The 115343-nt window shown below is 43.4% G+C and carries 100 protein-coding genes and 4 pseudogenes (2 of these 104 only partly in view); 70 read left to right on the top strand and 34 right to left on the bottom strand.

The window, feature by feature from the left end:
* The 4 genes from MAS10914_RS0108875 to MAS10914_RS0108860 form a co-directional block, all read right to left on the bottom strand.
* On the bottom strand, positions 1-241 hold the 5' portion of the coding sequence (locus MAS10914_RS0108875) for a type II toxin-antitoxin system HigB family toxin (RefSeq protein ID WP_017315573.1). It extends 59 nt beyond the left edge of the window; only the first 241 of its 300 coding nucleotides appear in the window; it begins with the start codon at positions 239-241; its stop codon lies beyond the left edge, outside the window.
* 397 nt (positions 242-638) lie between these two features.
* Positions 639-1808, bottom strand: a complete 1170-nt coding sequence (locus MAS10914_RS0108870) for a CO2 hydration protein (RefSeq protein ID WP_017315572.1) — start codon at positions 1806-1808, stop codon at positions 639-641.
* An 86-nt stretch (positions 1809-1894) separates the two neighbouring features.
* A complete protein-coding gene (locus MAS10914_RS0108865; RefSeq protein ID WP_026082428.1) occupies positions 1895-3397 on the bottom strand; it encodes an NADH-quinone oxidoreductase subunit M in 1503 nt (500 codons plus the stop codon).
* 85 nt (positions 3398-3482) lie between these two features.
* Complete coding sequence (locus MAS10914_RS0108860) at positions 3483-5339, bottom strand: NAD(P)H-quinone oxidoreductase subunit F (RefSeq protein WP_017315570.1); 1857 nt, start codon at positions 5337-5339, stop codon at positions 3483-3485.
* 813 nt (positions 5340-6152) lie between these two features.
* On the opposite strand from MAS10914_RS0108860, the gene MAS10914_RS0108855 reads away from it, so the two are divergent.
* From MAS10914_RS0108855 to MAS10914_RS0108810, 10 genes and pseudogenes are all read left to right on the top strand, one after another.
* Positions 6153-6461 (top strand): carbon dioxide-concentrating mechanism protein CcmK, encoded by a 309-nt coding sequence (locus tag MAS10914_RS0108855; protein WP_017315569.1) that lies wholly within the window; start codon positions 6153-6155, stop codon positions 6459-6461.
* Between the two features lie 153 nt (positions 6462-6614).
* Positions 6615-6959, top strand: a complete 345-nt coding sequence (locus tag MAS10914_RS0108850) for a carbon dioxide-concentrating mechanism protein CcmK (RefSeq protein WP_017315568.1) — start codon at positions 6615-6617, stop codon at positions 6957-6959.
* Between the two features lie 6 nt (positions 6960-6965).
* Positions 6966-7268: a EutN/CcmL family microcompartment protein gene (locus MAS10914_RS0108845; protein WP_017315567.1), complete on the top strand. Its 303-nt coding sequence runs from the start codon at positions 6966-6968 to the stop codon at positions 7266-7268.
* Between the two features lie 207 nt (positions 7269-7475).
* Positions 7476-9137: a ribulose bisphosphate carboxylase small subunit gene (locus tag MAS10914_RS0108840; RefSeq protein ID WP_017315565.1), complete on the top strand. Its 1662-nt coding sequence runs from the start codon at positions 7476-7478 to the stop codon at positions 9135-9137.
* 116 nt (positions 9138-9253) lie between these two features.
* Positions 9254-9868 (top strand): LbetaH domain-containing protein, encoded by a 615-nt coding sequence (locus MAS10914_RS0108835; protein WP_017315564.1) that lies wholly within the window; start codon positions 9254-9256, stop codon positions 9866-9868.
* A gap of 67 nt (positions 9869-9935) precedes the next feature.
* Positions 9936-10706, top strand: a complete 771-nt coding sequence (locus MAS10914_RS0108830) for a BMC domain-containing protein (protein ID WP_017315563.1) — start codon at positions 9936-9938, stop codon at positions 10704-10706.
* Between the two features lie 490 nt (positions 10707-11196).
* Positions 11197-12114, top strand: a complete 918-nt coding sequence (locus MAS10914_RS0108825; protein WP_017315562.1) for a LysR family transcriptional regulator — start codon at positions 11197-11199, stop codon at positions 12112-12114.
* A gap of 79 nt (positions 12115-12193) precedes the next feature.
* Positions 12194-13777, top strand: coding sequence for a sensor histidine kinase (locus MAS10914_RS0108820; protein WP_017315561.1), 1584 nt, complete (start codon positions 12194-12196; stop codon positions 13775-13777).
* Between the two features lie 35 nt (positions 13778-13812).
* Complete coding sequence (locus MAS10914_RS0108815; protein WP_017315560.1) at positions 13813-15432, top strand: mucoidy inhibitor MuiA family protein; 1620 nt, start codon at positions 13813-13815, stop codon at positions 15430-15432.
* A 308-nt stretch (positions 15433-15740) separates the two neighbouring features.
* A pseudogene (locus tag MAS10914_RS0108810) lies at positions 15741-15953 on the top strand (hypothetical protein); the annotation flags it as partial.
* Between the two features lie 149 nt (positions 15954-16102).
* Here MAS10914_RS0108810 and MAS10914_RS0108805 read toward each other — a convergent pair.
* Entirely contained in the window at positions 16103-16678 is a 576-nt protein-coding gene (locus MAS10914_RS0108805; RefSeq protein ID WP_017315558.1) for a PadR family transcriptional regulator, read from the bottom strand.
* A 106-nt stretch (positions 16679-16784) separates the two neighbouring features.
* Here MAS10914_RS0108805 and MAS10914_RS0108800 point away from each other — a divergent pair, with 106 nt between their 5' ends.
* A complete protein-coding gene (locus tag MAS10914_RS0108800; RefSeq protein WP_017315557.1) occupies positions 16785-17777 on the top strand; it encodes an SDR family oxidoreductase in 993 nt (330 codons plus the stop codon).
* A gap of 98 nt (positions 17778-17875) precedes the next feature.
* On the opposite strand, the gene mgtE is transcribed toward MAS10914_RS0108800, so the two are convergent.
* Both mgtE and MAS10914_RS36135 read right to left on the bottom strand, forming a co-directional pair.
* Positions 17876-19219: a magnesium transporter gene (mgtE, locus tag MAS10914_RS0108795; RefSeq protein WP_026082427.1), complete on the bottom strand. Its 1344-nt coding sequence runs from the start codon at positions 19217-19219 to the stop codon at positions 17876-17878.
* Positions 19220-20213: 994 nt separating this feature from the next.
* Positions 20214-20348, bottom strand: coding sequence for a hypothetical protein (locus MAS10914_RS36135; RefSeq protein WP_269635048.1), 135 nt, complete (start codon positions 20346-20348; stop codon positions 20214-20216).
* Positions 20349-20713: 365 nt separating this feature from the next.
* Here MAS10914_RS36135 and MAS10914_RS0108790 point away from each other — a divergent pair, with 365 nt between their 5' ends.
* The gene (locus MAS10914_RS0108790; protein WP_017315555.1) at positions 20714-23929 is read left to right on the top strand and encodes a glycoside hydrolase family 15 protein; all 3216 of its coding nucleotides are present in this window, start codon (positions 20714-20716) and stop codon (positions 23927-23929) included.
* Between the two features lie 458 nt (positions 23930-24387).
* Here the strand turns inward: MAS10914_RS0108790 and MAS10914_RS0108785 are convergent, their stop codons facing one another.
* Entirely contained in the window at positions 24388-25191 is an 804-nt protein-coding gene (locus tag MAS10914_RS0108785) for a sugar phosphate nucleotidyltransferase (protein WP_017315554.1), read from the bottom strand.
* A gap of 261 nt (positions 25192-25452) precedes the next feature.
* Positions 25453-25767, bottom strand: a complete 315-nt coding sequence (locus MAS10914_RS0108780; protein ID WP_017315553.1) for a YkvA family protein — start codon at positions 25765-25767, stop codon at positions 25453-25455.
* A gap of 216 nt (positions 25768-25983) precedes the next feature.
* Between MAS10914_RS0108780 and MAS10914_RS0108775 the strand changes: the two genes are divergently transcribed.
* The 3 genes and pseudogenes from MAS10914_RS0108775 to MAS10914_RS32685 all read left to right on the top strand — a co-directional run.
* Positions 25984-26766 carry a MotA/TolQ/ExbB proton channel family protein gene (locus MAS10914_RS0108775; RefSeq protein WP_017315552.1) on the top strand — a complete coding sequence of 261 codons (783 nt, stop codon included), beginning with the start codon at positions 25984-25986 and terminating at the stop codon, positions 26764-26766.
* A 36-nt stretch (positions 26767-26802) separates the two neighbouring features.
* Positions 26803-27396, top strand: a complete 594-nt coding sequence (locus tag MAS10914_RS35450) for an ExbD/TolR family protein (protein WP_017315551.1) — start codon at positions 26803-26805, stop codon at positions 27394-27396.
* Positions 27397-27652: 256 nt separating this feature from the next.
* Positions 27653-27904 (top strand): annotated as a pseudogene (locus MAS10914_RS32685) (phage holin family protein); the annotation flags it as partial.
* A gap of 79 nt (positions 27905-27983) precedes the next feature.
* On the opposite strand, the gene psb29 reads toward MAS10914_RS32685, so the two are convergent.
* A complete protein-coding gene (psb29, locus tag MAS10914_RS0108765) occupies positions 27984-28691 on the bottom strand; it encodes a photosystem II biogenesis protein Psp29 (RefSeq protein ID WP_026082426.1) in 708 nt (235 codons plus the stop codon).
* Positions 28692-28888: 197 nt separating this feature from the next.
* Between psb29 and MAS10914_RS0108760 the strand changes: the two genes are divergently transcribed.
* Positions 28889-29488, top strand: a complete 600-nt coding sequence (locus MAS10914_RS0108760; protein ID WP_017315548.1) for a chromophore lyase CpcT/CpeT — start codon at positions 28889-28891, stop codon at positions 29486-29488.
* A gap of 187 nt (positions 29489-29675) precedes the next feature.
* Here the strand turns inward: MAS10914_RS0108760 and MAS10914_RS0108755 are convergent, their stop codons facing one another.
* Entirely contained in the window at positions 29676-30044 is a 369-nt protein-coding gene (locus MAS10914_RS0108755) for an STAS domain-containing protein (RefSeq protein ID WP_017315547.1), read from the bottom strand.
* 398 nt (positions 30045-30442) lie between these two features.
* Entirely contained in the window at positions 30443-31489 is a 1047-nt protein-coding gene (gene hemF, locus MAS10914_RS0108745; RefSeq protein ID WP_026082425.1) for an oxygen-dependent coproporphyrinogen oxidase, read from the bottom strand.
* Between the two features lie 640 nt (positions 31490-32129).
* On the opposite strand from hemF, the gene MAS10914_RS0108740 reads away from it, so the two are divergent.
* The 8 genes from MAS10914_RS0108740 (at position 32130) to MAS10914_RS0108705 (ending at position 41599) form a co-directional block, all read left to right on the top strand.
* A complete protein-coding gene (locus MAS10914_RS0108740; protein ID WP_026082424.1) occupies positions 32130-32654 on the top strand; it encodes a hypothetical protein in 525 nt (174 codons plus the stop codon).
* Positions 32655-32856: 202 nt separating this feature from the next.
* Complete coding sequence (locus MAS10914_RS0108735) at positions 32857-33927, top strand: Mrp/NBP35 family ATP-binding protein (RefSeq protein ID WP_017315543.1); 1071 nt, start codon at positions 32857-32859, stop codon at positions 33925-33927.
* Between the two features lie 100 nt (positions 33928-34027).
* Positions 34028-35341, top strand: coding sequence for a rod shape-determining protein RodA (gene rodA, locus MAS10914_RS0108730; RefSeq protein WP_017315542.1), 1314 nt, complete (start codon positions 34028-34030; stop codon positions 35339-35341).
* Between the two features lie 101 nt (positions 35342-35442).
* Entirely contained in the window at positions 35443-35643 is a 201-nt protein-coding gene (locus MAS10914_RS0108725; protein ID WP_017315541.1) for an NAD(P)H dehydrogenase subunit NdhS, read from the top strand.
* A gap of 84 nt (positions 35644-35727) precedes the next feature.
* Positions 35728-36384 (top strand): hypothetical protein, encoded by a 657-nt coding sequence (locus tag MAS10914_RS0108720; protein WP_017315540.1) that lies wholly within the window; start codon positions 35728-35730, stop codon positions 36382-36384.
* A 144-nt stretch (positions 36385-36528) separates the two neighbouring features.
* Positions 36529-38679: a cation:proton antiporter domain-containing protein gene (locus MAS10914_RS0108715; RefSeq protein ID WP_017315539.1), complete on the top strand. Its 2151-nt coding sequence runs from the start codon at positions 36529-36531 to the stop codon at positions 38677-38679.
* 515 nt (positions 38680-39194) lie between these two features.
* Complete coding sequence (locus MAS10914_RS0108710; protein WP_017315538.1) at positions 39195-40133, top strand: UDP-glucuronic acid decarboxylase family protein; 939 nt, start codon at positions 39195-39197, stop codon at positions 40131-40133.
* Between the two features lie 74 nt (positions 40134-40207).
* Positions 40208-41599, top strand: a complete 1392-nt coding sequence (locus tag MAS10914_RS0108705; RefSeq protein WP_017315537.1) for a UDP-glucose dehydrogenase family protein — start codon at positions 40208-40210, stop codon at positions 41597-41599.
* Positions 41600-41740: 141 nt separating this feature from the next.
* Here the strand turns inward: MAS10914_RS0108705 and MAS10914_RS0108700 are convergent, their stop codons facing one another.
* Positions 41741-42535: an LmeA family phospholipid-binding protein gene (locus tag MAS10914_RS0108700; RefSeq protein ID WP_017315536.1), complete on the bottom strand. Its 795-nt coding sequence runs from the start codon at positions 42533-42535 to the stop codon at positions 41741-41743.
* 277 nt (positions 42536-42812) lie between these two features.
* On the opposite strand from MAS10914_RS0108700, the pseudogene MAS10914_RS35445 reads away from it, so the two are divergent.
* Positions 42813-42977: pseudogene (locus tag MAS10914_RS35445) on the top strand (Uma2 family endonuclease); the annotation flags it as partial.
* Positions 42978-42992: 15 nt separating this feature from the next.
* Positions 42993-43718: a tetratricopeptide repeat protein gene (locus MAS10914_RS0108690; protein ID WP_017315534.1), complete on the top strand. Its 726-nt coding sequence runs from the start codon at positions 42993-42995 to the stop codon at positions 43716-43718.
* On the opposite strand, the gene MAS10914_RS0108685 is transcribed toward MAS10914_RS0108690, so the two are convergent.
* The 4 genes from MAS10914_RS0108685 to MAS10914_RS0108670 all read right to left on the bottom strand — a co-directional run bounded on the left by MAS10914_RS0108685 (position 43707) and on the right by MAS10914_RS0108670 (position 47354).
* The gene (locus MAS10914_RS0108685; protein WP_017315533.1) at positions 43707-44153 is read right to left on the bottom strand and encodes a DUF3574 domain-containing protein; all 447 of its coding nucleotides are present in this window, start codon (positions 44151-44153) and stop codon (positions 43707-43709) included. The two genes, MAS10914_RS0108690 and MAS10914_RS0108685, sit on opposite strands and share 12 nt — an antisense overlap.
* A 175-nt stretch (positions 44154-44328) precedes the next feature.
* On the bottom strand, positions 44329-45603 hold the full coding sequence (locus MAS10914_RS0108680) for an MFS transporter (protein ID WP_017315532.1): 1275 nt from the start codon (positions 45601-45603) through the stop codon (positions 44329-44331).
* 269 nt (positions 45604-45872) lie between these two features.
* On the bottom strand, positions 45873-46340 hold the full coding sequence (locus MAS10914_RS0108675; protein ID WP_017315531.1) for a MarR family winged helix-turn-helix transcriptional regulator: 468 nt from the start codon (positions 46338-46340) through the stop codon (positions 45873-45875).
* An 87-nt stretch (positions 46341-46427) separates the two neighbouring features.
* A complete protein-coding gene (locus MAS10914_RS0108670) occupies positions 46428-47354 on the bottom strand; it encodes a glycosyltransferase family 2 protein (protein ID WP_017315530.1) in 927 nt (308 codons plus the stop codon).
* A gap of 258 nt (positions 47355-47612) precedes the next feature.
* Here MAS10914_RS0108670 and MAS10914_RS0108665 point away from each other — a divergent pair, with 258 nt between their 5' ends.
* Positions 47613-49295 carry a hypothetical protein gene (locus tag MAS10914_RS0108665; protein ID WP_232224135.1) on the top strand — a complete coding sequence of 561 codons (1683 nt, stop codon included), beginning with the start codon at positions 47613-47615 and terminating at the stop codon, positions 49293-49295.
* A gap of 240 nt (positions 49296-49535) precedes the next feature.
* Here the strand turns inward: MAS10914_RS0108665 and MAS10914_RS0108660 are convergent, their stop codons facing one another.
* Complete coding sequence (locus MAS10914_RS0108660) at positions 49536-51152, bottom strand: ArnT family glycosyltransferase (protein WP_017315528.1); 1617 nt, start codon at positions 51150-51152, stop codon at positions 49536-49538.
* Between the two features lie 144 nt (positions 51153-51296).
* On the opposite strand from MAS10914_RS0108660, the gene MAS10914_RS0108655 reads away from it, so the two are divergent.
* From MAS10914_RS0108655 to MAS10914_RS0108645, 3 genes are all read left to right on the top strand, one after another.
* Entirely contained in the window at positions 51297-51944 is a 648-nt protein-coding gene (locus MAS10914_RS0108655; RefSeq protein ID WP_017315527.1) for a class I SAM-dependent methyltransferase, read from the top strand.
* Positions 51945-52049: 105 nt separating this feature from the next.
* Positions 52050-52565 carry a hypothetical protein gene (locus MAS10914_RS0108650; RefSeq protein WP_017315526.1) on the top strand — a complete coding sequence of 172 codons (516 nt, stop codon included), beginning with the start codon at positions 52050-52052 and terminating at the stop codon, positions 52563-52565.
* Positions 52566-52647: 82 nt separating this feature from the next.
* Positions 52648-53535, top strand: a complete 888-nt coding sequence (locus MAS10914_RS0108645) for a hypothetical protein (protein WP_017315525.1) — start codon at positions 52648-52650, stop codon at positions 53533-53535.
* A 328-nt stretch (positions 53536-53863) separates the two neighbouring features.
* Here MAS10914_RS0108645 and MAS10914_RS0108640 read toward each other — a convergent pair whose 3' ends face one another.
* The gene (locus MAS10914_RS0108640) at positions 53864-54631 is read right to left on the bottom strand and encodes a hypothetical protein (RefSeq protein ID WP_017315524.1); all 768 of its coding nucleotides are present in this window, start codon (positions 54629-54631) and stop codon (positions 53864-53866) included.
* Between the two features lie 600 nt (positions 54632-55231).
* Between MAS10914_RS0108640 and MAS10914_RS0108635 the strand changes: the two genes are divergently transcribed.
* The 5 genes and pseudogenes from MAS10914_RS0108635 (at position 55232) to MAS10914_RS0108615 (ending at position 59763) form a co-directional block, all read left to right on the top strand.
* Positions 55232-55600 carry a hypothetical protein gene (locus tag MAS10914_RS0108635; RefSeq protein WP_033365019.1) on the top strand — a complete coding sequence of 123 codons (369 nt, stop codon included), beginning with the start codon at positions 55232-55234 and terminating at the stop codon, positions 55598-55600.
* A gap of 388 nt (positions 55601-55988) precedes the next feature.
* Positions 55989-56429 carry a SufE family protein gene (locus tag MAS10914_RS0108630; RefSeq protein ID WP_017315522.1) on the top strand — a complete coding sequence of 147 codons (441 nt, stop codon included), beginning with the start codon at positions 55989-55991 and terminating at the stop codon, positions 56427-56429.
* A gap of 118 nt (positions 56430-56547) precedes the next feature.
* A pseudogene (locus MAS10914_RS31515) lies at positions 56548-57452 on the top strand (alpha/beta fold hydrolase).
* A 118-nt stretch (positions 57453-57570) separates the two neighbouring features.
* On the top strand, positions 57571-58542 hold the full coding sequence (locus MAS10914_RS0108620) for a CobW family GTP-binding protein (RefSeq protein WP_017315521.1): 972 nt from the start codon (positions 57571-57573) through the stop codon (positions 58540-58542).
* Between the two features lie 150 nt (positions 58543-58692).
* The gene (locus MAS10914_RS0108615) at positions 58693-59763 is read left to right on the top strand and encodes a WD40 repeat domain-containing protein (protein WP_017315520.1); all 1071 of its coding nucleotides are present in this window, start codon (positions 58693-58695) and stop codon (positions 59761-59763) included.
* A 236-nt stretch (positions 59764-59999) separates the two neighbouring features.
* Here the strand turns inward: MAS10914_RS0108615 and MAS10914_RS0108610 are convergent, their stop codons facing one another.
* Complete coding sequence (locus MAS10914_RS0108610) at positions 60000-61193, bottom strand: esterase-like activity of phytase family protein (RefSeq protein WP_017315519.1); 1194 nt, start codon at positions 61191-61193, stop codon at positions 60000-60002.
* Positions 61194-61283: 90 nt separating this feature from the next.
* Entirely contained in the window at positions 61284-62834 is a 1551-nt protein-coding gene (locus MAS10914_RS0108605) for a TM0106 family RecB-like putative nuclease (protein WP_017315518.1), read from the bottom strand.
* 167 nt (positions 62835-63001) lie between these two features.
* Between MAS10914_RS0108605 and MAS10914_RS0108600 the strand changes: the two genes are divergently transcribed.
* The 6 genes from MAS10914_RS0108600 to MAS10914_RS0108575 all read left to right on the top strand — a co-directional run bounded on the left by MAS10914_RS0108600 (position 63002) and on the right by MAS10914_RS0108575 (position 67514).
* Positions 63002-64192: an aminotransferase class V-fold PLP-dependent enzyme gene (locus MAS10914_RS0108600; RefSeq protein ID WP_017315517.1), complete on the top strand. Its 1191-nt coding sequence runs from the start codon at positions 63002-63004 to the stop codon at positions 64190-64192.
* A gap of 80 nt (positions 64193-64272) precedes the next feature.
* Complete coding sequence (locus MAS10914_RS0108595) at positions 64273-65352, top strand: hypothetical protein (RefSeq protein WP_017315516.1); 1080 nt, start codon at positions 64273-64275, stop codon at positions 65350-65352.
* Positions 65353-65490: 138 nt separating this feature from the next.
* On the top strand, positions 65491-65982 hold the full coding sequence (locus tag MAS10914_RS0108590; RefSeq protein WP_017315515.1) for a hypothetical protein: 492 nt from the start codon (positions 65491-65493) through the stop codon (positions 65980-65982).
* A 2-nt stretch (positions 65983-65984) separates the two neighbouring features.
* Positions 65985-66260, top strand: a complete 276-nt coding sequence (locus MAS10914_RS0108585; RefSeq protein WP_017315514.1) for a hypothetical protein — start codon at positions 65985-65987, stop codon at positions 66258-66260.
* 3 nt (positions 66261-66263) lie between these two features.
* Complete coding sequence (locus MAS10914_RS0108580; RefSeq protein WP_017315513.1) at positions 66264-66686, top strand: secondary thiamine-phosphate synthase enzyme YjbQ; 423 nt, start codon at positions 66264-66266, stop codon at positions 66684-66686.
* 24 nt (positions 66687-66710) lie between these two features.
* Complete coding sequence (locus tag MAS10914_RS0108575) at positions 66711-67514, top strand: Nif3-like dinuclear metal center hexameric protein (RefSeq protein ID WP_017315512.1); 804 nt, start codon at positions 66711-66713, stop codon at positions 67512-67514.
* 155 nt (positions 67515-67669) lie between these two features.
* On the opposite strand, the gene MAS10914_RS33485 is transcribed toward MAS10914_RS0108575, so the two are convergent.
* A protein-coding gene (locus MAS10914_RS33485; protein WP_198014941.1) for an IS630 family transposase occupies positions 67670-68547 on the bottom strand; the annotation gives its coding sequence in 2 pieces (ribosomal slippage) (positions 67670-68215 and positions 68218-68547; 876 coding nt in all).
* Positions 68548-69208: 661 nt separating this feature from the next.
* On the opposite strand from MAS10914_RS33485, the gene MAS10914_RS0108560 reads away from it, so the two are divergent.
* The 3 genes from MAS10914_RS0108560 to MAS10914_RS0108555 all read left to right on the top strand — a co-directional run bounded on the left by MAS10914_RS0108560 (position 69209) and on the right by MAS10914_RS0108555 (position 71485).
* A complete protein-coding gene (locus MAS10914_RS0108560; protein WP_017315511.1) occupies positions 69209-70381 on the top strand; it encodes a glycosyltransferase in 1173 nt (390 codons plus the stop codon).
* Between the two features lie 620 nt (positions 70382-71001).
* Positions 71002-71253 (top strand): hypothetical protein, encoded by a 252-nt coding sequence (locus tag MAS10914_RS34900; protein WP_017315510.1) that lies wholly within the window; start codon positions 71002-71004, stop codon positions 71251-71253.
* Positions 71171-71485, top strand: a complete 315-nt coding sequence (locus tag MAS10914_RS0108555) for a DUF6679 family protein (protein WP_026082421.1) — start codon at positions 71171-71173, stop codon at positions 71483-71485. Before MAS10914_RS34900 ends, MAS10914_RS0108555 begins: the two co-directional genes overlap by 83 nt.
* A gap of 126 nt (positions 71486-71611) precedes the next feature.
* On the opposite strand, the gene MAS10914_RS0108550 is transcribed toward MAS10914_RS0108555, so the two are convergent.
* Positions 71612-73285 (bottom strand): MBL fold metallo-hydrolase, encoded by a 1674-nt coding sequence (locus MAS10914_RS0108550; RefSeq protein WP_017315508.1) that lies wholly within the window; start codon positions 73283-73285, stop codon positions 71612-71614.
* Positions 73282-73707 (bottom strand): hypothetical protein, encoded by a 426-nt coding sequence (locus MAS10914_RS35435; protein WP_017315507.1) that lies wholly within the window; start codon positions 73705-73707, stop codon positions 73282-73284. The genes MAS10914_RS0108550 and MAS10914_RS35435 overlap by 4 nt, the downstream gene beginning before the upstream one ends.
* A gap of 693 nt (positions 73708-74400) precedes the next feature.
* Between MAS10914_RS35435 and typA the strand changes: the two genes are divergently transcribed.
* From typA to bchD, 9 genes are all read left to right on the top strand, one after another.
* Positions 74401-76191, top strand: a complete 1791-nt coding sequence (gene typA, locus MAS10914_RS0108540; RefSeq protein WP_026082420.1) for a translational GTPase TypA — start codon at positions 74401-74403, stop codon at positions 76189-76191.
* A 249-nt stretch (positions 76192-76440) separates the two neighbouring features.
* Positions 76441-77601 carry a DUF58 domain-containing protein gene (locus MAS10914_RS0108535; protein WP_017315505.1) on the top strand — a complete coding sequence of 387 codons (1161 nt, stop codon included), beginning with the start codon at positions 76441-76443 and terminating at the stop codon, positions 77599-77601.
* 230 nt (positions 77602-77831) lie between these two features.
* A complete protein-coding gene (locus MAS10914_RS0108530) occupies positions 77832-78197 on the top strand; it encodes a ferredoxin thioredoxin reductase catalytic beta subunit (RefSeq protein ID WP_017315504.1) in 366 nt (121 codons plus the stop codon).
* A complete protein-coding gene (locus tag MAS10914_RS0108525) occupies positions 78194-78595 on the top strand; it encodes a DUF309 domain-containing protein (RefSeq protein WP_017315503.1) in 402 nt (133 codons plus the stop codon). The genes MAS10914_RS0108530 and MAS10914_RS0108525 overlap by 4 nt, the downstream gene beginning before the upstream one ends.
* Positions 78596-78981: 386 nt before the next feature.
* Positions 78982-79497 (top strand): LptA/OstA family protein, encoded by a 516-nt coding sequence (locus tag MAS10914_RS0108520; RefSeq protein ID WP_017315502.1) that lies wholly within the window; start codon positions 78982-78984, stop codon positions 79495-79497.
* A 21-nt stretch (positions 79498-79518) separates the two neighbouring features.
* Positions 79519-80247: an LPS export ABC transporter ATP-binding protein gene (gene lptB / locus MAS10914_RS0108515; protein ID WP_017315501.1), complete on the top strand. Its 729-nt coding sequence runs from the start codon at positions 79519-79521 to the stop codon at positions 80245-80247.
* A gap of 306 nt (positions 80248-80553) precedes the next feature.
* A complete protein-coding gene (locus MAS10914_RS0108510) occupies positions 80554-81672 on the top strand; it encodes an LptF/LptG family permease (RefSeq protein ID WP_033365739.1) in 1119 nt (372 codons plus the stop codon).
* 269 nt (positions 81673-81941) lie between these two features.
* Positions 81942-83252, top strand: a complete 1311-nt coding sequence (locus MAS10914_RS32030) for a hypothetical protein (protein WP_017315499.1) — start codon at positions 81942-81944, stop codon at positions 83250-83252.
* A 127-nt stretch (positions 83253-83379) separates the two neighbouring features.
* Positions 83380-85488 (top strand): magnesium chelatase ATPase subunit D, encoded by a 2109-nt coding sequence (gene bchD / locus MAS10914_RS0108500; RefSeq protein WP_017315498.1) that lies wholly within the window; start codon positions 83380-83382, stop codon positions 85486-85488.
* Positions 85489-85560: 72 nt separating this feature from the next.
* On the opposite strand, the gene MAS10914_RS0108495 is transcribed toward bchD, so the two are convergent.
* Positions 85561-86346 (bottom strand): RNA polymerase sigma factor SigF, encoded by a 786-nt coding sequence (locus MAS10914_RS0108495; protein ID WP_017315497.1) that lies wholly within the window; start codon positions 86344-86346, stop codon positions 85561-85563.
* A 329-nt stretch (positions 86347-86675) separates the two neighbouring features.
* On the opposite strand from MAS10914_RS0108495, the gene MAS10914_RS0108490 reads away from it, so the two are divergent.
* Together MAS10914_RS0108490 and MAS10914_RS0108485 are read left to right on the top strand one after the other, a co-directional pair.
* Entirely contained in the window at positions 86676-87404 is a 729-nt protein-coding gene (locus MAS10914_RS0108490) for a Bax inhibitor-1/YccA family protein (protein ID WP_017315496.1), read from the top strand.
* A gap of 100 nt (positions 87405-87504) precedes the next feature.
* Positions 87505-87813 carry a PadR family transcriptional regulator gene (locus MAS10914_RS0108485; protein ID WP_017315495.1) on the top strand — a complete coding sequence of 103 codons (309 nt, stop codon included), beginning with the start codon at positions 87505-87507 and terminating at the stop codon, positions 87811-87813.
* On the opposite strand, the gene MAS10914_RS0108480 is transcribed toward MAS10914_RS0108485, so the two are convergent.
* Positions 87804-88229: a beta-lactamase hydrolase domain-containing protein gene (locus MAS10914_RS0108480; RefSeq protein WP_017315494.1), complete on the bottom strand. Its 426-nt coding sequence runs from the start codon at positions 88227-88229 to the stop codon at positions 87804-87806. The genes MAS10914_RS0108485 and MAS10914_RS0108480 overlap by 10 nt on opposite strands.
* 168 nt (positions 88230-88397) lie before the next feature.
* Here MAS10914_RS0108480 and MAS10914_RS0108475 point away from each other — a divergent pair, with 168 nt between their 5' ends.
* The 10 genes from MAS10914_RS0108475 (at position 88398) to MAS10914_RS0108435 (ending at position 98837) form a co-directional block, all read left to right on the top strand.
* The gene (locus MAS10914_RS0108475; RefSeq protein ID WP_017315493.1) at positions 88398-89690 is read left to right on the top strand and encodes an APC family permease; all 1293 of its coding nucleotides are present in this window, start codon (positions 88398-88400) and stop codon (positions 89688-89690) included.
* 160 nt (positions 89691-89850) lie between these two features.
* Positions 89851-90970, top strand: a protein-coding gene (gene prfB, locus MAS10914_RS0108470; protein ID WP_156818117.1) for a peptide chain release factor 2 whose coding sequence is annotated in 2 segments (ribosomal slippage) — positions 89851-89922 and positions 89924-90970 — 1119 coding nt in all. Because the reading frame shifts where the segments join, the coding sequence is not laid out codon by codon here.
* A gap of 119 nt (positions 90971-91089) precedes the next feature.
* Entirely contained in the window at positions 91090-91260 is a 171-nt protein-coding gene (locus MAS10914_RS32680) for a DUF3285 domain-containing protein (protein ID WP_071599808.1), read from the top strand.
* Positions 91261-91297: 37 nt separating this feature from the next.
* Positions 91298-91846: an rRNA maturation RNase YbeY gene (gene ybeY / locus MAS10914_RS0108465; RefSeq protein WP_017315491.1), complete on the top strand. Its 549-nt coding sequence runs from the start codon at positions 91298-91300 to the stop codon at positions 91844-91846.
* 121 nt (positions 91847-91967) lie between these two features.
* The gene (locus MAS10914_RS0108460; RefSeq protein WP_017315490.1) at positions 91968-92447 is read left to right on the top strand and encodes a diacylglycerol kinase family protein; all 480 of its coding nucleotides are present in this window, start codon (positions 91968-91970) and stop codon (positions 92445-92447) included.
* A 139-nt stretch (positions 92448-92586) separates the two neighbouring features.
* The gene (locus MAS10914_RS0108455) at positions 92587-93195 is read left to right on the top strand and encodes an anthranilate synthase component II (RefSeq protein ID WP_017315489.1); all 609 of its coding nucleotides are present in this window, start codon (positions 92587-92589) and stop codon (positions 93193-93195) included.
* Positions 93192-93962 (top strand): MBL fold metallo-hydrolase, encoded by a 771-nt coding sequence (locus tag MAS10914_RS0108450; RefSeq protein WP_017315488.1) that lies wholly within the window; start codon positions 93192-93194, stop codon positions 93960-93962. Before MAS10914_RS0108455 ends, MAS10914_RS0108450 begins: the two co-directional genes overlap by 4 nt.
* A gap of 324 nt (positions 93963-94286) precedes the next feature.
* Positions 94287-96845 carry a U32 family peptidase gene (locus tag MAS10914_RS0108445; RefSeq protein WP_017315487.1) on the top strand — a complete coding sequence of 853 codons (2559 nt, stop codon included), beginning with the start codon at positions 94287-94289 and terminating at the stop codon, positions 96843-96845.
* Positions 96846-97092: 247 nt separating this feature from the next.
* Positions 97093-97770: a gamma-glutamylcyclotransferase gene (locus tag MAS10914_RS0108440; RefSeq protein ID WP_017315486.1), complete on the top strand. Its 678-nt coding sequence runs from the start codon at positions 97093-97095 to the stop codon at positions 97768-97770.
* A 137-nt stretch (positions 97771-97907) separates the two neighbouring features.
* On the top strand, positions 97908-98837 hold the full coding sequence (locus tag MAS10914_RS0108435) for a tetratricopeptide repeat protein (RefSeq protein ID WP_156818116.1): 930 nt from the start codon (positions 97908-97910) through the stop codon (positions 98835-98837).
* Between the two features lie 147 nt (positions 98838-98984).
* Here the strand turns inward: MAS10914_RS0108435 and MAS10914_RS0108430 are convergent, their stop codons facing one another.
* On the bottom strand, positions 98985-99722 hold the full coding sequence (locus MAS10914_RS0108430) for a Nif3-like dinuclear metal center hexameric protein (RefSeq protein WP_017315484.1): 738 nt from the start codon (positions 99720-99722) through the stop codon (positions 98985-98987).
* A gap of 32 nt (positions 99723-99754) precedes the next feature.
* On the bottom strand, positions 99755-100903 hold the full coding sequence (locus MAS10914_RS0108425) for an extracellular solute-binding protein (protein WP_017315483.1): 1149 nt from the start codon (positions 100901-100903) through the stop codon (positions 99755-99757).
* 856 nt (positions 100904-101759) lie between these two features.
* Between MAS10914_RS0108425 and MAS10914_RS0108420 the strand changes: the two genes are divergently transcribed.
* Positions 101760-102140, top strand: a complete 381-nt coding sequence (locus MAS10914_RS0108420) for a hypothetical protein (RefSeq protein WP_017315482.1) — start codon at positions 101760-101762, stop codon at positions 102138-102140.
* Positions 102141-102281: 141 nt separating this feature from the next.
* On the opposite strand, the gene cobT is transcribed toward MAS10914_RS0108420, so the two are convergent.
* The 3 genes from cobT to MAS10914_RS0108405 all read right to left on the bottom strand — a co-directional run bounded on the left by cobT (position 102282) and on the right by MAS10914_RS0108405 (position 104991).
* A complete protein-coding gene (cobT, locus tag MAS10914_RS0108415; RefSeq protein ID WP_017315481.1) occupies positions 102282-103502 on the bottom strand; it encodes a nicotinate mononucleotide-dependent phosphoribosyltransferase CobT in 1221 nt (406 codons plus the stop codon).
* Between the two features lie 46 nt (positions 103503-103548).
* On the bottom strand, positions 103549-104211 hold the full coding sequence (locus MAS10914_RS0108410; RefSeq protein WP_232224131.1) for a DUF2232 domain-containing protein: 663 nt from the start codon (positions 104209-104211) through the stop codon (positions 103549-103551).
* An 81-nt stretch (positions 104212-104292) separates the two neighbouring features.
* Complete coding sequence (locus MAS10914_RS0108405; RefSeq protein WP_017315479.1) at positions 104293-104991, bottom strand: Crp/Fnr family transcriptional regulator; 699 nt, start codon at positions 104989-104991, stop codon at positions 104293-104295.
* 492 nt (positions 104992-105483) lie between these two features.
* On the opposite strand from MAS10914_RS0108405, the gene MAS10914_RS0108400 reads away from it, so the two are divergent.
* The 3 genes from MAS10914_RS0108400 (at position 105484) to MAS10914_RS32025 (ending at position 112660) form a co-directional block, all read left to right on the top strand.
* Positions 105484-109974: a hypothetical protein gene (locus MAS10914_RS0108400; protein WP_017315478.1), complete on the top strand. Its 4491-nt coding sequence runs from the start codon at positions 105484-105486 to the stop codon at positions 109972-109974.
* Between the two features lie 507 nt (positions 109975-110481).
* Positions 110482-111558: a PstS family phosphate ABC transporter substrate-binding protein gene (locus MAS10914_RS0108395; protein ID WP_026082419.1), complete on the top strand. Its 1077-nt coding sequence runs from the start codon at positions 110482-110484 to the stop codon at positions 111556-111558.
* An 82-nt stretch (positions 111559-111640) separates the two neighbouring features.
* Positions 111641-112660, top strand: coding sequence for a hypothetical protein (locus MAS10914_RS32025; protein WP_017315476.1), 1020 nt, complete (start codon positions 111641-111643; stop codon positions 112658-112660).
* Between the two features lie 137 nt (positions 112661-112797).
* Here the strand turns inward: MAS10914_RS32025 and MAS10914_RS0108385 are convergent, their stop codons facing one another.
* Both MAS10914_RS0108385 and MAS10914_RS0108380 read right to left on the bottom strand, forming a co-directional pair.
* Positions 112798-113628 carry a carbohydrate ABC transporter permease gene (locus tag MAS10914_RS0108385; protein ID WP_017315475.1) on the bottom strand — a complete coding sequence of 277 codons (831 nt, stop codon included), beginning with the start codon at positions 113626-113628 and terminating at the stop codon, positions 112798-112800.
* A 144-nt stretch (positions 113629-113772) separates the two neighbouring features.
* Entirely contained in the window at positions 113773-114363 is a 591-nt protein-coding gene (locus MAS10914_RS0108380) for a 5-formyltetrahydrofolate cyclo-ligase (protein ID WP_017315474.1), read from the bottom strand.
* A gap of 79 nt (positions 114364-114442) precedes the next feature.
* Between MAS10914_RS0108380 and MAS10914_RS0108375 the strand changes: the two genes are divergently transcribed.
* The gene (locus tag MAS10914_RS0108375; RefSeq protein WP_017315473.1) at positions 114443-114916 is read left to right on the top strand and encodes a GNAT family N-acetyltransferase; all 474 of its coding nucleotides are present in this window, start codon (positions 114443-114445) and stop codon (positions 114914-114916) included.
* A 214-nt stretch (positions 114917-115130) separates the two neighbouring features.
* On the opposite strand, the gene MAS10914_RS0108370 is transcribed toward MAS10914_RS0108375, so the two are convergent.
* On the bottom strand, positions 115131-115343 hold the 3' end of the coding sequence (locus MAS10914_RS0108370) for a GDP-L-fucose synthase family protein (RefSeq protein ID WP_026082418.1). It continues 732 nt past the right edge of the window; the window shows 213 of its 945 coding nt (coding positions 733-945); its start codon lies off the right edge, out of view; its stop codon occupies positions 115131-115133.

The following is a 115343-nucleotide window of genomic DNA, read 5'->3' as shown; positions in this document are numbered from 1 at the left end:
ACTTGTGATAAACAGTTTGAGTCTCATAATCAATGCCTACAATTAGACGATAAGCATTGCCTTTGATATTGAATATAGTGAAGTGACTTACAGCCTCTGCTGTTAGGTAAACTTTCCGAACATCATCCAAGTGTCGCCATGATGCAGATTTAACAACTCGATACCAAGATTCAATTTGAGAAGCCACATCTGAATATCGGGCAGCATCGACACGCAGGTTACGAATACTTATAAGATGCATGGTCTATTAGGCATAGGGTTTATTCTCCAATGCCTTCACTCTTTATGTTCTCATACTGAGAACTTTTTGTCAAGATTGGGTTGACAGGAAGATAACTAGTGCTAGGAGTCAGAACTCAGGAGTCAGGAGAAATTGGGTAAGGTACACCAAAGAAATAATGAACCACAGATGTAGGCGTAAGCCGTGCCGTAGGCTACACAGATAAATACAGATAAATCTGTACTTCATTCAAATGAGAAGTGCTATACATAACCAGACGTGAGTTCGACAGAACTAAAAAACAGCAGGAAGTAGCGCAGGTTTTTTTGACGTTAGTATGCTAAGAAAGTAAAAAACAGATTTTTGTAAGGGCACAACACTGTTGTGCCCCTACTCAGGTATTTTTACAAGATGTTTATTACACCGTCTTTGGTAAAGCCACTGGACAAAAATTAGACTGGTCGTTCACAACCTCTAAGCGCGAAGTTTTTAGCCTATCAAGCCACTTTTGCAAATAAACTCGATTGGCTTTTTGCTCATCTGGGTTTTGAGTATTTAAAGGATGAGGCATAAGTCCCAAAATCGCCGCAGTGGTGACACAAAACATTGATTTTTGGAAAGTTATGCAAATTTGTACTCGCAAATCATCTTCTCCCCGACGACTGCGACGATAAATTTCGTGTAAATAATCTGGGAGATAGTGACGCATATCTTGCATCAGCAAGGTGGGAGGAATACCTGCGCCGCCAATAGGTAAGGGGTCAGCATACAAAGCGCCATACTGAAATCGAGCTTGGTCGGCGGGAATTTGATATGCTTGAGCGTTATATGAAACTGTACCGTGGAAAGGCGTTCCTCGGAAGAAAACTGCTTCTACATAAGGGACTGCTGTATCTGCAAGGAAGGTCAAACCAACAGAAGCGGGAATAATGTCATAAACTTTATCCCGAATTTTAACGGCATAGGTAATTGGCTTACTGGCATCTGCTACCAAGCCCGCTTTTATATGGTCTACAACTTGGGGAATAGATTTGATTTCGCCATTATCATAGCGGTCGGATAAACTGAGGAACATATCAGCCATTACCCGCCAAAATTGACCTAACCCACTGTAGTAAGCACTGACGCGCAACTGTTCGGGTAAAAAATCAGGGAACAGTTGGTTGAGTCCGATTATTAAGGGATTGTTTTTAAATTTTGCTGCAATAACAGCTTGTGCTCTCTGTTGAAATTCTGTTGAATCTAGATATTCATCCAAGCCACCGCCACCATGCCACATCATGGCTTTCATACAATACTCGGCATATTCAAAATTAATTCTGTCATGCCACCAATGCCGTAGCAATTTATTAAAAGATATTTCCCCATTAAAGTATTTAAAAAATGGGAAAAACACTAAAAATTGATGATCAGCAATGTAGATCAGGTTTTTTGAGTAGGAATCTAAAACGACTCCATAGCTTTTAAGAATACCAACGACTTCTAGCACATTTTCTGGCGTATCGGGAAGTAATGCTCCTCCTGATTCCAGGCGCTCGATATACTCAGATAATGGATAGTTAGCGGGCTTGTCTTTTATGGCTACCATTGGTGGTTCTCCTAGAAATGAACAGAAGGACTAGGGAATAAGAATTAGGGGCTAAAGTTATTCTCAATCCCTAATCTCTATTGCTTTTAATTTTTGCCTTTTGTCTCAACGAAAGAAACTGTTGCCATCGGGCTTGGGGTATTAATCATCGCCGTTGTTGTCTGTTCAGTCCAGCGCGCTAACCAATTAGGTTGAATCCCAAAAATCAGAATTAGGATGGCTAAAACCAATCCAGGTGCGCGATCTGCCCAAGATACACGAGGCAAGTTGACAACTTGTGCAGACAAGCGTCCAAAAAAGGCACGGTTGGTGAGAATCAAGAAATAAACAGCAGTTAAGCCTGTACCAATCATGCTTAACAGGGTTTGCACTGGGAAAACTGGAAAACTACCCCGAAAAACGATGAATTCAGAAATAAATCCAACCATTCCCGGTATACCAGCACTTGCCATCACTCCCAAAACCATCAAGCTTGCAATTACAGGCATACCGCGTTCTGGGTTCATTAACCCCCGTATAACATCTAAATCGCGGCTTCCTGCTTTTTTATACACAACTCCCACAAGCAAAAACAGCATTGCTGAAATCAAGCCGTGGCTGATCATTTGCATGACGCTTCCTAACACACTTAGAGGTGTTGCAGCAGCGGCGGCTAAAAGTATAAAGCCCATATGTCCAATGGAACTATATGCCACCATTTTTTTCATATCTTTTTGGGCGATCGCGCAGGATGCACCATAAAGTACGCTTATGACTGCCCAGGTTGCTAAAAAGGGAGCTAAATAACTCCAACCTTCTGGGAACAAATCCATCCCAAACCGCAGTAAACCGTAAGTTCCCAACTTCAACAGCACTCCAGCTAACAGCACCGAAACCGGTGTGGAAGCCTCAACGTGAGCATCTGGCAACCATGTGTGGAAGGGAACCAGGGGAATTTTGATGCCAAAACCAATTAAAATTCCCAACAGCAGTAAAATTTGTGTCTCCAAAGACAAAGATTTGGTATTCAAGCTGTCTAAAGCAAAGCTAGGAGCACCACTCAGCCAAACTACGCCGAGAAAACTTGCTAAAATGAGAATTCCAGAAACAGCGGTATATATTAGAAATTTAGTAGCTGCATAGCCCCGCCGTTCGCCACCCCAAATGGCAATCAGAAGATACAGGGGAATCAGTTCTAGTTCGTAAAACAGGAAAAACAGCAGTAAATCCTGTGCCAAGAAGGCTCCAACAACGCCAACGTTTAACAGCAGGAGCAAAGAGTAATAAAATCGAGGACGCCCAATAGCTACGTCGCTACTGCAGATGGCAATGCAAGTCAACAGTCCATTCAAAACCAGCAAAGGTAATGACAAGCCATCTACGCCCAGGTGATAGTTTAAACCTAGAGCTTCTATCCAAGGGAGGAATTCGGTAAACTGTTGACTTGCTTTCGCTGGGTTAAATTGAATTGCAAGTACTATCGTCCATACAAAAGAAATACTTGTAAAGACTAATGCCACTCCACGGGAGACTTTTGGTGTCATGCCAAAAGGTAAGAAACTGATTAAAGCCGCACCTAGCAACGGCACCAAAATTAAAGCACTAAGCATAGGAAACAAGTAGGTAAGTTTAGGAAGCAAGAGAGGGGAATTTGTCCTTTGTTCTGAGTAATGACAAAGGACTAATGACTAATGACTAAAAATGCCAGCTACTTAGTAGACCCAAAGACCAACTAATGAGGAAACCTAGGACGCTGATGCCTATAAGAATGGTGAGTAGGTATCCTTGGGAGCGACCCGAAACGCTGTACTTCAAAGTTTGCCCACTAAAAATTGTCGCAAATCCAACTAAGTTAATCAGACCGTCAACCAGAAAGCGATCGCTCCAAGCAGATATCTTAGAAAGCAGCGCTACTGCACCAACTACTGTCACCTTATAAATTCGGTCGATGTAAAAGTCATAACCCAACAAGTCTTGCAAAAATCTCCAGCCAAGTACTCTAGATCTCGACCAAGCCTTGTGCAGATACATACTAGACCCTATGCCTATTCCCAGTACCGTAGAAGACAACAATAATCCTACCACGTACCAATTTACACTCTCCCAATCGGGTAGCAGATACCATTGCTGCAACATCAACGGTACTAACAAAGTCATCACAGTCATAGCTACCATGGGGAATGCCATCTGCCAACCAACCTCTGGAGCGCGACGTGTCTTTTGTTGCGGTTCACCCCAAAATACTAAGCGGAATACTCGTGTCAAATTCAATGCTGTCAAGCCATTGACTATCACTAAGACTCCAATCACCCAAGGGCTAATCAAAGCCAAGCCATCAGCCCATCCTAACATTGCCCAAAAGCTTCCCAATGGCAGGAGTGTCACCATCCCGGCTGCACCAACAACATAGGCTGCGGTGGTTGCTGGCATCCGTGACCACAAACCACCCATTTCTGTTAAGTCTTGGGTATTGGTCGTAAATATTACTGAACCAGAACTCATAAACAACAATGCTTTGGCAATTCCATGAGTTAACAGCAACATGAGGGCAACACCTCCTTGCTGCATACCAACTGCCAAAAATGCTAACCCTAAGTATGCGCTGGTGGAATGAGATAGGGCTCGTTTGATGTCAGTTTGCGCCAAAGATACTAATGATGCACCTACTGCCGTCATAGTACCCATCACTATCAAAGCATTCAATGCTACTGGTGACAGCGCTAAAATTGGTTGTAGTTTATACAGCACATAAGCTCCACCGGCGACCACCAAAGAGTTCCGCATTACCGAAGCTGGGTTGGGACCTTCCATTGCCTCGTCCAACCACAGATGCAGCGGAAATTGAGCACATTTACCCGCAGGTCCTGCTATCAAAGCCAAACCTAATAAAGTAGATACCGTTGGGTTCAAGTTAGCGGTCTGTGCCCACTCATATAAATCGGAAAAGTTTAAACTACCGGCTAGGGTGGAAAGCGTTACCACTCCCATCAGCAGCAACAAGTCTCCCACCCGCTTAGTGAGAAATGCATCTCGCGCCGCTGTTACTACCAATGGTTGAGCATACCAGAATCCCACCAGCAAGTAAGTGGAAAGAGTCAGTATTTCCAGAAGAGCATAGCTGAGAAATAGAGAGTCACTAATGGCTAAACCACTGAGTGCTGCTTCAAAAAATCCCATCAGGGCAAAGAACCGCGCCAACGCCCAGTCCTTTTCCATGTAACCAAGGGCGTAAGTTTGTGCCAGTAAACTGACCACTGTAATTAAAACTGTTGCCCCAATACTGACTGGTGACACTTCCAAGGCAAACGATAGATCAAAATCTGCCGCTTTGAACCAGGTAATTACATAATTTTCTGGTTCTCTACTCCAAATATCAGTGAATACAAACAGGCTGTGGACAAAAGCCAAAACGGTCATCAGCAAGTTGAAATAAGCAGCTGGTCTTGGTCCTGTGCGCTGAATTAATCCTATTGCCCACGGCAAGGTAAGAAGCGCACCTAACAGCCCATAAAAAGGTATCCACCAACTTGTTAGGAAGAAAAATTCACTCATCTAAATTTCCCTTGATGATTCTACTTGCATGATTTTCTAAGAATCAGAAGTAAATAACTTTCTTCTGTCAACCAGGCAAAAGCCCAATCCATCAGACTTTTATCTGGTCATTTCAATTTTTTGAGCCTATTTACCAATTTCTATAATTTGAAGAAAGCTCATCTTCTTTAACTATTGTTAAGTTAGTCATTTGAATCTTAATCTGACAAATGTGACAAAACAGAGACATTCGTTCTCGATTCTGTTATTTGATCGTTTACACTTTTTGATGGCTCACATTAGTTTTCCTTTTGCTTGGCTTTAAACAAAAAAAGAAATTATCTCTCCCATGAGAAATATTGACTTCTCTTCCTTTACATATAGTTGTGTTGTATGGTTGTAATTTGTAATCTCACAACACTATTTTATACCATTAATAAGAAAAAATTATACAAATCTTTAAGCCATTTGTTACACAAATAGCAAAAACGAGGAAAGACGGCACTAAGACTCCTTGAGTTTTGCGTCATTGCTCTTAAGACAGAATTCGTGCCTTTATGAACCTGTTTGAACAAATGTAATAAAAAAATTATAAAGCAGAAGTGGCTGCTTCAGGAATCTATGAAGTTCGGTTGAGTAGAATGCCTGTTGGGAAAACTATGTTAATTTTTTTAAATTAATTTTATTACAAACTATTATGGTAATTTATATTGTCAGGGGCGCAAAGCTTTTCTATGCTTAATTTTAGAAATACTTTTAAAGCTCAAGATGAGCAACCCCGTCAAAATTTTCATTGGTCAGTACATATTTCAATAACTTTGTGGGAGTTCTGCGATGCCAATTGCAGTTGGAATGATTGAAACAAAAGGGTTTCCGGCGATAGTGGAAGCTGCTGACGCGATGGTTAAAGCCGCTCGCGTCACCTTGGTAGGGTATGAAAAAATCGGTAGTGCTCGGGTGACTGTGATTGTCCGGGGAGACGTTTCTGAGGTTCAAGCTTCAGTTGCGGCTGGAGTTGAAGCAGCCAGAAGAGTGAATGGCGGTGAGGTGTTGTCCACTCACATCATTGCTCGTCCTCACGAGAACTTGGAATACGTATTGCCTATTCGTTACACCGAAGCTGTAGACCAGTTCCGCACCTAACAATTTTGGATTTTAGATTTTAGATTCTGGATGAATCAAGCTATAAGCAGGCGTAGCTTATAGCTGACAGCTTTAAAATCTGAAATTCTTGTTGGGGTTGGCTTTTTGTAGCTTTGCTTGTGTTTAATTGTTGCAAGTTGAGGATTAAAACTTATGTCAATTGCAGTAGGAATGGTGGAAACTTTGGGGTTTCCTGCGGTAGTAGAAGCAGCAGATGCAATGGTCAAAGCAGCCCGCGTGACTTTGGTAGGCTACGAAAAAATCGGTAGCGGTCGCGTTACCGTGATTGTGCGGGGAGACGTTTCTGAAGTACAGGCTTCAGTTGGTGCTGGAGTTGAATCTGTGAAGCGAGTTAACGGCGGACAAGTATTGTCTACCCACATCATTGCTCGTCCTCACGAGAACTTAGAATACGTGCTGCCAATTAGATATACGGAAGATGTGGAGCAGTTCCGGGAGGATGTGAACGCAATTCGTCCCTACAACAGAAGACCATAACGTGTAATGCAAATTGCCAAAGTTCGCGGCACAGTAGTTAGCACTCAAAAAGACCCAAGTCTTAGAGGTGTCAAACTACTGCTGTTGCAATTAGTGGATGAAGAAGGACGTATTCTACCAGAATACGAAGTGGCAGCTGATAGCGTGGGTGCGGGAGTGGATGAGTGGGTACTTATAAGTCGTGGTAGCGCAGCCCGTCAAGTTCTGGGTAATGAACAGCGTCCAGTAGACGCAGCCGTGGTGGCAATAATTGATACAATCCACGTTGAAGACCGCCTAATTTACAGCAAAAAAGACCAGTATAGATAGTCATTACTCATTCGTCATTTGTTACTAGCAGTGGACAAATGACTCTCACGGGTGAGTCCTATGCCTCCGGCAGGTCTGCGGCGTTGGCGCAGATCCTCCTAAAGGAGGCACGGGCACGCTGCGCGTGCCTCACAAAGGAAAGAGTTGACAGGACTGATCTCAACAAAGGACTAATGACGAGCAGTGCAATATAGGAGGAATCTAGCGATGGCAGTCCGCAACACGGCGGCACCCCCAACCCCGTGGTCGAGGAGTTTAGCTGAACCAAAAATCCATGAAACTGCATTTGTACATTCTTTTTCCAATATTATTGGGGATGTACAGATAGGCGCAAATGTAATCGTTGCTCCGGGGACTTCGATTAGAGCGGATGAAGGCACGCCTTTTTACATCGGTGAAAACACCAATCTTCAAGATGGTGTCGTGATTCATGGGTTAGAGCAAGGTCGAGTCATTGGCGATGACCAAAATGAATACTCGGTATGGATTGGCAGCAATGCATCAATTACCCACATGACTCTCATTCATGGACCAGCTTATGTTGGGGATAATTGTTTCATCGGCTTCCGTTCAACAGTATTCAACGCTAGGGTGGGAGCAGGTTGCATCGTGATGATGCACGCTTTGATTCAAGATGTGGAAATTCCTCCAGGTAAATACGTACCTTCAGGAGCAGTAATTACTAATCAACAACAAGCTGACCGTTTGCCAGATGTGCAAGCACAGGATAAGCAATTTTCCCATCATGTGATTGGGATTAATCAAGCGTTGCGAGCTGGTTATCTTTGTGCTGCAGATAGTAAGTGTATAAATACTATTCGGGATGAGTTAGCTAAATCTTATACAAGCAACGGTGTTAACGGGTTTGAAAGGAGTAATGACGTGGCTAGCAGTAGCTTGGGTGCCCAAACAGTAGATCAGGTACGTTATCTATTAGATCAAGGGTATAAGATAGGTACAGAACACGTAGACGAACGGCGGTTCCGCACTGGCTCTTGGCAGAGTTGCACACCAATAGAAGCTAGATCGGTCGGTGAGGCGATCGCCGCTTTGGAAGGTTGTCTGGCAGAACACTCTGGTGAGTATGTTCGCCTATTTGGTATTGACAAGGGCAAACGGCGCGTGTTGGAAACCATTATCCAACGCCCAGATGGGGTTATAAATGCGCCTGCCAACTTCAAAGCTCCTACCAACCAAACAAATAAAAGCTACAACGGTAATGGTTCCAGCAATGGTTCCAGTTATGGCAGTAGTAGTGGCAAAATTAGTGCTGAAACTGTAGACCAAGTACAGCAGCTGCTGGCAGGTGGTTACAAAATTGGTATGGAACACGTAGATGAGCGTCGCTTCCGCACAGGTTCGTGGCAAAGCTGCCAGCCGATTGAAGCAACTTCTACAAAAGAAGTTGTTGCTGCATTGGAAGAATGTATCGAAAATCATCAAGGCGAGTACGTACGCTTAATTGGAATTGACCGCAAAGCCAAACGGCGGGTATTAGAAACCATTATCCAACGCCCTAACGGTTCAGTCAGCTCATCTGGAACTTCTAAGTCTGTAGCGAGTGCGCCAGCGGCGACTTCCTCTGCAACGGCATCAGTGACTAGTACCCGCTTAAGTTCCGAGGTAGTAGAACAGCTACAGCAACTGATAAATGGTGGGTATAAAATTAGCGCAGAACACGTAGACCAGCGGCGGTTCCGTACAGGTTCATGGGCAAGCTGCGGACAAATTCAGGCTAGTTCTGCACAACAAGCTGCAGCAGCATTGGAAGGGTACCTTGCAGAATACCAAGGAGAATATGTGCGGCTGATTGGGATTGACCCCAAAGCGAAGCGTCGCGTACTGGAAACAATTATTCAACGCCCATAGCATGAGAAATGAGGGAGATGAGGAAGATAGGGAGGTCATTTCTCCCCCCACTTCCCCCACTTCCCCCACTCCCTCCACTCCCCCCTCCTATTCAAAGGCTTCCGAGGTTACATACCATGTCTGTGCCGCCACTGCGCCCAAGTTATGACTTTGATTCTTATATAAGTGGCGAGGTGATAATTCATCCAAGTGCAGTACTTGCACCAGGTGTGATACTCCAAGCGGCTCCAAGCAGCAAAATAATTATCGGTTCAGGAGTCTGTGTGGGTATGGGGTCAATTCTCCAAGTCCATAAAGGAACCCTAGAGGTAGAAGCAGGAGCAAACCTGGGAGCAGGTCTTTTGATGGTTGGAGAAGGCAAAATTGGGGCAAATGCTTGTATTGGAGCAGCAACAACAATTTTGAATTGTTCTGTTGAACCTGGACAAGTCGTTGCGGCTGGCTCAGTTTTGGGAGACACGAGTCGGCGTATTTCTGAATCTCCTGCGCTAACGAGTGAAACAAAACAACCCGAATCCTCTAATGAACCCGCTACCAGCGTAAAGTCGGACAATGGGACAGGGAGACAAATAGACCTTGAGGAGGAATCAATTCCCAAGTCTTCCCCACCTCAGGAATCTCAAATCGGTAGTTACATTTACGGGCAAGAAAGCATACAAAAGCTGTTGGTGACATTGTTTCCCCATAAGCAACCCTTGAATAAACCCACATCTGACGGTCAGCCTGAATAAGTGTTAATTGTTAAGTTGTCAGCACCAGTTGCAGCTAACAATTGAGTGAATATTCTGGAGAATTTAAATGGAGGCATACAATCAACGCTCTATCAGTGCTCAGGCATCGCACCGTCGAGACATCCTTAAGGATAGTGCTTTGGGATTAGTATCTACCCGCAGTTTTCCAGCAATGGTTGGTACGGCGGATACGATGCTAAAAACCGCTGGAGTTCATCTGATTGGATATGAAAAAATCGGCAGTGGTCACTGTACTGCTGTTGTTAGAGGTGGTATCGCCGATGTACGTCTAGCGGTAGAGTCCGGAGTTCAAGTTGCTGAACAAATCGGTCAGTTGGTTTCTAGCTTGGTGATTCCCCGTCCGTATCCCAACCTAGAAGTTGTACTACCTATCAACAGCCGCCTCAGCGCACTTGCTGAAGACAGCAATTACAACCGTCTAAGTAATCAAGCAATTGGTTTGGTAGAAACGCGGGGATTTCCGGCATTGGTGGGAGCAGCCGATGCAATGCTGAAAGCCGCCGATGTCCAATTGGCAGCATACGAAAAAATTGGTGCGGGTTTGTGTACAGCCATTATTCGTGGCTCCGTGGCAAATGTAGCGGTAGCAGTGGAAGCTGGTATGAACGAGGCAGAACGCATTGGGGAGTTAAACGCAGTGATGGTGATTCCAAGACCGTTGGAAGAATTGGAGCATACCTTGCCAGTCGCAAGTTGTTGGATAGAAGAACGTCAACCGTTAAAGTTACCAGTAAATATCAAGGAGAAAGTTGTAGAGACAGAACTATTGCAATTGCCCGATTTGACCAGGTTACCTCTAAAAATAACTGAAGAATGATTGAGAGTGAAAAAGTTAGGAGTTAAGAGGAGCCAGTTGCGTGCAGTAAGCAGTGCGTTGCGGTAAGTCCAGCGCTGCAGGGGGGTTTCCCGCACCCAGGCGACTGGCGTAAGCGCAAGCGCACGCCTGACGGCGAAGGCGCTGCCTGTCCGGAAGAGATACCGGGAAGGGAAGTTCGCTCTGACCTTGCAAACTGGCATCGACGAGTTAGGAAGGAGTAACTCATAACTCATAACTCATAACTTAAGTGATCTGCCATCAAGGTGTGTCACCTTGAGTGGAAGGTGTCTTACGCTGTTGTTGCTTTTTTGAATAATAACTTTTCCAATTCATAAGGAAAATACCATTCTTCTAATGGCATTAATAAAATTTTATCTATACCTATCACCTTTAACTTTTACATAAGCAAAGCTATATCAATTTCCAAGTGTTCAGTGATACTAGATCTATATCTATAGAATCGCTAATCGCTATTAGAGGAGAATAACCCTTGAACCAAGCGACGCTGCACCAGTTGAAGGTGTTTGAGGCGGCGGCACGTCATGGTAGCTTTACTCGCGCCGCTGAGGAACTCTTTCTCACCCAACCCACCGTTTCCATGCAAATTAAGCAACTCACAAAATCAGTCGGGTTGCCATTATTTGAGCAGGTAGGAAAGCGCCTCTATCTTACGGAAGCAGGACGGGAACTATTTGCTACTTGTCGGCAAATTTTTGACACAATTGCCCAATTTGAAATGAAAGTGGCAGATTTAAAAGGGTTAAAGCAGGGACAGCTGCGCTTGGCAGTCATTACGACTGCTAAATACTTCATACCACGTTTATTGGGCCCATTTTGCCAACTTTACCCAGGAATTGATATCTCGCTGCAAGTCACTAATCATGAAGGCATTTTGGAACGCATGGTTGGCAATATGGATGATTTGTATATTATGAGCCAAGTTCCAGAACATCTAGATGTCAATTGTCAGCCATTTTTAGAAAACCCCTTGGTCGTTATGGCACCTGTTCATCATCCTCTGGCACAGGAAAAAAATATTCCCATTCAACGTCTTGCTGATGAACCTTTTATTATGCGGGAACCAGGTTCGGGAACACGGCGGTCTGTCCAGCAATTATTCGATGAGCATGGAGTGGTGGTGAAGGTTAAGCTGGAATTGGGGAGTAATGAGGCGATTAAGCAAGCAATTGCCGGTGGTTTAGGAATTTCAGTTTTATCTCGACATACTTTAGTAACAGATGGTAAAGATTTAACCATTTTGGATGTCGAACACTTTCCAATTCAACGGAATTGGTACATGGTTTACCCATCTGGAAAACAGATGTCTATCGTTGCTCGTACCTATTTTGAGTATTTACTAGATGCAGCAAAGCAATTTGTAGATCAAACAGCAAGTAAAAATGATTAAACAGGCAGAATGCTAACTAAAAATTTTTTATTATAATCGGTTTCACTAGGATTGCAAAATCTGTCTTTGGATTAGAATTATGGATGCTCTAGCCATTCTCCATGTTGAAGACAATGCCTTTGACGCGCATCGTATTCAGCTTGTGCTGGCTAAAGATGGTTGGAAAGTAGAAGCACAGGTGGTAAAAACTTGTTCTGAGTACATTGCTGCTATTGAACAAGGAGGTTTTGATTTAATTCTTTCAGAAAACGCAGTTGAAGGGTTTTCGGGATTTTCCGCCTTTGATATTGCCCAGCAAAAATGCCCCAACGTTCCTTTCATCTTTGTTTCTGGTAATGTCAATGAGGAGGAAGCAGCGGCATATTTACGTACTGGTGCTGTAGACTACATTTCTAAAGAGCAATTGTGGCGACTAGCACCCATCGCTCGACGTACACTTCAAAGTTCTGCATCTAAGCAACTAGAGCGCTACAACCATGCTATGGAACTCTTGGTCACTGTCGTTCAGGAACTCTCCTTAGCACGCAGTTTAGATGAGATTACGGCGATCGTGCGTCGTGCTGCACGAGAACTTATCGGCGCTGACGGGGCGAGCTTTGTCCTGCGAAAGGGAGATATGTGCTACTATGCTGAGGAAAACGCTATCCAGCCGTTGTGGAAAGGTCGTCTCTTCCCAATAAAGATCTGTATTGGTGGTTGGTGTATGCGACACCGAGAGCAGGTCATCATCGAGGATGTGTACGGTGATGAGCGCATCCCAATCGAAGCGTATCAACCGACTTTTATCAAAAGCTTGGTTATGGTGCCAATTCGTAAGGAAGCACCAATTGGGGCTATTGGCAATTACTGGGCTGGACGACACTCTCCCACCGCAGAAGAAGTACACCTGATCCAGGCTTTGGCTGACAGCACGTCCGTAGCGATGGAAAACGTCCAGATTTATAGCGAGTTGGAACAACGCGTGCGAGAAAGGACATCTCAGTTGGAATTCGCGAATCAGGAATTAGAAGCCTTCTCATATACCATTTCTCATGATTTGCGATCGCCCCTAAGGAGCATTCTAAGCTTCAGTGAGCTTTTGCAGATGAAATACAATTGCCAACTGGAAGAGCAGGGAAGGCAATACCTAAACCGTGTATGTACCTCCGCAGAGCGGATGAACACGCAAATTGACGTCATGCTGTTTTTGCACAAGCTGATGCGCTTAGAACTCAAGCAAGAAAAAGTTGACCTCAGCAGCATGGCTAATGAGATTTTATCTCATCTCAAGGCTGCCGAAGTAAATCGTCAAGTGGAAACACACGTCGCAGAGGGACTAACTGTACATGGTGATTCAGTTCTACTGCGCGTGATGCTGGAAAACTTACTATCCAATGCCTGGAAGTATTCTTCCAAAACTCCGCAAGCACGTATTGAGTTCGGTGTGACACACCAAAGCGACGGTTCATCAATCTTTTACGTGCGGGATAATGGTGCTGGCTTCGACATGACCTACGCCGATAAACTGTTCCGCCCCTTCCAGCGCCTCCACTCTGATAATGAGTTTCCAGGCACAGGTGTAGGGCTAACATCAGTACAACGGATCATCCACAAACATCGAGGGCGCATTTGGATTGAGGCATCTGTAGGTCGAGGGGCAACTTTTTATTTTACCATTAAATAACCACCAGAAGTATTCACAATGGGAGAGAACTGGCAGTGACTAACCCGGGAGTACCATCTGTGCAAAAAACAGTAGAGACTGAGATTGTAGCTGTTACGGTGTATACTGACCAAGCCCTTGTGACACGACGGGGTGTTCTAGCCCTGAGAGGATTTGAACGAGAATTAGAAATTATTCAACTGCCAGTTACCATAGAAACTGAGTCGATCAGGGTTAGCGGTACAGGTGAGGTCGCAGTACGCCTGCTGGGAGTCAGTACAGAGCACGTCTTCTCCAGCGAACCCTTCACCGAACGTTTGACTCACTTGACAAGGCAAATTCAGCAATTAGAAGCAGAATGGAACTTTCTGCAAGCGCAAGTGGATGGTTTGGCTTTGCAGTCAAGGTTTATCGAAGGCTTGCGTGAAAAGACAGAGGAACCCTTTGCACAGAGTCTGTCGCGGAAAAATCTGAGCCTGAGCGAAACTTTGGATTTTCTGAACTTTTTGGGAAGCCAGTACAGCGAGTATGCTATTGCTACAGCAGAGTGCAAGATCCAACAGCAGGAATTAGACAAGCAGCTACAAGTCCTCCGTCAACAATGGCAACAAGTACAAACACCATTATCTAAGGAAAGTTTTAGCTTGAGTGTGGCAATTGAGCCTGCGGGTGCCGGAGAGTTTGAGCTAGAAGTATCCTACGTGGTTAGTCGTGCCGGTTGGACTCCGTTGTATGACTTGCGGGTGAGTACGAGTAGCAATTGCATTAATCTCGCCTATCTTGCTGAAGTCACCCAAAGCACTGGTGAAGATTGGATGAACGTATCTCTGACCCTCTCTACTGCTCAACCAGAACTGGTAATGCCACCTAAATTGGAAGCTTGGTATATTGACGTACTACGTCCACCAGAGTTCCTGCAGATGCAAAAACTAGCGCCCGTACAAGCTGCTTCTGTGGCTATGCCTGCTCTTGCTAATGGGGACAGTCAAACTAGAGAAACCAAAGAACCACAGGCAAATCTCGTTGCTGCTGAAACTGTCATCGCAGAATCTAGACAAGGTAGTGCAGTCAGTTTTCAACTGAGTAACGGCGGAAACATTCCCAGTAATGGCGCACCTCACAAAACGACAATTTTTAATGACGATTTCCCTTGTAGCTTTGAATATATAGCAGTACCACGCTTGGTCAGTTTTGCTTATCTACAAGCTAATGTGAAAAATAGTGCTAATGGCGTGACTTTGTTACCAGGGAAAGCAAATATTTTCCGAGATAATACATTTGTTGGAATAACTCAATTAGAGAATATCGCACCAGGGCAAGATTTCACGCTTAACTTAGGGATGCATGAGGGTTTGAAAATTGAGCGTGACTTAGTTGAGCGCCAGGTAGACAAAAAGCTGATTGATAACAATCGAAGAATGACTTATGGTTATCGGATAGTTATTACTAACTTACAAAATCAAGAAGCCAATTTACAATTTACTGAACAATTACCAATCAGTCGTAACGAACAAATTAAAGTCCGCCTGAGCCGTAGCAACCCGCAAATTCAAGTAGGTGAGATGGGAATATTGGAATGGGCTTTAACTCTTCCACCGCAGGGAAAATGTGAAATATTTTATCAATTCATCGTTGAGCATCCGCCTGAGTTAACGGTTATAGGTTTGGATATATAAAGTTTATTCTGGGATAACTTCATAGAATCACCAGACCCAAAGGTATATTGGTAGGCAATTAGATTTGTGCGACGATGAATGAACAGTGACAATTCTGTTACAATGCTATTTTTGGCATCTGACCCTAGCGATGCTTCTCGGCTACGCTTAGTACACGTCACTATAAAAGGGGGTTCGGAATTCGCCTGAGGGATGAATCATTGTCCAGAGTTGTCAACATTTTGATTTCCGACCCCGATTAATGACGAGTTGTACTTAGGGCAGGAATTGCGAGATATGCAACAAAGGCTACAACTAGCCAAACAGCGAGCTTAAAAGAACATAACTTGGGGCTAACACCAAAGCAGTGGCAGCAATTGCATGAACAATTGACACCCTTGCAGCGCCAAGTCCTGGAGTTGCGTAAAGCAGGTTATTCCATAGAAGACACAGCCCAACAATTAAAACTCAAATCCCATCAGGCAATGGGTGAATGGACTAAAGTCTACCTCGTCGCCCAAACTTTGAGAACTCAGGAGTGAGCAGAGCATTTTTAGTGGGCAGGCATTGCTATACTGCACAGATAGATCGGTCACAAGCAAGAATTATTGCCATAAAGAGCAGAAAGAGTGAAGAGTATTATACTTATGCACTAGTTAGTAGTTGCACTTAAGTGTAATGACAAACCTCATCACTCATTAACGTCTTTTAATGTTTCCTCGGTCATCTGCTTTAATCTAGCTAGCGTCTCGTCACACCAACTAATCAAAGCCTTCGTAACGTGTAGCTTGTAGCTGACGGTTATTAACCAGTAAGGAAAATTCGGATTATCAGTCCCGTTTACCTTCACCTCTTCTTCAAGAACTTGGTACTTTTGCAGCTGCTGCTGTTGCAGTTCCCGGAATTGCTGCACATGACGAATGTTATCAGCGACAGTAACTTGCTTTCCAAAGAACAGCTTTAATAAAATTTCGATTCGCTCTACTTGAGGTTCAACAGGTTCTATTAACCAGCGTTGCAACTCCTCTAGCCCTTTGTCTGTGAGCGTATAGACGTGGCGATCTGGTTTACCTACTTGCTCCTCTACTGATTGAGTCGCCAGTCCTTCAGCCATTAATCGTTTGAGGATAGGGTAAATTTGCCCGTAGCTTTCAGTCCAAAAGTTGCCGGTCACTGTCTCTATCTTCTTTTTGATGTCGTAACCGGACTTAGGACCAAAACTTAGTATTCCCAAAATGGCGTATTTGCTTTTGTTCTCTCTTGACATATATTACTCAGATATATATCTTGTAGATATATAAATAAAATTCCACGTTCGCTCGTGTCGCTGTGGCAACAAGCATAGAGCAAATTTAAAACCAATAGGAAGCAATATGAAAGCATTTGTCACTGGCAGTACCGGATTACTCGGTAACAATTTGGTGCGCTTGTTATTAGAACAAGGGTATTCAGTAAAAGCCTTAGTCCGTTCGCCTGAAAAAGCATCTCAGCTTTTGAGCGATTTAGATGTCACCCTAGTAAAGGGCGATATGCTTAACATCGATAGCTTTGCTAAAGAATTAGCCGGATGCGATATTTTATTTCACACCGCTGCTTATTTCCGGGAATATTATCAACCTGGCAATCACTGGCAGATGCTTGAGGATATTAATATCAAGGGCACGATTAAATTGCTAACAGAGGCAGAAAAGCAAGGCATCAAAAAAGTCATTTACGTAAGTTCAGCGGGTCCAGTGGGAATGAAAGCTGCGAATGTACCTGGTGACGAATCTACTCCACCCGAGCAGCAGGCAATCAAAAATCTCTATTTCAAAAGCAAAGTATTAGCAGAGGATGCAATTTTTGAATTTCTCAAACAGCACTCTCTACCAGTTACTTTAATCTTACCAGGATGGATGTTTGGACCAAGAGACGCTGCACCAACAGGTGCTGGTCAACTTGTGTTGGATTATCTCAATCAAAAAATGCCGGGTATTCTGGATGGCGGAACTTGTGTAGTTGACGCGCGGGATGTGGCACAGGCAATGATTAATGCGGTAGAGTATGGCAAGAGCGGTAAACGTTACATTACAGCTGGGCAATTTTGCAATTTTGAGACTCTTTTCCAAACTTTAGAAAAAGTCAGTGCTATTCCTTCTCCTAAACGTCGAATTCCCTACATTTTGACTTTAATTGTTGCCTGGTTTTCTGATAACTATGCTCGACTTACCAACAACAGGTCGATGCTTCCTCTTGATGGTATCCGAATCATGCATTTAAAAAGACAGGTTTCATCTGCAAAGGCAATCAAAGAATTGGGGGCAAGTTTCCGACCTTTGGAAAAGACACTGGATGATGTCGTTGAGTGGTATCGAAAACACTATTAAAAATTGGGGGGCAATGGTTAGTAGTTATTAGTTAGTGGTTAGTAGATATAAAAAACAACTAACAACTTACTACTAACAATTCCCCATTTGATGCACACTTATTTAAATATCTGCAACGCTACTGAAATCATCGATAGAAAAGTCAAAAACCCGATTGCATCCAAGGTCGTCGTCAAGAGGGGACCACTAATTAAAGCTGGGTCGAGGTTTAACCGCTTCAAAGTCATGGGTAGCACTGTTCCCAATGAGGCGGCTATGAAGACATTGACAACCATCACTGTGGCTGCAACTATAGATACCCACCGTTCGTGAGGGGGCGACCAAATCATTGAAAGTGTGCCAAGGGCAATACCTAGGGCTAAAGCGGTGCCTAACCCTGCTAAGATTTCCTTACGGAGAATTTTCAAGGTATCTAACGGTGTGACTTCGCCAACACCCAAACCCCGTACTGTCACTGATAAGGCTTGAATGGCAACATTACCACTGGTGTTAGATAAAATTGGCATGATGACTGCCAGAACGGGTACGAGGGAAATGACACTCTGAAAAGGGGCGATCGCACTAGCTGCACCGATGTATAAACCAATATTCCCCAACAACCAAGGCAAGCGCTTGCGAATGGTGACTTGAGGAGGGGACAAAGCTGCTTCATCACCACTTATACCCGCCAGTTTTTGAATGTCTTCTGTGGCTTCTTCTTCCAGAATATCTATCACATCATCAATCGTGATAATACCTACCAGTCTATCTTCGCGGTCAACCACAGGGACAGCGATTAAGTCATATCGCTTCATGATTCGGGCAACTTCTTCCTGGGGCATTTCTGTTCTTACCTTAATGACGCGATCGCTGGCAATATCTCCGATCAAAACATCAGGAAAGGTAAACAGCATCTGTCGCAGCGAGACAACACTCACTAGCTTCCGGTTATCGTCTGTCACGTAGGCATAGTAAATCGTCTCCTTATCTTCGTCTTGGCGTCGAATCTTACTTAAAGCTTCTCCGACAGTCAATCCTTGCCGCAACCGCACGTATTCTGTTGTCATCACACGTCCTGCGGTGCCTTCAGAATAGCCGAGAATCGTTGCTGTTGCTTGCCGTTGTTCTGGGCTAAGTTCTTGTAAGAGGCGTTTGACAACCCCAGCCGGCAACTCGTCAAACAATTCTGCCCGTTCATCCGGACTCATCGCCTCGACAATGTGCGCTACCTGAACATCATGCAGGGAATTTATAATTTCTTCCTGCACTTGTGGAGGCAGATATTCAAAGACATCAATTGCCTGGTGTTTGTTGAGTAAACGGAATGCGATCGCCCGTTGTCGCTTGGGCAATTGTGTAATATACTCTCCCGCATCAACGGGTTGAAAACTATTCAAATCCAACTTGAGCTGGTTTAAGTCGCCAACATCAATAACTGAATTGCGAACATCGTGCGTGAGCATCATAAAAACCTCCTATTGTCTCCCCCGCGCTGGGAGACAAGCTCACAGATCAGGGGAGGTTGGTACTGCCGTCTTGTGGACTTTGGTCCATAAAATCTCAGAAACTCAATATCGATTACCAATCAATGGCATCGCTAAGTCATAATACTAACCCGGAGCACTGTGATCCGGTAGATATTGAAAATCAGTGTATGGAACTTGTTCTATTCCACGCCACTGAATTTTTCCTCACCCTGATGCCTGTTGATTTGAGTTGATTCTACTACTGTTAGTGTCTCTGTCAAGCATACAAATTAATTTAAAGAGAAACTTTATATAGTTAAAATGATTACTTTATGATGAGTAGCCTATCTTTATGTGCAAAGATAGAGGTTGCGTAATCATACTGAACTAGTTTCAGACTGTAAGGCAATCCCTGCTAGACAAAGATTGCCGTAAGCAGTTGCCAAGTACTATTTCAGGAATTTAAACCTCCTGTACAATAGCAGCGAAGCTAATCGTCATTCATTTTTCCAGAATGATTCGCTTGTAGTAAGGGCTTCAGCCTTAGCTTTATGCAAATTGAATGCTCATTAGCTTATCACATTTTCTTTATCCCACCTGGATTCTGAGTGGTGAATACATCCACAGGAATAAATTGGGGTGCATAAAACTTTTTTCTAGGTGTTGATTACTCCACCCGGATAATAAAAAATAAAAAATATCGCTCTCATCAGATAGACCTAGAGACTTAAAGTCATCCCAAATTGTTTGTAAACTCTGCAATTGCTCTGTCCTTTTTGTCCTTTGCGTCCTCGGCAGTTTATTAAAAAAGCGTTCTTGTAGAACTTTTGTTGAAGGATGTTAAACCTATTTAAACGAGCGTTGCTGGCAAGAAGTATAGGTAAACCCCCTAAACCACAGGTTTAAGGGGGATAATGCGAGGAGGAATATTAAATTTTAATTATTTGGTAAAAAGCTTTGAACTAGAGATTAATAATTAATCACTAACTTTTTACGTAACAATTCGCTTAAGTGAGCCATCGGCATATAACTCTAGTGGTATCAGTTCAATTTTGCCGTTAACCTTCACTTGAGAGTAAACAACTTTCACTAATGGAGAATGATTTTGGTTATAACGTATAGACACAATTAACCCCTTTTAAAGAATAATTTGCTTGTTTGGATTTTCTGGTAAGTGACTATATTTCACCTACTGAGTTACTACGGTTATTTCTTTACAAAAAAGAATCCTTATTTATAACTAACAAAACAAATTTAAAGAAAAAGATAAAATAGGCGAATTGCTGATAAAGATTTGAAAAAATCTGAAATTTAGAGTATATTTCTCTGACAACTGAAAAAGTAGCTTGTATCTTCACAGGAGACAAGAAATTCATTTCCTACTCAAAGCTGCAATATCATCGCCTACTACAGAGGTAGTTTTGGCTTTGCTTACATAATTCACTTCACAGCCTCAGGGTTGCATTCCGCAAACAGCTTACAAAATCAAGTATGAAAACAGCCGCTCAACTGCAAGCTCGTCTTGAATGTTATTATCAGCAAATCAAGACAATTATCCTTGCCCGTCAGAACCCAATTACAGGTTTGCTACCAGCAAGTACAGCCATAACTGCCCACGGTGATTATACCGATGCTTGGGTGCGTGATAACGTTTATAGCATTCTGGCGGTTTGGGGGTTGGCACTCGCTTACCGCAAAGTTGATGAAGACAAGGGACGCGCCTATGAGCTAGAACACAGCGTTGTCAAGCTCATGCGGGGGTTGTTGTTTGCTATGATGCGTCAAAGTTCTAAAGTAGAGCAATTCAAGCATACCCAATCGCCGTTGGATGCTTTACACGCCAAGTACAACACAGCTACAGGCGATATCGTTGTTGGCGATGACGAATGGGGACATTTGCAACTGGATGCCACATCAATATTTCTACTGATATTGGCGCAAATGACTGCTTCAGGCTTGCAGATAATTTTCACTTTTGATGAAGTGAATTTCGTCCAAAATTTGGTTTACTACATTGGACGAGCGTACCGTACTCCAGATTACGGTATTTGGGAACGAGGCAATAAAATTAATCATGGCAACGCAGAATTGAACGCCAGTTCTCTAGGCATGGCAAAAGCCGCATTGGAAGCTATCAATGGCTTGGATTTATTTGGCGTACATGGTTGTCAAGCATCGGTGATTCATGCGCTGCCAGATGAAATTGCCCGTGCCAGGATTACGCTAGAATCCCTATTACCTAGAGAATCGCCATCCAAGGAAATTGATGCGGCGCTGTTGAGCGTTATTAGCTTTCCAGCGTTTGCGGTAGAAGATGTGCAACTGCGCGATCGCACACGCAATGATATCATTCACAAACTTGAAGGAAAATACGGTTGCAAGCGCTTTTTACGCGACGGACATCAAACAGTTTTAGAAGATACAAACCGCTTGCACTACGAACCTCTGGAACTCAAACAATTTGAGCATATTGAGTGTGAATGGCCTTTATTTTTCACCTATTTATTTCTAGATGGGTTGTTTCGCGGCGAACAAGACCAAGTGAAACATTACCAGAAGCGTGTAGAGTCTTTATTAGTTGAGCGTAATAGCTTGCGTCTATTACCAGAACTTTATTATGTCCCAGCTGAGTCTGTAGAGGCCCAGAAGTTAGCACCCCAAAGTCAGCCGCGTTTACCTAACGAAAATATTCCCTTAGTATGGGCACAGAGTTTGTATTTTCTTGGTCAAATGTTGAGTGAAGGGTTAATAGCGGTTGGAGATATCGACCCTTTGGGAAGGCATTTGTACATGGGTAAACACCGGGAACCTTTGGTACAAATCGCCTTACTAGCAGAAGATGAGGATTTACAGGGAAAACTCGCAGTTCATGGCATTGAAACGCAAACGCCCAAGCAAGTAGAACCAATTCAGGTTCGACAGGCTGATGACCTTTCAGCCATTTATACTCAGATTGGACGCAACGATAAACTTGGTTTAACTGGACGTCCAGTGCGACGTCTGCGGAGTTTGACAACATCTAAGATTTTTCGCCTCCGTGGCGAGACAGTTGTCTTTCTGCCCTCGTTTTTAGACTCCCAAGTGTTCTACTTAACTCTTGATTACCATTTTCTGGTGTATCAAATGAAAAGTGAACTTGCTTACATTCAAAAATATTGGATAGATTTAGGGCGTCCTATCCTAACTTTAATGTTGACTCACACCATGTTAGAAACAGGTAGTGAGGCATTGCTTGCTCTGATGCAAGAACTCAAAGATGGTGTTTGTAACGGTGTCCGGGTAAAATTGGGGCGGCTTAATCAGTTGATGTTGACAGCTGGAACACAACGGGTTGATTTTCTGCAAGAAGATTTTGAATTTTCTCAATCTTCCGTCAAAGATGCTGCGCTTCGCTGCTCTTATCTAATTTACAATCCAGACAAAAACTGGTCTTTAAGGCATACTCAAGAATTCCAAATGGAGTGTGAAACCAATTTAAAATTGTTGCTATCTTCTTTGCGTTCATCAGAAAATCTCTACGAGCAAATTGAGTTGTTGCAGACTTTGATTCGTTTGGAAGGGCTGGAGTTTGATACAGGCTTTGGTGGACCGGGGCGTCCCGTGACGGTGGCAGATTTGCTTGATGAAGTTTACACTAAAGCAGGTGACTCGGGCATTTGGGCAGTTGTGCGTCGGGCTGCGGGGTTGCGGCAAATGAGCGATATCGGCTTATCAGATGTGGTGACGAGTATTGTGGTACGCGGTAAGCAAATTGCGGTAGGTAAAGCTTACAGTGAAGCTTCGCTGATAACAAAGCCACTGTCGCATAGCGAAATTGTTGAGAAAATAAATCACTTTTGTCGAGAGGATATAAGTGATCGCGTTCTGACTCAGGAAATTCTGATTTATCTGAGTGCCCTCATTAAGACAGAACCGGAACTGTTTAATGGACTACTGACACTGAGAGTTGGCTATATCATCCTGTTGATTACAAGCGAACTGGCACGGAAGCTAAACGTCACTCAGGATGAGGCATACGAACACCTCATGCAACTCTCGCCTTTTGAAGTGAACACAAGGGTTCGTCAGGTATTATTTGAATACACCAGCACAAGTCAGCTGTTACGCCAGCAAGAATCTCTGCACGTCAAACAAAAAGAAAGTGACATTGATTGGGTGGTGCTACCAGCTTTAGGAGATGAGATAGATGTGCAACCAGGCGGTTGGCGACGGTTTCGTCAAGCTGAGGGAGCAACAGGACGTGTACCAAAAGACTTCTTTCAGCAGGTTTGGCTGGTGATGGAACATTGCAAAGGCTTGGTGATTGGCGATAAGTTAGAACGTCGCAATCGTTTGGATAGTGCGGTCATTTTGTCAGAGATGACAGCAGGGGAAAAGAATTTTGCCTTACAGGTAGAGCATCTGTTGAATAAAATTGAGGCTCCGGAGTATCGACAAGTTTGTATTGAGACATTGATGGAATTAGCAGCAATTGCATCCAACAACCCCAACTTGCAAATTCAAGCATATATAGTGTTGGATGTGTTAATCGGTCACGCCGTACGACTGGCATGGTTAGAAAGTCATCCTGGAAGAAGGGAGCGGTACGATGAGGATAAAGCGAGCGCGTGGCGATCGTTCTACAACACCTCTCCTAGAGAGTGCGCTAGTTATGTTGTGAAAGCGTTTAGGTTCTTGACAGAATTTGGGCAAGATATAGCAGCTTAAGACGCATGGTGCGTTAACGCAGCGTAACGCACCCTAGCCAAGCCAATTTTTAGGGACGTAGCAACAAATTTATGATTACGTCATTGAGCGATTACAAGTTTTATTTGGAAGCCGCTCAGGTATATTTACGTATTCTTTAGTCATCTTACCCACCAGACTTTAGAACAATCACAAGCCCTAAGTGAGTCTTTCACTCAACTAGCGACAGTTGCTGAGGGGGCAACGCAAAAAAATGGGTTTTGGGAAAATGTCAGGCGCTTGTTGTTCTCTTCCAGTAACATTGTGACAATTTTGGCACCCAAAAATAGATTTCCTTAAGAAGTTGCTACAGAACAATTGAGGTTTCCCTATGCGTCGCTAGTCGTAGTAGTTTGTCGTCAGCTCGCAGCTTTTGGTAGAGCAAGAAGTCTAAGTGTGCGTCATCGCTTTTCTTTCATCCATCACGGGCGATCTCACCTCTACTGACCTTCCCCATCTGCCAAAGCAGCAAAATGCCGCACGGCTCGGACTAAATCATCCGGTGTGCCAATATCTAGATAAGTACCATCACCAAATGCTTCCGCTTCTACATGAAAACCCTTATTAATAGCAGCTTGAATGACATCGCCAATGGGTGTTTCTGGTAGCTGTGTTAGGTTGTTATTTGCCTTGAGAGTCATAAGGTACTCGTGCAAAAACTGTGTAAAAGCAGGTGTCCAAACCGCAATACCCCACATATAACGCAAATTTGACTGGCGAGGTTTTTCGATGATCAGCCGCACTCTACCTTCATCGTCAAAATCGACCATACCCGCTTTATGAGGTTTATCGGTAGGGAATAATCCTAAGACAACATCGGCGTTACTAACCTCAAGGCGTGTGAGTACCCGTACATAAGCATCTTCAGGCTGAAACAAAATATCAGGAAAACCCAAGGCTACAACAGCATCTTGAACAAAAGGATAACCCTGATCCAACGTGAAAGGGACACTATAAGGCAAACCCATAATGAGATAGCCCAAGCTCATAGAAAGCATCGTGCCATCACCAAAATATGCTGGAATATCCCACTTACCAGAACGCAGTATAAAATATGCCTTATTGATGCCTGCTAGTTGCATTTTTTCCAGCAGATATTGAGAAACTACTTTTGGTCGCCAGTTACATTTAACACCAAAATCTTGAAAGCCAACCGGATACAACTCTTTGCTAAGTGGTAAGGGAGAAATCCGGGTTGCCTGTCCACCAGCAGGTAGCAGTCCAATGATTTGGCGCTTGGTCATAGGTTATCAAAAATGAATAGTTAAGAATTATCTGCCGATATGGGGTAAATATTTTAACTCCGTAAATATCATACAATAGCCAGTAAGTGGTGAATTAAATGCACATTGCATAAGATAGTTTAGAGCCTACAGTCTATAGTTGAATAACTAATAACTAATGACAGATGACAAATAGCTAAAAAAATATCCCCCTTCTAAGAAGCCTAGTTGTGAGCACGTATCAGAAGGAGGCGGTTATTATTTTTGATACTGTTACCGACACTACTTGAGAGAAACGGCGTCAACATCGATTGTGTTTGCGCTAGTAGAGGTGGAACCCTCGGTAGTATTGGCGGCTTTGGTCTCAACATTACCCTTACGCTGTTTAAAGCCTTCAATCATTAGCCCAGACACCTCAGTAACTAGCAATGTCAACACAAAGACATCATCAATTTCTCCCACAATGGGGATGACGTCAGGAAGAATATCAATCGGGCTGACAAAATAAACCAGTGTTCCTAAAATTACCCACCAGCGGTACTTGGGATTACGCAGTAAATTGCGATACCAATTATAAAGGGATTGAATTGGATTCATAGATTTTAACCTCCAGTTATCTTTAATTTTGGCAAATTATGACCTACACTTCCTGTGGGAATAACCGCCCTAGTTTGTCTGGAAGATGCTACTCGCAAGTTATGGGCACCCAACCCTTGAATGTGAATGAAACGATTATGAAAGTTGTGCTTTAATTTCTAAGATTAAGTGCTTTAGGACAGTTGCACCACAAATAGATGGAGGAAACCTACAACAGTGGATATCCTAGATTTGTTTAAAAAGGGCGGACCAGCAATGTGGCCATTGCTTGCCCTGTCGATTTTATCTTTAAGTGTCATTTTTGAGCGTTTGTGGTTCTGGTTGCGAATTTTAAACCAGGAAAAGGAAATAGTTGAGCGCGTTTTGGATGCAGCTCGTGTAGATTGGGTGTCGGCTACTGACATTGCCAGACAAGCAACGAACCAGCCTATCGGACGGTTTCTCTATGCGCCTTTAAGCTTACCAAAAAGTGATGCAGAAAGTTTTCGACTTGCGCTAGAAGCAACAGCAGAAGACGAATTGGCTGGAATGCGACGAGGCGAAAAACTCTTGGAAGCTGTCATTGCCCTTTCGCCCTTGTTGGGATTGTTAGGTACGGTTTTAGGATTGATCCAGTCTCTACGCTCAATTCGCATTGGTGATTTAGGAACCGAATCCACAGCTGGAGTCACTACAGGTATTGGGGAATCCCTCATTAGTACAGCAGCAGGACTCATTGTTGCTATCACCAGTTTGGCATTTTACCGCCTATTTCAAGCTCTTGTCGTTAACCAAGTCAAAATTTTTCGTAGGGCAGGCAATGACATGGAGTTGCTGTATCGGCAGTCTCCCCCTGACTATAGAAATACTACACCTGAAAATAGAGTCATCCCTTCGACAATTATAGGGGAATCTCCTCGGAATAACTTGAATTCGCCTCGGAAAAAAGGCAGACCCAAGTTTTCTCAAACACCTGAACCACCACCAGACTCTGATTTGTCAGAACCAAACGATAGTTAAGAAAAAAGCCCCTAACCCAGGTATGAGAGCAAGACAATGAAAGTTAACCTGCACACTCCAGTCGAAGAAGTTCAAATTCAAATCATTCCGTTAATAGATGTCGTTTTTTGTATACTGACATTTTTTCTTTTGGCGGCTTTGCAATTCACCCGCCAAGAGGAGATAAGTATTAATTTACCTAAATCCAATACTAGTACGGCATCTACAACTGTCGGAGCGAACGCACAAGTTCAACGGCAAATATTAACTTTGACTATCGATGCTATTGGTCAGACTTACATAGACAATGGTCTAGTAAAACGGGAACAGATCAAAGAAGCTTTTCAGAAATATCTCCAACAAACTCCCAACGCTATTTTGGCTCTAAAAGTCAGTCAGACAGCGACATACAATGATGTTATAGAAATCATAGACTTGTGGCGACAAGTGGGAGGCGATCGCATATCTTTTGTCACTACACCATCTTCCTCTAATCCACCCACAAACTCGCCTCTGCCAACTTCTCCTTATGCTCCAACTAATCCTGGTGTTCCTGGAACTGCACCTCTACCAAACTCCGCGCCCATAACTCCCATCAATCCACAAAGCAGCCCTAGTTTCAATCTTCCCACAGCACCTAATCAACCTTAGACTAACCAAGGTGTTACCCCAGTTAATTCTGGGACTTCTTATCCCATATCGCCTGCTGGACAAACTAATACTGCGCCTAATAGGTCATGGGGAAATGGCAGATGCGAAGATGGGGAGATGAGGAAGTATTTTCTCCCCCTGTTTCCCTTGCTTCCCCTGCTTCCCCTGCTCTTGTTTGTCCTCTCGTTCTTTTGTTGCCAAAACCTAAAGATATTTGACATCCTCCGCCACCCTGTAGGGCGGGGAGGATGTCAACTCCGCAGCAGTTTTAGGAATTGTGACAGCATTGGTCAGACCGATTTTACGTGTCGTATTTGCAGTCCCTAATATCTTCACGTTTGATTTGCTATCGGGCTTTTTTACTTTTATTATTTCCGTTGTTTGTTTTGGACTTGCAGCCTGGTTAGTACAAGGATTTCGCTTGCGTTTCGGTATTTGGAGCGCTGTTATAGGAGCATTTGCGCTCTCAGTCATCAGTAGCCTTATATATAAATTATTAGCGTTCTGAGGCTAGGCGTAAGGTGAATTATGAATGATGAATGATCAGTCAACTTTCTTAATTCATCATTTATAATTCACTTTCCTAATTATTCATTAGTCGTTGGGGGAGTCACTGTCGTACTTGATTGCTGAGTACGCTGTTCCCGTCTTTTTCGCTCTGCTGAGACCATATCTGACATAACTGTCAAGGCTTGTGACATCTTATCTATATTAGAGCGGTATATCTCTAAATCTTTATTGAGTTTGTCATCAGACATATGCAAGCCAGTGGCAATTCTTTTGAGTGCCTCAGTGCGTTTCTTTTCGTCTTTGACTAGTTCTGGATCTGATTGTTCTAATAGAGAGAATAAACCAATCGCAAACAAGCGACTGTATTTAAATGTACCATTGTTGGCTATTGCTTGCAGTGAGCCTTGAAAGTCAGCATCTCGGGATGAAAGAGTTTCCTGACTTAACCATGCAATCAGTTCTGAAGCGCTTAAGCTTGTTGCTAATGCTTGCAAACGTTGAGCATCCTGTTTGTAGCGCTCTTGGTCTTCTTCTACAGCGTGAAGGAGGGCGTTAAAAATCGACTCTTTATCCCGTTCTGGCTGATAGCCTTGCATGAAGCGGTCAAAGGTGGTGACGACGCCCAACGCATAAATAGGATCGTAGCTAAAATCAACATTCACTGACAGTAGGTGCATTTCCACCATTAACTCTTCTACCACCCGACGATAAATGGTGTTTATAGGACGGGTGTGAAGGTTGTAGAAAGTTCGCTTAGTATCAGATACGGTACGGACGTTATTCACAAAGCAAATTACAAGGGCGACGTATTATTATTCTCTCGCTTTAGTGCCACTTTGCCAAGTTTAGTTTTCTACTTGAGTCCAAGTCATTTAAAATTCGGGATCATTTTAGTTGTTACCTAGCCATAATATGTAATTATTTACGGTTTCTTACACCTTAAATGAGTTGAATTCCCTATTTTGCCAGTGCATCGCAACCTATGACGACCTTTTCACCACAACTTCTCGCTCTAGCTCATTATCTGGCTGGTGAATTTGATAATCGAGAACAAGCTCTTGCAGAGTCGGCTTGGTACGTTCACCTGCGTCTGTGGCAAAGACCAGTCCCTCTGTTTCAAGAAGACAGTCTTACAATATTTGCCGAACAAGCTAATATTGTCAACCTAGATCGACCTTACCGCCAGCGCATTATGAGGCTTTTACAAGAGAGTAACGCTGATGCACCCCTAAAAGTGCAGTACTATATGCCCAAAAATCCAAGTACTCTTATTGGTGCTGGTCGTAACGGAGCTTTACTCAACACACTGACACCCGACGACTTAGAATTACTACCGAGTTGTGTGCTTAACGTTACCCAGAAGTTTTTAGCTCCCAATCGCTATAACTTCGCTGCTACCCCACCGCCAGACACTCGCTGCTGCTTTAGTGTTGGTGACAATATCATACAAGTTTCCTTGGGCTTTGAGGTGAGCCATGATAAATTTCTAAGCTACGATAAAGGAATTGACCCTACGACTGGAAAAGCCACTTGGGGAGCGATTTTGGGACCATATTGCTATACAAAGCGAGAACAGTACTGAGCCAGGAGTCCTAAGTTTTGAAGTGAAGATTTTTCTTTTGCTGATAAGAATCCCTGTTTTCAGAGAAAAGTCAGAGAAAAGTTTGGAGTGTGGTAGCTGAGATCTTAATGAAGTTCTAAGCGGAGGAAAGATCCGCTTAGACTTGTGTTTGCACACCGCGCTGGTTCCTCAGTCATCAGCACTGTCTTTAGCTGGCGATAATACGAGGTACACCTTCTAAAGCTTCCTCCTCGGTTTCAAAGATTTCAAAAACTGTGTCCATCATAGTGACTTCAAACACCAGTTTTGCTTCTGGATGGACATTACAAATACGAAAACTCCCCTTAACTTTATCAGTATCACGCATCCCAGCGACTAAAGATGTCAAACCAGAACTATCTATGAAATTCACCTGACCAAGATTCAACACAAGATGACAACTGAGTTTGGAGATACACTCCTGCAACTTCAGGCGAAATTGCCAAGCAGTGGTAATGTCCAAGCGACCAGCTGGTGTTAAAACAATAACGGTATTGCCGTCTTGGGTTTTATACGTTTTTTGATCTATATGTATCACTGCTTCCCTTGACACTCCTCTAAAAAGAGACTGCGATCTAGTTTTGCCTTTAACTGGCAAAAGCTACAAGCCTTGTTTTTCCGAGTCATCTCCACCTTTTTTGCACCGGAATCATTTCCGAGCTAAGTAAGTTGATCTGACTCGCACCAGCATTGTGTGATGTTGTAGCCTGAGATTGAAAAGCTACAGCAACAATTGTCATTTTTATTGCTAAGTGCTTTTCTTTAGTATTTTAGCTCACTAAATAAGTGCTGAGTGGTGAGTACTGAGTGCCAATTTTTTTGTATTTAATTTTTCATGGAAATACTAAGTGGTGAGTGCTGAGTGCTAGGTTTTTAGGACTCAGCTTTTCACAGCAACCAGGATTTCTATGTGAGTTTATACACGGTACTCGGAACTCATGACTCAGGACTATTTGGTATCCAGTTTACCCAGTCTTGAGGCTTGAGGAAGGTTTCATACAACTGGGCTTCGGGAGAATTGGGTTCAGGCTGATAACCGTATTCCCAGCGTACCAAGGGTGGTAGCGACATCAGAATTGATTCGGTACGTCCGTTGGTTTGCAGTCCAAAAATTGTGCCTCGGTCATAGACTAAGTTGAATTCTACATACCTTCCTCGGCGATACAGTTGAAAATTCCGTTGGCGATCGCCATATTCCATTTTGTGTCGCCGTTCTACAATTGGTAGGTATGCTGGTAAAAAGGCATTGCCGCACTGTTGTACAAAACCAAACAACTGTTCCCAACTGCGTGGTGCTGGTGTACCCAGTTGGTCGCTGTAAATCGCCGCCGCACCGTCTTTTTGATGACCGCGATACAATCCACCCTGACCATCTTGGTAATCAAAAAACAGTCCGCCAACGCCCCGCGTTTCCCCACGGTGTTTCAGGTAAAAATATTCATCACACCAGCGCTTGAACACTGGGTAATACTCTGGGTGGTGAGCATCACACGCTTGCTTCAGTGTTTTATGGAAATGGACTGCATCTTCTGCAAAGGGGTAATAAGGGGTCAAATCCGCACCGCCACCGAACCACCACACTGGTCCCGCCTCAAAATAGCGATAATTGAGGTGAACTGTAGGCACGTAAGGACTGCGAGGATGTAACACCATTGAAGTACCAGTGGCGTAAAAAATGTGCCCTTCTGCTTCAGGACGTTGCGCTAATATTGAAGGCGGTAGATGGGAACCCCAAACTTCAGAAAAACCTACCCCAGCTTGCTCAAAGATTGCACCCTCACGAAGAATGCGGGAGCGACCGCCACCTCCTTCTGGGCGTTCCCACATATCTTCTTGAAATGTCCCCACACCATCCAGTTCTGCCAACTTTTGAGTGATTTGGTCTTGCAACTGTTTCATGAACTCACTGACTCTTGCTTTAGCGTCAGTTGGTAGGGTTTGTGAAGATTCTGTTGGCATTGGGGTTTGGGAGTTAGTCACCATAAACTCAATAACCTAAATTACAATTTGGGTGAAATCAACAAATTTTTCAACTGAAAATTCACGGGCAACAGACGCCCTAAAGCAGGCTAAAATTGCCCAAAGAGCTCTTCTGCTCTTCTCTATAGTCAAGCGATTATACGCCTGACAGGCATGACTACAGATAGTTATTTTCCCTCAAATGCGTGTATGCTTGTATCTTTCATTTATTTTTTTCAAGTTGTTTATGTTTATGTAAAGTTCTACGATTGATACTAAACTGTGGCAGATAAGTCTACAGGCACTTTTAACGGTAGGAAATGTCAACTCTTATCTACGAAAGAAGAATCTGTTACCACATTCGCAATCGAGAGGCTACAGATACGGCGCTTACCAAACATATATGAAAGGATTGTTCCGGTTGCGGGGTTCTCACTTAGAGTATCAAAGGTCTAATCAACCTGTTCAACAAGAACCTCATATCGATTCTTATTATATCTGCCCAAAACTGGGAAGCTATACTACAGCAATCAAGTTGCCATATATGCCAAATGGCAACTTACGCGAGGGAAGGGCAATTTTAAGAAAGTTTAATGCAACAGATGAGCGAGATGCTGACTATACCAGAGTTACCAAAAAGCGTGTAGCGAGGAGGAATAGGAAAATGCGAGGTTGGTTATCCAAATTCATCCACCGCAAACGTCGTCGGTTTTGCGCTTCTCTGGTGCGGACGTATCGAGAGATTAGTTCTGCTTCTGTGGATGAACTATGGCAAAAAGTGGCTGACATAGCAGACGTTTCCTGGCATCCACTGTTGAAAAGTACTAATGTACCCTATGGATTAGTCCCTAAACCTGGATTGATTTATCAAGCAGTCACACGCTTGTCACCGATTCCCATTCGTATTTTTGTGGAGTGCGTTAATCCTAGGGAGTTGTTGAGCGTAAGAGTACTGGCGATTCCTGGCGTAGAGGAACGGGTCACTTACAAAGTAGAGTCCACAGTTTGTGGCACTTGTTTGTCTTATTCTGTAACACTACGTGGTTGGTTATCGCCCTTAATTTGGCCTTTGTCCCGTCCCTATGCGGATCGAGTAGCGCGATCCTTAGTCGAAGCGGTAGAGGGGGCGACATTGCAAGCAGTATCAGGGAAGAGAAAATCCTTAAAAGATGGTTGTTTAGATTTTTAGTCAATAGTCATTAGTCATTACTCAAAGAGCTACTGACTCTAAACTCACTGAGTACGGACTATTGACTATTGACTTTAGACTCTGCAATGTTGACTTTGGACTCATTAACTTAACAATTAACAAAGCACTGAAAGTTAAGATTTTAGTAGATTAAGAATGAGTTTTTGTTAAAAATTTTTGCGATAGTAAGGCTAAAAAAACTATGTATGATGTCCTCGATTCCAGTTCAGTCCTAGAAGTGTTGCGACCAGTGCAAGACCCAGAACTCCGTAAAAGTCTGGTAGAGATGAATATGATTCGCAACATCAAAATTGATGGTAGCAAGGTGAGCTTTACCTTGGTATTGACAACACCCGCCTGTCCGTTACGTGAATTTATTGTGGAAGACTGCCAAAAAGCTGTGAAAAATCTTCCAGGGGTTACGGATGTCTCCGTAGAGGTCACAGCGGAAACACCCCAGCAAAAAAGCTTACCTGACCGCACTGGTGTTGTTGGGGTTAAGAATATCATTGCGGTTTCCAGTGGCAAAGGAGGCGTTGGCAAAAGTACGGTTGCTGTTAATGTAGCAGTTGCTCTGGCTCAAACAGGAGCTAAGGTAGGTTTGCTAGATGCCGATATTTACGGTCCCAATGACCCCACCATGTTAGGACTAGGTGATGCTGAGATGATAGTGCGATCCACAGAGAAAGGCGAAATACTAGAACCAGCTTTCAATCACGGCGTCAAATTAGTCTCAATGGGCTTTTTAATCGACCGAGATCAGCCAGTGATTTGGCGTGGACCAATGCTCAATGGAGTGATTCGCCAGTTTCTCTATCAAGTGCAATGGGGAGAACTAGACTATCTGATTGTTGATATGCCACCTGGAACAGGCGATGCTCAGTTAACCTTGACACAAGCAGTACCAATGGCAGGAGCAGTCATTGTTACCACACCCCAAAATGTGGCACTGTTAGATTCTCGAAAAGGTTTGCGGATGTTCCAACAGATGAACGTGCCTGTCCTGGGGATAGTAGAAAATATGAGCTATTTTATTCCACCAGATATGCCCGAGAAACAGTATGACATTTTTGGTTCTGGCGGTGGTTCTAAAACGGCGGCTGAGTTAGGAGTGCCGTTGCTAGGGTGTGTACCACTGGAGATTTCCACTAGAATTGGTGGTGATAATGGTGTGCCGATAGTTGTTGGCGAACCAGATTCAGCGAGTGCCAAAGCGTTAAAGGCGATCGCACTAGTCATAGCTGGTAAAGTATCAGTTGCTGCCTTAACATAGAAATTTGAATTTTCGCCTGGTTGAAGTTGATCAGGCTGGAATACAGATTTTTAGTTGTACCTAAATTTAAAATCTAACAGTTAAAGTTTAAAAGCATACAATGTTGTTAAAACGTTCGCTTCCTAAAATTCGTTGGAAGTATTGGGTTAAACCCTGGCAACAAGTCGATTGGTTATTGTTTTGTTTACCAATAGCTCTGACTATATTTGGCGGCATCATGATCCGCAGTACGGAATTGAATCAGGGACTCACTGATTGGTGGTGGCATTGGCTCGTGGGTGGCATTGGTCTTACTATAGCCCTGTTTATTGCTAGAAGCCGTTACGAAAATCTGATTCAGTGGCACTGGGTAACATACACAATCACCAATATTAGCCTTATAGCAGTGATGGTAGCCGGTCAGAGCGCCAAAGGGGCACAACGGTGGATTAATATCGTCGGCTTCAACGTGCAACCTTCAGAATTTGCCAAAATAGGTCTAATTATCACCCTAGCGGCATTGTTACACAAGCGCACCGCTTCTAGTCTTGATAGTGTTTTCAGAGCTTTGGCAATTACTGCTGTCCCTTGGGGATTGGTCTTCTTGCAACCAGATTTGGCAACGTCACTGGTGTTTGGTTCAATTGTCTTGGGGATGTTGTACTGGGCTAATGCCAACCCAGGCTGGTTGATACTGTTGGTTTCTCCGGTCGTTGCAGCAATTCTATTCAGTATACCTTGGCCGTTATCGGAAGTACCAATCGTTTTGTTCAACCAGATATCTCTTACACCGTTAGGGTTACTATGGTCAGGCGCCATGGGAATGCTTGGCTTTTTGACTCTTCCCGGAACAAGATACGGCATTGGTGGTATAGGTGCAATCAGTCTTAACCTTTTGGGTGGCGAATTAGGCGTGTTCGCCTGGAACCATATTTTGAAAGAGTATCAAAAAGCCCGCCTAACTGTATTTGTGAATCCTGAACACGACCCCTTAGGTGCTGGATATCACCTCATCCAATCTCGCATTGCCATTGGTGCTGGTGAATGGAGGGGATGGGGTCTTTTCAGGGGTCCTATGACTCAATTAAATTTTGTCCCGGAACAGCATACAGATTTTATTTTCTCTGCCGTGGGTGAAGAATTCGGTTTTATTGGTTGTTTGTTAGTACTGTTTGTCTTCTGCTTAATTTGTCACCGCCTGTTAAATATTGCCCAAACAGCCAAAGATAACTTTGGCTCTCTGCTTGCGGTAGGCGTTTTGTCTATGATTGTGTTTCAGATGATTGTTAATATTGGCATGACCGTTGGTTTAGCACCGGTAGCAGGCATACCCCTACCTTGGATGAGTTACGGTCGTTCTGCCATGCTTACAAACTTTATCGCCTTGGGACTGGTAGAATCAGTGGCAAATTTTCGCCAAAGGCAGAGGTATTAGTCGGTCATCATTTAGTCAATAGTGATTAGTCATTAGCACTAATACAAACGTAGCCAGAGAAATATTAAGCTATTAACAGGTAACTAGCAAGGTGAAAGAAAATGATTCTACCTGGAGCAACTGTTCGCGTCAAAAATCCCAAAGACACCTATTATCGCTCTGAAGGACTTGTGCAACGCGTCAGCGATGGCAAAGTCGCTGTTCTGTTTGAAGGTGGTAACTGGGATAAATTAGTTACCTTTCGCCTGTCGGAATTGGAACTTGTAGAAACCACAGCAGGACGTAAAGCAGGTAAAAAGTAAAAAATAAAAAGGCAAAAGAAAGAGAAATTGTTAACTTTTGCCTTTTTACTTTTGAACTTTTAATTTTGACTTTTTACTTAAGTTATGCGTCTTCCCCTGCCACAGTTTAACAGAAGCGATCGCCATGCAAATCATATTGCGGAGGTTATCGAGACTTCTACTTGCGAAATCTTAGCTCAATGTTTGGAACCAGAAGATTTGAGCTTTCCGTCTATGCCTCCCTTCGGCAGCTGGATTCGTTCTGTTGATGAAGAGTCGGGCAATCAAGTTTATGCTGTGGTGTATTATGCAACCACCATGCCCATAGATTCCGTACACCGGGCAGTGGCTCTGGGGCTGTCTCTACAGGATTTGCGAGAGGAGCAACCTCAGATATTTGCTATGCTAAAAACAGAATTCCGTGCTGTGATTGTGGGATTTGAGCAGCCAGCAGATACTCGTTTTTCCAATGAGCGGGTGTATCAGTATCTGCCTCCTCGTCCCCCACAAGTTCATCAAGCCGTTTACCGATGTGAAGCAGAAGCAATCATCAAATTCACTGAACAGCTAGATTTTCTGCGGACACTGCTTTCTGTAAACAGTGCTCCTGTGGATTCCTTAACCGCAGCTGCTATTCGAGAGGTGTATCAGTTACGCAAAGCTGACCGACAATGGCTAATTAAAGCCGGACGTACTTTGAGCGTGTTGCTCAAAGACGACTATGATCGCTTGCGGTTCATTTTGAGCCAGATCCACCCATAGGTAGTTAGTTCTTAGATAATCGTTTAGGTAGTCTAGATAAGATTTTTTGATTTTTTCATTAGGGTGAGTTTTGCAATTGAATAGATTCAACGATTACGCTTAAGGTAATCAAAGCACCACTATCGCCACTTCTGCGTCCTACCTATGGAACTCGTATCACAAGTTCTTGCTTTGGAACCAACTTCCCAAGTTCTCAGCAAGGAACCAATCGTTCCTTTTGCTATTTTATTGGTGGTTATTTTAGTTGTGCCCATCCTGTTAGAACGGCTGCAAATACCTGGATTAGTAGGTTTACTGGCTTCCGGGATAGTGCTTGGTCCTCACGGCTGGAATTTATTGCAAACAGAATCACCGATGATGAATCTGCTATCAGACATAGGGTTAGTTTACTTGATGTTTGTGGCAGGCATAGAAATAGACATACAGCAGTTTCGGCGCACAAAAAATCAGTCGTTGGGGTTTGGCAGCTTAACCTTTTTGGTTCCCCTCATGGTGGGAACTTTTGTAGGGCGGATTTTTGGCTTTGAGTGGAATTCAGCAATATTAATTGGCTCTTTATTCGCTTCCCATACCCTTTTGGCATATCCCATTATAAGTCGATTGGGAGTGGTAAATAACGAAGCCGTAACTGTTACCATTGGAGCCACCATTTTTACCGATATTGGTGCCCTACTGGTGTTAGCTGTCTGTGTAGCAATGAGAGATGGAGAATTCAGCTTTTTGCGGCTAACCACCCTGGTGAGTTTGTTAATTATATACTTAATTGTCGTTTTGGTAGGCTTTGATTGGGCGGGGAAAGAATTTTTCCGGCGCTCTGGTGATGATGAGGGAAATCAGTTTTTGTTTGTGCTGCTCTCCGTGTTTCTTGCTGCTGTGGGCGCACAATTGATTGGAGTAGAAAAAATTGTTGGAGCCTTTTTAGCAGGTTTAGTTGTCAATGAGGCAGTAGGAGAAGGTCCGGTCAAAGAAAAGGTGGTGTTTGTTGGCAGTGTGCTGTTCATTCCCATCTTCTTTGTTAACCTTGGTTTGCTTATTGACGTGCCTGCCTTTGTTGAAAGTATCGGTATCCTACAGTTAACGCTCTTCATTGTAGTTGGTTTAATAGCAAGTAAATTTATCGCTGCTTTTTTGGCAAAACTGGTTTATCGCTACAACTGGCAGGAAACGCTAACAATGTGGTCATTGTCAGTGCCCCAAGTTGGTGCAACGTTAGCAGTCACGTTAATAGGGTATGAAGCTAATCTGCTTGATTTGAGGGTCTTAAGTAGCGTCATTGTCCTCATGCTCATAACTTCAACTTTAGGACCGCTTATTACTAGTCGAGTAGCTGTAGGCTTAACTTCCTCAACACTTAAGGAGCAAAGGACTCTTACCCCGCCTTACCAGAAGCCAGAAGAAAGAGACAAACCTTACACGATAGTAGTACCTGTTTACAACCCTCAAACACAACAGCATTTAATTGAAATGGCAGCGCTCTTGGCGCAACAGGCACATGGCAAAATTGTACCGCTAGCGATTGCAACTGCTTTTGCTCACATGGATGCACCTCAGTTGGAAGCTTCTGTGCAAAGAAGTCAAAGGTTATTAGCAAAAGCGACAGCACTTAGTGATTTATTGAGTGTGGAAGCACAACCATTGCTGAGAATTGACGATGCTTTTGCTCAGGGAATTAGTAGAGCTTCGCGAGAACAAAAGGCAAGTTTGATTATCATGGGTTGGGGTAAACGTACTGGGTTGAAAGCACGTTTATTTGGTAATGTAATTGATAACGTTTTATGGGCATCCCATTGTCCAGTAGCGGTAACACGGCTGGTGGAATCACCAAAAAAAATTCAGCGCATCTTGGTGCCATTGGAAAATTTAATGACACCTTCATTACAGGCTGTCAAATTTGCCCAGATGTTAGCAGATGCAAATCAAGCACAGGTGACCGTGCTAAATGTCTGCGAACGCCGTACTAGTTCAAGTAAGATTGCTTGGAGGCGATCGCAACTGTCCTTACTTATCTCGAGATTAGCACTGCAAAATCCACCAGAGATTCAAATCATAGCTCATGAAAATACCGCTCAAGCAATTTTGCAGGCAGCGAGACTATATGACTTAGTCGTATTGCCTTTTATACGTAATCGCACTGTTCCTGGTGGGTTAGCAATTAGCGATGTCACCACTGAATTAGCCAAGCAACTTACCTGCTCAATCATCATGCTTGGAGAACCTCAACGTATTCAGACCGCAATTGTGCCGGCTGAGGTTACCAGTAGTACTACAGCTGCCATATCAGAAGGCGTTGTATGACTTAAGATGATTATATGCAATTGCAAGTCTAAAATCAGGAGAATTCTGAATCCAAAATTCCGATATTAAAATCATCCACGAATTTGTTTGATAGTTAACTCAATACATCCCCATTCTTAGATGAATTCAAATTTCAATACTCTCTATGGAAGCCTCATCTTCTATAAAACTTATGTCTAAAAAGTCTTGGATAGAAGCGGAGCATCTAGTGATTACATGACTGTCTTTATGTACGTAAAAACTTTTGTTTTTTATCTGAAAAACTTTATCTTTTTAAAGTTTTGGTAAAATCTCGGTTAAAAGCTTACATTTGCAGAAGATGTTTGTTATTTTTCTAATTGAAATTTGAAGTCAAATAGTGCATATATAACAAGCAAGCATCCCGAGGCAACTTGATAGGTTTAACAAAACCTTATCAGTTTTTCATGCAGGTAATGTATTTTTGTTTCAAGGCTGGGTAATCTAATATATAAGCGCAATAACTACTGCAAATACTTGTAAGTAACTGGGAAACTATGAGAATTTTGGTGACGGGCGGTGCTGGGTTTATTGGTTCCCATCTAATCGACCGACTAATAGCTGATGGACACGAAATCATTTGCTTAGATAATTTTTATACTGGGCATAAACGAAACATACTTAAGTGGTTCGATCATCCTTACTTTGAAATGATCCGCCATGACATCACTGAACCAATTCGCTTGGAAGTTGATCAAATTTACCATCTGGCTTGCCCAGCTTCCCCAGTGCATTACCAGTACAACCCCGTGAAAACAGTCAAAACTAACGTCATGGGGACGCTTAATATGTTGGGGTTGGCTAAACGTGTGAAGGCACGAATTTTGTTGGCTTCAACCAGTGAAGTCTACGGCGATCCTGAAGTGCATCCTCAAACAGAAGAATACTGGGGTAACGTTAATCCTATTGGAATTCGCTCATGCTACGACGAAGGTAAAAGAATTGCTGAAACATTAACATTTGATTACTACAGACAAAATAAAGTCGATGTTCGGGTAGCCCGTATATTCAACACTTATGGACCTCGAATGCTAGAAAACGATGGTCGAGTCGTGAGCAACTTTATCGTTCAAGCATTGCGGGGTATTCCTTTAACCGTTTATGGAGAAGGTTCCCAGACCCGTAGTTTTTGCTACGTATCAGATTTAGTAGAAGGACTGATACGACTGATGAATGGTGAATACATTGGTCCTGTGAATTTAGGAAATCCTGATGAATATACGATTTTAGAATTGGCGAAAACAGTGCAAGACTTGGTAAACCCCGATGCACAGATTAAGTTTGAGCCATTACCTTCTGACGATCCACGTCGTCGTCGTCCTGATATCACAAGGGCAAAAACTTGGTTAAATTGGGAACCTACCGTTCCTTTGCAACCGGGGTTAAAACTGACTATAGAAGATTTCCATGAGCGCATCAAAAGTGCTCAGTCCTGAGTAAAAAATTCGTGGATTCGTTGTGAAAACTTCTTTATAAAAGATTAACCCCGAAAAGCGAGGAATTGAAAAAAATGCGTGTTTGCGTCATCGGTACTGGTTATGTAGGTTTAGTAACAGGTGCTTGCTTAGCTCACATCGGACATGATGTTATTTGTGTAGACAACAACGAAGAGAAAGTCAAGCTCATGAAGTCTGGGCAGTCGCCCATCTTTGAGCCTGGACTGTCGGAAATTATGCAGTCTGCTATTAGTGCAGGTAAGATCCAATTCTCCTCAGATTTAGCTGCAGGAGTCGCTCACGGAGAAATTTTATTTATTGCTGTAGGAACGCCACCTTTACCAACTGGGGAGAGTGATACCCGCTATGTTGAAGCGGTTGCCCGTGGTATTGGCGCTCATTTAGACGGTGGGTATAAGGTGATTGTGAATAAATCCACAGTACCCATTGGTTCAGGAGACTGGGTGCGGATGATTGTCTTAGATGGCATAGCCGAACGCCAGAAAACACTGATCACCGCTGGTGGAGCGCCAAGCTACGATAAGCTGCCTGAGATTACAGCTGAGTTTGATGTCGTCAGCAATCCAGAGTTTTTGCGTGAAGGTTCGGCGGTGTACGACACCTTCAACCCTGACCGCATCGTACTGGGAGGCAACAGTTTAAAGGCAGTAGCCATGATGAAAGAACTGTATACCCCAATTGTTGAGCGTAAGTTTGCCGCAGACCAATCTCTACCCCCAGTGCCAGTGCTGGTGACAGACCTGAGTTCGGCGGAGATGATTAAATACGCTGCTAATGCTTTCTTGGCAACTAAGATTAGTTTCATTAACGAAATTGCCAACATTTGCGATCGCGTTGGTGCTGACGTGACCCAAATTGCAAAAGGTATCGGTTTAGACTCCCGTATTGGGAACAAATTCTTAAACGCTGGCATTGGCTGGGGTGGTTCCTGCTTCCCCAAAGACGTAGCTGCCCTCATTCACACCGCAGATGACTACGGTTATGAGGCTCAGTTGCTAAAAGCGGCTGTTAATGTCAACGAACGCCAGCGCGTGCTTGCCATTGAAAAACTCCAGCAAACCCTGAAAATCCTCAAAGGGAAAAGTGTGGGATTATTAGGTTTAACCTTCAAACCCGATACCGATGATATGCGCGATGCTCCAGCCCTCAACATCATTGAGCAGTTGAATAGACTGGGAGCCAAAGTTAAGGCATACGACCCAATTGTTTCTCAAACAGGTATGCGTCATGGTCTTACTGGTGTGCTGGTAGAAACCGATGCTGAAAGACTTGCCGATGGCTGCGATGCTTTGGTACTTGTGACTGAATGGCAGCAGTTCAAAAACTTAGACTACAGCAAGATGGCGGAGTTGATGAGCCACCCTGTGATGATTGACGGTCGTAACTTTCTTGACCGCGAGACAATGGTTAGAGCTGGTTTCCAATACGTAGCTATTGGTCGCTAACCCAATATTTAATCTCTCGTTCCCAGGTTATGCCTGGGAATGCTATTTTGGAAGTCCTGCCTTCATCAAATGGGACGGGTAAACCTTTTGAGAAGTCAAATTTATAAAGAACCTGATTTTTGCAAGAAGTTAAATAAGAAACTAGGGATTTTTAGGAATACGCTCAATTTCTGCATAACCACTAAAAATCAGGCGTTGACCCTCTGTTTCTAAACGGTTAAGGCGCATTTTTACCCCATCTAAGTCAAAACGGTCTAAGTCCACCATATTATCTAAAATTTCTGCCAGTGCTAGACTCAAGGTTTGTGAAATCTCCCGTTGTGCTTCTGGTACTTGGTCAAGTTCAATTTCTGGGTCTTTAAAACTAATACGTCGCCGCCGTTCAATACCTATAGTTACGGTCATATACAGCGGAACAAGTTCATCATTGTTTAAATCTGCCTTGGCTATAACCCGTAATCGATTTTGAGGCAGTAACTGTACCTGAATTTCGGGAAAAGAGACTGGTTGACCGCCAGATAATGCTGTTAATTCAGGTACAGTAAGATTTTCCAGACGCTTTTTTACCAATTCTGCTTTAAAAGATTGGTTAATGCCTGCTTCTAATAGGACGACTTGAGCAATAGCTTGAGTAGGTTGCTTCAGGCGCAGCTTACCGCTCAAAACGGAGCTAAAGTCAATAGCAACGGCATCAGTTTCTATAGAAATTTCCTCGGCTGCAAAGTCTCTGCGGATAACTAAGCCACGACCTGTCATTTTGAAGCTATCGATACTACCTTGCAAGAGTTTGCTAGAGGGATAGCATCGCACAGAGACTTCCACTGACTCGCTTTGAGTGAACAAGTGGCGAATCGTTTGGCTGGCGACGGTATTGAGCATCCGCTCTCCCCAGTCAGTGCCTTTAGGATCTGTTAAACCAGTAAGTCCGCCTAACATTCGAGTTTAAGTTTATAGAAGTTCTCTGTATTTTTGTAACAAATTGTGAAGGATTCAGCAAGTTTTTGGCAATTGAATGTGCTGATAGAAAGACGTGGGATAGCTAATGGTGGAGTATCTGGGTGAACGAAAATCATCCTTAGGCTAGAAATCTGAGGTGGTACAAAACAAAGCATACCTGTGTGGATATAGAACAAAATGTCTATGGCATGAGTATTGCCAGCTGTAACAGATGCGAGGATTACAATAAAAGTCAGATAGATGCCAGGTGAAGCCTATGACTTCTGTCACTACAGCTACCGACTCGATATTAACTTTACCCGACCATAAGCAGTTGCCGGACTCCGACGGGACATTTGTGAGCCAGTCACTTGCGGGGGTTCCCCCCGTTGTGCGAACTGGCGCGAAAAACCTGCAAGAACATCCCCAAAGTATCTTACTCCACAAAGGAGATTGAATGAAGGTGTTGAAATTAGCAAAAGCAAGGATAATTAATGGAATTTGTGCATCTTTATTTTTGACTTTTGTTGGTACACCTTTAGCTAAAGCTGCCAATCAAGCTGGTGACTATCGACAATTAGGACTATTCTATCGTCAACAAGGGCGGTATTCTGAAGCCATTACCGCAATGCAAAAATCCGTAAAACTCGAACCTGAAAATATTATGGGCCGAGTTAATTTAGGTTGGACATTGCATTTAGCAGGAAATGAGCAAGCAGCAGCACAATCTTTATGGGAAGCAATATATCAAAAGCCATTGTATGTTCCTGCTTACAATGCTTTAGGAATTGTCTATCTTGTTGATAGCAACTTAACAGCAGCAGTATTGGTTCATACTTGGGCAGCAATTCTCAAGCCAGATAACGAAATTGCTTATTTTAACTTAAGTTTAGCATTGCATCGGTTACAAATTTATAACTTGGCTATTGTAACTGCTAACCGTGCTGCTATTCTTGAACCAAATAATCCTCATCCTTTGGTTGCTAGTGCGATCGCCTATTGGGATAGTGGTAACAAAGAGACCGCAAAAAAAGTTTATACCCAAGCCATTAACTTAGATTCCAGGTATAGCAATAGAAATTTTTTAAGTCATCTTAAGCAAGCTGCCTTTAACCAAGAGCAAATAAAAAAAACAGAGCAAATATTGTTGTTAAAAGCGACAAAACTAAATTCAGAAAGATAACCTGACATTGGTATTTACCCGTAGAACTGATTCCTGTTGAAATTTTTGTTTATAGCTTGCTATCACCTCTTCAATCATCTGATTTCTATTTGAACTGTTTTCATAAATCAGAATGACTACTTTAGTCTTTTCCCTTGTCAGTTTGCCAGAACTGTTAAGGTACTGCCCGTAGGCATCCATCACAGTTAATCCTTCTTGAAACCGAGGTGTAATCACACGGTTCAAAAATAGCTGCCACTCAACCTCAGAGACCATCTTCCCTCCAGGTTTGGATAAGCCAAAGTACAACTCATCTTTAGTGAGAATCCTTTCACTTGAGTAGAAAGTGGATGTTTGGGGCGATTGGGCGCGAACGAAAGTATTTGTATCAGCAGGACCGATAAAAAGTAAACCTGTAAGAATGAGGCTATTTAAACTGTTTTGCAAAATTGCCATCGAAGCACCATGGATAGTATCACCAAGGTATAGCTTCACATCTTGATTCTAGTGTTCCGAAAAACTGAAGCAATGTGATACGCCGAAGCCGTCTGGGCTTCGCCCAATCGCCTCGGGGGGCACTTTGCGCCATCGCAATTGCATGAACTTTGGCGTATCAGTAGCAATTCATACTTTAGTGTTTCGCACTTGTTAAGATACCTTTTTGCTCATAAATTACGAGTACCAATTTTCTTAAACCTGGTAACTGTCTCGAGAAAAATATATACCCCAAAATACAAGCAATACCATCAATAATTAATGTATTGGTAGCACCAATACGCTCTGCCAATGCACCTCCTAACAAATTGCCAAAGGGTATCATTCCTAAAAATGACATAGTGAAAAAACTCATCACTCGTCCGCGTTTGTCATCTTCAACAATTGTTTGTAAAACTGTGTTGCTTCCAGCAACTTGGATGATTGTCCCCCAACCAACCAACAGCATTGCCAACAAAGAAAATGGCAGGAAGCGCGACAAAGAAAACGCAATCAAACCAATGCCCAAAATAGCTGGAGCTAAGGCAATCAATCTACCAAGTCCGACTACTGTTTGTCGTGTCGCTAAATAAATTCCACCTGATAGCGCTCCGACTCCCGATGCAGCCATCAAAAAACCTAGAGTTTGTGCGCCGCCTTTTAAGATTTCTTCTGCAAAAATCGGTACGAGTACTGTATATTGCATTCCCATCAAGCTAACTAAGGCTGATAGTAACAAGATGACACGAATTGGTGGAAAGCCAAAGGCGTACTCAAATCCCTCTTTAATTCTCTGCAAGGGATTAGTATCAATAACCGTGATTCTCCACGGCTTCACTTTCATTGCCAATAAAGCAAAAATTACAGCAATGTAGCTTAAACCATCAATCAAAAAACAGTAAGCTGTACCAATGCTAGCAATTAACAAACCTCCAATCGCCGGACCAATTAACCGCGCACCATTGAACATTGTGGAGTTGATAGCAATGGCATTTGCTAAATCGTCTCTTTGTTCCACTAACTCTGGCACAAATGCTTGTCTTGCTGGTGCATCAAAGGCATTAATAAATCCTTGAAACAAACTCAAGCCAATGATGTGCCAAATCTGAATCACGCCAGTAAACGCCAACAATGCTAGCATCAACGACTGAATCATTGACAGTAATTGCGTACCAATTATGGTGCGATAACGGGAAAAGCGATCCACGAACACTCCCCCAAAGGGAGCAAGAAAAAAGCTGGGAATTTGACTGGAAAATCCCACAAACCCCAGCATTATTGGTGATTTAGTTAAGTCATAAACCAGCCAAATAGTGGCAATTTGTGTCATCCAAGATCCAATTAGGGAAATACCTTGTCCAGCAAAAAACAGTCGGTAGTTTCGTGACTTTAGTGCTGGTAACAGTGGTCTCTTTCTCGTGTGTGAGTTCATTAAAGCCTTAGTTTATACCAATTCCATATCCTTTCATAGATATCATCTGACCTCATACCAAACCCCACTCCACAGGTGGAGTGGGATACCACTGCTTTTGGAAGAGGTAAGAGGGAACAGGTTACAGGGTATGGATGACAAATTTTTGCCCACACCCTGTTCCCTATTCCCTCGTAATACTTGACTTGCACGCTAACTTCTGTAAATACTTAGAACACGTAATATTTTTTAATAAAAACTCGAAAAGCGCCTCACCCGATTGGGTGATTCTACGATAAGTTATTTATTGCCTGATTGAGAAGTTGGGAAAATTGTTCGCGTTCAGCATAGGAAATACCACTCATGGCTTGCTCGCGAATTTCTACGGCAATGGGTGGTAAGGCTGTTTCCAATTCTTTACCCGCATCCGTTAGCCAAATACGCCAGATGCGGCGATCGCGACAGTCTCGTTCTCGACGAATCAATCCGCGTTCTTCCATTCTATCCAATACGCCAGTTAACGTACCGCCCACCTGTTGCAGTTTTTCCCCAATGCTGGAAGTGGGTAAACCATCTTCCTCCCACAAACAGCACAGAACTACCCAGTGAAAGGGGGTTAATCCAAACGGCTCCAAACGCTCAGTAAACTTGCGAGCGAGAAGTTGTGAGAGAAGTTTGATTCGGTAGCCTACACCGTAGGGTGCGCGAACTTGCTGCCACGACTCCAAATCTTGGGACTTGTTGGGTTTATAAACCATTTATCCTAAAAACTTAGCGTGCGTAATATCAATACTACAGCACTATTTTAGTGATTGGCAAGGACTACTTGTCAGGTTCTGATGAAGTCAGTTACGTCCGTTGCGCTTGTCAATCATGTCAGCTAACAGAGCAAACATTCCCAATTGAGTAGCAGCGACAAACAGAATTAGTGTGCGCTCCGTCAAATCGCGCCGGATAAAAATATCTTGATACAGAGTAATTAAAAAACCACTAAAAAATAAACCAGCTACAGGCAAGAAGACTCTTAAGGGAGCAAAATACACGCCCGTTCGCAAGATCAGCTGTACAAATCGTAATGTATCTTGAAATGGCTTAATCTTGCTTTTACCAACGCGATGATGATAGTTAATTGGTACGTAATGAACTACGTAATGATTGGTGAGCATCGCTACTGTAATCGTGGTCGTGAAGCTGAAGCTATCAGGTAGAATGTTGAGAAATTCCTCAACAACACTTTTACGGAATACTCTTAACCCACTATTTAAATCTGGAATGCTCCTCATTGTAATCCATTCTGCAAAGCGCACCAGAAACCATTTAGGTATTTTCCGCAAATTAGAGTAGTGGACTTTACTACCTATCCTGGCTCCGACAACCATATCAGCATCAGCAGTTAGAGCAACCAATTCGGGGATATGCTCGTTTGGATAAGTTCCATCAGCATCAGTAATTGCAATTATGGGATACTTTGCTTGACGAATGCCCGTTTTTAGGGCTGCACCATATCCCCTATTCCTACTGTGTTCAATGACACGAATGTCAATGTAAGAACACAGGAGATCACCTGTGGTATCCGTAGAGCCATCATTAACCACAATAATTTCATAATCACAATCTGCCAGTTCAAGGATAGAGCGTAAATTGTTCAGTGCGGCTGTAATGCTTTTTTCTTCGTTATATACAGGTATGACAAGCGAAAAAGCTGGACAGACAACCGTTGCCATTTGAAAATTTAGTGAAGCTTCCTTACCTGTTCGCGTGTCTTCCTGCATGACTTATTTTGGCAGAGTGTTTCTGTAGTTTACTATGATTTATTGTTCATTGTTATGAAAAGAAAATTAAGTTGGTCAATTAAATTCATAATTTATAATATTTAGTTTACTTGACTTTTTTAATGTAAACTACGAAGCGTAAACTTTGAAAAATAATGTTATTTTTTTAATTTTAATAACTAAGAATAAACGGTAATGAAGATAACAAATATACATCAACTTGTGACAGCGCTGCTCTTCAAAAAAACAAAATTCAATATGATGTTTTGGTTGAGTTTAAGCATAACAGTGGCGACGGTGTATGGCGTCCAAGCAATATTGCCAGCTTTTGGGCATGAGTATATCATTCAGGATGATGCACGACAGCATATTTTTTGGATGCAGCGATTTGTAGACCCTGAACTTTTTCCCCAAGATTTAATTACTGATTATTTTCAATCGATTTCACCACCTGGATATAAAGCTTTTTACCAAGCCCTAACATTAATAGGATTTCAACCATTTTTTTTAAGTAAAACCCTACCAATCTTACTAGGAGTCATTACAACTATCTACTGTTTTGGTGTTTGTCTAAAAATCTTGCCATTACCAGTCACAGGGTTTATCGGCACCTTGTTGATGAATCAAGGATTATGGCTTGCCGATGATTTGATTTCAGCTACATCTAGAGCTTTTTTATATCCATTATTTTTTGCTTTTACTTACTATTTTTTACAGCGAGCATTGTTACCATGCCTGATATCTCTAGCAATCCTGGGGCTGTTTTATCCAGGATTTGTTTTGATATGTGTGGGTATCCTGATTCTGCAAATTTTCAAGTTTGACAGAGGTTTACCGCGATTTTCTCAACAACGTAACGATTATTTATTTTGTGGACTGGGATTAGTAGTAGGATTAGCAGTTCTCTTGCCTTATTCCTTAGAATCATCCCTATTTGGTTCCTTAATTTCTGTTAGGGAAGCGAGAATTTTACCAGAATTTATGCCATCAGGACGAATGAGCTTTTTTCGAGACGACAACCCAATAAGGTTTTGGTTGAGCGCTAGTCGTTCTGGAATTAGGATATCGTTTAACCCACCGATAGTCATTTTAGGATTATTTTTACCGCTATTATTGCGATTTAAATCTCGCTTTCCTTTAGCTAAACAGGTACGTAATCATATCTCAATATTGCTACATTTGGTAGTAGTTTCGTTATTTCTATTTTTTGCTGCTCATATTTTGCTTTTCAAATTGTATCTTCCCAGCCGCTTCACAGTGCATAGTTTTAAGATTGTATTTGCTTTAGCCACAGCAGTGGTTCTGACACTTATATTAGATGCAGTTTTAAAAAATAGCAGTAAACAAAAGCTTTTGACCTTTGGTGCAACAGCCTTAATTGGGGTAATTATAGTTTTTTATCCTAATTTATTTTGGCAAAATAGCTTTCCTAGGAATAGTTACATTGTTGGTCAAGTTCCGCCTTTGTATCAATTCTTTCAGCAGCAACCTAAAGATACTCTCATAGCATCTTTAGCAGGAGAAGCAACGAATATACCAAGCTTTTCTCAACGTCCTATTTTAGTAAGTGGCGAATATGCGATCGCCTACCATGTCGGCTATTATCGTCAATTTCGTCAACGACTGGCTGATTTAATTCGCGCTCAATATAGCTCAAATTTAGCGGATGTTCAGAATTTGATTCAAAAATACGGAGTTGATTTTTTTCTCTTAGAGAAAGGCGCGTTTACAGCAGAATATCTTCAACAAGATAGGTGGTTGCGGCAGTATTTATCTTCCAAAGTGCCAAATGATCCAATAACGAAAATCACAAGGAATGCTTTAGAAGGTTTACAGCAGGGTAAGGTTCCAGCTTTATCAAAGGTTATGCAAAATTGTACGGCTTTTGAGACAGGAAATTTGGTGGTGCTAGAAGCAAAATGTATCAGCCAAAAATCCTAACAATAAAGCGTTTCCCAACCCAGTGAGGTACAAGGAAGAAGTAATTAACCACAGATGGACACAGATGAATATAGATAAATTTGTACCTCACCAGACTAGGAACGGCTATAGCGTTAATTGGATTCATCTTTTGCTGATGTAGAGACGTAGCATGCTACGTCTCTACATTGGTAATTAACCCATAAATGAATTTGGGATCTGTTGATCAAACAAAGACAAACTTTAAAGTGAAATTCAAAACTAATCAAGAAGTTGTACTAAACTCACTGTTTCCACAGTACCAACAACCCGATGAGGCTGAGATATGTTTGCCATCTGTTTATGAGAAATCCAAGCATAGCCAGAGGCTGGCAGTTTAGAAAGCTTTAGTCGCTTGCCGTGGTGAGGAGTGTAAAATTTGAGTAACACGTCAGTTTTACCTCTTATATCTACAAAGTTGATAGGAGATGAGTGTAAAACTTGAGCGATCGCAGGCTGTTGAAGAAAAGTTTTGATCTCAGGGTTGTAGTCCCCTAAAAAGCCACTACTACCAGCAGCAGCCAAAGTTATCCAAGCAGGGACTAACCAACCAGCTAACCAGTAACGAGAACTCAGATTTTTGCCTAAGTGGTAATGAGCAATCCACACCAAAGGTAGTATCAACCAACCTAATCCTAATGCTAATGCCAAAGGGGCATACTTGCGGACTTGGGCATCACCCCCAACAAAAGCAAGTATTCCCACTATTAACAGTAAAATACTGAATACTGCAAAGCCATAACTTAGATTGCGCTTAATTTTTTGTAGAGACGTTGCGTGCAACGTCTCTACATCCTGGTAAATTTTGCCTAGCGAGTTTAACCCCACAGCCGCAAGTAATGCAATGAATGGATACAGCGAAAGACTGTAGTGAGATAAACGAGTGGAGAAAAAACTTAGTTCGGTAAACAAAACAAGGGGATAGCCAATTAATATGAGTTGGTAGCGAGGAATAGGACGACGAATCACCAAAAATAAGCCAAAAACGCTGAAAAACACCCAAGGAAATGCTTTTAGAGGTAAATTCCAGAAATAAAACTCTAACCCGTTATGATGGCGTTCACCAGAACCTAAGTTGATCACAAAGTTAATTAATTTCACCAAACTAGCATCACCGTATCGCAACCAGTTGAGCCACAGCCAGATAAAAGTGGGAATTAAACCTACCACAAACCCAAAATACAACATGGGGTTGGTAAGATGACGATGACGGCGATGTTCCCCAATGAGATAAGGTAGCAAAGCGATCATTGGCAAAAAAATCACAAAGCTTCTGACTAAGAAGCCTAAGCCAAAACTAAAACCGACCAGAAAACACCAAGCAAAACGATATTTAGGCTGTAATTCAGCTTTTAGTAAAGACCAAATTGCTAAAAGGACTAGGAAAATCATCGGCACATCAGGTGTGCCTAAACGACAGTATTGCAGCCAAAGAAATTCTACACTCAAAATGGCAGCAGCAAGCCAAGCAACTTTTTTGCCAAGGATAATTTTGCCGATTTCGTATACAAGTAGTACGCTCAGAATGCCTGTAATCATACTAGGCAATCGCCCACTTGCTTCACTGATGCCAAACAGCGTGTAGAAACTAGCAACTAACCAATAAGCACCAGGGGTTTTGTGATGCGGAGTTGACCAGGGATGTACCCAATCGCTAGAGTCTATCATGAAGCGCGCTCGCCAAGCATAAAGCCCTTCATCATGTGCCATTAGGCTATCTTGCCCAGAACTGAACAGCAATAATGGGAGTATCCAAATTAACAAAGTGACCTGAGGAAAGGCTCTTAAAACTCCTATGAACAGCCTAATTGGATGAAGAAATTGTAGTTTATACAACATCGATTTGATACTAGCCAAATTCTTCGTTTGGCTGCTGATATTTTTGTCTGTTTTTAGAATACGTATGGTGGTATATCAATTATTTCCGCCAAACGGTACTTAAATTGACAAAATTTTAGACAACCTTGTTCTCAATAGACGTTTATGCCACTTAGACCAGAGGAACGCAATAAGCTAGATAGTACAGATGATAAGCTGTTCTACGAATATCCCCGCTTCGTCACCCATGTAGACGAAGGTTTTATTCAACAGCTGACGGACTTATATCGTGATCGCCTCAAACCCAACACTCGCATCTTTGATATCATGAGCAGTTGGGTGTCTCATCTACCAGAAGAGATGGCGTTTGCCCATGTTGAAGGACACGGACTGAATGCAGAGGAACTGGCACGCAATCCTCAGTTTAATCATTACTTTGTGCAAAATCTCAACGAAAATCCTCAGCTACCCCTACTAGACCAGGATTTTGATGCGGTTCTCAACTGTGTTTCAGTACAGTATCTGCAATATCCAGAAGCGGTCTTTTCAGAAATGCACCGCATCCTCAAACCTGGTGGCGTAGCAATTATCAGCTTTTCTAACCGAATGTTTTTTCAAAAGGCGATTGAAGCGTGGCGAGAGGGTACGGAAGCCAGTAGAGTTGAATTAGTGAAAGGTTACTTCTGTGCTGTTCCAGGATTTACATCCCCAGAAGTGATTGCCCGTCAGTCAACCCTTCCCAATTTCCTACAGTGGATAGGTGCTGCGGGAGGAGATCCGTTTTATGCTGTCATAGCTTACCGCAATGATTAGTCACTGATAGTTGCCCAAAACAGTGATTAGCAAAGTTCATTTTTTGGGTGTAAGCCGAAAGAAACGTGAATAATTGCCTGGAAGGTCAAGCATAAGGAGGTAAACATGATTTTCCCCTATCGTGTGCGTAGAATTTTTGCTGCTTTGTTATTATGTGTGTTACTGTTTACCACAGCCTGCGCTCAGAAAGCACCCGGAAGTTTTGACCAGGTACAGCAGGAAAGCAGTAAACAAAGAAGCGGTCAAGCAGTTGCCAGAGAAGCAACGCAAGGTGCTCAATTTAACAAATTCTTTCCACCTGCTGAAGATGGCTACCAACGCGTATTTACCCAAGAGAAAAAAGGCTTTGCTGAAGCAAAGTTGAAAAGAGACGGCAAAGATGTAGCCATGCTAGCTATCTCTGATACTAGTAGCGTACCAGGAACCGCAGCAAGCTACTCAAATAGCACCACACAAATTGCTGGTTATCCGGCGCGGCAACTTGGTAATACTCAAACTGCGATACTTGTAAACAATCGCTATCAAGTCAAAGTGATTTCCCGTGACCCGTCATTTACAGCAAGCGATCGCCAAGCTTGGATACAGAAGTTTGACCTCAATGGTCTATCGCGAGTGAAATAAAAGTTGTTGGGTGTCAAAAATTACCAATAACCAGTGACAAATGACTCAAGACGAATGACTTTTGACTACTAAGGAGACATTTGTGAGCAAACCGATTTTTGAGTTGGTTGATGAGCTTCCAACCAATAACTTGACCGTTTCTGCATTGCGATCGCTCGATTTTATCGCTCCTGGTGAGTGGCAAAACGTGGTTGGCTTTGTCAACACGATTAAAACCGTGACAGGCGAAACCGACGAAGCCCTAATTCAGCAAATTGGCGAGCGAGCGATTTATCTCTACAACGACCGTTCTCAGGGATATCAACGCGCCATGTGGCTTTACCAAACTGTTGATAGTACAGATAGAGCACTTGGTACAGCAGCTTTGGCGAACAAAGTGGGTGAGAAAATTCCTCTATTGGGCTTTTTAAACCGAGTCACTCCCAAACCTGAGAAAGCACAAACCATTGATCTGTCCCTAAAATTAGTCGCTGAGTTGGTCGCCTTTTGCCAAATTAACGGTATTCCCGGAGACAGCATTGGAGATTTTGTCGCGTCTTTGGGTGAGTATAGCGGCGAGTCGTTCATCCGTATGGCTGGCTTGGTTTGCTTTGATGGTTTGTTACCTCTTGGTTCAGGCTTTATCTCCAAAGCATTATCTACAATTAGTCAGACAAGTCCACAAGAGTTAGAGAAAAACTCGACTTTCCAAAATATCCAAAACGACATCCCCGGTCAAGATTCTGGCAGCAAACTTAACTTTATCGGGGAAAGCTTTGACTCAGTCAAAGGTTGGATGAGCAGTTTAGTTGCGTCGAATAATTTATCCCCGCAAAAGGTCGCCAACAACTTGCAAAACTTTATTGACTTTGCTGATGATAAATTAGACTACCTAGCTGCGTTCATAGATGTATCGACGAATTACTACGAACATACAGGCACGCAAACCTTGGCACGTCGCCTGATTGAGCGAGCTGTAGCTGAAATTTAACTCGATAGTTTTATAGGTAATTGGTAATAGTTTATCTGACCAATTACCTATCAGAAAATAATAATTGTCTAGAAATCAATATACTCTTAAAGACCTGTTTCGTTGAATATCACCATAATAGACTTTACTCATCTACCAAATGAAGTAGTGTTAGCAAGGTCTTAGGGTGAAGAGGAAATTGCATTTTAAAGAACTGGCGGATAAATTTCAAATTTCTACACTGAAATCAACCCAATGGCTGGTTTTATGAACTAAGCAACTTACGTATATTAAATCAGGTGATGTGCTTGTTCTTTTTACATAAAGGCACGGCAGTACCGTGCCTTTCTTACTTAGGCAAACTCAGACCCTTCACATTTGTAGATAGATAAGGCTCAAAAGTTTGGAAATTTCCCAGTTTCTCGAACTTACCAGTTTCAGAGGCTGGGTCAAAGGCAGTGGTAATTACATAAAGTGCTTTACCATCAAAGGCAACATAACCAAGATGTTGCTCGTGTAGTCCACCCCCTCGCTTAATTCCTGAAAACCCGTAACGCATTCCCTGAAGTTTACCAAAAGGTACTTGTTGCGGAGATTGAGCGGAAAACACAATACGATCCCCATACACACCCCGACGGTCTTTTTCCAAACTACTATAATGGTCACTCACCCAAAGTTTAAGTGCTGATGCCAACTGGGTTTGGTACTTGGGGCTTTGGTAATCCACTTTTGAACTGGGTGGAATACCAGCTTTTGCCAACATTTGTTGGAAATTCGGCTGGTTTTCTAGTGGGTAAACCCCCATCTCGACCGTACCCAAAATCTTTCTATTGGAGGACACGCACAGTAGGGGTGCATTCCCATCACAAGCAGCAACCCGCCAGCCATAAGGGGCAGCCGTTTTTCCCAAGATACTCTTCCAGATATTTCCTTCATTTGGTTGAGAATTGCCGGATGTAGTTTGAGCCTGCTTTTGACCAGCATTGGCTTGTGCTACTGAAGATGGTTGCAATTTGTTATTAGAAGACAAGTAGGGGAGAGCATATTTTACAAATCCCACGGGTGTTAACACCGACAGCAAAATAGCACCAAGCAAGATGTGATAAAGTCGCAACATTTACAAAAAAGTGTATGAGATAGTAGATGGACAGCATCCACAAAATTTGTGGGTCTGTTGTGAAGAGAGTTTCTTCCCAATCTGGTATGCCAAGATACTGCTATGCCCATACAGATTACATACTAGGTCAATAAATTTCCGGAAATTTAAGAAGAACTCAGTTGGGCATCCCCATTAATAAATGCGCGCTTATTTAAAAACAGGCGGCTTAGTTCCTTTTTACCGTTTATTATTCTGACTACTGAGTTCTGTGTTCTGAGTTGTTTCTTTGCTCATAGCCAAATAAATATTGCTCCTACTTTCTCACGGTTAATTCCATGTCAAGATTTACTCATTTGTTGTGTTGTGAGTAAGTTTACCAGGAACTTAGCTCATGCTGAGAGAGTCGATGATTTTGGCTTGCTATTTTTGTAAACTCAGCTCTTGCACCTCTTGCCTTACTCTGGACGCAATAAACCCTATCTAGTAAAATAGTGCCTACTCTATTTAGTAATTTGTGCAATTAGTCAGGCAAGTTTGCACAAAATTTACTGAACATTAATCAAAAAATGTGAAAACATTAAAGCCATACCTTCTGTACTCACAGATCTTTTTAAGCAGATGAACAGAAAATTTGTCCTCTCCTTGCTTTCCAGTCCTGTGCTGTTTTCGTCTATTCTGTCTTTGGGGATGATGACCCAACCAGCTAGAGCAAATCAAACAGTGAATCCAGCGGCAAACAATCTCTCCTGTGTACGTTCCCCTCATCAAGCAACCCCTCGTTTAACCTGCTCACGGGTGAACAACACTGCTGGTTCATCTGTCGTAGAATTCGCAGCACCATCCCAAGGCGAGCAAAATCAAATTGCCGAAGAACTAGAATTTACTGATGAAGAAAGCGAAGCAGCCATAGCCAAATATGGTTGCGATTGCGTAGCTTGCATCAATGGTATTCGTCAAATGCGCGGTCTGGCTCCTGTGGCAGGATAGTTGATAAGCGAGAAAAATGACTATGAAAGAGCTAGGAAGTCTATTCTCTGGCTCTTTATTAATTGTGTCATTGTATGCAAAAGAACAATCAACCCAGTTCTAGGTTTGGCAAATACCTAAATACAAATACTATAAATATGACCAAAGATAGTTAACATTTTTTGGCAATTCTTAATAGAAAACCTCTTACTTTTTCTGCTAAATGAATACCATTTGAGCCAAAATGAATTCAATAGCTTTGCAGGGTTAAAATGCCTCAACTTACAAGCACAAAGAGTGAATGGCATCTGTAAGGGCTAGCTGCTACGCTAGAAACAGGTCAAGGAGCAAGCACCGTGAAGATAATTTAAACTCAAGGTGATGTAAATTCATAGTTCGTACCTCTGTTATGTCCTCTACCATTGATTCCTTACCACCAAATCTTGCTAAAATTGTCCAACGCTTCCAACGCGCCTCTGAGCCGAAGCGACGTTACGAACAGCTCATCTGGTATGGTCAGCGGCTCAAGGAGTTTCCAGAAGCTGACAAAGTCCCAGAAAACAAAGTTTCTGGCTGCGTTTCCCAAGTTCATGTGACAGCGACTCTGGAGGACGGTAAAGTCATATTCCAAGGTGATTCTGATTCTCAATTAACCAAAGGATTAGTAGGGCTTTTGGTCGAAGGGTTAAATGGACTCACCCCGAGTGAAATTGTGCAACTGACTCCAGATTTTATTCAAGAAACTGGTTTAAATGTCAGTCTGACCCCCTCTCGAGCTAATGGATTTTACAACATTTTTAAAACCATGCAGAAAAAAGCTTTGGAGTGTCAGTTAATAGCTAATGGCTAGCATATAGTCAATAGTCAATAGTCGATAGTAGAAGACTCTGCATTTTAGACTATGGACTGCCGACTATTGACTAATAAGAAAACTGAAATAACCAAACTTTATAAGAAAATATTTTGTTATGTCAACCAACTTATTATCTGCTCCCAATAGCGAGATTGGTGGAGTGGTTCAAGAATATTTCTGGAAGTGGGAAAACCAGCAATTGCGCGTTGTTTATGAAAGTCTGGGAAAAGGTTCACCACTCTTGCTACTTCCAGCTTTTAGTACCGTTTCCATGCGTTCAGAAATGGGCGAGATAGGCAAGTTACTCTCACCCTATTTTCAAGTAGTCGCAGTGGATTGGCCTGGTTTTGGGCAATCTTCGCGGCTTGCAGTAAATTATGGACCACCTTTGTATCAGCAATTTCTGGAAGATTTTGTCACCTCTGTCTTTAATACACCAGTCACAGTTGTTGCAGCTGGTCATAGCGCAGCTTATGTTCTGCAACTGGCAAATAAAAGACCATCAGTATTTTCGCGTATTGTTTTGGTAGCTCCCACTTGGCGCGGTCCCCTACGAGTTATGGGGGTAAATCCACAAATAGCTGGGACAGTCAGAGAATTGGTGCGATCGCCTTTCATTGGTCAAATTCTTTACAAGCTCAACACCTTACCCTCTTTTTTATGTATCGTCGCCACGTCTACGTTGATGCGGCAAAACTCACACCCGAGTTCATCCAGTACAAATGGCGTAATACTCAACAGCCAGGGGGAAGATATGCTCCCGCCGCGTTTGTCACCGGCACTCTCGATGCTGTAGACAACCAAGCTGATTTTCTAGCGCTTGTTCAAGGTTTGTCTGTACCGTTGATGGTGGTTATTGGAGAATCGAGTCCTCCTCAATCCCGTGCAGAAATGGATGCTTTGACAGCTTTAGGGGGCGTACAAACAGTCGTTCTTCCTGGTTCGTTGGGAATGTATGAGGAATACCCACAAGCTATTGTTAAAGCAGTTCAGAATTTTTTATTATCTTCAGGAAATTAGAATTATTTGTAGTTGGATGATGATTTTTCTAGAATTTAATTCAACTACAAGTCGTCATTAAAATATAAAACGATTAAGATAGGCGATAATGATTATCTAGAATAAAAGAGGCGAGGGCATGGTAGCTGACGTAATAACAGATTCAGTTCCCGTTACTGTTCTGACTGGCTATTTGGGAGCAGGTAAAACGACACTTCTAAATCACATCCTGACTCACGAACATGGCTTGAAAGTCGCTGTGATTGTCAACGAGTTTGGAGAAGTGGGTATCGATAATCAATTAGTTATCGATACAGATGAAGAAATCTTTGAGATGAACAACGGCTGCATCTGTTGTACGGTGCGCGGCGACTTGATTCGCATCATCGGTAATTTGATGAAACGCCGTGATAAATTCGACCACTTAGTCATAGAAACCACTGGTTTAGCTGACCCCGCGCCAGTTATTCAGACGTTCTTCATGGATGAAGATATGCGGGAAAAGCTGGAGTTAGATGCTGTGGTAACGGTGGTAGATGCCAAGCATATATGGCAGCACTGGGATGCGGAGGAAGCACAAGAACAGATTGCCTTTGCTGATGTGATTCTACTCAATAAAACCGATTTGGTGACACCAGAACAGCTCAATGAGCTAGAAAAGCGGATTCGGGGGATGAATGCAATGGCAAAAATCTACCGTACCCGCAATTCTGAACTATCGATGGATGCCCTGTTGGGTGTTAAAGCCTTTGACCTCAACCGCGCCTTAGAAATTGACCCAGAATTCCTAGGCGAAGATGCCCACGAACATGACGAAAGTGTCTATTCTGTGGCGTTAGTGGCAGAAGGTGCATTGGATGGCGACCAGCTAAATAATTGGATGGGAAAGTTACTGCAAACCCAAGGACCAGATATCTTCCGCATGAAGGGCATTTTGAATATCGCTGGGGAAGATAACCGCTTTGTGTTCCAAGGAGTGCATATGTTGTTTGATGGCAAACCTGATCGCCTGTGGAAACCAGACGAAACCCGCAAAAATGAACTGGTTTTCATTGGTCGTAACCTAGATGAAGCCCAACTTAGGCAAGATTTCCTGGCTTGCTTGGTATGAAGAAGAGATGGGGGGGAAGAGGAAACGGGGAGGGGAGAGTGGGAGAGGGGGGAAAGAAGAAATAGTCGGTTACTCCTCTTAACTCCCCCACGCCTTCACGCCTCCACTCCCCCAACTTGCCCAACTCCCTCCACTCCTCTTAACACAACCATGAACCCCTCAACCCTCAACTCTAAGGAATTTAAAGAGAAATATTCGGGGACGCTTTGCGATTATGTCACTGCGATCGCCTGGTCCCCAGAAGGTACAACCTTAACAGCCACTTCTGCTGCTGGTGAAGTCCTGCTGTGGCGGGATGACGACTTAGCAACTTTGCAGACTGGAAAAGGTGAATCAGTAGACTGTGTTGCCTTTTCTAAAAATGGGCAATTTTTAGCTGTTGGGGGACAGGATGGAAAGGTGAAAATTTGGCGAGAAAGTGAATTAATCGCCACATTGGAAAATGCCCCTGCTTGGGTTGATAAGCTGGCGTGGAGTCCTACCAATCATTTCCTGGCTTTCAGCTTGGGGCGTTACGTCCAAGTGTGGGACGCTGATACTCGCGAGATAGTTGTGACATTGAATTTTGATAACTCTTCGGTATTAGGTATCGATTGGCGTTGTGATGGACAATACCTAGCCATTTGCGGTTATCAGGGAGCAAAGGTATGGGACTGCCAAAATTGGAATGATGACCCGTACATCCTAGAAATACCTTCTGCTAGTTTAGCTATTGCCTGGTCGCCGGATGGCAAATTCCTTGCCTCTGGGAATATGGATCGCACCATTACCGTTGTGGAATCACACCTATTAATTTCTAGTAACGACCCTCAACCTTGGGTGATGCGAGGCTTTCCTGGCAAAATTCGCCAACTTGCATGGTCACAAATGACGATCCAGCAAGGCGCACCTCTGCTTGCTTGTTGCAGTGTTGACGGTATTGTGGTGTGGGAAAAGCAGGCTGATGATTCCTTAGGTTGGGAAGCAAGAGTTTTAACGAATCATGTTGGTATCATTCAAGCGATCGCCTTTGCACCTAAAAGCTTCCTTCTGGCTTCCGCTGCTGCTGATGGCTGGATTTGTTTGTGGAAAGAAGCAAAGGAAGTCTCCCAGATTCTCACAGGTGTGTCATCTGGGTTTTCAAGTCTCGCTTGGCATCCTCAAGGTCAGCAACTTGCTGCAGGTGGCGAAAATGGCGAATTGTTTATTTGGTCAAAAACGATGCGGGGTCACAACAAGTAAAAAGTAAAATGTAAAACAGATAAAAACTGATATTTATCTCAATACGGTTCAGTTAAGGTTGATGTGTAAAAAATCCACGTGTGTAGAGACGCGCCATGGCGCGTCTCTACATTGTGTTCCTGATAAAGATTCTGGTCTTATCTGAACGGTATTGATATTTATCTGTGTTTATCTGTGTGCATCTGTGGTTCAAAAATTCATAAATCTTATTTTTTCTAGAAGTCTATTGTATTGTGTTATGAGCGATTAAAACTAGGGATGAGACGCCGGAAAAATCTCATGAGTGGTGGTTCAATCTTGAGTTTAAAAGCGAGTATTTGGGTTCGCTGAAGAGTATTAAAGTTGTTGTCGCTGACAAGGATTAATGAAGGCTGACCGTCAGGGAATTTAGAACCGAGAGTTAAGCCTTCAATATTGTCTAGCGCTACATCTAGTTGTCTCAAATCTAAAAGCAGTTTTTTCTGAATAGGTTTGATTTTGTTGATATCAACAGCTAAAAGGCTATTGATATTGTGGATATTATCAGCACCTTTTAAGGAAATCTGAAACAGTGCAACAGAAAACCCTAAGCCAGTAAAAGTCCGCTCTATACTCAGAAAATGACCTTGATTATCAAGTGCAACTAAATCAGTTAATCCACTAGAAAATCGAGGAGAAATATTCAAAAAGGGTGTGACTGATTCAGTCTGGTAAAGAAATTCTTTTTCTAGCTGTTGTGTGAGCAAATTGTATTGCAAAATGCGGCAATGACTACCAATTTTTGGTTGAGCCTCTGAACCATCTTGAAGAAGAGCATTTTCCGTCGCTGTAAACAGAGACTTTTCGTTTGGTGTAATGGTGAGAGATTCAAAGGCTAAATTGTTACGAATACCTTGTTTACCGCTTTTGTCTGGCAAAAACTTATTAGAAATTGGTAGTGTAGTTAGTTCTTTTCCAGAAGATATTGAAAATTGTTTAATAAAAGGTTTTATCTGTTTTCTAGTATCGCCTTCAGAAGAAATATACACAGTATCTTTGTTCGTTAAGGCGATACCTTCTGGATCGATGCTACCAGCAGGAAAAGGTTGATTGCTTTCATTTAATAGTGTAGTGACACCAACAGGTACAACGCTACCATCTGTTAATGTTCCATTGTTTAGGTCAAATTTTAGTGTGTAGAAGCGAGCAGCAGCTTTTTCACTGCGGTCATCAGATATTATGTAATAAAGTTGTTTTTTGGCATCGTATGTCATTCCTGAAAACCCTCCCATTGGGGTTTTTTGGAAAGAGGAACCTGTGGGGAAAGTCGCAGAACCTATAAAATCTATTCCAGTTATTGGAAAAGTTGGGGCAGGTACATTGATGAAGATGAAAAAGACACCGATAATTAGAATTGGAATAAAAAACCAAATAATTCGTGGAAACTTCAAAAATTTTCTAATGAACTGCATTGTCAATTATTGCTGAACTGTGAAAATCACAAACACGATATCACGCTAGCAATTAACTTGGTCATTGACTTGTAGTAAACGCTTAAGCACTCACTCATCATGACTATTTTGAAGAAAGTTTACGAGCCAGTCTTTCACACTGCGAGTTGCGCGGCAGTCGTCTTCGTTGTAACGTTGGATAATTTCTAGTAAGGAGCGATCGCCCGTTTTTAACCACTCATCATACCAGTAAATACATTTCGCACCGCTCGCTTCTGCATCACGCCAGTTAAACCCTAACCATCGAGCAATTGTTTTTAAAGCATAACTTTCTACAGGCAACGTCACGCTTTGTGTTAAAATCTCATATACATCCACAAACCGACGCAGCACAGGTAACACAGAAGTGTGGGGAGTGTGGTAAAGCTTTGCTAGTCGTTTGACAGTATCAAATTCGTAAACACAAAAATGATAAATTGGTGCATCTGGATGTTCCCAAACCAAATCCAGAAATTGTTGCCAAATAACATTTTCTTCTTCTTGGTTTTCTGCCAAAAAAGAATAAAACTGTTCTGTTTTGGCTAGCCTGTCAACAACCAAAACCCCCAACAGGTAATTTAAATTTAAGTCTGGTTGCGCCTCAATATCAAAAAATATCTCTACAGGGGCTGTCAATAGGATATCTTCCCCAGAAAAAGCCCCCTGTGTAGAGTTTGCATCAGTATGTGTCGCTTTATCGAGGCAAACAGGAGTGTTCACAGCACAAGAGTCTACAATAAATTTTTTCGTTGATGGCAGGTATGGTATAATGAGCGGACGGTTTTCCAGGATAGATTTTGCTTGTAATACAAGCTTAGGTGCTACTGATCTGTCAAAACCGGGTAAGCGTTCCAGTTCAGTGGGATGAGTTTTCGCCAAAGATTCTACTGTTGTTATATCCAACGCTTGCAGTTGTGTGTAGCGAATTGGTGTCACTCCTGGTAACAAAGAGAGATGTTTCTGGGATTGTGCGACTCCATAACAATGACTGTACCAAGGGCAAAGACTGCAACGTTGACGAGAGATGAAGACCTCAGGAGCTTCGTCTGTTTCTAGAGTTTGAATACACTCATCCAGAATGTGCTGCATTTGTGGCATCCATTTCGCTAGATCCACAGGATAACCAGCTTCTTTCCCACGCAATATGAGCCAAGCTGTTTCCACGTCAATTTGTTGCACCGTCGCCAACACATAAGCGTGAAATGCTGCTACGACCTGATACTCCTGTTTAGGACGCTTACCCAGTTCAATATTACCCGGAACGTACATCCAATCTCCAAAGCGCGATTGTCCTGGTTTTTTGATGAGAATATCAGGACGACTCAGTAGTGTGTGTGTGTCAGAATGACTTGCGAGCAGCACCCCTTGATAAATGCACTCAACCCCCTGCTGCATCAACTCTAAAGTCGCTGCTTCTCCCGCCTTCCAACGTCCGTGTCGATATTGTGGTTGCTGATATGTAAACTGTGTCAAAACACTCATCTGATGAGCAACTTTGTCCTGGTACAGTTTCAGCAATAAGTCATTCCCATTCTCTCGCCAACTTTTGTCACCGTGAATGTCTAAAAAAGGTCGGCGCTTGCAGCGTTGATATTGCAGCAGTAGTTCAGCATTAATTAACATTCTTTTAAGGTAACAAAAATGAGCACTTTCTGGCAGTGACCCAAATAACTAAAGTTGATGTCATTTTGCACTCTTTTTGGTGAAGTGGAGGAGATGAGGTGGGGATATGGGAAGAGTGGGGGAGAATAACTATATGTCAATGTCATGACTAAATATCTTGATAACCGATGACTAGTATTTCTGCATCACCTACCAAGTTGCATCACCATAGACAGCTATTTCCAGGTTTGGTAAATAAGACATATTTTAACTACGGCGGTCAAGGACCAATGCCACAAACGGCTTTGGATGCAATCACTCACGCGCAAGCTTACATTCAGCAAATAGGTCCTTTTGGTACTGAGGTGAATCGGTGGATAGTACAGGAGGCAAAAGCTGCGAGAAATGCGATCGCCTCTGAGTTAAGTGTACCAGCTCAAACAATCACCTTAACTGAAGATGTCACCGTCGGCTGTAATATTGCCATGTGGGGTCTTGATTGGCGCTCTGGCGACCACATTCTGCTCTCAGACTGCGAACACCCAGGTATCATAGCAACTGCTCAGGAAATTGCGCGTAGATTCGCGGTTGTTGTCACCACTTGCCCTTTAATGGCAACTTTAAACGAAGGCAACCCCGTTGACGTCATTGCTCAACACTTACTTCCAAATACTCGCCTTGTGATACTGAGTCACGTTCTTTGGAATACAGGTCAAGTTTTGCCTATTGACAAAATAGCTGAATTATGCCTATTTCACTCGGTGAGACTTTTAATAGATGCAGCTCAGTCTGTAGGCTCAATGTCTTTAAATCTTACTGAATTGGGGGCTGATTTTTACGCCTTTACGGGTCATAAATGGCTATGCGGTCCAGGTGGTGTGGGAGGTTTGTACGTCCGACCTGAAGTGCGAGACAGCTTGAAACCGACATTTATCGGTTGGCGCGGTGTTATTTCTGACAGTAAAGCAAAGCCTGTAGATTGGCAACCAGATGGGCAACGCTATGAAGTGGCGACATCCAACTATCCACTTTACACAGGTTTCAGGGAGGCGATCACAGTTCATCAGCAATGGGGAACCGCAGAAGAACGTTACCAGCAAATTTGCCGCAAAAGTGAGTATCTGTGGCGACAGTTACAGACGATATCCGATGTTAAATGTTTGCGAACTTCCCCGCCAGAAAGCGGTTTAGTTTCATTTGAACTCACAACTCAAACACCTGACGCTAGTCGCCAACTCGTCGTTTTTTTGGAGTCACAAGGGTTATTTACTCGGACAATAGCCGATCCAGATTGCGTACGTGCCTGTGTTCACTATTTTACTCTAGAATCGGAAATTGACCAGCTAGTTGAAGGAATTCAACGATTTTGTCAAATGTAAGAAGTAGAAAGTGGGTAGTAGGTAGTAGATAGTGGTTAGTAGACAACTATCCACTAATAACTAACAACTAACAATTCATAATGGATAGACCAATTTTATATATAGCAATCACCAATCACGGCTTTGGTCATGCGACCCGTACCGCAGCCGTTGCTGCGACAATCCAAAAATTATGTCCCGAAGTCCTGCTCATAATGGTGACTACAGCACCACGATGGTTGCTAGAGTGCTACATAGAAGGAGATTTTATCCAGCGTCCCCGTGCGATGGATTTAGGTGTGGTGCAAGCAGATAGCTTGACAATGGATAAGGCTGCAACTTTAGAAAAATTACTTGATATTAAGAAAAATCAAAATTCTATCATTGCTTCTGAAGTCAACTTTATCCGTCAAAATCGCGTCAATCTTATCTTGGCAGATGTCCCCTTCCTGGCTTGTGAAATTGCCAAAGCAGCTGATATACCTTGTTGGATGATGAGTAACTTTGGCTGGGACTTGATCTACCGAGATTGGGGCGGTAGTTTTATAGACATTGCCGATTGGATTAGTCATTGCTACTCGAAGTGCGATTGCCTGTTCCGTCTTCCGTTCCATGAACCGATGCAAGCATTCAGAAATATGACAGATGTGGGCTTAACAGGCGGTTCTCCTCGTTACACTCCTGAAGAAGTAAGATCCACATGGGGAATTACAGCACCAAAAGAAAAAACTATCTTACTCACCTTTGGTGGCTTGGGTTTGCAACAAATTCCCTACGATAACCTGAAGCAATTTCTCGATTGGCAATTTATCACCTTTGATAAATCTGCCCCTGATTTGCCAAACATAGTACCAGTCACTGACCACAAGTACCGCCCTGTTGATTTTATGCCCATTTGTGGGCGAGTTGTTTCTAAACCTGGTTTCAGTACTTTTGCGGAAGCTACACGTTTAGGAGTTCCAATTGTTTCAATGACTCGTGAAGACTTTGCGGAAGCGGCTTTTTTATTAGAAGGTATTGCCAATTATAATCAGCATCAAATCCTGACTCCATCTGAGTTTTTCCAAGGGACTTGGGATTTCCTCAACAAAGCGCCAAATCAACCAAAGCAGTCGCAACCCATTGCTAAGGATGGAAATGAAACTATAGCTCATACTGTTCTCAACTATTTGCATCTCTAAAAACTCAAACTTGTAAAAGCAAGAAATTAGAGCAACTTATTCCTTAGGTAGGTTAAGCTTTTTACCGCTATAAGCTGTAACAGGGTACTGTGAAAAAAAGTAATTTTTATACTAAATTATATCGTCCTAAGTTTTGTCATGGAACAAAATCTATCTTCCCTGACTCTGAGCTTAGCCTCCGAAGATATACGTCGAGTTTTAGACAAACAAAAGGAAGAACGGCAAATTTTACTGACTCAGACGAATATTCTATTTGTGGCAAACAGTGCATTGCTCAGCGTTCTCACCATCGCCAGACTGCTTTCCGTCTTTAGCTTATTTAGTATTACAGAAGTTATTTTATTTTTAATAAATTTTACACTGTTGATAAATGCTTTACTGCCACGTCAATTCGTCATTACTCCCAACCCAGAAAATGAAAAATTTCTAGAGGGTTATTTAGCAATGCCACCCGAAGAATATCAGTTGCAGATGTTAGTTAACCTAGTAGAGACGTATAATGCTAACAAGCAGGCTATAAACGATATTTCTCAGTCGTTATTCTATGCTGCTGGTGTTACTTGGGGAATAGCCTTGGTTGCCTTGTTGCATGTGGTAGCTGTCTATTTTATACCCAATTTGCAGCAATAAATATGAATTCTTCCGAAAAATTTAATGATACAGAACCTGGTAGTAGTTGTGTGCATTTGCCAAAACCAGATCCAGCAAATATTACAGTCTTAACCCCCAACCTACCTAATAAACCAATCATTCCTTGGACTCACTTCGACTCTCCTTGGCTAGAAAGCGAAGAAAATCACCCAGAAGAAGCAGAGGAAGAGAGCTTAGAGTCAACAGTTAACACTCAAGAGCCTACAAACTCTGAACCAAAGAGTGATGACGAATCACCAATGACTCCTGAAGAGTGAAAGATGACTCACTACCAAAAGCTACTGAGGATTTCCACGACTGGTAAATCTTTACATAACATAACCCAAAAAGTTGAAGACGCAGTCGCCGAATCAGGGGTTGAGACAGGACTGTGCGTCCTGTTTATACGCCACACGTCAGCCAGTTTGCTCATTCAAGAAAATGCCGATCCCGATGTCCTGAAAGATTTAGCCAACTTTATGGCAAAACTCGTGCCAGAATCAGCCCAGTACATCCATGATGCTGAAGGTCCCGATGATATGCCAGCACACATCCGCACAGCTCTAACCCATACTTCAGAATTGATCCCCATTAATCGAGGTCACTTAGTACTGGGAACTTGGCAGGGAATTTATATCTGGGAGCATAGGCAACGAAGCCACAGCAGAGAATTGGTTATTCACATCTCTGGGGATGACAAATGACAAATGATTAATGACTAATGACAAATGAAAATTGCTGATTTCATTACCTGGTTTGAAAAATGGGCAAATCCGGCTTGGCAAGAAAGCTGGGACAATTGTGGTTGGCAAATTGAGCCTGGAGTATTGCAGGAAGACGCGCGGGTTTTGGTTTGTTTGACACCAACTTTAGCAGTCATGCAAGAAGCCATTGCTTTGTGCGATGCTGGTATCCGCGTTAATCTGATTTTCGCCCACCATCCTTTGATTTTCAGTCCGCCCAAGTCTTTACGCAGTGGCGACGCTATAGGCGAAATGGCACGGTTAGCTTTTACCTACAATATCGGTATTTACAGTGCTCATACCAATTTGGACCAAGTGGAAGATGGCACCGCTGACGTTTTGGCTCAAATTCTAGAACTTAAGGAAGTCTCTCCTGTAGTAACCACACAACCAGGCTTAGGATATGGACGTGTAGGGAATTTAGAGGCATCCATAACTTTAGGGGAGTTACTCGCAACAATTCAAACCCAACTTGCTCCTTCTCATCTGATTTCCTCTCCAGTGGCAGATTTAGAACAGGAAATTTCCCGAGTTGCCGTTTTGGGTGGTTCGGGAGCGAGTTTTATCTCGGCGGTTGTGAAAACAGGCGCTCAAGCTTATTTGACTTCTGACTGTAAATTCCATCAGTTTCAGGAAAGCCGTGATTGTGGTTTAATTTTAATTGATGCCGGACATTACGCCACAGAACGCCCAGCATGCGATCGCCTTGTGCAAAAGTTTAAGTATTTGAACTTAGACTGGGTACAGTTGAGTCAAAAAGATGAAGATTTTCGATCATTTTTTCAATAACCATGTACAAAGCCCAAGTTTTACATTTGGCAAAATTTTCAATCTCTTTTTTAAGAACTCTTTAAGAAAAAACCTTTATTTTAACCAATCCTTAATAAAAGCTACTGTACAATTGAGCGTTGAAGAAGCAATTGCTATAGCCGTAGCCATATTAGTTAGGACGCTGCTTGCTTGAGAACGGTTTCTATTGCATCACGTAAATTATCCGATTTGGGTAACAGCTTGCGAACCCTACTTTTTAACCATGCCCAACACTTTTCAATCCGATTAAGATCTGGCGAATAGGGCGGCAGATAGACTAGCTGACACCCTGCAGCTTGAATTAATTGGGCAATCCGACCACCATGATGAAACGTTGCATTATCTACAATCACCCACTCACCCGGACGCAACACCGGAATCAAACACGTTTCTAGCCAGGTCTCAAACACGGTTCGGTTACACGCCCCCTCGACAGTAAATGGCGCAATCAATTGCCCCTCTCGATACCCAGCAATCATATTAATGCGACCTTGCCGTCGACCCGATTTGAGGTCGTAGAAGCGTTCCCCAACAAGGGAGTATCCGTAGCCGTAGTTGTCGCGTTCATCCATACCAGACTCATCAACATATACCAGATGAGACGCTTTCGGGTTATCCAGTTGCGCTAACAACGCTGCCCGTTTAGCTTCATCTCGTTGACTATACCCGTATGTTTTTTTTTACGTGTATGTCCTATCTTTCGTAATGCCCTTGAAATCGTGCGTTGGCTAATTTCCCCATCCCATAGCTGTGCCATTTCGCTCTGGGTTTTATCCCCATGCTCTTTGACAAAAGTGCGAAACTTCTCCCAATCGCTGATTTTGCCGCTCTGCTGCGATGCTTTCCTCGGTTTGGGTTTGACATCACCCGTTTGGGCTTTGCGCTGCAACCACAAGTTAATCGTATTACGACTGATATTGAACACTTGGCTGGCTTCAGACTTCTTGAGACCGTCCAACTCAATCGCTTGCATAACTTTTTGCCGGAAATCATCACTATAAGCTTTAGCCATTGAAATGGGGTAGACGCTCTGGGAACTCTTTTAGTTTACGTCCTAATCTTGTTGGCTATAGCTATAACTATACAGGTGTGTTACCCATTTTGGAGAACTGGGGCAGCGTTACTGAACAATGGATTGATGCTAAGAAAAGTAAATGTTTCTGGCTGCGTAAAACCCTAACTAATCTCTGATAAGTCTACAAGGGTTTAAGTCAGAGACATCCTATTTCATACTTCCATTCTGCAATGTCACTTGAGCTAGTTGCTAGAACTTTACTCCGTTGCTTCACAAAAATGTATTGAACTAGGTAGACGCTTGTAGACGTGTAGTTCCTACTCAGAAGCTGAGGCTAATACGTACCATGCTGCGGCTTTTCGGAAGGGTAGCCCCTCTTTTCGTAGATGTCCGGAGGGTGGCTTCAACAGAGAGTAGGGGTAGGGTAAAGGCGAAGGACACGAAGTAGGAAATAGACCATTTTGCAATAACAAGGCAGTAGTTCACGGCAAGTTGCATTAGCAGAATTTGAACAGTGAACCATTTGTATCTACCTACTGAATTTTGCCTTTAAATCAACTTGTTCACGGTAAAGACCAGCGAGTAAGTATTCACCAGGGTGAGATTTTCCATGTTTGGAACCATCAAAATTGTTTTTTGAGGAAAGGAATTCAGTTTTATGCTACAACAAACAAGCAATATTGTTTCTGAGCAACCTCGGGTATTATTGGCATCAATGCGTAATTTGAAATTACATGTTTCTCGTTCCGCACCTTATGAGTTTGAGGATGTCATTTGTGGTTGTGACAGAGTTGATTTAATTACACCAATTTTTAATTCTAATTTTTTTAAAGTAACTAACAAGATCGCAAACCAGGCAGCAAAGATACTTAGAAATGGCGAAATTTTCTCATCATTAATTAACTATAAATTTGAGGTAGATAAAGAATATGATTTATTTTTCTTTTTCTGCCAGTCAATTCAAGACATTCTCGTGCTCAATTCTATTAAAGGTTGGCGGGACAAGTGCCGTTACGCCATTTGTTGGCTAGACGAAATCTGGGCAAAAGATATTGATAGTTGGCAATTTCAACTACAGCTTTTAAAAAACTTTGATTATATTTTCATGAACTTTAGTTCTAGTATGAATCAAGTTGCTGAGATTGTCCAACGTCCTTGCAATCACTTACCATATGGCGTTGACGCTATCAATTTCTGCCCCTATCCACGTGACCTTTATCGCTGTGTTGATGTCTTGAATATAGGGCGTCGTTCAGCAGTCACGCACCAAGCTTTACTAAAATTAGCAGCAGAGAAAAATTTCTTTTATATCTACGATACTATAAAAGATTTATACATGACAGATTACAGCTACCATCGGAGTCTCTATACGAATTTTGTAAAGAGAAGTGGTTATATGATAGTCAATAAAGCAAAATTTGATTTAATAGGTCAATCCAATCCTCAAGATGAAGTAGGTCCACGCTTTTTTGAAGGCGCATCTGGTGGCACAATAATGATAGGCATACCTCCCAAGTGTGAAGCTTTCACCGACAATTTTGACTGGTCGGATGCTGTTGTTGAGATTCCTTTCGATTGCCCAGATATATCTAATATCATTGCTAATTTGAATGCACAACCTGAACGTGTAGCAAAAATACGTAAAGACAACATTATTAACTCGCTCCTACGACACGACTGGGTCTATCGCTGGGAAAAAATTTTGGCAACAGTAGGGCTTGATGTCACACCAGGAATGCTAAAACGGAAAGCTTATCTCAAAAAGTTAACGGAAATCGTCAATGTACCACAAAGCCCAGACCACAAACCCCAACTTGCTTTAGTGGATTAAGATACTGAGAACCAGTCGCTGAGAGTGGGAATCATTTTGATGATAAATGATTCCCACTCTCGTTGAATCAGAGGGTCTTCTTAGTCAGGTGCTGCCGACAAAGTGCTATCAGTCAAATGATTTACAGCCTCACAGCCCTATACGACGCAGTTTACGCGGGTCGAATGAAACCGGAAGCATCCTCTAAACTGGCAATAAAATTCCCCCTGTGCAACACCAGAAGCTGACACAAGCAAAAGCGTATTTGCTCACAGCTGTGTTGTTTAGGCTCACAAAAGTGTCAAATCAAGCAAAAAAATTAAGATAAGAACCTTGAGGTGTTGTTATTTAAAACCATGAAGGATACAAGAGAATAAGCTAAGATCAAGTACATAGGGGTAAAAGTAAAGCAGAATCCCCGCACTTCCCAGCGATGCCAATGACTACAAGTAGGCTACTAAAACAACCGCAGGTGACGCTTATTTTGGAGTATCATTTATTACATAATGTTTGGCAGGGCTTACCAGAGACTCTTAACTTGGTCAGGAGAAATAGCGAATTATGTGACTTCTCGGAAGTCAACATTTTTTGAATGACCCCGACAAATATAGAGTGTAACTGGTGCAGTAACCGCGAACTTGATGACCCAAAAAGCCCGTAAAACTGACAAAAACAAACAAGACTTGGAGTTGGGTCAAAAAAGATACCTTCAAGTGGCTCGGATAACGAACCATAAAAAGGTATCGTATACTTGGGGCAAAGCTCAGACATTGACAGATTTAACTAGGTTTAAAAAGGCAGAAGCAGTAGATGCTACACCGCAAGATTTATCAATTGTGTTGCGATGGGCGGGAGGTATGCGTGTTCTTGCGGGACCAGCAACGCTGGATTGAACGCGCTCGCATCATCGATATAGAGGGAGACTTAGTCACCCTGCGTTATGAAACAGACGAAGAAGATGAAGTTTGTTCTTGGGAGGAAATGGTTCGCCTTGAAAGCATTGGCGCTGTAACGCAAAAATTAGCTTCAGTGCCACGCGGCAATGTAGAACCTCTTTTAACTGAAGAGTGTCCGGAAGTTGAACGTATCCGCAATCACTATCCAGACTCCAATAATCCAGACTAATCAAGAGTGAAGAATGAAGAGTAAAGAAAAACTATCCTTTTTTCTCCCCTTTCTTCATTCTTCTATCTTCGTTGCTCTATCTTTTCAGATTTTCTCTGTTCATTCTTCATTCTTCTATCTTAAGTCTTAGGACTCAGCACTTTTTTCGCTGTTACGTTCAAAAGCAGGGCAGTAACCTTCAAGAGTCACCTTGAAGTTATACAACGGAGACGCGGGATTCCAACAGCGCTGTCCTCTTTGGTAACGGCAAGTACCGCAGCAGTCAACATCAGACCAGATAAAGCGATCGCCACTTTGGTTAAGTAGTTCTCTTTGCGATAGTCCCCGCAATATCAAATCTTCTCCTTGCCAACGGGCTTCAATTAAACCTGTGTCGGCAAACTGTCGCCAACGCGGGTCGGCAGTAATTGCATCGGGTAGAGTAATTGTGACTACAGTTCCCAATTCCGTGAGTTCGCCTTCATAATTTGTTTCTGGGGCAGCTGGTTGTAAAAATGTTTCACCAATAGGCAGTTCCACCAAGGTGCCCGCAGCGGGAGAATGGAGATGGTATCGGTTTTGCAACTCTTCTAAACTTGTCAGGTCTGCCAAGTAAGCAGGAGAACCGTGGACGAAGATGACGTGTTGCGGTCGCAAATTATGAATCAACTGGGTAGTACCAGGACCATCACTATGCTGGGCAAGGAGATAGGTTTCGACCGTCGTCAGTTGTGAGTATTCTTCGTTAATTTTTATATTAGTTTTCTCTGGCAGAAGGATGAGCCAAGAACCAGTATCGGGTTCGCAGTATTGTCGTACGTCGGCTGTGGAGTCAGTGAGGATAATACAAGGATTGCCAAGATAAGGGCGCTGTTCTGGCATCATTCGACGTACACGGGGACGTATCCGTTCATCCCAAAATAGGGGTTGATGGCGGGCAAAGTTTTGTACTGACGAAGGGAGATTGGTTAGCAATTCTAAGTAAGCATCGCATCCAATGGCGACACTACCATCAACCCAAATATCTAAATCTCGTCCCGTGAAATGGTGATGACTGCGTAAAAGCATCAGCAGTTCTTGACCCAGCCCCAAACTAGGCGTGGGGAGTAGTACGGAGCAACGCTCCGCGATCGCGCGGTTAATTCTTTCGGCAAGTTGATTTTCTTGGCTACGGCGGTGGGGATGACGGGAAGTCCCATAGCTACCTTCAATAATCAGCACATCCAACTCTATTCCCCGTAATTCTTCCAACCGCAAACCTTCTACCAACCGCGAGTTTGATAAAAAAAAGTCGCCTGTATAAAGTACCTTGTAAGAGCGCTCTTGGGTGGTATAAGTGAGTAAAATTGCCACAGCCCCAGGTAGATGACCCGCAGGAAATAATTCTGCCACCAGACCATCTTTGAATTCTACTGGCGATCGCAATGGCAGCGCTTGACAAAATTGCGATACTTCCTGGCGGTCTTGCTCCAGCCAATTGAGAGGTAGCAACTTGCTTGTCACTTCGCTGGCATATATAGGTAACAACGGATATGCCTTGTGCAGCGCTAGCAACCCTCTGGCATGATCTGGATGGGCATGACTGACTAAGACTAAATCTGCTGGTAAGGGCGAATTTCCTCGACGTGCGGATTTTGTTAATCCCTTCACCAAGGGTGAAATATCCGCCAAGCCACAGTCAAGCAAAATACGGTGTGGTCCCATCCGCATCAACAAACAAACACCTTCATCATCGTGGTGAACACCAAAGGGCAAACATTCTAATTCACTCGCCCCCTCCCCCGTATCAATTCCAGAGGACACCAACAGGCGATCGCTCATGCTTTCCTCCCCTCCAACCTCATCTTTATGGACTTTTGCCCAATGCCAATTCCATAGGGGAGGACACTTGCATACGCAAGGACATCGCCGACGAAAGCAAAGTGTCCTTTTCGGACACTGTCCGTGGATGGTTTTTCCTTCCACACAGTGTCTATTGCCAGTTTAGTTATACATCCCCACACCATTGCAATGCTGATGCTCGCTTGGTCAACATGGCTACACCAAACTTGTGCAATGTAAACAAGTGGGTAATGAGGATTCTTCAACCTAGGGACTGGGGGCGGTGAGACCAGTGCTGCAGGAGGGTTTCCCTCCGTAGGCAACTGGCGAACCCGAAGGGTTTTCCATTGCCAGTTGCCTGCGACGGGAAACCCGTCTATGCCCGTAGGGCAGGCTTCCGCCAACAGCACTGGCTCCTCCACAGACAACCGGAGAACCCGAAGGGTTACTCCTTTGTTTTGTAACTTCAATGGGCAGAGCCATTGCCATGATAGTTATCTGAATCGTAAAATCCATTTTTCGTGCCAAAGAACAAGCACGAAACAGTGAAGACAATTGTTAATGCAGCTAAAATCAGCTTTACATCCATGTGTTTGTTGCCCTTTACGAAAGACTTTCTGATTTTAATAGAGTGATTTCGATGCCTAGAGAAATTTTCAGAAAATCTTTACTATGGTTAGAGAAATTCTGCAATAAGTAAATATACGACTATAAATTGGATCTTAAAACTTTTTGGCCAACCTGTCTACGCTATTAAGAAGAATTAGGACAATTAAAGATTTAAAATTAAATAAAATTAAAATTTTAACTTTCCGGAACTATCTACAAGGACTGATCAAGAGAGATTTCCCAGTATTGTGTCAGTAGCTTTTGTGACTAAAATGTACTGGGTTTATGATTAGCGATCGCCCTTGAGGAAAACTTTGCGATTTACTGAATGTCTCTGCATCCTCTATATGTCTTCGCAGTTCGTTTCCTAAAAAACACTTCAACCATAAAGAGTTAATATAGAATTGTTAAGGCTTCTTTACAGAATTTCTAAAACCTCCCAAATTCTGTTAAAGCATTGCAGCAATAAGTATAAATTTTAAAGTCCCCTCTATCCAAACGCGCATATGACGCTCCCTATCCGTAACGTCGCCATCATCGCCCACGTTGACCACGGCAAAACAACCCTTGTTGATGCTCTCCTTAAACAATCCGGCATCTTCCGTGAAGGAGAAGACGTTCCGGATTGCGTCATGGACTCCAACGCTCTTGAACGAGAACGGGGAATTACAATCCTTTCCAAAAACACAGCAGTTCACTATGGAGACACGCTGATCAATATTGTTGATACTCCCGGACACGCTGACTTCGGGGGCGAAGTCGAACGTGTACTCGGCATGGTTGACGGTTGTATCCTCATTGTTGATGCCAACGAAGGTCCCATGCCCCAAACACGCTTTGTCTTGAAAAAAGCCCTAGAAAAAGGACTGCGCCCCATCGTCGTCGTCAACAAAATCGACCGTCCCCAAGCAGATCCTCATGGTGCCACAGACAAAGTATTGGATCTGTTTCTAGAACTAGGGGCAGATGATGACCAGTGTGATTTTCCCTACCTGTTTGCTTCCGGTTTAAGTGGCTACGCCAAAGAAAAATTGGAAGATGAAGCCAAGGATATGCAGCCGATGTTTGAAGCTATCCTGCGCCATGTACCAGCACCAGTGGGTGATGCAGAGAAACCACTGCAACTACAAGTGACAACCCTGGATTATTCCGAATATCTGGGACGGATTGTCATTGGCAAAATTCACAACGGCATCATCCGCATGGGACAGCAAGCCGCTTTGATGAAAGAAAACGGCGAAACTGTCAAGGGAAAAATCAGCAAGCTGATGGGCTTTGAAGGGCTAAAGCGGATTGAAATCACAGAAGCATCCGCCGGCAATATCGTAGCTGTGGCAGGGTTTGCTGATGCCAACATTGGGGAAACAATTACTGACCCGAACGACCCGCAAGCATTGCCACTGATTAAAGTAGATGAACCGACATTGCAAATGACCTTCTGGGTGAATGATTCGCCTTTTGCAGGTCAAGAAGGCAAGTTGGTGACATCACGCCAAGTGCGCGATCGCCTCTTCCGCGAACTAGAAACCAACGTCGCCTTACGCGTTGAAGAAACCGACTCCCCCGATAAATTCCAGGTTTCCGGACGTGGAGAATTGCACCTGGGCATCTTAATCGAAACCATGCGCCGCGAAGGTTATGAGTTTCAGGTATCCCAGCCACAGGTGATTTACCGCGAAGTCAACGGGCATCCTTGCGAACCTTACGAACTCCTGGTACTAGACATTCCTGAAGATGCTGTTGGCAGTTGCATTGAACGACTGGGACAACGCAAAGGCGAAATGCAAGATATGCAAATGGGTGGTAACGGACGCACCCAGCTAGAGTTTGTCATTCCCGCCCGGGGATTAATCGGTTTCCGGGGTGAATTCATGCGGATGACTCGTGGTGAGGGTATCATGAACCACAGTTTCCTTGACTACCGTCCGCTCTCTGGTGATATTGAGGCTCGTAACAAAGGCGTCTTAATCTCCTTTGAGGAAGGCGTTTCCACCTTCTACGCCATGAAGAACGCCGAAGATAGAGGCGCATTCTTTATTACTCCTGGCACCAAGGTTTACAGAGGCATGATTGTGGGAGAACACAATCGTCCCCAAGACTTGGAACTGAACGTCTGCAAGACGAAGCAACTTACCAACCACCGTGCATCCGGCGGTGATGAACTGGTACAGCTGCAAGCGCCAATAGACATGAGCCTAGAGCGTGCTTTAGAGTACATTGGACCAGATGAATTGGTGGAAGTCACTCCCCAGTCAATTCGTCTGCGGAAGTTGGCGAAGAAGTTGGCGAAACGGTAATTAGTCCTGTAGAGACGAGCCATGGCTCGTCTTTTCACAGACTTCTTGCAAAAGTCTGGATTGAGTATTAAGAACCACAGATGGACACAGATACACACAGATAATTTTTTATCTGTGTGTATCTGTATACCCTCCGGAAAGCCAGCCTTCGGGCGTCTACATCTGTGGTTTCATTTTCATCTAACCTGTCACAGATGGGTAAATCCCGGCTCCTGTGACTTTCAAATTTTGATGGGTTAGCTTGGATGGATGAAAATTATCAAGTGCATCACCAATTGGCTCGAAACCCACGCTTGTGCCCCTGCATACAGTGGATGGGTACTTATAGGAATTGCTATTTGTTTTTTTGGGGCTGGCGTCAATACAATGGCAGGCTGGCTATATGTGATTAGTGGTCTCAGTTTTGCTTTGTTGAGCGTAGCAGCAGTCTTACCACCGCTATCGCTGTTGGGTTTAGTTGTCAAGCGTCTTCCCATTCAACCTGTCACAGCAGGAGACGATTTAACGGTTGAATTAGAAATTCTCAACCAGACAAACAGACCCGTGACCTTACTACAAGTCCAGGATATGCTGCCTTTCGTTTTGGGGAAACCTCTACAGAAGGCAATAGAAACAATTCCTACAAAGGGCAATTATCGCCTTGTGTACCACCACCCTACTCAACGCCGAGGTGTCTATCGCTGGCACACAGTCGAACTAGGGACTGGTGCTCCCCTTGGATTGTTTTGGTGTCGCCGTCTACGTGATGCTGCTGCAACAGCAATTGTCTATCCCACAGTATTACCCCTTACGACCTGTCCCTTTATTGATGAAATAGGCGAGGAAGATAGCAAGAGGGGAGATCCGAATAGTAGACCTTTACAAACAGCAACTTATGGGCTAACGCGCTCCTTGCGCCCCTACCGCATAGGTGATCCTATTCGTCTTATCCACTGGCGCACTAGCGCTCGCTATGGTGAATTACGGGTGCGGGAGTTAGAAATGGTGACGGGTGGACAAGAAATTATTATTGCTATTGATAGTGCTGGCAAATGGGAAGAAGAGTCTTTTGAACAAGCTGTTATTGCTGCGGCATCGCTGTACTTTTACGCACATCGCCACTCTATGCAGGTGCAACTGTGGACAGCATTGACAGGTTTAGTCAAAGGCGAATGCAGTGTTTTAGAAACTTTAGCCGCAACCACCACAGGCGAAGATGCCGCCAGTATTCACCCTCCCAGTTACCCCTTAATTTGGCTGACGCAAAATCCTTTAACTCTCTCATCCCTGCCTAGCGGTAGTCGGTGGCTTTTGTGGCAGAATACGCGCTTACCACAAGAACAGGTTGTCGTCAATAGAGATTACCCTGGTATTGTGTTGGACTCTCAGCAACCACTCCAACCCCAGTTGCAAAAACCAATCAGTTCATAATAAATGCAAATTGCTGGCATTCAAATTTCTAATGAGTGCAAAGAAATGGCATTTCTGTAGGGTTATGCAGATTTTGCCTGTTTTAGCATACTCTGGTCGCCGTTGAGTTTTCGCTAATCCAACATCCAAAATCCAAAATCACCAGCAATACGGGGAATAAACCCCAGTTATAGCTCTCATAGGCTGCGGTACAATGCAAAGAAATGTTTAAATTATGAGTAGCCGATCCCATGATTTCACCAGAAGTTAACACAAAATCCAGCGAACACAGCCTAGAGGCAATGCGGCATTTTTCCGAACAATACGCCAAGCGCACTGGAACGTACTTTTGCTCTGAACCTTCTGTGACCGCAGTTGTGATTGAAGGACTTGCCAAGCATAAAGACGAACTCGGAGCTCCTTTGTGTCCCTGTCGGCACTATGAAGACAAAGAAGCGGAAGTCAAAGCGACTTTTTGGAACTGTCCGTGCGTACCGATGCGGGAGCGCAAAGAGTGCCACTGTATGCTGTTCCTCACCTCAGACAATGATTTCGCTGGTGAACAGCAAGAAATCTCTTTAGACACAATCAAACAAGTGCGAGATAGCATGGCATGAACGAAGGAATGCCCGATGAGTTTTGGCAAGGTGTCGAGCAGTTTAATGCTGGGCAGTTCTATGCCTGTCATGACACCTTGGAGGCTCTGTGGATTGAAGCAACAGAGCCAGAAAAAACTTTTTATCAAGGCATTCTGCAAATTGCTGTGGCGCTATATCATCTGAGTAACCATAACTTGCGTGGTGCAATGATTTTGTTAGGTGAGGGTAGCAATCGCCTGCGACGTTACCCATCAGAATATGGCGGCATTGATGTGGATGAATTATTGAATCAGAGTGCGGCATTGTTAACGGCACTACAACAAACAGAGCCAGAAAAGATTGCCGCCCTTAACCTGGGTCAAGATGAAGCCTTACCCTTGCCCAGAATTATACAAGTGAACAATGGAAAAGATTGAAGGATTAGAAAAAATATTGAAGAATTATTAAGATTTTCTACATTTAAGCTAGCTTGCAGTTCGTATAAATTTGTGTGTTTTTGCAGTCAGCAAAATAAGTATGTTTACAGACTAAGCAGCGTAGATTGAATAGTGAGTGAGTGAGTTAATTTCACTCAAGCATTCCATCTCTAACTCCTCTCGGCTAGCCGAGAGGGAACATATGCTCCTGAAGTTCTACGGGAACTGTAAGTAATAAGCCGATCCTGAGATGAAACCTTAAAGGTGGAGAAAACGTCAATAGCCAGTAACTATCCAAAGAAAAATTCAGAAAGTGTATTTCATCTCTGGTTAAAGTAGTTGAGAGAATCGGAATAACAATCATAAATCATAAATTCTAAATTGCTATGATACCCCACTATCAATTGCCTCAATTTCAGAAGCGTCATTTGGGATTAGCCTTAATGCTACCAGTTGCACTTGTGTGCGGAATGACATTCCCCCCCCAACTGCAAAGAGCCACTGCACAAACACCTCAAACATCTGGGCAAAATCGTCCTCTCTACATCCGTGGCAAACAGCAAGAGTATAACTCTAAAACACAAGTGGCAACTGTTCGCGGTGACGTAGAACTGTCTTACCCTGGACGAGGTATTCAGGCAACTGCTGCCCAAGCACAATACTTTACCCGCGAACGTCAGATTATTCTCAGTGGCAATGTTTATGTTTTGCAACAGGGCAGCAATAGTATCAAGGCTGAGACAGTGACGTATCTGATTGACGAAGGGCGATTTGTTGCTACACCCAAGCAAGGTCGTCAGGTAGAATCAATCTACATCATTAAGGACAATCAAGTTGACAACCAAGGTACTGGATCTGCTCCTACAACAGCACCTCTAAAGAAAACTAACCAGTCACGATAACTGAGTCAAGGGCACCAGAGAGTGAAAATCGTCTTAGAAAATATCCACAAATCTTACGGCAAGCGACTCATTGTCAATCGCGTCAACCTTTCTGTTGCTCAAGGCGAAATCGTCGGGTTACTTGGTCCCAATGGCGCTGGTAAAACGACGACTTTTTACATTGCCACAGGTCTAGAAAAACCAGACAAAGGGAAGGTTTGGTTAGACAATATGGATGTGACTCCACTGCCAATGCACAGAAGGGCGCGGCTAGGTATTGGTTATTTGGCGCAGGAAGCAAGTATTTTTCGCCAACTTAGTGTGAGAGACAATCTTCTTTTGGTGCTAGAGCAAACCAATGTGCCACGTTGGGAATGGGCAAGGCGAGTGGAAACTTTGCTACGGGAGTTTCGTTTGGAAAAGTTAGCTAATAGCAAAGGAATTCAACTTTCTGGCGGTGAACGTCGCCGGACGGAATTGGCTAGAGCTTTGGCTGCTGGAAGGGAAGGACCAAAGTTTTTATTTTTAGATGAACCATTTGCCGGAGTTGATCCCATAGCAGTCTCAGAAATTCAGCAGATTGTAGCGCGACTGCGCGATCGCGACATGGGCATTTTAATTACGGATCACAATGTCCGCGAAACTCTAGCTATCACGGATCGCGGATATATTATGCGTGAGGGGCAAATTCTTGCTTCTGGCACTTCCAACGAACTCTACAACAATCCGCTTGTACGGCAATACTATTTAGGCGATAACTTCCAGGTCTAAATTTAGAATTTAAAATTAAAAAAATTTTTATTTTTTATTTTTAAATAACTATTTCGTTATTTTTCTTGAATTTGTCTACTATTTAGTTTGATAGCTGCTACATTTTGGATTTAAAGAATCTGCTTCTAGGGGGGATATTCTCTAAATCCAAAATCAACATCTCGCAATGGAGTTTGGGAACCATAGTGCATACTAAATGACTCATGACTATTGACCAATAACCTAGTACCAATGACTCATAACTCCTGACTCATGGCTAAATTCAAGTCTTTCTACACCCTCAATTCGCTCCTGCCTTTTTCCATCATGGATCGCTATCTTGCGAGCGAATTGCTGCCGACATTTTTGTTTGGTGTTGGGGCTTTCGCTTCTATCGGCGTAACAATAGATGCTATGTTCGACCTAGTGCGGAAAATCGTGGAATCCGGACTATCGATAAGCATCGCTGTTCAGGTTTTTTTGTTAAGTCTGCCAGAGTTTATCGTTTTAGCCTTCCCCATGTCCACGCTGCTGGCTACTTTGATGACCTACAGTCGTCTTTCTAGCGAGAGCGAACTGGTTGCGCTGCGCGGCTGTGGAGTGAGTGTCTACCGCATGGTGCTAACTGCAGTGATATTGAGTTTGGTGGTCACAGGAATGGCATTTGTATTTAACGAGCAAATTGCACCAGCATCCAAATACCAAGCTTCTCAACTCTTGGACGCAGCCCTCAAGTCGGACACACCAGCTATTGTTAAGCAGCAAAACATCTTTTACCCAGAATACCAAAAGATCCCGCAAAAGGATGGTAGTAAGAAGAAAATTTTATCACGCTTGTTTTATGCTGATGAATTTGACGGTAAGCAAATGAAAGGCTTGACAATTATAGACCGTTCTACAGAAGGTCTCAGTCAAATTATTGTATCAGAATCAGGCGAGTGGAATCCATCTCAAAATGTCTGGGATTTTTCCAATGGTACCATCTATTTGGTCGCCCCGGATCGCTCTTATCGCAACATTCTGCGCTTTGAGCACCAACAACTAAAATTGCCCCGGACTGCTCTGGATTTGGCACAGAAAAGCCGAGACTATGGTGAGATGAACCTTGCTCAAGCGCTGGAACAGCTGGAGGTTGAACGCCTCGGCGGTGATGAGCAAAAAATTCGCAAACTCGAAGTGAGGATTCAACAAAAAATAGCCTTGCCGTTTGTCTGTGTCGTTTTTGGTTTGGTAGGTGCGGCGATGGGAACCATTCCTCAGCGAACTGGGCGAGCGACAAGTTTTGGTGTCAGTGTCATCGTTATATTTACTTACTACATATTTTATTTTATTACAGGTGCGCTGGCACAGGCGGAGATCCTTTCGCCCTTTGTAGGAGCTTGGTTTTCCAACGTCTTGTTTTTGGGAGTAGGTACATTCTTATTGATGCGGGTAGCGCAAAGGTAATTTTTTTACTAAAAAACACCTACAGGTAGTGACTTACAAGTGTGGAGCAGCTAGGATAAAAGGAAAATTAAACTTCGTTAGAGATATCTCGGGTTGAGGGGATACCCACTACCAGCAAAAAATGACTTGAAGTTAGTGGGGTACTCGCGAATTACGGAAAGCTACTCCTCAACCTAAGTCAAAGAGGAAAGCTCTATTTGGAAACAAACCACTGCTTTGAACTTTCCTGATGTTTTGCCTTTTCTTTGTAAACTTAGATTCTATTGCCCATGCCACGCCGCCATCATCCTCCCGCCCACTTACGCTATCTTAAAGCCAGGTTATGGAATTTAGCACGACCAGGTTTTTGGGGAACAGCAATTTTTTTATCTGTTGTAGGGCTGGTCATTAAAGAATACTGGACACATCCAGACTTTTTCACTTATTGGCAAAAAAACCAAGTCGCTGCAAATAAGCCTGCTAATTCGTCCCTCTCAGAGGAAGATAGAGCCATTGCTGCGGACATTGATAACTTACCAATTCTGTTTAAGAGTGGTTCTGACCAAGAAAATTCGCCAGCAGCAAAAACTCTCGACCCGACGCAAAACACACAAGCAAAAAACAGCAAAGGCTTATCAGATACATTAAATCGCAAAAACCCGACTTCGGCAAGCGAATCTACACCAAAGGCTAACGAGAAGGAAGGTAATTCCGCACCCACCCAAAAGTTGGAAAACCCCTTTGTAGTACAAGCAGAAAATTTATTGCGGTTTACCAATGTTCAAAGTGGTAGCAAATCCCCAGAAGTCAACGGCTTAACCCCTTCCTTTAGTCAACAAGATTCTCAAAATTCCTTTGGTTTGGGAACGGAATTAGCAAATAAAACTATTTTTAATCAAAATATTGCCTCCCAAAGCGCGTTACAAACGGCGCTTAACCAATCGAAGCAGAATCAGCCAAACTTCAATAGCACCACCTTAACTCCGATAAATCCCTTTGAGCCATCTCAACTCTCCACTCAAAACAGACGTGGTCAAACTCTTCCAAGCACTGGCTCAAGTAGAGACACAATGAATCCCTTCAATACCGAAACAGGCTCTACGCAGTCGGGACTGAGTTCTGGAACAGCTTACACGCAGCCGGGAATCACAAATTTTCCACAAAACTTCATTTCTGGAACAGGCTACCCTCAACCAGGACTAAATAACCAACTCCCGCAAAATCCGATTCCTGGAACAGCTTACACGCAGCCGGGAATCACAAATATACCGCAAACTCCTAGTTCAATCCCTAATAGCTCCGCTAATATTCTTAACCAAATTCGTAGGAATAGGTTGAATAACATAAATAGTATTCAGCAATTGCCCAGTGTTGCACAACCAACATCGGTAGTTCCTCCCACCTCTGCTACATCCACGAACATTGCTCCCTACTATACTCCTCAGAACCAAGGAAGCGTCACTCCTAATACTCCTGCAATACTTAACAATTACGGCAATTCGGTCTTGCAGCAAGCCCCTGCTCCAGTACCGCAGTATATTTATTCATCTCCCCGGCAAATTCCAGGGCAGTATACAGGTGGGGGACAGATAAACAGATAAAAAGGCTGATTTTCTTGATTTCACCATAGGTAACATATTCAAAACTCTTCACAAAGTTGGCAACAGAGTATCTTAGCGATAGTCAGGTTTGCTATGCTAGGAAACTGGACTCGCTTTGATTCAAACTATGCCTGCGCCTTCCATCACCCCTCTGAGTACTGCCTTTCCTCTGACAGCTGTAGTCGGTCAAGAAGCCATTAAATTAGCCTTGCTGCTAGCAGCGGTAGATCCAGCGTTGGGAGGAGTGGCGATCTCAGGTCGTCGCGGTACGGCAAAATCTGTGATGGCGCGTGCTATCCACGCCATACTTCCACCTATTGAAGTTGTTAAAGGTTCTATCAGCAACTGTGACCCCAACCACCCAGAAGAATGGGATGACAAACTTGTGGCACTTGGGGGACAGGCATCTTGTCTATCACTAGAGGAGGGCGGGCTGGATGCCCCGAAGTTCCTATCAAAGGAGACTTCCGCTGGGACTTCTCTCCACCCCACCGTAGAAACCGAAATCATTTTTGCGCCTTTTGTCCAAATTCCTTTAGGTGTGACAGAAGATCGGCTCTTGGGTTCTGTCGATGTTGAACAGTCAGTGAAACAAGGGGACACTATATTTCAGCCAGGGTTGCTTGCCCAAGCACATCGAGGCGTTCTTTATATAGATGAAATTAATTTATTAGATGACCAAATATCCAATCAGCTATTAACAGTATTATCTGAGGGACGAAACCAAATTGAACGGGAGGGTATGAGTTTTCAGCATCCTTGCAAGCCTCTATTCATCGCGACCTATAACCCAGAAGAAGGAGTATTGCGGGAACACCTACTCGATAGAATTGCGATCGCTCTTAGCGCTGATGGTGTACTTGATTTAGATGAGAGAGTCCAAGCCGTAGACAAAGCAATTGCTCACTCCCGATCTCCTCAAGGATTTCTTCAGCAGTACAGCGAAGATACAGACGCCCTCAAAACTCAAATTATCCTAGCACGGGAATGGTTGAAAGATGTTTGCATCACCCACGAACAAATTGCTTACCTTGTAGAAGAAGCAATTCGAGGAGGAGTGCAGGGACATCGCGCTGAATTATTTGCCGTGCGTGTGGCACGCGCATCTGCTGCTTTGGATGGACGCACGCAAGTAAATGCTGACGATTTAAGACGTGCTGTGGAACTGGTGATAGTCCCACGGGCAACTGTCGTGCAGACACCACCACCCCAAGAAGAACCACCGCCACCTCCACCACCCCCACCCCAAAATCAGGAGGAACCCCAAGACGAATCGAATCAAGAACAAGAGGAACAAGAAGAAAATCAAGAACAGCTAGAACAAGAACCGCCTGGTATCCCTGAAGAATTTATCTTTGACCCTGAAGGGGTAGTTCTTGACCCTAGTGTGCTTTATTTTGCTCAGATAGCGCAACGGCGAGGCAAGTCTGGCAGCCGTAGTTTAATTTTCTCTGAAGACAGGGGACGCTACATTAAGCCGATGATCCCCAAGGGGAAAGTACAACGTATTGCCGTAGATGCTACCCTCAGAGCAGCAGCCCCGTATCAAAAATCACGACGGCAGCGAAACCCTGGCAGAAAAGTGATTGTAGAACAGGGGGATATCCGCTCGAAGCGCTTAGTACGTAAAGCGGGTGCTTTAGTGGTGTTTGTGGTAGATGCATCAGGTTCAATGGCACTGAACCGGATGCAGTCAGCTAAAGGTGCGGTGATGCAACTGCTGGCAGAAGCATATGAAAACCGCGACCAAGTGGCTTTGATTCCCTTTCGAGGAGAACAGGCGGAAGTGTTATTACCGCCTACACGTTCCATTGCTTTAGCGCGTAACCGCCTGGAAAGATTACCTTGTGGTGGTGGTTCACCACTCGCTCATGGTTTAACCCAAGCTGTACGAGTCGGTTTAAATGCCCAGATGAGTGGAGATATTGGACAAGTCGTGATTGTAGCGATAACCGATGGACGCGGTAATATTCCTCTGTCTCGTTCTTTGGGTGAACCACAAGAAAGCGGGCAAAAACCGGATATAAAAGCAGAATTGTTAGAAATAGCTGCCAGATTACGAGCTTTGGGAATGCAATTGTTGGTCATTGATACAGAAAGTAAATTTGTTTCTACTGGATTTGCTAAGGAGTTAGCAAAAACAGCAGCAGGCAAGTATTACCATTTGCCCAAAGCTACGGATAAAACCATTGCTGCTATGACAAGAGGAGCAATTGCTGATTTAAAATCTCGATAAATAGTCATTTGTTAGTTGTTAGTTGTTAATTGTTCTACTCACGATTAACCACCATTAACCAATAACTAATCACTAAGTTCCAGTTGCTACCGCTTGCGTTCTTAACATAGATACTAAATCTTGAACTCCCTTTTGCAGATATCGCGTAACTGTCATTGGGCTAGTGCCAATTTTCTTAGCGGTATCTTTACGAGAAAGTTCCTTCAAATATACCATCTCAACTGCCATACGGGGCTTTTCTTCTAGCATACTTATTGCTCCTTGAAGTTGTTGCTGTTCTTCTTGTTGTTGTTGTACAGCAACAGAACGGTGACAAGGAATTGCTTCGCCTAAGGTAATTTGGCAATCAACATTTTGGACTACAGTCGCATCCAAACTCAAAGGCATACGGTTTTGAACAGCTAATTTAGTTTCTTGCCATTCTTGTAGAGAGACCTTGAGTTGGCTGGCAATTTCAGAATCCTTGGGAGGACGACCTAAAGTCACTACCAATTCTCTGCGGACTTTTTGCCCCTCATTATAAAGTTCTTGCCAACGACGGGGAATTTTTAATAGAGTACTGCGATCGCGTAAAAAGTGCAGCATTTCGCCCCGAATGTAGGGTACAGCAAAGGAACTAAAAGCATATCCTTGGCTTGGGTCAAAGCGTTCAATTGCTCTTATTAAACCAAAATAACCGATTTGTTCTAAATCCTCATAAGGCTCATTGCATTGATGACTGAATTTATGAGCCATCTTCCGCACTAAGCCAGTATGTAATTGTACAAGTTGATTACGAAGTTTAATAGAAGGATTCTGGTGGTATAACCGTAATAATTCCATACCTTCAAACCGCACAGAAGATTGACTGGTTGCCATATAAATTCCTTTTTAGTAACTCCTTTCTCGAAGAAATGGAGTTGCGTAAACTTTCATCAAAGCTGTCATTATTTTCCTTAGGAACGCTTATGGAGACCATTCGTTGTTTTACTGAACTTATGAGGCGTCTTACCCGATATTTCAGCGTTTACACGGATACTTTTTCTAAAGATTTTTGGTTGTAGTGAGCGAATAAAGTGCTGAATGCTAAGTACTAAGTACCGAGTGCTAAGTGGAAATAACTCAGCACTATCTTTATGGTTACTAGCTCTGGTTATTGGTAAAAATAAGAATAAACAGGAATGCTTGACTAAAAATAGTAGTGAAATATGAGCAATACCAGTAACTTCCGTGACGCAATTCGTCAGGCTAGAACTCAAGCCCTCGTCGGTCCCAACGTGATTGCCAAAGCCCTACCTTATGTAGGCGGTGGACTGGTGATAACGGCACTGGGAACATACGGCGGACTGGGTGTTATCCGCACTAACCCTGGGCTGTTCTTGCCCACCTTTTTTGGTGCGATCATTCTAGAGTTGATTTTGTTTTTCGTTGCCCAGAACGTTGCCGAAAAAGGCAATAACAAAGTTGCACTGCCCTTACTCGCAACCTATAGCCTTCTGTCTGGGTACACTCTCAGTGGTTTAATTTATTTAGCGCTAAGAACCCAAGGTGTAGGGATTCAAGGTATTGGGTTGGCTGCCCTTGGTTGTGGCATAACCTTTATTGTCGCCCGTCAAATTGGCTCTAATCTCTCTGACCAAGATGGTATGGCATTGACGAAAACGATTAATTTGGGAATGATTGCCCTAGTTGTCGTACTCGTTGTGCAACTTTTATTCAGCGCGTTTGGTGTTTACACGCCGAATTGGATAGAAATTGGTATCTCTGGTTTGGGCGTGTTTCTCTTTGTGGGTGTATCTGTGGTTGACTTCTACATCCTGCCGCGCACCTACCGCGATGACCAATACCTGCCTGCGGCTTTATCCATGTACTTGACCTACATCAATCTGTTTGTTTTTATCTTGCGATTGCTTATTGCTTTTAACAGCCGCGATTAAGAATATGCAAGATTTTTTTGACTAAAAAATAAGCCGTGGTTTGACCTTTAAAACCACGGTTTTTTATCGTTGAAAAAGTGATAATTCACGACTCATTTTAATGGACCACAAAGAACTCTACTCAGGTCTAATTCGACTTCACATCCTTCATCATGCAGTTCACGAACCTATCTTTGGCCTGGGCATCATTGAGGAGTTAGCTCGTCATGGCTACAAATTAAGTCCCGGAACCCTTTATCCAATGCTTCATGACATGGAGCGCAAGGGATACCTGCACTCCACCGAGGAGCGTTCAGGACGGCACTCGCGCCGAGTTTACCGAGCAACCCCTTTAGGTAAAGAGGCTCTAGAGGATTCTAAACAGAAGGTTAGAGAGTTGTTCGGAGAATTATTTGAGGATCACTCCTGAGTTTCCAAGAATTGCTTAAGGTGAGGCTGATTGATATTAACTCCTAATTCCTCAGCTTTTTTGAGTATTTGCTCACGGCTTAACCCCTCCTTGGTGGCAAGCGCTATCAGAGCCAGTGCATCAGCTCTTGCCCCTGCACCGCAATGGAATAAAATTGGCGTTGGTAAGGCTTCAATCTCCTTGAGAACCTGATTTGTTAATTTATCGTCAGCCTGCCTAAGATTTAGTGGAACATTCACGTAATTAAGCCCTGCGACTTCAGCCTGTTGCTGCTCGTCAGCAAGAAAATCCGCTTCATCAGGCGAACGTAAATTAACGACAGATTTGAATCCCTCTTGAGCCGCTTGTTGCAAATCTTCAGGAGTTGGTTGCCCTGCTGTGTAGAATTCTTCAGTGATCTTTTTGGGGTTCGTCATACATACTCCGGTATTTTGCTAGGAATTGCGTAACTGCCTTTAACCAATCATATAAGACATACGTCATTTGATATATAGAAAAACGATATCGGTTTGCGATATTGTTAGTACGTAAACACGAAATATCAAAAATGCTGCTGCAATCTCTAGCTCACCAGGAGGTTTCTTGTGTCTGGTAAAGCGGTAACACCTCAACTGCAACGAGAGTTGGGAGTGGTGGGTGCAACCATGATGGGGCTGGGGTCAATTATTGGCACCGGCGTGTTTGTGAGCATAGCTATTGCTGCCGGGATTGCTGGTCCTGCTGTGATTCTTGCAGTAGCACTTGCCGCCTTTGTCGCTACGTGCAACGGTCTTAACAGCGCCCAGCTTGCTGCCAATCATGCCGTTAGTGGTGGAACCTATGAATATGGCTACAAATACCTGAATCCTTGGTTTGGTTTCACAGCTGGCTGGATGTTTCTTTTAGCCAAAACTGCTTCTGCTGCCACTGCTGCTTTGGGTTTCGCTAGCTACTTGCTAACTACGACAAATTTGATGGGGCGTGGCTTGCTCGTTCCCACGGCTCTTTTGGCTGTAGTTGTACTCACCACAATTGTTTTGAGCGGGATTCGGCGCTCTAACCTCGTCAACATCATCATCGTATCCCTAACGCTGCTCTCTTTAGGCTTCTTTGTTATTGTTTGTTTCCCAACTGCGATCACAGTTGGTGCTGAAAATTTAACGCCCTTTTTCTCAGGAAATGCCGCATCAGTACTCCATGCCACGGCTCTGATGTTTGTAGCTTACACGGGTTATGGTCGCATCGCCACAATGGGTGAGGAAGCAAAAGAACCGCGAAAAACCATTCCTAAAGCGATGATTGTCTCCCTGTTGCTGACAATGGTGCTTTATATAACAGTAGCAGCAGTTGGCATTGGGGCAGTGGGAGCAGGTGTGTTGGGCGTGACTGAACAAGCACAAGCTGCACCTCTGGAGGTAGCCATCCGCAATATTGCTGGTCCTGCTGCTGGTTGGGTGGTGACGATTGGTGCTATGACTGCCATGCTAGGTGTGCTACTGAACTTGATTTTGGGATTATCCCGTGTCGTACTGGCAATGGGAAGACGCCGGGATTTACCTGGTTTGTTTGCCAGACTTAATCAATCAGGAACCACACCAGTTTTAGCTGTGGTGCTTGTGGCAGTTGCGATCGCGGGCTTGGTTCTGATTGGAGACGTAAAAACGACATGGTCATTCAGCGCCTTTAACGTTTTAATTTATTACGCCATTACGAACTTGGCAGCACTACAATTGCCACCCGAGGAACGACTCTATCCCAGATGGTTGGGTTGGGCAGGTTTAGCTTCCTGTGGATTCCTAGCCTTCTGGGTAGAACAGCAAATTTGGCTAATTGGTTTAGCGCTGATTGTTGCTGGGCTAATCTGGCGTACTCTAGTACAAATCCTAGCGCGAGACTAAAAGCTGTCAACCTCGTAAAGAATCAATAAAAACGCTGTAAAACTTGTTACGGCTAAAATACCGTACAAGTATGTATTTGGTAAAGTATAGGTAAAATTGAAAAAACAAATAGAATAGAGAGCGAATCGCATATCATCCAAAGCGCTCATCAATAAATCCTATGGAAGTTTTAGAACTCAAACGCGAAATCGAAACGTTGTCTCATCGCCTGGGTAAAACCCAGGACTATCTTTGACATTCCTGCACTTTCAGCCAAAATTCAAGACCTGGAACAAATAGCAGCCCAACCAGAACTGTGGGATGACCAAACTAAAGCACAGGAAATACTCCAAGAACTCAACGACCTGAAAGCGCATCTGCAACAGTATCATCAGTGGCAAGCGAGTTTAGAGGACACGAGGGCAGTATTAGATCTGTTGGAGTTAGAAACAGATGAAGGGCTACTGGAAGAAGCAGAGTCTACTGTCACTACGCTCAAGCGCGAACTAGACCAATGGGAGTTACTCCAGTTGCTTTCGGGTCCTTATGACGAAAAGGGCGCAGTACTCACAATCAACGCAGGTGCTGGTGGTACTGATGCTCAAGACTGGGCAGAAATGTTGCTGCGGATGTACACCCGTTGGGGAGAAAACCACGGCTATAAAGTGCAGTTAGCTGAACTTTCTGAGGGTGATGAAGCGGGGATCAAATCCACGACAGTAGAAATCACTGGGCGCTATGCCTACGGTTACTTGCGTTCAGAAACAGGCACGCATCGTTTGGTGCGGATTTCGCCATTCAATGCTAACGGCAAACGGCAAACCAGCTTTGCTGGCGTGGAAGTGATGCCCCAGATAGATAACACTATCCAACTGGAAATTCCAGAGAAGGATTTGGAAGTCACCACGACTCGGTCTGGTGGTAAGGGCGGACAGAACGTCAACAAAGTAGAAACCGCAGTGCGAGTTGTTCACATTCCCACTGGTATTGCTGTACGTTGTACAGAAGAACGCAGCCAATTACAAAACAAAGAAAAAGCCCTCGCGCGCTTGAAGGCAAAACTGCTGGTGATTGCTCAAGAGCAACACGCTAAAGAAATCGCGGAAATTCGGGGTGATATGGTAGAAGCCTCTTGGGGTAACCAAATCCGCAACTACGTGTTTCATCCTTACCAAATGGTGAAGGATTTGCGAACTGGTGCGGAAACCACTGCGATCGCGGATGTGATGAACGGCGAAATCGATATGTTCATTCAAGCTTATCTACGGCAAGAAAACCAGCTAGTAGAGGCTTCTGCATAGTTAGGGAAAGGGATACAGGTTAGGCTTTTTCCCTGTTCTATATTCCTGAAAGGGGCAGAATGGCAGCTTGATGGTATGGTAACTGTTACATTATTAGAAGAGTTTGTTAACAAATTATTATGAGCAACTCTCCTTCTACGGAACATAGACCTAGCGAACATAAACCTAGCTACGTGAAACTCGCAATGCGAAACATGGTGCAAAAGGGCGGCACCTCCTTAAAGCATTTTATACTGACCACTGTAGGGCTTTTAGCAGTCCTTGTGGGTCTTGCTTACCTCACTCGCTAACGACATCATACCTAGGCTTAGGAGACTTTGTAGAGAAGTGCGAGTTGAACTGTATGTAGAGGATTGTTATCATGAGTTATCCCAGCCAAAAGTTGTAAATAGGGAGACAGATACCCAAATTGCAGCTGAAACTTGGAAAAACTGGTTTGAGCACTGGTTGGAAATACTACACCCGAGTATTCCTCCAGCACCAAGTTATGAAGTTGGGCTACGTTTAACAAATGACGACGAAGTTCGCACGCTTAACACCCAGTATCGCCACCAGAATAAATCGACAGACGTTTTATCCTTTGCGGCACTCGAGGTAGACTTTCCTCAGCTAGCAGAAATGTATACCGAGGAACCACTGTATCTCGGTGATATTGTTATTTCTGTTGAAACAGCTCAACGGCAAGCCCAAGAGCAGGATCACTCTTTGCCAACAGAGCTAGCGTGGTTAGCCGCTCATGGGCTATTGCATCTTTTAGGTTGGGATCATCCTGAAGAAGAAAGTTTGGAGCGAATGCTAAAGCAGCAAGTAATATTACTGAAGGCAATAGGTATTCAGATTGACTTGGAAGAGGAATTATTTACGAATTTATTATAGGTGTTATTCTGTATTTGATATCTAAAAATTCTTCCATTAAAAATCGCAGATAAGTTCATTAGGTTATTAATATCCCCTGAAATCCCCTCATTACCCATTATGCTATGTGGTTTTTATGCCTATGTCTCAACAAGTTTCGTCTCCACCACAAGTTTCGTCTCCACCAACACCAAATCGCATAGAAGCAGTTGTGACCAAACAACGTGAACTGTCATGGCAAGTAGCCTCTAATTTATTTGTAAGTTTTAAGTATGCTTGGTGTGGAATCAGCTACGCTTTTCAAACTCAACGCAATTTTCGGATTCACATTAGTGTCGGCGCTTTAGCGATTGGCTTGAGCGTTTTTTTACATCTTAAGCCTGTGGAAATATCGGTTATTGGAATAACGAGCGGTTTAGTTTTGGCGTTGGAATTACTCAATACTGCGATTGAGTCAATTGTGGACTTAACAGTTAAGCAGACCTACCATGAATTGGCAAAAATTGCCAAAGACTGCGCTGCTGGTGCTGTGCTTGTCTCTACTTTCGTAGCGGTGCTAGTAGCTGCTACGCTCTTACTTCCTCCCCTGTTCTCCTTGGTTTTGTCCGCTGTACAGTCTTAAGTGCTAAGTTTAATACGGTTTTTCATTGGCTGGACGCGACTTATAGTGTCTGTATCAAGATGACTTAAACACCGATTAAAATCTTTTGGTGACAATCAATCACAATGATCTGATTGGTAGAGACCAGGAGCTATAATTTGTGATTATAGTTATCGATAATTACGACAGTTTTACCTATAACATAGTTCAGTATCTGGGAGAATTGGCGGCTGAGTTTCCGGTAGTAGGTGATATTCAGGTTTTTCGTAACGACAAAATCACCATAGATGAAATTTGTGCGCTACAGCCAGATGGACTCGTCATTTCCCCAGGACCTGGTCGCCCAGAAGATGCTGGGATTTCCCTAGATGTGATTTCTCTGCTGGGATCAAGCTTGCCGATTTTAGGGGTTTGCTTAGGGCATCAAAGTATTGGTCAAGTGTTTGGCGCCAAAATCGTTTCTGCGCCAGAGTTAATGCATGGGAAGACGTCTCAGGTCTATCACACCGGCGTAGGAGTCTTTAGCAATTTAGAGAATCCGATGACCGCAACCAGGTATCATAGTTTAGTGATTTCGCGCGATACCTGCCCAGATGTGCTAGAAATCACTGCTTGGGTTGAGGATGGCTCAATTATGGGAGTGCGACATCGGAACTATCCTCACATTGAAGGCGTCCAGTTTCACCCAGAGAGTGTCCTGACAACTTCAGGGAAGCAGCTATTGCGAAACTTTCTACAACAATTGCAGTCTCGAGAGATGAATCCATGAAACGACGACAGTTATTGGGCTACGCAGGGGCGGGATTAGTAACAACGTTGATTACTAACTTGGGTTCCAACCTTCAGGCTGATGCCCAATCTGGCGGTTCATTATCAGTTCAGTGGTTGGGTCATACTAGCTTTTTGTTTACTGGTGGCGGAGTAAAAATTCTCACAAATCCCTTTCGGGCGGTTGGGTGTACCGCAGGCTATCGTGCGCCAAAGGTTGCGGCTGATTTAGTGCTGATTAGCAGTCAACTACTGGATGAGGGGGCTGTAGAAGAACTTCCTGGGAATCCAAAGCTGATTTACGAAGCAGGAGTTTACGAGTTTAATGGCATTAAGTTCCAGGGAATTGCCATAAACCATGACCGTAAAGGTGGTAGGCAATTTGGTGTAAATACGGCTTGGCTTTGGAAGCAAGGGGGAATTAGCATCCTTCATTTAGGAGGAGCCGCCGCACCCATTTCCATTGAGCAAAAAATCCTCATGGGGCGTCCTGATGTGGCGCTAGTGCCTGTAGGAGGTGGTTCTAAGGCTTATAACGCCGAGGAAGCAAAGCAGGCAATTCAAACCCTCAATCCCAAGATAATTATTCCTACCCATTACCGTACACAAGCTGCTGATACTTCTAATTGTGATATTTCACCATTAGATGACTTTCTGAGTGTCATGAATGGAATGACAGTACTTCGTAGCAGTAGTGACACAATTACTGTTAGCATCGGTAAATTACCCGAGAATGGTGCGATTCAAGTTTTGGGTTACAAGTTTTAACAGTGATTTAAACAGTGATTTGATTCTTGTGGGGTAGGCGAGACGCCTGCCTTTTATATTTCGCGCAAAAAGGTTTCCCTCGATACCAATCCTATGTGGAGTTGCACATAATGAGATGCCTGAAATACTGATTAGGCAAAGAATTTATTTTGTGCTGCCTTAAATTAAATTGGTATGAACCAGTAGCGGTGAGGATAATTTAGGTGCTCGACAGTTATCATTCCTGCTAAAACAATAAGCGATCGCCCAAATCCCACCTCCCCCCACCATCAACAACTACAAACGATAGAATCGCAATGGTGCTATCGAATCCACCCCAACCCGATGAAAGCTGATCGCAAACCAATCCCTGAACACACCTCACCCACCTTTCAACGCCCCGAACTCCTTGCCCCAGCAGGTCACTGGGACTGTGCTAAAGCTGCTGTTGAAAATGGGGCAGATTCCATATATTTTGGGTTGGATCGGTTTAATGCGCGAATGCGGGCGCAAAACTTCACGGAAGCGGACTTGCCTAAGTTGATGGAATTTTTACACCGTCGGGGTGTCAAGGGCTATGTCACCCTGAATACAATTATCTTTCCGCAGGAACTCACAGAGGCAGAGCAATACCTCCGCACCATTATTACTGCGGGTGTAGATGCGGTAATTGTCCAAGATGTAGGTATTTGTCGTCTTATTCGTCACTTATCACCAGATTTTCCCATCCATGCTTCTACCCAGATGACCATCACTAGTGCCGCAGGGGTGGAATTTGCTAAATCCTTGGGTTGCCAATTGGTTGTTCTTGCCCGAGAATGCTCGCTTCAGGAAATTGAGAAAATTCAGCGCCAGTTGCGTGTAGAGAAGTGCCATGGCACTTCTCTACCATTGGAAGTGTTTGTTCACGGTGCGCTATGCGTAGCATATTCCGGTCAGTGTTTGACCAGTGAAGCGCTAGGAGGGCGTTCTGCAAACCGTGGGGAATGTGCCCAAGCTTGCCGAATGCCCTACGAGTTAATCTCCGATGGAAAAGTTGTAAATTTGGATAACCGTAAATATCTGCTGAGTCCGCAAGATTTGGCTGGGTTAGAAGTGCTGCCAGAATTGATCAAGGCAGGGGTAAGTTGTCTCAAGATTGAAGGTCGGTTGAAAACACCAGAGTATGTGGCTAATGTTACCCGTGTATATCGAGAAGCACTGGATCGGGTCATGGCAGATAATATAGAGATGTTGCATACAAAGTCTCTACACGCACCAAACAAAGAACGCCACAACCTGGAAATGGCATTTTCTCGCGGACTGTACACGGGTTGGTTTCGCGGCATTAACAATCAAGAGCTGGTTCATGCCCACTTTGGTAAAAAGCGTGGAGTTTACCTGGGCGAAGTTACCCGTATCAGCAACGAAAAGGTGACAGTACATTTACAAGCACCTGTGAAACCAGGTGATGGTGTTGTTTTTGACTGTGGTCACCCCGAAGCGCAGGAAGAAGGTGGTCGAGTTTATGCAGTGGAACACAAGGCAAAGGAAGCAGTGCTAACCTTTGGTCGTCGTGACGTTAACCTGCAACGGGTACACGTAGGGGACAAAGTTTGGAAAACCAGCGACCCAGAACTGGATAAGCAACTGCGTCAAAGTTTTGCTGGGGAGAACCCGCAATTTCAGCGTCCAATTCACATTGAGGTTTATGGCGAAGTCAGTCAACCGGTAACTGTGCTGACTCGTGATGAACAAGGTCACATTGTCCAGGTAGAATCTGCAATGCCCCTTGTGGAGGCGCACACCAAACCCCTGACTACAGAACGTTTACAGGAACAGTTTAGTCGTCTCGGCAACACACCCTTCTGTTTGGGAACTTTGACAAATCACCTCAATGGTGCAGTTATGGTACCGGTCAGTGAGTTGAACCGAATACGGCGGGAGATTGTAGCGCAGTTGGAAGAGTTGCGTTCCCAACCCAAACGCTGGCAATTACACTCTAAGGTAACTTTACAAGACTTACTCCCCTCCCCCACTCCTCCACTCCTCCACTCCTCCACTCCTCCACTCTCCCTCATTGTGCTGGTGCGAAACTGCAAGCAACTACAAGCTGCACTCCAAGCGAGAATTGAAACACTCTACTGTGAATTTGAAGACCCCCGCACCTATCGAGAAGCGGTGCGGATGGTGCGTGAACAAGGGCACGGAAAACAGAAAATTTGGGTTGCACCTCCGAGAATTACTAAACCAGGGGAAAGCTGGATTTTGCAGCAAGTGCGTTCCTGCGAAGCGGATGGCTATCTGGTACGAAACTATGACCAACTCCAGTATTTTGCCAATGACCAATGTATTGGGGATTTCTCTCTCAACGTTGCGAATCCCTTAACGGCAGACTACTTTAAGCATCAATTTGGTTTAGAACGGGTTACAGCGTCTTATGATTTGAACATAACCCAGTTGGAAGACCTGGTCACAAGTTGCCCACCTCAGTGGTTTGAGGTGACAATTCATCAACATATGCCCATGTTTCATATGGAACATTGTGTATTTTGTGCCTTTTTATCACAGGGGACTGACTACACTAATTGCGGACGCCCATGTGAGAAGCATGAGGTGAAATTGCGGGATAGAGTGGGGACAGAACACATCCTTCAAGCTGACGCAGGCTGTCGAAATACTGTATTTAATGGTATAGCCCAAACAGGAGCAGAATACGTACAGCACTTGATAGAGCTTGGAGTACAGCATTTTCGTATCGAATTTCTCAATGAGACAGTTGAGAAAGTGACGCAAACGATACATCGTTATCGTCAACTGCTACATGGGGAAATTACAGGCTCTCAACTTTGGCGGGAGTTAAAGCTGGAAAATCAGCTTGGTGTCACTCGTGGTCCAATGGGAGTGAGTGCAAGTCGCAGATAAAAGTAGATAGGTGAAAATCAGGACAGAATACAGAAAACCTTATGGCTAAAGTCGCTGTTAACCTACCCTAACAAGTCTTAGGTATCGTCGTCTTCCTCCAGATTCTTGGGTAATTGGATAGTTGTTAACAGTAAATGGTGGTGACACCATTCAATAATAAATAATTGGCAATTCGTAATTTCTAATGAATAACTCAATGACAAATTACGAATTATCAATCACGAATTGTCCTCATAGAGGCTGTTTCATGCCATTAACCCGCGCTGACTTGGAATCAAAACGCTTGCAAAGGATGATTTTAGAGTCTGGGCTTAGTATGCAAATCCTAAGCGAAGCCCAGTTGCAAGCTTCAATTGATAAAACTATACAGCAACAAGAGCCAGATTCCGATATCTGGCTCTTTGCTTATGGTTCGCTCGTGTGGAACCCCATTTTCCGATTTGTTGAACGCCGCATCGGAACAGTTTACGGTTTGCATCGTCGGTTTTGCTTACGAGCACCCCTTGGTCGTGGTACTCCAGACAACCCTGGTTTGGTACTTGCTTTGGAGCGTGGTGGTAGTTGTCGCGGTGTTGTCTACCGCATCGCCGGTGCTGATGTAGCTTCTGAACTGCTTCTTGTTTGGCGGCGGGAAATGGTCGTCGGTTCTTACGTTCCCCGATGGGTGAAGGTATTTGATGGCACACAACAACTGGAAGCGATCGCCTTTGTGATCAACCGTCACCATCCACACTACGCTAGAAATCTCTCGATTGAGACTACTGCTGAGATCATTGCGACAGCCTGCGGGCATATCGGATCTTCTGCTGAATATCTTCTGCAAACGGTTGATGGTTTGATGACACTTGGAATCAAGGACAGGCAATTGCTCCTCCTGCGCGAGCGGGTGCTTGCGAAACAGTGCTGTTTGCAGCGTGTCCAATGATACTGCGATACTATAGAATAGTATGCATTTTTTGCAACAAGCTTTGCCTTCCAAAAGGTGGATCTGTTTGTTGAGTTGTGTTATCGTTTTGGAAATATAGAATTTAAAAATATATCTAAGGTCGGATGCGAATATTTATGAAACTGACCCTTAACCTAGAGGCGGAATTTTTTTTCCAACAAGGACTACGCCAAAACAAAGCAGCAAAGTTTGAAGCAGCAATAGCGAGTTTCGACAAAGCTCTCAGGTGTAAGCCAGATTATCCGGAAGCCTTATCTCAAAAAGGTTTTGCTCTAGGTTCCTTGGGTTGTCATGAAGATGCGATCGCTTGCTTTGACCAGGCTCTGAAATTACAATGGAATGCTTGCTGGGTTTGGCACAACCGGGGAATTGCGTTAGGAAAGTTAGAACGCTACCTTGAAGCAATTAACAGCTTTGACTGTGCTCTTGAATTTAACCCAAATGCCGCTACTATCTGGCATAATCGTGGTATTACCTTGTGTGACTGGGGACAGTATGAAAAAGCAGTGAAGAGCTTTGAGCGCACTCTACAGTTGCAACCAGACGCATATTGGGCGTGGAACAACAAAGGCAATGCTCTTAAACAGCTAGGGTTTTACGAAGAAGCTCTTGACAGCTACGACCGCGCCATTGAGTTCTCTCCAGATAATGCTATGGCGTGGCAAAACCGAGGCATGAGTTTGTGTGAGTGGGAGCGTTATGAAAAAGCACTGACAAGCTTTGATCGGGTTATAGCAATTCAACCAGACAACGACAAAGCTTGGTTAAATCGGGCTATAGTTTTGGAAAAATTACGGCGTTATCCAGAAGCGATCGCTAGCTACAAACAAGCTTGCGAGTTACACCCATGCGATGACACTATCTGGTACAACAAAGCTCGTTGCTATGCCATGGAAAATAATATCGAAGAGGCAATTAACAACTTGCAACGAGCAATTGATTTGTGTCCAGACAAATACTTACTCATACTCAAAGATAACTCAGAATTTGGCAAAATCTTTAAGGATGAGCGTTTTCAGGCTATGCTCCAAGAACTAAATTATTAGCCAATACGCTTGCTGATAAGATTATTTTTAGCCGTGATACATATGTAGAGACGTTGCATTCCAACATCTCTACACACATAGAATGGTCAAAAATAATCATTAACAGCAACTGTATTGAATTATTAGCTGCTTGACAGGGAAATTTTGTCAAATTAACTCAATTTTGAATGTTGAAGCAACCACTTCCAGGGTAGACCAGCGAGCGCGCAGGACTCCAGCGAGTGACTGTAAACCCCAGACTTCACCACGACCATGACCAACTGCAATCGCACCAATTTTTGTTTCTAACAATGCTGGTTCGGCTGGCTTGCGTAACTGTCCTGTAATATAAACATCAGCACCACGGGTTGCTGCTTCACGCACGAGGGAGTCTGTCATTGCACCAACAACAGCAATTCGTGTCACTTCAGTGCATTCTGCTGCACGTACGTGCTCGTATCCACCAAATATCTGATTTACACAATGACATAAACGAGCAAAGCTTTGAGTCGGAATCTCTCCAATCATACCGATTGCTCTGCTGTCTTTTTTTCCCAACACTTCTAAACCAGACATTCCCAAGACTTCCGCCAACCTGGGATTGAAAGAGAGTGTCAAGCGCTCATCAAATGGCAGATGATAAGATATGACACCGATATCTGGAGCAAGTTGTCCTGGTTCAAGTTTCCAAGGACGATGTAGAAAGAGCGCGTCTAAATGTTGAGTGCTTACCCATTGGTGCAACTGCGCCCACGGTTCTAAAATCAATCCCAAACGTCTAACAGGACGTGTTGAAGGCAAATATACACCACCTCGTTCCTCTTGAGTGTAGCTCTCAATAGCAAAGAAGTGGTCAAAAAATTCTGCTATCTCTTCTAAAAGAATCAATTTGCTTCCAGTCGTCATCAGCTAACAACTATCAACTATCAACTATCAATTTAACCTTTAATTTTGGCAAATAAAGACTCATACTGAGCAGCCACTGGTGAGGGTAAGGGAAGTAAAAATTCACTTTTATTAAAAACATCAGAATTCATGATTAACAAACTGCGTAATGATTCTTGAAAATCAGACGCAGTAATAATTGTAGGAATTGGTGAATTCGTTTTTGTTAGCAAAGAAATGTCCTTAGCAATGCCAGGACTTAAACAAAAATCTATCCATTGATATAACAAAGGTTGCTTGTCTTGACCTGCTGGATTTACCCATACGTCTGCCCAAAGAGCAGTTCCTGACTGGGGAATCACTGTGGCAAGTTGTGGGTAACGTCCAATCAGTTGCACTACATCGTTTGACCAACCAATTGTTAACCAAGTATCCCCAGTAATGAGAGGTTCCAAGTACCTGGTAGAATCGTAGAATTTTACCTGTTGATTTAATGACCGCAGTTCCTTTTCCAAGTTTGGAACTGTGTCTAAATTCTCTGTGTTATAAGATTGTCCCAGCTTTTTTAAAACTAGACCAATCACTTCCCGTGGTTGATTCAAAACAGAAATGCGTCCTTGCAGTTCATCGCGCCATAGGTCACTCCAATCTTTCGGTGTCCAACCCAATTTTTGGAATTTATCCCGGCGATAAATCATCACCGTACTACCCCAACGGTAAGGAACAGCCCAAACGTTTCCTTTAGGATCAACCAGACCTTGGTCGTTGCGCGTCACTAATTCTTGCCATCGTTTGGGCAAAGCGGACCATTGTTTTATCTTTGCCAGTTCCAGTGGTTGTATGAGTTTTTTCTCAATTGCTAAACTTATCCAGTAATCTCCCAACGTTACCAGGTCAGCTTTGGTAGCTCTTTGAGATTGGGCAAATGGTAAGGTGCGACGCCATCCTTGCTCATCAGTGGTATTTGTTTTCTTCTGCCAAATTTGCAATTTTTGAAATAAATCCTGTAACTCCTCGACAGGAGCAAACTTTAACTGCACCTTTTGCTGCAAACCTTGGCTGAATTGATTAACCACCTGACCGGGGATAGAACCTTTTAACAGTTGCACATTTAGTGTCACCTGTTTGTTGTCAGCACACCCAACAAGCAGTTGTGAAAGTGCTAGGGTAGTTGTACCTAGCAAAAAAGAACGTCGCTGCATTGATTTTGACTTTTAGAGTGAAAAAGCGTTAGTAATACCAGATGCTGACATCCAAAGTGTAGCAATAATGAAGCAAAACGTTCTGAGTGCTTGTATCGTTAGGCATCTCTAGTTGTGGTTAAATTTTGGTTCCTTGATTTAGATTTTTGATTTTGATTTTTTTTATTCAGTTTCGGTCAATACCATTCAGTTTGGCTAATTGTCAGAGTTTGTTGATTTATTGATCAACTTAATGCCAGTGCAAGCCATTAGTGACATTTTACCTAAGTAATTATTCACACAAACAGTCTTGAGTGTTGAGGAGCCAGTTCCGTGGTGAGACAGTGCTATGCAGGAGGGGAGCCACTGCGCCCTTGGAGGTTCCCTCCATTGTAGCAAGTGTCGTTTTCCCCACCCAGGGGGACTGCCGAAAGGGTTAAGCGACTTGAGGAGACTGGCGTTGCTGAGTGCGTGATTTTTTTGTTTTACAGTCTCTCGAGTCAAAAACGCTCAGGAAAAAGTCTTAAGCCGTGAATTTATTTGTGGAAAAAAAGAGCCTTTTTCCTTATTCAATCTGTCGGGTTTATCGGTGGGGATTTACGTAGAACTTAGTATAGAGCAAAGCTTTGCACTCCTACAGATTCAGCACTGATGAAACGCTAGCGGCAAGTATTTCTCAAAATAGGTGCAAAAAATTAATTTTTCTCAACACAGCTGTTTAGTAAAACTTGTATACAGTATGTAGATATATTTCCAATTTCAGATTTAAGTATTGCATTTCAACAGAACATTTTAAAAGTTAAAAAAATCATAAGTATGGTTAACGTTGCCAAGAGATTGAATACTATAGATATAAATAAACGGATGAGGGTATTAAATGGAGCCATTACAAAAGCAGGTCCTGACTTTGAGTCAAAAAGTGGATGCCCTCTACCACGTGATTGAGCATCTTGATGGTAAAGTTTCTCAAGCTTTATCAGAATGTTGCTTAGTGAAAACACAAGAGGCTAACGATAGCTTAGTGGAAAGTAGCGACACAGGACGCTATCAGTTAAAAGGACAAATCAATTTTAATTCCGAGCTTGAACATAAGGACGTCATAGCAGATGGCATTTATCTAGACACTAATCTTCAAGGCGGAGATCGACATTTAACACCAGAAATTCAAATCCAACGACTAACAGCGCAATTAACAGCAGCATACAATCGCATTGCTGCCTTGGAAGAGCAATTACTGCTGAAAAGAATTCACTCTTAACTAAGAAAGAACTCAGAATTCCTCCGGTAGGAACTCATAATGGGTTTCTGTACCGTGCTCTTGGTGAATTCACTATATGCTTACTGGATTTACATAATTAAGCAAAAAGAAAATTCTTCTAAAGCCCAAACCAAGCGCATTCTACGCTTGGTTATATTCTGGGTTCTGTGTTTTACTTTCTGAATTCTTTTGATATTTTTCTAATTGGGCTTCAATAACTTCCAAAAGTTGATGTTGCAGCCAACCCCGAGTTAGATAAGCAGCTATACAAGCGCCTCCAGCGCCTACACCTTCTTTGACAAAACCCTGCTCATAAGCTCTGAGTTGAAGATAACAGGAATCAGCAAAACTGAGACCAGTGGCTAGTAGCGGCGGAGTCACTCCGTTAGGAGTTATGCTGCTCTTACCAACTAGCTGGGCTAATTCAATTGTGCTGCCCGTTGGGTCTTCTGCTACCCAGCGGGTTGTTCCTATAACAACTTCTTCTGGTCGCCAAGATAAGGCGTAAGCTTGGGCAATGGCACTCATCAGAGCATACACTGCCAGCATTTGTGTTCCACCGGCAAGTAAAACGCCACAACTGCGGCTAAGAGCGATCGCCATCCCTGCTACGACAATTTGCATGGGATCGCCCACAGCTGCTACTAACTGGAGAGGATGGTGTAGGAGAGATAGGGAAGAAGAGGGAGTCTTTTCTCCTCCTACTCCCCCGACTCGTGCACTCCTCATCCTTTCCAACCCAGCTTGCACCACCGCCCACTTTTGCTCGTGATTGCAAACAGGGTGACTGCTGTTGACTTTTCCCACTGCTGGTATGCCTAAGCCAGTTAAAATTGCTAAGGCGGTTGTCGTTCCACCTACGACACACTCGCTTAAAATGAAATACCCATTTTGGGTTTTAGTACTCAGTCTTTCACCCCAAACCAACCCTTGCTTAAACAAGTGGTGTACCGTTGCTAGTTCCATCGCAGCACCTTGACTCAAACACCTAGCTGGATAGCCACCTAAATCAATAGCTGGGACAGCAGGGGGCTGAGGTAAACCAGCATTGAATATATAAACTGGAATATTTAGCGCCTCAACCACAGCGCGGGAAATAAGGACGGGGGACGCCCCAGCCGCCAATGGTGGTAAGGGATATTTGGGCTTATGTTCCCAACCGTAATATAAAAACTCGGCATCCGCACAAGCGGTGTATTTTCTGTCCTCTGGAGTGCAACCTGCTGCGGAAATTCCAGGAATCAAACTCGTTTCAGTAAATCCTAAAACACAGGCAAATACGGGTAAACAACCGCGATACTTAGCAGTCCATTCCTGAGCCTGTTCAATCTGAGTATAAATGCGAATAAAATCATTAGTCATTAGTTAAGAATTATTCAAATAATGACAAATGACAAAGGACAAATGACTATTCTTCATAATCCATGATGACTTGCACCCAGCGTGGGGGGCGGGGGATGGGGTTGCCCAGGCGATCCAACAGCAGCCATGCTGCTATATGTACCGTAAATAGGTAGATAAAGTTGTTAACCAAAATTAAGGCGATCGCCCCTATTTGAATTAAAAACACGCTGGGACTTGCCAAAATTCCTAGTCTAAGGAATAGCCACTCTACAAAATCCGTCACCTGGTTAACTATATAAATCCAAAGGTCTTCATTAGTCAATATGGACATCAACCACAAACGAAAAAAGACTCCTATGACGCCCAATAACGTCCCCAAGGTGATGGAAACAATCCAAGGCACACGGCGGTTCCATGTTGCTCCCAAAAGTACGCCCATGAAGGCAAAGGGCATAACAAACAGTAGACTGCGGACTGGTCCCATGAGCACCGAAAGCAGCAACCCGGATGTTACAGCTGCCATCCATGCCGCTCGTTTACCCCAACGGAGGTATACTAGGGCGATCGGCACGGGGAAGAATATCCGTAACAGAGGTCCTAAAGGAAAGTAAAAATTAATAAACCAAATCAAACTAGCAGTGCTAGCTAAAAACGCCGTTTCCACTATTCTCAACGGCGCTTCCAGCTTTGCTGGGGTCTTGTTAAAGTCTTTTGTTTGCCTAACCATTAATTTCAAGGGGGTTGAGATGAGAAGAACTCTCAAATCCATTATGAGTTCCTACCGGAGGAGTTCTTCTGGGGAAGACTGTTAAACTATCATTTTTTCTAAGGCTGAGATATCGGGAATACAAATCACGTCGTGTTCCCGTTTAATCAAGCCTTTTTTCTCCAGCTTTGTCAATACTCGTGTGACTGTTTCCCGTGCCAGTCCACTCAAACTACTCAATTCCCGGTGAGGTAAATTAGGAATTTCGGTTCCCTCTTCCCCTTTCTTTCCCTGTCCCTCTGCTAAAAACAATAACGTGTCTGCCACCCGCGACTGACTATCCGATTCCCTTAAGCGCAATCGCCGATTGACTTGGCGTAGGCGTTGCGCCATCAGTTGCGCCAATCGGACTCCCGCTATTGGGTCTGCTTGAAGTAACTTAAGAAAATCCTGTGCTGGCATACTACCAATCACAGTGGAAGTCAGTGTAATAACATCGGTGGATCGAGGCACTTCATCAAGAGCTGCCATTTCACCAAACAATTCTCCCTTGCCGAGAATATTCAGCGTTACCTCTTTGCCTTCCAAGTTGTAAGTCCGTATTTTTACCCATCCTTCAATGAGAAAATATACGGAACCACCCCAGTCATTTTCCAACAGAATCACTTGATTCGCTGGGTGAGTACGGGTGACCAAATGGGTAAGAGCTTGTTCTACAAGGTTTTCTGGTAACCCTTGAAAAAAGGGTGCCAAGTGCTTTAGAGGATTGGTAAGTGCTTGCACGCTATACCGGTCTTCCATTACGACATCTTTTTGATAAAAGCTGCAATTTAGACACATTAGACACAAAATAACAGTACCTTTATCAGCCTAAGCTATCAAAGTACAGCCACTAAAATCTAAAACTAGACTATGTTACACAATAAAGCTAGCCAAGCGTTTTTTATAAAAAGTATTGAGCTATCGGTTAAAAGGAAGTAAAAGTTTTGCAAGAACCAGAAACAGTCTGCGGCTTGCAGTCCGTTTATTGGGGCTAGCAGCACTGTCAACAGTATGACTTATAACTTATAGACAAACTAAATAAATAATATGCAAGGTTATTAATTTTTGCTAATCTATAATTTTTAGCTGTTTTCAGCAAGCGACGAGCGACAATTTCCGGCGGCAAAGACCGTCCACTCCTACGGGAATCCCTATGCCGTAGGCAAGACTACGCCGAAGCGCGTCAGATCCTTAGTTGAAAAACAATTTCTATAACCACCTGACTTAAAGTACTAGATAAGGTAAATTAAAGTGACTTCCCGCGCAGCAGAAACTCAAAAACTGATCGCAGATATTGACCACTTACTCATCAACAAGCGCCTGTCTAGGTTTCTCTCCAGTCAGGCGTCAGAACCACGACAGGTTTTAGAAAGAATTCGCGACTTCTTAGCCACTTTATCGGAAAGTGATGCTCAAACCCAACCACAACAATCGCCTCTACTAGCAAAATTTATCGAACAGGGTCATCACCAGTCTCTAGCGCAGCAGAACGAACTCCAACAGGACGAAGAAACTCATGTTGTGACAAGACAACAAAGCAATCCATTGGCGACAGTGCTAGCACCTTTACAAGAAGAAATAAAAGCACTGTTGCAAGAGCGAGCAAATCTTGTGGAGGAAATCAGGCAGTTAGAACAAAAGCGACTGCATAACTACTCACTAGCGCAGCAATTAGCGAATCAGGAGCAAGTCATTTCAGAATTTTTGCAGGTACTCAGCAGTCGTATTGTGCCTAATTCTACACCACAGCCTGCGGAAACTGCGGCAAGTTCTCAAATGCAGCAGTTTTTCAAAATTGATACTGCGACTTCTTTATTTAGAAATAACAGTGGTAGTACAGAACCTGCAACCTCTTCGACTCCACCTGTACTAGACTCACCAGATCAAGTAGAACATTTATCAAGGCTTGCTCGGGAGTTAGATCAAAAGTTACTTGCACTTGATGGAACTGTGAATGTTGTCTTTGAGGCATTACAACGCAATATTCACACTTATGACGAGTCATTGTCTCAAGCACTGGCAAGAATGCACAGTAAAGGAGTGCAAGGCGAACAGTTGTTGGCAAGCTTAATCAGCAATTTGACTTCTCAGTTGCAGCAACAAACTCCCACTGACGAACCATCTCGTCAGGATGTAAACGATGAAACAATACACTCAACAGAATCTCAGCAGTTAGCGTCAGAAGTCCCTGACTTTAAACAAGTAGAAGCTTCATCCTCTGTCATTGAAAATAACCAACCTGTTGGCTTGGAAGCACAAGAAGAGACTGCTAGTACACCATATTTATATTTAGATGCAGATCTTTTTGAGATCAGGCAAGACGAGCAAAACTCGATAGAGACTTCTGATATTACTGGCATACCCCAGCATAGCTCCCCGTTAATGGGTGATGAAGTAGACCAACTTTATGCCAGTTTGTTTGGTGTTGAAGTAACGGATGTCACGGTTAACTCCTCGGCGCTTGCTTCTGGTGAAGTCACAAATATTACAAATGAGTTAGTTGTAAAGTCAACGACAACTCCACCTGCTCTAGCAACAGATACGGTTACGGATAAGTTACCTGCGCCTACCTCCACTGAGACGATAGATGAGTTATTTGTGGAACCAACGGCGAATGCATCTGCTGTGACAACTGATGCGGTTGCGGATATCACGGTTGTGGAAACGGATGAGGATACAGATGTTACCGATAAGTTATCTACTACCTCCACGGAGTTCACAGTGACTGGTGAAGTGTCTGCTGACACTCCACCAGTCACTGTAACTGATCAACTGCAATCAGAGAGTTTCCTCTATGAGGTCGTTTTTGAAGCACCGGAAGTGGCAACGGATGAAGTAGCGGATGTCACGGGTGTAACAGATGACTTATCTGTAGAGGTCTCGACCCCTCCGTCAGAGTTGACTCTTTCTGAGACTGTACCAGATGCTGCAACACATCAAGAACAACAAGGCGATTCTACTGCTGATTTTCCAGATCCTTGGTTAGAGGAACCAACAGCAGGTCGTTTGGAACTAAGTAGCAATGATGTCAAACAGACACAAGATGTTCCATTAGAACCAAAAGAACAATCATCCATTCCTCAGGAAAATACATTTCCTGAGTTACCGCCTGCGGAAGGGCGCAGTCAAGTTGTTTCTTTGGAAAGCACAAGCCAACTGAGTCCGGCAAATGAAGATACAATTACAACGTTGACTGACTTATTAACTGATCTCAGCCATTGGGCACAACCTAGCGCCGTAAGTCCTGCGGAAAGGTTAGTCCAACACGGTAGCCTCTTTGAAGGAGAAGGCAATCGCGATTCCTTAGTTGAAGTCCCATCTTCTGATAGAGCAGCAAGCACAGCACCAGTCACTTCAGAAGCTGTAGAAACTCCCAGGCAAACACCTGTTGCGGAAACTTCAGAAGTAGAGATTCAAAATCCTGATGTAGAGTGGTCTTCAGATAACTACATTCCCGCCTCGCCACAGGAAGATTTGCTATCTCCACAGGAAAATCAACATCCAGAAATGATTGATATTTCCTTGGAAGAAGCGCAGTTGCAGCAATTGGAACAGGATTTAGCTAGTTTTGATGGGGAGATAAATGCTCTTTTACAGCCTTTAACTCAGTCAGAAAATCAACAAGCACAAAGCAGACGCTCTCCCTTACCAGAGCAAGCAGAGACTCAAACAGACTCAAGCGCCACAGGAGCGCAGGTGGCGGAAATCGAAAAAACGAATATAGCAACAGAAGAAACACTCGAAGGTTCTTCTGTTTCAATTCCTAATTTAACAAATAATACAGACATTTCGCCGGATGCTCGTCAATCTGTTTGGTACTTAGGAATTGATTTAGGTACAACCGGGATTTCTGCTGCTCTGTTAAATCGCTCCACAACTGAGGTGTATCCTCTCTATTGGTCTGCACAAACCCAACCAGAAGCAACTTCTATAAAGCGGTCGTTTCGTTTGCCAGCAGAAGTTTATTTGCCAACAGCTTCTGTGACTGAAACACAAAGCAAAGAATCACAAGAGCAAACAGCACCTGCAGCTGTTGCTGAAGAAAAAGTCCCTGAGGAGATAGCGACGGGTTCTACACTACCTCACTCAGCTGCTGCACCAACGCACAACCTCTTCTCAGCGCAGTTGAAGCCTTATCTGCACATTGCTCTACCCTACAAGAGCGAGCGGCAAAAATGGGAACCAGTTTTGCAATTAAACGAATTTTCCACTGTGCCATTGGTTTGGGTTGTGCGATCGCTCTCGAAATTGCTGTTAACGTTAATGTCTGATCCCAGTAGTACGACCCTAGGTTTAACTGCGGCAGCCGTTGGTCTAGACCAAGAAAGCTTCAGTCATATTATTAGTAAGATTACTGGTGTGATTTGCACTTGTCCATCTCACTGGTCGGAACAATATCGCTTCAACATCCGGGAAGCAATACTCATCAGCAAATTAGTGCAGCATCCGCAACAAGTCTTTTTTGTGGAAGAAGCAATTGCTTGTTTGCTTTCGGAACTCGACGGTGCTGAAGGTGAAATCGTGAAAATCAGAGGTCGTCAGGGTTCTCGTCCTGCAAGAGCCAGTGACCGTCCTTTAGTTGGCAATACCCTCGTCATCAACATTGGTGCTGGTGCAACAGAAATGGCACTAGTCGATTTGCCAGAAAACTTGCAAGACTTAACCTACAATGATTTCATGCTCCACGGTTTTGCTTATGCTGGCAAGGGACTAGAGCAAGACATTATTTGCCAACTGCTGTTTCCACAAAAATGGCGGCAATCACGCATGACTCCACAGGAAGATAACAAAACCATTACCAGCAAGCCCTGGCATTGGCAACCAACGATTCCTGGTTTGGATCAGATGCGCTTTTCTAGTTTGGGGTTGGAAGAATTAAGCCTTCCCCAACCAGGCGAACCTGAGATCGTGGATCGCATTCGCATACAGCAACGGCTGGAGAGTTCTGTTTTAGGAAAAGCAGTCATAGATGCAGCTGTTGCCCTCAAGCTGATTTTGCAACATCAAGAATCTTTTACCCTAGAACTGGCAGATCAGCGATGGGTTTTACAGCGACGAGACTTAGAAAGCCAGGTGTTTGTCCCATTTGTGCGACGCCTTAACCGAGAACTCAACAGGTTATTGGTCGCTAAAGGCATACCCACAGAAGCAATAAATCAAACTATCCTCACAGGCGGGGTTGCTTCTTTGGGGGCGGTGAGTCGTTGGCTGCGACAAAAACTGCCCAATGCTAAGATTATCCAAGATTTCTATCTCGGTGAAAACGGCTCTCCCACTTGCAGTCGGGTTGCATATGGTTTGGCAGTGCTACCTCTACATCCTCAGGTCTTAGAAGTCCCCAGACAACAGTACACTGACTATTTCCTGTTCACAGAATTGTTGCGAATTTTGCCATCAAAAGCTCTCTCCTTTGGCGAAGTGATCCAGTTATTTGAGAATCGTGGCATTAATACCCGCAGTTGTCAGCAACGCCTACTAGCTTTCTTGGAAGGTGAGTTACCTCCAGGTTTGATCCCAACCAGCTTAGACGCCATCTGGCTTACTCAGGGTTCATGTGAAAATTCAGACTATAAGACGATGACTGCTGCATCACTTTTTGAAAAGCAAGGAAGTCTCACTTATCGTCCCAATGTCGAACAACTGCGGACTGTTGCTCGTTATCTTGATGCTATCAAAGCTAGTACTCAGCAATCTTTAGAGGAACCTTATACGGTTAATTTCGCTTTGGGGGTTGTTGATTAGACCTTTGGCTGAAATCGATAAACACCCTCAGACTAGAAGTCTGGGGATGACTAAAAATGGGGAGATGGAGAGTCCGATTTTCTATTCGAGTTGGAACTTCATCCTTTTTTCTCATATCTAGTTATTTTATACAAGATGTGATAATCTCATATATCTACAGGGAATAAATGTCGGCTAAAACCTGACACTTGCCGAGAGCATTTACCAAGTCAAACTCTGGCAACTAAAAAATGTGCATATACTTCAAAATTGAGAGTGACTTTCCGACCACGAATTATGTTTTAAACTTTCATTTTTTCCTAATTCAATAGAAAAGAGATTATCTCTGCATTTATTGGGGCTAAAGGTAGCAAAGCTACAACTAATCGCCTCTTGCTACTCATATGGTTACAAAGACTAGGTATGAGGAATTCATCCAAGTCAACAGTTCCAGCTACTGAGCAACAACAGCATAATTAACTACCTAATACCCTCAGCTTCCTCCTAAGAGGGTAAATGCAAAATAATATGAACCATACAAACCAAAAAAAACTTGTAATTAACGGAGAAATAGCACTCCTTCTCAAAGGTCTAATTATTGGCAAAGTGTTGACACTTCTGGTTATTGGCGGACTGTTCTGGTGGCTGCTGAGACCACGCATTTGGGTTAGCAGCAACCCTAGCTCTCTGGCTATTCAAAGTTCAAACACTGCCTCTATGACTATGTTTGCCTTTCAGACAATTGCTGATATTCCAGTCGGATCATTCAAATACGGTGGTAGTACAGCCTGGGCACATATTCGGCAATTGGTAGATTCTCAGATCCAAAACGCTCACCCACAACTACAGTTGCGTTACGTAGAACCCACTAACAGCAGTCCTGGTTCAGGTTCAGGCATTCGTATGTTGCTTGACGGACAATTGGACTTCGCTCAGTCTTCTCGTCCGCTGACAACTGAAGAATCTACCATAGCCAAGCAGCGAGGCTTCACACTTGAGCAACGTCAAGTTGGTATTGATGGGATAGCGGTGGTAGTTAACTCATCACTCAATGTAGCCGGTTTAACCATAGACCAGCTGCAACAGATTTATCTGGGACAAATTACTAACTGGAAACAGGTTGGTGGACCAGACCTACCCATCACTCCTTTTGCCCAGCGTCCAGAAGATGCAGACACAATGATATTTTCAAGTAACAAAGACTTGAAGAATCAAGCGTTTAGCTCCCAAGTGCAGTATGTCTATTCTACGACACAGGCACTGCGCCAGATCAGTAAAACCCCTGGCGGTTTGTACTACGCTTCTGCTCGTACAGTCGTGCCTCAATGTAGTGTGAAGCCTTTGGCACTAGGTCACACCCCTAATCAGCTCATTCCCCCCTATCGTGAACCAAAAGTGCAACCCCAGGAGTGCCTGCATAAGCGCAACCAGATCAATACAGAAGCAATCAAAGATGGTAGTTATCCACTGACCACTAAGTTGTTTGTAATTATTAAGCATAACAACGCTCGGGAACAGCAGGCAGGAGAAGCCTATGCCAGACTTTTACTAACAGACGAAGGGCAAAAGGCAATTGAGTATGCTGGGTTCATTGGAGTTCGCTAGACTTGTATGATTCTGTTACTATATGCAGCTACATCGGATGGGAGTAGTATGCGTGCACAAAGGAACGCTACCTTAACCTATCATGAATGTTATTAAGCATGGATTTGCCCTCAACCAACTGATTTATACTAGCTTCACCGATGTGGGCTTTGCGCTCCTTACCAGTGAGCAAGTTCCCTTACAGATTCAGCAAACTTTCCTTAAACAGATAGTTTACCAACACTGGAATGCCTTTGAGCGTGAAAACCAGAGTTACAGGGCTGCTTATCTTTTTCAGGTAACTCTAGAGCATTGTCTGTTTGGCTGGCTGTACAACAATGAGTGGGATGACATTGACCGCACCCACATACCGTACTTTATTTGCTACCACCTAACGGAACCACTGTACGCTTTGGCCATCGAAAAAGTTTGTGCTTGCCTGCAAAAGGGACCAGTAAAACTGGTAGACCGCCATAGCTTTTCAAATTCAGTAGAACCCCTGACTCTAAAAGACGTGAGTAGTTACCAGGAGGCGAAGCCAGGAGTTCTGATTTCCTGGGAAACTCGTCAGCAAATTCATACGAACCTTAAGCAGGGGATATTGACAAATTTATTCATCCCAGTCAAAGAAAAGGAGAGGGGAATTGAGCTGTCATTGCCAGTCCAACCTCAAGAACTAGTCACCACAGACAACAGCGCTGACGATCATTCTTTGATACCTTTGATCCCAGTCAAAGAAAAGGAGAGGGGAATTGAGCTGTCATTGCCAGTCCAACCTCAAGAACTAGTCACCACAGACAACAGCGCTGACAATCATTCTTTGATACCTTTGATCCCAGTCAAAGAAAAGGAGAGGGGAATTGAGCTGTCATTGCCAGTCCAACCTCAAGAACTAATCGCCAAAGACAACAGCGCTGACAATCATTCTTTGGCGCTAGATAGAAACTCTATTTTGCTGCTTGGAATAAGCTTTGGCATCATCACGGGTTTAGCAGTGACAGTTTTAATCTACGTATTTCTTCATATGACATCGGTTCTGAACCAACCTACTCAATCACCTTCCCAAAGTGCATTACCTCTAACTGCTCCAGCCATGACAAAAGTTTCACAAAACCCTGAATGAGCAAGACTTACGCACCCACCATGTATTTACGTCATGTCTCTCAAATAAAAGCGATCGCAAAACCTAATTTTTCGTTATTTTTGCATAAATCCTAATTCAGAAAAAACGAATAACCCTTAACGCTTTACTCATACTGCTTAACCTTTCACACCGCTCCCAGTTTCTGTAGGGACAATGTAGCGTTGTACAAACAGGAATAATAAGAGTACTGGAGCTATAGAAATAACTGAGCCTGCGGCTACCAACCGCCAGTTCAAAGAAAATGTACCCGCTAGCTTCGCCACTCCTAAAGGAAGGGTGTACAAGTTTTCGTCTTGAATAACAATTAAGGGCCAAAGAAAGTCACTCCAAGAGCCAATAAATACGAAAATTGCCAGAGTGACGAGTGCTGGACCAATTGCTGGAAGCATCACGAACCACCATATGCCTAACTCCGAACAACCATCCATGCGTGCTGCTTCTTCCATCTCTTTGGGAACGCTCATAAAAGCTTGTCGTAACAGAAAAATTCCAAAAGCAGAAGCCAAGCTAGGAAAAATCATTCCTAAATAAGTATTTCTCAAACCCAATTGGACTGTCAAAATGTACAACGGAATCATTACAATTTGAAAGGGAATCATAATCGTGGAAACAGTCGCAATAAAAATCCAGTCTCTTCCTGGAAATGAAAGTCTTGCCAATGGGTAAGCAGCCAAAGCGCAAAAAATGAGATTCAAACCTACTGTTAGCACCGCCACTAAGGTGCTGTTGAACAGATATTGTCCAAAGGGGTTGGTTTGCCAAACACTAACAAAGTTCTCAATAGTTGGTTGACTTGGCAACAACTGCGGTGGGGATTGAAAAATATTTTCTGTTGAAGATTTCAACGCCGTACTGATAAGCCAAAACAGGGGAAATAGTGTCAAGATTGCTATTGCCCCTAATAGCGTATATATCCAGAACCGATTTTGAATTTTGAAATTAGTCATCAGTAGAATTTTATCTCAGCTTTGTCTTCAAGACTTCAGATACACCCTGTGATAACAACTTCTCACGTACCTGCTCTAAATCCCTTGGCTGTGATGACTCAGTTTACAACTAAGTATGAGTTGCACACTGAGTCGTTGCAGATTTTAGCGTGTAGGTTTATCCGAAAAGTACTCAAGCCCAGTTTCTGTACATACACCTTGCAACAGTTTATCCCAGGTTTCAGCAGGAATTTCAGGCAAATAAGCAAATTCAAACACGATGCCTATGGTAGGCTTTTTTATCCATTCAGGAGAAGTTAGCATACGGTCATAGTATCCCCCGCCATAACCCAAGCGATATCCTTGATAGTCGCAAGCAACACAGGGAACGAGAATTAAATCAACCTCCGCAGGCGCAATAGTTGGGGCTTCAGGAAGCGGTTCGGTAATGCCATAAGCCCCGGTTTTTACAGAGTCTTTTTGCGTCCAAATATGCCAGCAAAGCGATTTCTCAACGCAGCGAGGAAAACCCCAACGGTGAGAGGTCTCTGTAAATAACAAACTTAGGTCTGGTTCTTGACGAAAGCTGAAATAAGCGAGTATTGTTTTTGCTTCGTTAAATTGAGGGGAGGTTAAAAGGTTTTTGCAGATGCGATCGCTCTTTTGTTTCCACTGTGTTATAGACATTGATTGACGGGTTTGGAGAAGCGAACGGCGTAATTCTTTTTTCTTTAGTTGATTATCAACTTTCTCCACAAGTTTATTAAAAAGCTTATTTCTTGGACGGCATTATGCGTTCTAATTGTAAGTTAGGTATCCAAAAAAAGGAGGATGCTTGGCTAAGGTACATTTACGTAAAGTCACGCTCGATAATTTCCGAGAATGCATCAGCTTGGAAGTGGAAGAATCTCAAAAGGAACTTGTGGCATCAAACGTGAAATCATTAGCAGAGGCTTACGTTAACCCAAATCTGTTTCCTTTATCTATTTATGATGCTACAGTAGTGGGTTACGAGCAAGCTCACTTACCAATGGTTGGCTTTACGATGTATGAAATAACAGCTGGCGTTGGTTTTATTCTTCGCCTTATGATTGACCATAAATTTCAACGCAAGGGCTACGGACGAGCGGCTATGTTGGAGGTGATAAGGCGTCTCAAGTTGTATCCAGAAGTTGAGTTGATCGCGACGAGCTATCAACGAGGTAATGAAACAGCATCAAAACTTTACCGCAACCTTGGATTTGTAGATTGGGATATTGAATGGGCGAAGGCTCACGCAACTGATATGTTCCTAAAATTGAACTTTTGACAAAAGCAAAATAATTCAAGAAATATAAAATTCTAAGAATTGTTCAAAGGGTCACTTTATTTCAGCGATTAAAAACTGGCATGGGAAAGTTTAAAAATTCTGATAGGATGAGAGCATATGGATATATTGAATAAGTCTAAAATCTCGTGGACAAAAAACAAACAAATAAGGTGGGCAATGCCCACCTTAGGATTAATTATTAGTTTGACAACTTTTAAGCAGCGTTTTTACGCCACCACTCAATCGTATTCTTCAACCCCTGCTTGAAGTCCACTTGAGCGGTGAAACCAAAAGCTTTCTTCGCCCGTTCGGTATCCAAACAGCGGCGCGGTTGACCATTGGGTTTGTCAGTTTCCCAAACAATTTCGCCCTCAAACTCCATCAACTCACAGATAAGATTAATCAAGTCGCGGATGGAGATTTCGTA

This window comes from Mastigocladopsis repens PCC 10914, assembly GCF_000315565.1.
GTDB classification, from domain to species: domain Bacteria; phylum Cyanobacteriota; class Cyanobacteriia; order Cyanobacteriales; family Nostocaceae; genus Mastigocladopsis; species Mastigocladopsis repens.
Note: the sequence above shows the minus strand (reverse complement) of the source record. Positions and strands in the feature narration are given on the sequence as shown.

Bases quoted from the DNA above. Each gene is read 5' to 3' on its own strand.
- MAS10914_RS0108870 (WP_017315572.1), bottom strand. From the start codon at position 1,808: ATGGTAGCCATAAAAGACAAGCCCGCTAACTATCCATTATCTGAGTAT.
- MAS10914_RS0108865 (WP_026082428.1), bottom strand. From the start codon at position 3,397: ATGCTTAGTGCTTTAATTTTGGTGCCGTTGCTAGGTGCGGCTTTAATC.
- MAS10914_RS0108860 (WP_017315570.1), bottom strand. From the start codon at position 5,339: ATGAGTGAATTTTTCTTCCTAACAAGTTGGTGGATACCTTTTTATGGG.
- MAS10914_RS0108855 (WP_017315569.1), top strand. From the start codon at position 6,153: ATGCCAATTGCAGTTGGAATGATTGAAACAAAAGGGTTTCCGGCGATA.
- MAS10914_RS0108850 (WP_017315568.1), top strand. From the start codon at position 6,615: ATGTCAATTGCAGTAGGAATGGTGGAAACTTTGGGGTTTCCTGCGGTA.
- MAS10914_RS0108845 (WP_017315567.1), top strand. From the start codon at position 6,966: ATGCAAATTGCCAAAGTTCGCGGCACAGTAGTTAGCACTCAAAAAGAC.
- MAS10914_RS0108840 (WP_017315565.1), top strand. From the start codon at position 7,476: ATGGCAGTCCGCAACACGGCGGCACCCCCAACCCCGTGGTCGAGGAGT.
- MAS10914_RS0108835 (WP_017315564.1), top strand. From the start codon at position 9,254: ATGTCTGTGCCGCCACTGCGCCCAAGTTATGACTTTGATTCTTATATA.
- MAS10914_RS0108830 (WP_017315563.1), top strand. From the start codon at position 9,936: ATGGAGGCATACAATCAACGCTCTATCAGTGCTCAGGCATCGCACCGT.
- MAS10914_RS0108820 (WP_017315561.1), top strand. From the start codon at position 12,194: ATGGATGCTCTAGCCATTCTCCATGTTGAAGACAATGCCTTTGACGCG.
- MAS10914_RS0108805 (WP_017315558.1), bottom strand. From the start codon at position 16,678: ATGTCAAGAGAGAACAAAAGCAAATACGCCATTTTGGGAATACTAAGT.
- MAS10914_RS0108800 (WP_017315557.1), top strand. From the start codon at position 16,785: ATGAAAGCATTTGTCACTGGCAGTACCGGATTACTCGGTAACAATTTG.
- mgtE (WP_026082427.1), bottom strand. From the start codon at position 19,219: ATGCTCACGCACGATGTTCGCAATTCAGTTATTGATGTTGGCGACTTA.
- MAS10914_RS0108790 (WP_017315555.1), top strand. From the start codon at position 20,714: ATGAAAACAGCCGCTCAACTGCAAGCTCGTCTTGAATGTTATTATCAG.
- MAS10914_RS0108785 (WP_017315554.1), bottom strand. From the start codon at position 25,191: ATGACCAAGCGCCAAATCATTGGACTGCTACCTGCTGGTGGACAGGCA.
- MAS10914_RS0108780 (WP_017315553.1), bottom strand. From the start codon at position 25,767: ATGAATCCAATTCAATCCCTTTATAATTGGTATCGCAATTTACTGCGT.
- MAS10914_RS35450 (WP_017315551.1), top strand. From the start codon at position 26,803: ATGAAAGTTAACCTGCACACTCCAGTCGAAGAAGTTCAAATTCAAATC.
- MAS10914_RS0108760 (WP_017315548.1), top strand. From the start codon at position 28,889: ATGACGACCTTTTCACCACAACTTCTCGCTCTAGCTCATTATCTGGCT.
- hemF (WP_026082425.1), bottom strand. From the start codon at position 31,489: ATGGTGACTAACTCCCAAACCCCAATGCCAACAGAATCTTCACAAACC.
- MAS10914_RS0108740 (WP_026082424.1), top strand. From the start codon at position 32,130: ATGCGAGGTTGGTTATCCAAATTCATCCACCGCAAACGTCGTCGGTTT.
- MAS10914_RS0108735 (WP_017315543.1), top strand. From the start codon at position 32,857: ATGTATGATGTCCTCGATTCCAGTTCAGTCCTAGAAGTGTTGCGACCA.
- rodA (WP_017315542.1), top strand. From the start codon at position 34,028: ATGTTGTTAAAACGTTCGCTTCCTAAAATTCGTTGGAAGTATTGGGTT.
- MAS10914_RS0108725 (WP_017315541.1), top strand. From the start codon at position 35,443: ATGATTCTACCTGGAGCAACTGTTCGCGTCAAAAATCCCAAAGACACC.
- MAS10914_RS0108720 (WP_017315540.1), top strand. From the start codon at position 35,728: ATGCGTCTTCCCCTGCCACAGTTTAACAGAAGCGATCGCCATGCAAAT.
- MAS10914_RS0108715 (WP_017315539.1), top strand. From the start codon at position 36,529: ATGGAACTCGTATCACAAGTTCTTGCTTTGGAACCAACTTCCCAAGTT.
- MAS10914_RS0108710 (WP_017315538.1), top strand. From the start codon at position 39,195: ATGAGAATTTTGGTGACGGGCGGTGCTGGGTTTATTGGTTCCCATCTA.
- MAS10914_RS0108705 (WP_017315537.1), top strand. From the start codon at position 40,208: ATGCGTGTTTGCGTCATCGGTACTGGTTATGTAGGTTTAGTAACAGGT.
- MAS10914_RS0108700 (WP_017315536.1), bottom strand. From the start codon at position 42,535: ATGTTAGGCGGACTTACTGGTTTAACAGATCCTAAAGGCACTGACTGG.
- MAS10914_RS0108690 (WP_017315534.1), top strand. From the start codon at position 42,993: ATGAAGGTGTTGAAATTAGCAAAAGCAAGGATAATTAATGGAATTTGT.
- MAS10914_RS0108685 (WP_017315533.1), bottom strand. From the start codon at position 44,153: ATGGCAATTTTGCAAAACAGTTTAAATAGCCTCATTCTTACAGGTTTA.
- MAS10914_RS0108680 (WP_017315532.1), bottom strand. From the start codon at position 45,603: ATGAACTCACACACGAGAAAGAGACCACTGTTACCAGCACTAAAGTCA.
- MAS10914_RS0108675 (WP_017315531.1), bottom strand. From the start codon at position 46,340: ATGGTTTATAAACCCAACAAGTCCCAAGATTTGGAGTCGTGGCAGCAA.
- MAS10914_RS0108670 (WP_017315530.1), bottom strand. From the start codon at position 47,354: ATGCAGGAAGACACGCGAACAGGTAAGGAAGCTTCACTAAATTTTCAA.
- MAS10914_RS0108665 (WP_232224135.1), top strand. From the start codon at position 47,613: ATGATGTTTTGGTTGAGTTTAAGCATAACAGTGGCGACGGTGTATGGC.
- MAS10914_RS0108660 (WP_017315528.1), bottom strand. From the start codon at position 51,152: ATGTTGTATAAACTACAATTTCTTCATCCAATTAGGCTGTTCATAGGA.
- MAS10914_RS0108655 (WP_017315527.1), top strand. From the start codon at position 51,297: ATGCCACTTAGACCAGAGGAACGCAATAAGCTAGATAGTACAGATGAT.
- MAS10914_RS0108650 (WP_017315526.1), top strand. From the start codon at position 52,050: ATGATTTTCCCCTATCGTGTGCGTAGAATTTTTGCTGCTTTGTTATTA.
- MAS10914_RS0108640 (WP_017315524.1), bottom strand. From the start codon at position 54,631: ATGTTGCGACTTTATCACATCTTGCTTGGTGCTATTTTGCTGTCGGTG.
- MAS10914_RS0108635 (WP_033365019.1), top strand. From the start codon at position 55,232: ATGAACAGAAAATTTGTCCTCTCCTTGCTTTCCAGTCCTGTGCTGTTT.
- MAS10914_RS0108630 (WP_017315522.1), top strand. From the start codon at position 55,989: ATGTCCTCTACCATTGATTCCTTACCACCAAATCTTGCTAAAATTGTC.
- MAS10914_RS0108620 (WP_017315521.1), top strand. From the start codon at position 57,571: ATGGTAGCTGACGTAATAACAGATTCAGTTCCCGTTACTGTTCTGACT.
- MAS10914_RS0108615 (WP_017315520.1), top strand. From the start codon at position 58,693: ATGAACCCCTCAACCCTCAACTCTAAGGAATTTAAAGAGAAATATTCG.
- MAS10914_RS0108610 (WP_017315519.1), bottom strand. From the start codon at position 61,193: ATGCAGTTCATTAGAAAATTTTTGAAGTTTCCACGAATTATTTGGTTT.
- MAS10914_RS0108605 (WP_017315518.1), bottom strand. From the start codon at position 62,834: ATGTTAATTAATGCTGAACTACTGCTGCAATATCAACGCTGCAAGCGC.
- MAS10914_RS0108600 (WP_017315517.1), top strand. From the start codon at position 63,002: ATGACTAGTATTTCTGCATCACCTACCAAGTTGCATCACCATAGACAG.
- MAS10914_RS0108595 (WP_017315516.1), top strand. From the start codon at position 64,273: ATGGATAGACCAATTTTATATATAGCAATCACCAATCACGGCTTTGGT.
- MAS10914_RS0108590 (WP_017315515.1), top strand. From the start codon at position 65,491: ATGGAACAAAATCTATCTTCCCTGACTCTGAGCTTAGCCTCCGAAGAT.
- MAS10914_RS0108585 (WP_017315514.1), top strand. From the start codon at position 65,985: ATGAATTCTTCCGAAAAATTTAATGATACAGAACCTGGTAGTAGTTGT.
- MAS10914_RS0108580 (WP_017315513.1), top strand. From the start codon at position 66,264: ATGACTCACTACCAAAAGCTACTGAGGATTTCCACGACTGGTAAATCT.
- MAS10914_RS0108575 (WP_017315512.1), top strand. From the start codon at position 66,711: ATGAAAATTGCTGATTTCATTACCTGGTTTGAAAAATGGGCAAATCCG.
- MAS10914_RS0108560 (WP_017315511.1), top strand. From the start codon at position 69,209: ATGCTACAACAAACAAGCAATATTGTTTCTGAGCAACCTCGGGTATTA.
- MAS10914_RS34900 (WP_017315510.1), top strand. From the start codon at position 71,002: ATGACCCAAAAAGCCCGTAAAACTGACAAAAACAAACAAGACTTGGAG.
- MAS10914_RS0108555 (WP_026082421.1), top strand. From the start codon at position 71,171: ATGCTACACCGCAAGATTTATCAATTGTGTTGCGATGGGCGGGAGGTA.
- MAS10914_RS0108550 (WP_017315508.1), bottom strand. From the start codon at position 73,285: ATGAGCGATCGCCTGTTGGTGTCCTCTGGAATTGATACGGGGGAGGGG.
- typA (WP_026082420.1), top strand. From the start codon at position 74,401: ATGACGCTCCCTATCCGTAACGTCGCCATCATCGCCCACGTTGACCAC.
- MAS10914_RS0108535 (WP_017315505.1), top strand. From the start codon at position 76,441: ATGAAAATTATCAAGTGCATCACCAATTGGCTCGAAACCCACGCTTGT.
- MAS10914_RS0108530 (WP_017315504.1), top strand. From the start codon at position 77,832: ATGATTTCACCAGAAGTTAACACAAAATCCAGCGAACACAGCCTAGAG.
- MAS10914_RS0108525 (WP_017315503.1), top strand. From the start codon at position 78,194: ATGAACGAAGGAATGCCCGATGAGTTTTGGCAAGGTGTCGAGCAGTTT.
- MAS10914_RS0108520 (WP_017315502.1), top strand. From the start codon at position 78,982: ATGATACCCCACTATCAATTGCCTCAATTTCAGAAGCGTCATTTGGGA.
- MAS10914_RS0108510 (WP_033365739.1), top strand. From the start codon at position 80,554: ATGGATCGCTATCTTGCGAGCGAATTGCTGCCGACATTTTTGTTTGGT.
- MAS10914_RS32030 (WP_017315499.1), top strand. From the start codon at position 81,942: ATGCCACGCCGCCATCATCCTCCCGCCCACTTACGCTATCTTAAAGCC.
- bchD (WP_017315498.1), top strand. From the start codon at position 83,380: ATGCCTGCGCCTTCCATCACCCCTCTGAGTACTGCCTTTCCTCTGACA.
- MAS10914_RS0108495 (WP_017315497.1), bottom strand. From the start codon at position 86,346: ATGGCAACCAGTCAATCTTCTGTGCGGTTTGAAGGTATGGAATTATTA.
- MAS10914_RS0108490 (WP_017315496.1), top strand. From the start codon at position 86,676: ATGAGCAATACCAGTAACTTCCGTGACGCAATTCGTCAGGCTAGAACT.
- MAS10914_RS0108485 (WP_017315495.1), top strand. From the start codon at position 87,505: ATGGACCACAAAGAACTCTACTCAGGTCTAATTCGACTTCACATCCTT.
- MAS10914_RS0108480 (WP_017315494.1), bottom strand. From the start codon at position 88,229: ATGACGAACCCCAAAAAGATCACTGAAGAATTCTACACAGCAGGGCAA.
- MAS10914_RS32680 (WP_071599808.1), top strand. From the start codon at position 91,090: ATGAGCAACTCTCCTTCTACGGAACATAGACCTAGCGAACATAAACCT.
- MAS10914_RS0108460 (WP_017315490.1), top strand. From the start codon at position 91,968: ATGTCTCAACAAGTTTCGTCTCCACCACAAGTTTCGTCTCCACCAACA.
- MAS10914_RS0108450 (WP_017315488.1), top strand. From the start codon at position 93,192: ATGAAACGACGACAGTTATTGGGCTACGCAGGGGCGGGATTAGTAACA.
- MAS10914_RS0108445 (WP_017315487.1), top strand. From the start codon at position 94,287: ATGAAAGCTGATCGCAAACCAATCCCTGAACACACCTCACCCACCTTT.
- MAS10914_RS0108440 (WP_017315486.1), top strand. From the start codon at position 97,093: ATGCCATTAACCCGCGCTGACTTGGAATCAAAACGCTTGCAAAGGATG.
- MAS10914_RS0108435 (WP_156818116.1), top strand. From the start codon at position 97,908: ATGAAACTGACCCTTAACCTAGAGGCGGAATTTTTTTTCCAACAAGGA.
- MAS10914_RS0108430 (WP_017315484.1), bottom strand. From the start codon at position 99,722: ATGACGACTGGAAGCAAATTGATTCTTTTAGAAGAGATAGCAGAATTT.
- MAS10914_RS0108425 (WP_017315483.1), bottom strand. From the start codon at position 100,903: ATGCAGCGACGTTCTTTTTTGCTAGGTACAACTACCCTAGCACTTTCA.
- MAS10914_RS0108420 (WP_017315482.1), top strand. From the start codon at position 101,760: ATGGAGCCATTACAAAAGCAGGTCCTGACTTTGAGTCAAAAAGTGGAT.
- cobT (WP_017315481.1), bottom strand. From the start codon at position 103,502: ATGACTAATGATTTTATTCGCATTTATACTCAGATTGAACAGGCTCAG.
- MAS10914_RS0108410 (WP_232224131.1), bottom strand. From the start codon at position 104,211: ATGGTTAGGCAAACAAAAGACTTTAACAAGACCCCAGCAAAGCTGGAA.
- MAS10914_RS0108405 (WP_017315479.1), bottom strand. From the start codon at position 104,991: ATGGAAGACCGGTATAGCGTGCAAGCACTTACCAATCCTCTAAAGCAC.
- MAS10914_RS0108395 (WP_026082419.1), top strand. From the start codon at position 110,482: ATGAACCATACAAACCAAAAAAAACTTGTAATTAACGGAGAAATAGCA.
- MAS10914_RS32025 (WP_017315476.1), top strand. From the start codon at position 111,641: ATGAATGTTATTAAGCATGGATTTGCCCTCAACCAACTGATTTATACT.
- MAS10914_RS0108385 (WP_017315475.1), bottom strand. From the start codon at position 113,628: ATGACTAATTTCAAAATTCAAAATCGGTTCTGGATATATACGCTATTA.